This window comes from Pseudomonas sp. MRSN 12121 (assembly GCF_000931465.1).
GTDB lineage: Bacteria > Pseudomonadota > Gammaproteobacteria > Pseudomonadales > Pseudomonadaceae > Aquipseudomonas.
The window spans coordinates 3,787,424-3,901,812 of the sequence record NZ_CP010892.1; the positions used below are offsets into that span (position 1 = coordinate 3,787,424).

Here is a 114,389-nt window from a genome sequence, read left to right on the forward strand (position 1 = left end):
CTGCGGGCCCAGCGCCGGCAAGGTGATGTTCTGGCTCGACACCGCGCCGACGCCACTGCGCAGCCAGGGGCAACGGGCGCCGACGGCGATGCTCGAGGAACTGATGGCAATGCCCAGCTGGCCGGTTTCGGCGCAGCGGCCAACGATGGAGAACGTCATGGCCTGCTCCTTATTCGGGGATAACCGCGATCACGTCGATTTCCATCAGCCACTGCGGCTGGCCCAGGGCACTGACCACCAGCCCGGTGGAGATCGGGAACACACCCTTGAGCCATCGACCGACCTCCTGGTAGACCGGCTCGCGGTAGCGCGGGTCGGTCAGGTAGGTGGTGGTCTTGACGATATGGCTGAGGTCGCTGCCGGCCTCTTCCAGCAACTGCTTGACGTTGCGCATGGCCTGCTCGGCCTGGGCTCGCGGATCGCCGAGGCCGACCAGCCGGCCCTCGAAATCGGTGCCGACCTGGCCGCGCACATAGACGGTATTGCCGGCGCGCACGGCCTGGCACAGGTCGTTGTCCAGGGACTGGTTCGGGTAGGTGTCTTTGGTGTTGAACATGCGGATACGGGTATGCGTAGGCATCAGCGGGCTCCCATGAGGCTGGCGGATTGAGCGGTGGATGAGCGATCGGCCTGGCGCTGCGCGGCGTCGCGGTAGTCGTGGTAGATACGCTGCTTGACGATGTGCTCGGCGATATGCCGGGCGTCGTGCCACACCCCCCAGATAAAGGCCGAGCCACGGCGCGACAGCCACGGCAGGCCGACGAAATACACCCCCGGCTCGCTGGACACGCCGCGCTGGTGGCGGGGCTTGCCGTTGTCCTTGAAGGCATCCACCTGCAGCCAGCTGTAGTCCACCGAATAGCCGGTGGCCCAGATGATGCTGGTGACGCCGGCCCGGGCCAGGTCAAGTTCGAGGAGCGGCTGGGTCAGGCACGGCGGGTCCGGGAGCATGACCCGCGCTTCGGGCTCTTCCGGCAGGTCCAGGCCATTGCGGGCGATGTAGGCGTCGGCGGCATCGAGCAGCGCCAGGTAGTTTTCGTCGCCGCGGGCGATGTTCTCGGCCAGGTTGTCCTCGAAGCGCACCACGCCGTCGGCGAAGGATTGGGTCAGGCCGACCAGGGTCATGCCCTGGTGGGCGAGCCGGCGAAAGTCCACGGTATGGCCGCCGCGGGCACCGCTGACGGCGATGGTCACGTGCTCCTTGCCCGGCTGCATGGTCTCGGCGTCCCACTCGCCCAGCACCCCCAGCCACCAGCAGAAATCGCGGTTGCGATAGGCCCGTGGCGGGCGGTCGTGGGCGCCGACCGAGAGGTAGACCTGCTTGCCGGCCCGTTGCAGCTCATCGGCGATCTGCACCCCCGAAGACCCCGCCCCCACCACCAGCACCGCGCCTTCGGGCAACTGCTGCGGATTGCGGTAGGCGGCCGAGTGCAGTTGCAACACGCGCTCGTCCTGCGCGGCGATCGGCGGGATCACCGGGCGCTGGAACGGCCCGGTGGCCACCACCACCTGCCGGGCCTCGATCACACCATCGCTGGTGTCCACGGTGAAGCCCGGCCGGTTGGCGTTGCGCACCACCTTGCGCACCTCGACGCCGGTGCGGATCGGCGCCTTGAACTTGCGGGCGTAGGCTTCGAAGTAGTCGGCCACCTGATCCTTGGCGGCGAAGGCATCGGGATCGAGGTCGAATTCCAGCCCCGGAAAGCGGTCGTGCCAGGCCGGGCCGTTGGCCACCAGCGAATCCCAGCGCCCGGTGCGCCAGGCCTCGGCGATGCGGTTGCGCTCCAGCACCAGGTGCGGCACGCCCAGGCGGCTCAGGTGTTCGCTCATGGCCACGCCGGCCTGGCCGGCCCCCACTACCAGGGTGTCTATCTTGTTGTTGTCGGTTGTCATGTCTGCGCCCTACTGAGTGATCCCACGCCAGGGGCATGGGAGGTGTAGGTCGCATTCTGTAAGCAGGCGAAAAATCACGAAATCATGATTTTTGTGGTTGCTGGAAAGGAAAAAACTGCCTGGCTGCAACGCCCGCCGGCCAGGCCTCTTGCCTGAGTCTTACGAGCAAATCAGCACCCGCTCTGCCCGTTGCAGATTCCTCCTAAATCCTTGCCTCGCTCTTCCCGGTACGGTCTCCATCGACTCTCTCGACCGCACCAGGACCACCCATGGCCAGCAACGGACCCGGGCCGATACCCAACCTTCTACGGCCCGCCAATCCCAATGAGCGCCCCACCGAACGCAGCGCCGAAACCGAACAACCCAGCTACGGCGAACAGCTCTGGGCGCAGTACGAGAAATACTCCAGGGAACCCACACCGCCGCCCGAAAAGGTCCAGGTGGCATTGCGTATTGGGGTGTTTTTCGATGGTACGGGCAATAACGCCAGCAACTCGGCCATGGGGCAGTTGTGCGGGGCCCAGCACCCTATAGAGCCCCAGGATCTCGATGGTAGTTGCAAGCCGTATATGAGGGATCCGGAGAGCAGTTATGGGAATGGGGTGAGTAATGTGAAGCGGATGAGTGATTTGTACTACTCCACTCAGGAGCCCGAAGGCATGGGCCTGTTAAAACGCGCCTCCTTTGCCATTTATGTTGAGGGGATCGGTACGCAGGCGGGCCAGAAAGACAGCCTCATAACCTCTGGGACGGGGCGCGGTGGCACAGGAATATCGGGCTGTGTGCAGAGGGCATTTCGCGAGATCAAGGAGCGTATTGCGTTTTTCTTCGAGCAATATCCCGACAGTGAAATATCCTCGTTGACCTTCGATGCTTTCGGCTTTAGCCGAGGCGCGGCGGCGGCCCGGCACTTTGCCAATGAAGTCGTGCGTTGGGGCGGTCCGCTCGAACTGATTCTGCATGACCACTCCAAGTCCTTCAGCCCCAACTTCAATCGACAGTACGGCAATGATATCGATATGGGTTTTATCGGCCTGTTCGACACGGTGCCGTCGGTAGCTGGCGTGAGTAATCTGGGCAACGTGCGCAGCGCCATTGCCCCAGGTATCAAGCTGTACCTCGACCGTCGCTACTTTCGTTCAGTGGTGCAACTGGTTGCCCGGGATGAACATCGAGCCAACTTCGCCCTGAGCCGGGTCAAGCCAGACCACACCGAGATCACCCTGCCCGGCGCGCACTCAGATATCGGCGGTGGTTATCTGGATGAGGTGCAGGAGTGTGTACTCGTCAGTCCGATGCAGGCGCTGGAGGTGCCGCTCAATACTGATGTGACCCAGACCTCGATTTACCGAGACGCTACCCTGATAAGAAAACGCTGGTTGGCCAAGGGCTGGCCCGCACAATGGCTGGAGATCGTCACACCGGAGCCTATGGTTCTACCGCAAGATCCGCAGGACCGTCTCGGCTTACGACAAAAACGGGTGTATGCCGGTGTCCAGCTCAAGAGACCAATGAACAACAAGCTGGCAAAGGTGTATCTACGTGTCATGTATGAACTGGCCAGGAAGAATGGTGTGCGCTTCAAGGCCATCGACGAAGAAGATCCGGACTACGCGATCCCGCAAGAGCTGAAAACCCTCTGTGACAGGTTTGTCTCAGGTGACTACAGTACGACTCCAGCCGAGGAAACCCTGCTAAAGCAGCGCTACATCCATCTCTCGGCCCACTGGAACCACCCGCTTGGCAAGCAGGATGGCGGTAGCCTTAAGCTTGTTTATATCAACGCCCCCACGGCGGATGCCGTGCGTGTGCAACACCCTCACGTACCTGATTGGACGCTTTGGTAATGAGAGTATTCATCGCCCTGTTGGGCGCACTGCTACTAAGTAGCTGCCAAACTACCGACCCACTTTCTGGAAAGAACGACCCCAAAAGTCCTTGGTGGGATCTCGGCTTCACCGAGCCCAATTACATGGAAATCTGGGTTGAAGAAAGCGCGGTAGAAGATATCAACGGAAAACTGTTTCGCCGCACCGGCGGCGGAACTGCCGCAGGCGGACAACCCGAGGACAACCGGGAGTCTGCGAGGGGATGGACTGGAGTCGGCGTTGCTGGCAAATCCGTAGTCGGTGCCGACCTGCCCCAACGTATTTTCGTACGCTGGCAATCGGTGGTGGAACCACAAACCTACCGGGTGTGGATCGATATCCCGGAAGAGGCCCGACAGATCATGCGCAAGGCCACCGCCCGCCGTTGCCCGGAAACACCGCAAATGACCGCCAGCTATATGGCCTCGGTCAATCTGGGGCTGGCCCCAGGCGGCATCGTTCAGGTGTGGGTAAGAGACGAATGTCGTCACCCGATCAAAGTCGCCCGCGCCCAAGCGGAAGTTGAACCGCTAGGTCCTCATCTGGGCAAATCCAACGGACACTATTACCCCTTGTCCGAAAACTCCAAACGCTACATAGAGCGATACGGCATCCCCTACGGCAGTTGGTAGGCCCCTTGCTCACGCCAGGGCCTTCATCCTTGCAATCCCGGAAACAATGAAATTCCGTTTAAGGAATTGATAGCCCCCTAACGAAAGGTGCATGCTAGAGGGCTTGCATCGCGCTTATATCATTCCGGATGATAGTTACCTTCGTCTCATTCGATTCGTGCGATACAACCCTGCCGAGCATCATCCGCCCATCTCTAATACATTGGCGGATGATCCATGGAACAGTCACTCAAACACTTACGCTTCCCTCTCGCGGTCCTGGCCGTGCTGGTGATGAGCGCCTGCGGCAAGGCACCGCAAACCGCCGCAAACATGCCCGCCGCCAAAGTCAGCGTGGCCAAGGTGATCGAGCAGCCGGTCAACGAATGGGACGAATTCACCGGCCGCCTGGAGGCGCCCGAAACCGTGGAGATCCGGCCACGGGTTTCCGGCCAGATCGACCAGGTGGCCTTCACCGAAGGCGCCCTGGTGAAGAAAGGCGACCTGCTGTTCCAGATCGACCCGCGTCCGTTCCAGTCCGAAGTCCGTCGCCTCGAAGCCCAGCTGCAACAGGCGCGCGCCACCGCCACCCGCAGTGAAAACGAAGCCCAGCGCGGCGAACGCCTGCGCACCAGCAACGCGATTTCCGCCGAGCTGGCCGACTCGCGCACCACCGCCGCCCAGGAAGCCCGCGCTGGCGTCGCCGCGATCCAGGCGCAACTGGACCTGGCGCGCCTGAACCTGAGCTTCACCCGCGTCGTCGCGCCCATCAGCGGCCGTGTCAGCCGCGCCGAAATCACCGCCGGCAACCTGGTGACCGCCGATGTCACCGCGCTCACCAGCGTGGTTTCCACCGACAAGGTCTACGCCTACTTCGACGCCGACGAGCGTGTGTACCTCAAGTACACCCAGCTCGCCCGCCAGGGCCAGCGCGGCCAGACCACCCCGGTCTACCTCGGCCTGTCCAACGAAGATGGCCACCCGCACCTGGGCCAGATGAACTTCGTCGACAACCAGGTCAACCCGCAGACCGGCACCATCCGCGGCCGCGCGGTGTTCGACAACAGCGACGGCAGCTACACCCCGGGCCTCTACGCGCGGCTGAAGCTGGTGGGCAGCGGCACCTACTCCGCCGTGTTGATCAATGACGAAGCCGTGGGCACCGACCTGGGCAAGAAGTTCGTCCTGGTAATGGCCGCCGACAACAAGCCGGCGTACCGCGCCGTCGAGCTGGGGCCGAAGATCGAGGGCCTGCGGATCGTGCGCAGCGGCCTGAACAAGGACGACACCATCATCGTCAAGGGCCTGCAGCGGGCCCGTCCGGGCGCGCCGGTCACCCCCGAAGAGATTCCGATGGCCAGCAAGGAAACCCTCGCCGCCCTGGCGCAACAACGACAAGCCCTGGAAGCCAGCAACCGGCCTCAAGTCGCCCCCGCCAAGGGTGCGCCTGAAGCCGCTGCGAAGCTGGCCAGCGCTGCGACTCCACGCGGTTAAGGGAAAAGACTCAAGATGAATTTCTCCCAGTTTTTCATTTCACGGCCGATCTTCGCTGCGGTGCTCTCGCTGCTGATCCTGATCGCCGGTTCCATCTCGCTGTTCCAGCTACCGATCAGCGAATACCCGGAAGTGGTGCCGCCGACCGTGGTGGTGCGCGCCAACTTCCCGGGCGCCAACCCGAAAGTCATCGGCGAAACCGTGGCCGCGCCCCTGGAGCAGGCCATCACCGGCGTCGAGAACATGCTCTACATGTCCTCGCAGTCCACCTCCGACGGCAAGATCACCCTGACCATCACCTTCGCCCTGGGCACCGACCTGGACAACGCCCAGGTGCAGGTGCAGAACCGGGTGACCCGGACCGAGCCCAAGCTGCCTGAAGAGGTGACGCGCATCGGTATCACCGTGGACAAGGCCTCCCCCGACCTGACCATGGTGGTCCACCTGACCTCGCCGGACAAACGCTACGACATGCTCTACCTGTCCAACTACGCCATCCTCAACATCAAGGACGAGCTGGCGCGCCTGGGCGGCGTGGGCGACGTGCAACTGTTCGGCATGGGCGACTACTCGCTGCGGGTCTGGCTGGATCCGAACAAGACCGCTTCGCGCAACCTGACCGCCACCGACGTGGTCACCGCCATTCGCGAGCAGAACCGCCAGGTCGCCGCCGGTACCCTGGGCGCGCCGCCCGCGCCGAGCGCCACCAGCTTCCAGTTGGCGGTCAACACCCAGGGGCGCCTGGTGACCGAGGAAGAGTTCGAGAACATCATCATCCGCGCCGGCGACAACGGCGAGATCACGCGCCTGAAGGACATCGCCCGGGTCGAGCTGGGTTCCAACCAGTACGCCCTGCGTTCGCTGCTCAACAACCAGCCGGCGGTGGCGATCCCGATCTTCCAGCGTCCCGGTTCCAACGCCATCCAGATCTCCAACGAAGTGCGGGCCAAGATGGCCGAGCTGAAACAGAACTTCCCGGAAGGCATGGATTTCAGCATCGTCTACGACCCGACCATCTTCGTGCGCGGCTCCATCGAAGCGGTGGTGCACACCCTGTTCGAAGCCCTGGTGCTGGTGGTGCTGGTGGTGATCCTGTTCCTGCAGACCTGGCGGGCCTCGATCATCCCGTTGGTGGCGGTGCCGGTCTCGCTGATCGGGACCTTCGCCGTGATGCACCTGTTCGGTTTCTCGCTCAACGCCCTGTCGCTGTTCGGGCTGGTGCTGGCCATCGGTATCGTGGTCGACGACGCCATCGTGGTGGTGGAAAACGTCGAGCGTAATATCGGCCTCGGGCTGAATCCGTTCGAAGCCACCAAGCGCGCCATGCGCGAGGTGACCGGGCCGATCATCGCCACCGCCCTGGTGCTCTGCGCGGTATTCGTGCCGGCGGCGTTCATCAGCGGCCTGACCGGGCAGTTCTACAAGCAGTTCGCCCTGACCATCGCGATCTCCACGGTGATCTCGGCCTTCAACTCCCTGACCCTGTCGCCGGCCCTGGCCGCGGTGCTGCTCAAGGAGCACCACGCACCGAAGGACCGCTTCTCGCGGCTGCTGGAGAAACTCCTGGGCGGCTGGCTGTTCAAGCCGTTCAACCGCTTCTTCGACCGTGCCAGCCATGGCTACGTCGGCACCGTGCGCCGGGTGATCCGCGGCAGCGGCATCGCCCTGTTCCTCTACGCCGGCCTGATGGTACTGACCTGGCTGGGCTTCGCGCACACGCCGATGGGCTTCGTCCCGGCGCAGGACAAGCAGTACCTGGTGGCCTTCGCCCAACTGCCGGACGCCGCGAGCCTGGACCGCACCGAAGACGTGATCAAGCGCATGTCGGACCTGGCCCTCAAGCAGCCTGGCGTGGAAAGCGCGGTGGCCTTCCCTGGCCTGTCGATCAACGGTTTCACCAACAGCCCGAACAACGGCATCGTGTTCGTGACCCTCAAGCCCTTCGACGAACGCAAGGACCCGAGCATGTCCGCCGGGGCCATTGCCGGCGCCTTGAACGCCCAGTACGCCGACATCCAGGACGCCTACATGGCGATCTTCCCACCGCCGCCGGTACAGGGCCTGGGGACCATCGGCGGTTTCCGCCTGCAGGTCGAGGACCGTGGCGGCATGGGCTACGAGGAGCTGTACAAGGAAGTGCAGAACGTCATCGCCAAGAGCCGCAGCGTGCCGGAACTGGCCGGCCTGTTCACCAGCTACCAGGTCAACGTGCCGCAGGTCGATGCCGCCATCGACCGGGAAAAGGCCAAGACCCACGGCGTGGCGATCAGCGATATCTTCGACACCCTGCAGGTCTACCTGGGCTCGCTGTACGCCAACGACTTCAACCGCTTTGGCCGCACCTACCAGGTCAACGTCCAGGCCGAGCAGCAGTTCCGTCTCGAAGCCGAGCAGATCGGCCAGCTGAAAGTGCGCAACAACAAGGGCGAGATGATCCCCCTGGCGACCTTCATCAAGGTCAGCGATACCGCCGGCCCCGACCGCGTGATGCACTACAACGGCTTCGTCACCGCGGAAATCAACGGCGCGGCCGCACCGGGCTACAGCTCCGGCCAGGCGGAAGCGGCGATCGAGAAACTGCTCAAGGAAGAACTGCCCAACGGCATGACCTTCGAATGGACCGAGCTGACCTACCAGCAGATCCTTGCCGGTAACACCGCGCTGTTCGTCTTCCCGCTCTGCGTGCTGCTGGCCTTCCTGGTACTGGCCGCGCAATACGAGAGCTGGAGCCTGCCGCTGGCGGTGATCCTGATCGTGCCGATGACCCTGCTGTCGGCCATCACCGGGGTGATCCTGTCCGGTGGCGACAACAACATCTTCACCCAGATCGGCCTGATCGTACTGGTGGGCCTGGCGTGCAAGAACGCGATCCTGATCGTCGAGTTCGCCAAGGACAAACAGGAAGAAGGCCTCGACCCGCTGGCCGCGGTACTGGAAGCCTGCCGCCTGCGCCTGCGGCCGATCCTGATGACCTCGTTCGCCTTCATCATGGGGGTGGTGCCCCTGGTGTTCTCCAGCGGCGCCGGCGCGGAAATGCGCCATGCCATGGGCGTCGCGGTGTTCTCCGGGATGCTCGGGGTGACCTTCTTCGGCCTGCTGCTGACCCCGGTGTTCTACGTCCTGATCCGCAACTATGTGGAGCGCAGCGAAGCCCGCAAAGCGACCCGTGCCCTGAAACTGGAGGCGCAGCAATGAGTTCGAAAGTCTTCCTGCCAAGCTTGCTGGTACTGGCCCTGAGTGCCTGTGCCGTGGGCCCGGACTACCAGACCCCGGCCACCGAGGCGGCGCACATCAGCGCCGCCACCGACGGCGCCGCGGGCCAGAAGAATTTCGACCGCGCGCGTTTCGAAGGCATCTGGTGGCAACAGTTCGACGATCCGGTGCTCAACCAGCTGGTGACCCGCTCCCTGCAGGGCAACCATGAGTTGCGCGTGGCCTTCGCCCGCCTGCGGGCCGCCCGGGCGATTCGCGACGACGCCAGCAACGATGCCATGCCGACCATCACCAGCCGCGCCAGCAGCGACCTGGCCAAGGGCCAGATCCCGGGCCAGACCACCCGCCGGGTCAACAGTGAGCGCTACGACCTGGGCCTGGACATGGCCTGGGAGCTGGACCTGTTCGGCCGCATCCAGCGCAACCTGGAAGCCACCGAAGCCGACCAGCAGGCCGCCGAGGCCGACCTCTACCAACTGCAGGTGACCATGATCGCCGAGCTGGTGGACGCCTACGGCCAGCTGCGCGGCGCCCAACTGCGGGAAAAGATCGCCCTGGCCAACCTGGAGAACCAGCAGGAGTCGCGCAAGATCACCGAAAGCCTGCGTGACGCCGGCGTCGGCGACCAGCTCGACGTGGTCCGCGCCGATGCGCGCCTGGCCGCGGTAGAAGCCAGCGTGCCGCAACTGCAGGCCGAACAGGTGCGCCAGCGCAACCGTATCGCCACCTTGCTTGGCGAGCGTCCGGAGCAACTGAGCGTCGACCTCAAGCCTGCGCAGTTGCCGGCGATCGCCAAGGCGTTGCCGATCGGCGATCCGGGCGAGCTGTTGCAGCGTCGTCCCGACATCCTCAGCGCCGAACGCCAGCTGGCCGCCGCCACCGCGCGGATCGGCGTGGCCAAAGCCGACCTGTTCCCACGGGTCAGCCTCAGCGGTTTCCTCGGCTTCACCGCGGGCCGCGGTTCGCAGATCGGTTCCTCGGCCGCCAATGCTTGGGCTCTGGGCCCGAGCATTACCTGGGCCGCCTTCGACCTGGGCAGCGTGCGCGCCCGCCTGCGCGGCGCCAACGCCGAGGCCGACGGCGCCCTGGCGAGCTATGAGCAACAAGTGCTGCTGGCCCTGGAAGAGTCGGAAAACGCCTTCAGCGATTACGGCAAGCGCCAGCAACGCCTGATCTCGCTGATCCGCCAGAGCGAATCGAGCCGCGCCGCCGCCGACCTGGCCGAGATCCGCTACCGCGAAGGCACCGTGGACTTCCTGGTGCTGCTCGACGCCCAGCGCGAACGCCTGGCCGCCGAAGACTCCCAGGCCCAGGCCGAGGTCGACCTGTACCGCGGCATCGTCGCCATCTACAAGGCCCTGGGCGGTGGCTGGCAGCCGGAGACCGTCGCCAGCAACTGAGGTTTCAACCGAGCTCCTTTGGTTGGCCGCAACCAACCAAATCCTTTGCCCCGTGTTCTCATTCGGTCACGGGGCTTTTTTTCATCCGCCGAAAAGCATCGCGGGCAAGTCGGATCGCCGCCCGCTCGCTCCTACAGAAGCCCGCATATCCTTGTACCTGCGATGATGTCGTGGCGGCGCCTGTATCGCGAGCAAGCTCCTACAGGTTTTGTGGCGTCTACAAAATGGATGCCCATCCACGATCCCTTTGTAGGAGCGAGGCTTGCCCGCGATGACATTCGTTCAAACACCGCAATCCATCACTTATTCCAACACCGTCACCGTCGCCGTGGTCCCGGCGCGCAAGGTGTGCTTGCCCGGGTAAGCGGGGTCGATGGCGATCCGCACCGGCACCCGCTGTGCCAGCTTGACCCAGGTGTAGCTGGGGTTGATGTTGGCCAGCAGGCGGCTGCCCTGGGTGTTTTCCCGGTCGGTAATGGCAAAGGCGATGCTCTGCACCTTGCCCTCGAAGGTCTCGCCGCTCATCAGCTGGATGCGCACCGCACTGCCCTCGCCGATCCGCGGCAACTTGGTTTCCTCGAAATAACCACTGACATAGAAGGAGTCGCTGTCCACCAGGGCCAGCAAGGCGCCGCCGGCCGTCGCGTAGTCGCCCTGGCGGGTCTGCAGGTTGGTCACATAGCCGCTGACCGGGGCCTCGACCCGGGTGCGCTGCAGGTCCAGCTCGGCCTGGGTCAGGGCCGCCTCGGCCAGGTGTACGTTGGCCTGGGCCAGGCCGAGGTTGGCCTGGTTGCGCAGCAGGTCGGCCTGGGCCACCGCCACGTCGGTGCTGGATTTCTCCCATTCCTCGCCGGAAATCGCAAAACCCTGCTTCAGGGTCCGGCGCCGCCGCTCTTCGCTCTGCCGCTGCTTGAGCAGCGCGCTGCTGGAAGTGATCGCCGCCTCGGACTGGCCGAGGCTGGCCCGCGCCACTTCCACCGATCGCCGGGCATGCTCCACCGCCAGGGCGTAGCGCGCCGGGTCAATCTCCAGCAGCAACTGGCCCTTCTCCACGTGCTGGTTGTCCTGCACCTGCAGGTTGACGATGCGCCCGGCGACATCCGCCGACAGCGTCACCACATCGGCCCGCACACGCGCATCGCGGGTCCAGGGCGCGCGGGTGTAGTGCTCCCAGGCGAACCAGCCCAGCACCAGCGCGGCCGCCACGGCCACCAGGGTGATCGATCGAGCCAGGGTGTTTTTCAGATTCATAGGCTTCCCATCAACAGAATGACCGTGGCGCAGACGGCGGCATACAGCGCCCCTTCGAACAACGCTTCGTGCCAGACGAAACGCAACACACCGAGGCGCCGCAGCCCCCAGTCGAGCAGCAGGAAAATCGGCAGGGCCAGCAGCAGGGCCTGGGCAATGGGCGGCAGGTAGACGCCGCCGACCTCGAAATCAATGGGCAAGGGCCGGATCTCCTGTTTCCGTGGGTTGCAGCATGGGGTGGTAGCGCTCCAGAAAGGCAGCGACGATCAACAGCGAGACGCGCATGCGAAACAGCGACCACAGCTGTTCACGGGCCTGGGCCTGGTCGTCAGCCTGCAGGGTGTCCAGGTGCTCCCCCAGTTCGCGCAGCCGCGCCAGCAGGTCGCCGACTTGAAGAGCGCCGCGCCCCGCCACATAGCGGCCGATCCGGCGCAACAGCTGTTGCAGGTCGGCGTTGCCGGCGCTGCTCAGCCAGGGGTTGTCCTGGCTCTGCTGGCGCAGCTGGTGCATCGCCACGCCCAGGGTCATGCAGGCCAGGCTGGTTTCGAAACGCTCGCTGGAGGCCCGGTCCCCGGCCACGGCGGGCAACAGCCCGAGCATCTGGGTCAGGCGGTCGACCATGCGGCTCTCGAAGACGAACTGTTGCTCGTCGCCGGCCGGGGTTTTCTGCAAGGCGTAGACCTGCTCGCGGGTGTCGCGGAACAAGCGGCGGATACGCAATACCGGGTTGAACGGAAAAATGAAGGCATACACCAGCAACGACAACACCCCGCCACTGACATAAGCCCCGGCGAACTCGAACCATTGGGCGGCGCTGTTCTGCCAGGCCCCGATGTTCTGCGGGCCGATCATCAGCAGGCTCGACAGGCCCAGCCCCATGGCGATCCCGGCGGTCAGCGGGCTGGCCAGGCCGACCGCCACCGTGTACAGCAGCGGCACCAGCAACAGCGCCAGCCACTCGAAATCGCCGATTAGCGGCACCAGGCCGAACACATAGACCGCCGAGATCAGCAGCGCCAGGGCCTGGCCGCGCATATAGCTCTGGGCGGCCAGCAGGGGCCGCGGGAAGGTCGCCATCAGCGAACAGAGAATGCCCACCAGGACGATGCTCGAACGCGCCCCGTCCCAGGCGGTTTCGATCCAGATCAGCCCGGCGACCATCAGCGCGGTAAAGGCCCGCAGGCCGTTCATCGCCGCCAGCGGCCAGTCCAGGTGCAGCGGGTTGGCCCGGCCCTGGCGGTACAGGCAGCTGGCTTGGCGGCCGTCCTGGATGGCGTCGCTGAACTCGAGGATGTCTTCGAGTTGCTTGAGCATCCGCGCCTGCTCCCAGCGCAACGCCCAGGCCAGGGAGCGCAGGGTCGCGGGCAAGGCCTCGGCCGAACGCTCGGCGCGCCGCGCCTGCTCGTCGAAGCGCTGCTGCAACTGGCCGAACTGTTGCCGCGATTCGGCGGGCAAGGCCCGTCCGTGCAACGCCAGTTCGTCGAGGAACGTCAGCTCGTCGGCGCGCAGTCGCTGGATTTCTTCCGGCAGCTCGCCGACCCAGCGCGCGCGCAACAGTTCGCGCTGGTGGCGCAGCACGGTCAGGCGCGAGGTCAGCAGCACCAGCTGGTTGCCCAGCAGTTGCACCAGGCCGTCGGCGCTGCGCAGGCGCGGCGCGTCGAAATACAGGTGCCGGCGCAAGCCTTCCAGGGCGCTGATCTCACCCAGCAGCTGCATCTGCCGCTTGTGGAAATCGGCCTCGCTCTCCTCGGTGCGGATCGCCGCCGCGGCGTGGGTGGCGAGCAGCTTGAGCACCTGGTCGATCTTGGCGAAGTAGCCGGCGGCCACGGCTTCGGGGCGCGCCGTCAGCAGGCTGACCACGCAGACGCAGGCCACCGCCAGCAGGGTCTCGGTCACCCGGGTGATGGCCAGCATCAGGGTGTTGCCCTGGTCCGGAATCGCCAGCATGGCCACCACCACCGCGGTGTAGCCGCTGAGCACGAACGCCTGGGAACTGGTGTAGCGCAACAGCGTGCCGCCGGCGGTGCACAGCGCCAGCCAGAGGCCGAGGGTGACCAGGAACGGCAGCGGCGCCTGGGGAAAGATCGCCATGATCAGCACCGCCACCGCGGCCCCCAGCGTAGTGCCCAGCACCTGGCCGAAGCTGCGGGCCAGGGCCATGCCGGCCAGCGGCTGGCTGACGATGATCACCGCCATCAGCGACCATTTGGGCTGGTCGAGGTCGAAGACGAACGCCAGGTAGAGGGTCAGCAGGCCCGCGGCGATGGTGCGCAAGGCAAACCGCAACACTGCGGCCCCCGGGTGAAACACCACCCGAAAGTAATTGATCAGTGGCTGCATGGGTATTTTCTGGACAAGGGCACACCTGGGGCTAGCGTGGTCGGTCGCGATCCGGGAAAGCTTATCGTCCCCAGCTCCCCGGGAGGAAGAGGATCTTGCCCTGACCTTCATCGATCGCTTCAATCAGCTCGTCGACGAGAGTGATTGGACAACCCGGCGCCGGGCTTCTAGCCTTGCCCCCGCCGCGCAAGCCCTGAGTCGTGCCCCTCGATGATCATCCGCTCCAAGCCGAACCTGATCGGCATCCTGTTTTCCCTCAAGGGCTCGATTGCCCGGCGCATCGCCTGGCGCTGCCTGTTGCTGACCCTGCTGGCCTCGGCGATCGTGCTGGTGGAAACCTGGCAACCGGCCTATTTCTCCAAGGTCAATGCCACGCCCTTCACCCTGCTCGGGCTGTCGCTGTCGATCTTCATGAGCTTTCGCAACAACGCCTGCTACGACCGCTGGTGGGAAGGCCGCAAGCAACTGGGGCAGATGATCGTCGAGGTACGCTCGCTGATTCGCGAAACCCAGGTCATCCGGGACTCTGCCGAGCGCGCCGGCCTGCTGCGCGAACTCTGCGGCTTCGCCCACGGCCTGGTCGCGCGCCTGCGCCATGAGGACGAAGCCGATGCCGCCCAGCCCTGGGTCGGCCAGGCCATCGAGCGCCAGCACCCGAACATTCCCGACAGCCTGTTGCAGGGCCTGGGCCGCCGCTGCTCGGCGCTGGCCGAACAGGGGCTGATCAGCGACTGGCGCTACACCCAGCTGGAAACCCGCCTGGTCAGCCTGAGCCAGGTCCAGGCCGGCTGCGAGCGGATCAAGCACACGCCGCTGCCCTACCCCTATACCCTGCTGCTGCACCGCACCATCTATCTGTTCTGCCTGCTCCTGCCGTTCGCCATGGCCGAACCGCTGGGCTGGCTGACGCCGGTGTTCACCGCCATCGTCAGCTACACCTTTCTCGGCCTGGACGAAATCGGCAACGACCTCGAAGACCCGTTCGGCTTCGACGACAACGACTTGCCGTGCAACGCCATCCTGCGCACCCTGGAGCGCGAGGTGCTGGCGGCCCTTGGCGAGCGCGAACTGCCGCCGGCCCTGGAACCGGTCGACTACGTGCTGACCTGAGGCGCTGGACGAAAGGCTCGTGGCAGAGCCGTCCCCGGCAACCATGAGCGGCCAGCGGGTTTGACTCCGCGGGAAACCTGACCGAAGCTTGCGCCTTCGTAAAGTCACCCCTGCCATGGATGCCTGCATGACCAAGCCCCGCCGCACCCTGCTGATCAGCCTGCTCGCCGTCGTGGTCCTGGGCCTGGCCTGGCAGTGGCTGCGCCCCACGCCCGTGGTGGTGCCGGACGCGATCAAGCATGGCTACGGCAAGGCCCTGGAACAGGCGCGCAACGGCCAGCCGGGGGCCGCGCGGGTGCTGTATCAACAGCTGGCGCGGCCCGACCTGTCGGACAGCCGGCGCATCCGCCTGCTCGCCGAGCTGCCCAATTACCCCAGCCCGCAGGCGCTGAAACTGCTCGACGCCGACCTGCACCATGCCTCGGCCGAAGTCCGCCAGGCGGCTATCCAGAGCGTGCTGGGCCTGGTCCCGGCGGGCCAGCGCAGCCTGCTGATCGGCCCGTTGCTGGACGACGAGGAACAACCCGTGCGCTTCGCCGCCGTCACCGCCCTGCTCGGCCTGTCGCCGGACGAACAGGGCCTGTATTTCGGCCCGTTGCAGCAAGTGATCGACGAATACACCCAGGTGCTCAAGACCCAGCCGGAGAATGTCGAGGCGCAATACCAGCTGGCGCGCCTGTATCTGCACAACGCCAACCTGGCCAAGGCCCAGCAGACCCTGGAACAGGCCCTGCGCCTGCAACCGGACAACCTGCAGGCGGTGATCCTGCAACTGGAAGTCCTCGACCGCCAGGGCCAGAGCGAGGCGGCGCGCCAGTTGCTGGCCAAGCAGCTGCAGGCGCAACAGGATTCCGCCTACCTGCAGCACGCCCTGGGCATGTGGCTGCTGCACCACGACCAGGGCGAGTTCGCCCTGCTCGGCCTGTCCCGCGCCGTCGAGCTCGAGCCGAACAACGCCGACTACCGCTACGACCTGGCCACCACCCTGCACAGCGAAGAAGAGCTGGAGGCGGCGCAGAAACAGCTCGAGGAAATCGTCCAGCGCCAACCTGCCAACCGCAAGGCGCGGGTGTTGCTGATCAGTTACTGGAAGGAAAGCGGCCAGTTGCAGAACGTGCAGATCCTCCTGGCCCAGCTGGAACAACAGAACCCCGACGACCCGGCCCTGCAGCAGGGCCTGTAACTGCGACAGGAATCGCCCCCCCCCTCCAGCCCTGTAGCCGCTGCCGAGCCCCCGGCGAGGCTGCGGTCGCCTGCGCAGCAGGCGCAAACCCAGGCGGCGCATTCCCCCTGCCCCACCGCGGAGCCAGGCCTGGCGGCAACTGCGTTGCCGATCGCAGCCTCGCTTACGCTCGACAGCGGCTACAGGAATCGCGGCGTGCCTCGGTTTGTCGCCCACCCCAAAACCCGATAATCGCGGCGCACCTCGGTTTTTCCCCCAACCCAAAACTTGTAGCCGCTGCCGAGCCCCCGGCGAGGCTGCGATCGCCTGCACAGCAGGCGCAAACCCAGGCGGCGCATTCCCCCTGACCCACCGCGGAGCCAGGCCTGGCGGCAACTGCGTTGCCGATCGCAGCCTCGCTTACGCTCGACAGCGGCTACAGGAATCGCGGCGTGCCTCGATTTGTCGCCCCCCAAAACCCGATAATCGCGGCGCACCTCGGTTTTTCCCCCAACCCAAAACCTGTAGCCGCTGCCGAGCCCCGGCGAGGCTGCGATCGCCTGCGCAGCAGGCGCAAACCCAGGCGGCTCATTCCACCTGACCCACCACGGAGTCAGGTTCGGCAGCGGTTAAGGCGCGGGTGGCGGCTGGGGTCAGGCGAGCAGTTGCTGGATCTGCTCTTGGAGGCTGTTGAGGTCGAAGGGTTTGGCCAGGATCGGTGCGCTCCGGGCAATGGGGCTGCCGGACTCGAGAATCTCGGTGGGATAGCCGCTGATGAAGATCACCTTGAGGTCCGGGCGCAGCTTGACCGCCGGCTCGGCGATCATCACCCCGGTGATCCCGCCCGGCAGCCGGTAGTCGGTGATCATCACATCCAGGTGCGGCTTGCTGGCGAGGATCTCGAACGCCTGTTCGCCGTTTTCCGCCTGCAGCACCCGGTAGCCCAGGCCCGACAGATAGTCGGCGAGCAACATCAGAATCACCGGTTCATCTTCGACGATCAGTACGACGTCTTGTGCATCTTCACTCATGAGAAGCCTTTGTTCGGTCAATAGCTGCTGATACGACCATCCGGTCGTCCAGAAGGTTGCGTGGGTGCCGGTGTTTTCCTACAACGGCAGACAAACGCGAAACAGGGCGCCTTCGCCGATCCTGCTGTGGACTTCGATGCTGCCGCCATGGGCCGTGACGATCTGCTCGGAAATGAACAACCCCAGGCCCAGCCCCGCCACCGCATGGTTGGCGGAGACGCGTTCGAACTGCTGGAAAATGCGCGCCTGGTTCTCCTCGCTGATGCCGATCCCGTGATCGCGCACCTCGACCCGCGCCTGCCCCTCGGCGCGGTAGACCCGCACCTCGATCGGGCTCTTGGCGCCATAGCGCAAGGCATTGGTCAGCAGATTGGAAATCACCTGTTCGATGCGAAACTCGTCCCACTCGCCCACGACCTCTTCTTCGGCCTCCAGGCTGAGCGATGACTCGGCGGCCTCGACCTGGGGCGCGAAATTCTCCAGCAGGCCGCGCACCAGTTGCGCCAGGTCCACCCGGCTCGGCCGGATCGACAGCTTGCCGGTACGGATCCGCGAAATGTCCAGCATGTCCTCGATCAGGCGGATCAGGCTTTTGATCTGGCGCTCGTCGCGGTCGACCATGGCGTGCATCTTGTCCAGGGTGAACGCCGCGGCGTTGTCGCGGGCCAGGTGCATCTTGCGCAGCTGGGTTTCCAGGATCAGCCCGTTCAGCGGCGTGCGCACTTCATGGGCGACGATCGACATGAAGTCGTCGCGCATGCGCACCGCCTGCTCCAGCTCGTTCTGGGTAGCCTGGAGCTTCTGCAGCAGCGCCTCCTGCTCGCGCCGGCTCTGCTCCAGGGCCTCGACCTGCTGTTTCATGGCCTTGCTATGGCGGTAGAGGTCGACGAACACATTGACCTTGCTCTTCACCGCATGGATATCCAGCGGCTTGTGCAGGAAGTCCACTGCGCCGCTTTCGTAGCCCTTGAAGGCGTAGTCGAGCTCGCGCCCGGCGGCGCTGACGAAGACGATGGGAATGTTCTTGGTCTTCTCGGTGCCGCGCATCAGCTCGGCCAGTTCGAAACCGTTCATGCCCGGCATCTGCACATCGAGGATGGCCATGGCGAATTCATGCTGGAGCAACAGCGACAACGCTTCGTCCGCCGACAGCGCCTTGTACACCTGGCGATCCTCGCGCTTGATCAGCGCCTCGAGGGCCAGCAGGTTTTCCGGCAGATCGTCGACGATCAGCAGCTTGGCTTGGATATGACTTAACATGCGATTCGTTCCAGCTCGACAAGCAGACGGCTGATGCCGTGCAAAGGGAGAATGTAATCCGGTTGGTGCAGCGCGAGGGCTGCCTCGGGCATGGTCGCCACCTGGGCCTCGGCCGGGTCTTGGACGATGCTCAGGCCGCCACGGCGCTTGACCTGCGCCAGGCCCTGGGCGCCGTCCTGGTTGGCGCCGGTCAGCAGCACCGCGGCCAGGCTCGGGCCATAGGCATCGGCGGCGGAGTCGAACAGGTAGTCGATGGCCGGGCGCGAATGATGCACCCGGTCTTCCTGGCTCAGGGACAGGCTGCGGTCCTGCTCCACCGACAGGTGATAACCCGGCGCGGCGAAATACAGGGTGCCGCGCTCGATGGTCTGCTTGTCGCCCGCCTCCTGCACCGGCAGCGTCACCCGCTGGGCGAACACCTCGGCCAGCTGGCTGCGGCGCTCGTCGGGCAGGTGCAGCACCACCAGGATCGGCAGGCCGAACCCCTCGGGCAAGGCCGTGAAGATCTTCAGCAACGCCTCGACGCCACCGGCCGACGCACCGACCACGATGGCCTCCACCCGGGGCAAGGCTGCTGTGATGAGGTCGTCGTTCATGATTTGCGGTAGATCCGTTCTTGTTTGACCAGCGGGTCGAAACGCCCGGCATAGGCTGAAAAGTCCAGGGTCTCCTTGCTGCCCAGCACCAGGAACCCACGGTGGCACAGCGACTCGTGGAACAGCCCGAAGGCCCGATCCTGCAAGCGCTTGTTGAAATAGATCAAGACGTTCCGACAGGAGATCAACTGGGTTTCAGAGAATACGCTGTCGGTCGCCAGGCTGTGGTCGGCGAAGGTCACGTTCTCGCGCAGGGTCTTGTCGAATATCGCGTAGTCGTAGGCCGCCGTGTAGTAGTCGGCGAAGGAGCGCAAGCCGCCGGCCTGCTGGTAGTTCTGGGTATAGGCGCGCACGTTCTCCAGGGAAAAGATGCCCTGCTTGGCCTTCTCCAGGGAGCTGGGGTTGATGTCGGTGGCATAGATGATGGTGCGCTCCAGCAACCCTTCCTCGCGCAGCAGGATGGCCATCGAATAGACCTCCTCGCCCGTGCTGCACCCGGCGATCCAGATCTTGATCGAGGGGTAGGTCTTGAGCAGCGGCACCACTTCCTGGCGGATCGCCAGGAAGTGCGAAGGGTCGCGGAACATCTCGCTGACCGGGATCGTCAGGAATTGCAGCAACTGCATGAAGGCGCCCGGGTCGTGCAGCACCCGTTCCTGCAACGCGGAAATGGTCTTGCACTCGAACTGGCGCAGCGCATGGTTGATCCGGCGCTTGATCGAAGCGCCGGAATAGTCGCGAAAATCGTAGCTGTACTTGAGGTAGATGGCCTCGATCAACAGGCGCAGTTCAATCTCGCTATTGCGCTCCACTAGATTCGTTCCATCTTGGGCAACCAGACCCGGATCAGGGAAAACAGCCGGTCGAGGTCGATCGGCTTGGCCAGGTAGTCGTTGGCCCCGGCTTGCAGGCAACGCTCCTGGTCGTCCTTCATGGCCTTGGCGGTCACGGCGATGATCGGCAGCTTGCGCCAGCGCGGTTCCTTGCGGATTTGCAGGGTGGCTTCGTAGCCGTCCATCTCGGGCATCATCACGTCCATCAGCACCAGGTCGATGTCCTCGGCCTCGTTGAGCCGGGCGATCGCTTCATGGCCGTTGCGCCCGATGACCACGATCGCGCCCTTCTGCTCCAGGGCGCTGGTGAGGGCGAAGATGTTGCGCACGTCGTCGTCCACCAGCAGGATCTTGCGCCCCTCGAACACCTTGTCGCGGCTGCGGGCCGCCTTGAGCATCTTCTGCCGCTCGTGGGACAGCTGCGACTCGACCTTGTGCAGGAACAGCGTCACCTCGTCCAGCAGGCGCTCGGGCGAGCGCGCGCCCTTGATGATGATCGAGCGCGAATACTTGCGCAGGTCCGCCTCTTCGTCGCGGGTCAGGTTGCGCCCGGTGTAGACGATCACCGGCGGGAACGAGCAGATGTCTTCGGTGGACATGCGCTTGAGCAGATCGTTGCCGAGCATGTCCGGCAGCTTCAGGTCGATGATCATGCAGTCGTAGAGGTTGTCGCGCAGCAGCTCCAGGGCTTGCTGGGCCAGGCCGACGGCAGTGATCTCGATGTCGTCGTCGCCGATCAGCCGGGCGATGCTGTCGCGCTGCAGGTCGTCGTCCTCCACCAGCAGCACGCGCTTGACCTTCTGGGTCAGCTTGGCTTCCAGGCGGGCGAAGACCTCCTTGAGTTCCTCGCGGGTGGTGGGCTTGACCGCGTAGCCGATGGCGCCCATGTGCATGGCGGCCTCGACCCGGTCCTCGACGGAAATCACGTGCACCGGGATATGCCGGGTCGTGGCGTGCTCTTTCAGGCGTTGCAGCACGGTCAGGCCGGAATGGTCCGGCAGGCGCATGTCCAGCAGGATCGCATCCGGCACGAACTGCTCGGCCAGGCGATAGCCCTCGTCGGCGCCATGGGCCACCAGGCACTGGTAGCCCAGCTCGTGGGCCAGGTCGTAGAGGATGTGCGCGAAGTTCGGCTCGTCCTCCACCACCAGGATGCAGCGGCTGGCGAAGGGCGCCTTGTCACGGTCGTCGGCGAACCGCGGGATCTCCGCCTCGGGCCCCGGTAGCAGCGGTACTGCCGGCCTGCTCGCGGCCACCGGCATCACACTGGCGGCGGGCGGGCGTTCGCCCTGCTGCACCGGCGCGCCCTCGACGTACTGCTCCGGCAGCACCAGGGTGAACAGGCTGCCCTGCCCCGGTTCGCTGGTCACCGAGATCGAACCGCCGAGCAACGCCGCCAGGTCGCGGGAAATCGACAGCCCCAGCCCCGTGCCGCCGTAGCGACGGCTGGTGGTGCCGTCGGCCTGGCGGAAGGCTTCGAAGATGCTTTCCTGCTGCTCAGGGGCGATACCGATGCCCGAGTCGCGCACGCTGAAGGCGATGCCGTCGCTCCCCTGGCGCGACACGCTCAGGCTGACCTGGCCCTTCTCGGTGAACTTCACCGCGTTGGACAGCAGGTTCTTGAGAATCTGCTCGACCCGCTGGCGGTCGGTGTACAGCATCTGCGGCGCGCCGGGTTGCAGATCGACCTGGAACGCCAGGCCCTTATCCATCGTCAGCGGCTGGAACAGCCCACGCAGGCCTTCCACCAGCCGCGCGACGCTGGTGTTCTCCGGCCGTACCTCGAGCTTGCCGGCTTCCACCTTGGAAATGTCGAGAATGTCGTTGATCAGGTTGAGCAAGTCGTTGCCGGCGGAATAGATCGACTCGGCGAACTGCACCTGTTCGGCGCTGAGGTTTTCCTGGGCGTTCTCCGCCAGCAGCTTGGCCAGGATCAGCGAGCTGTTGAGCGGCGTGCGCAGCTCGTGGGACATATTGGCGAGGAATTCCGACTTGTACCGGCTCGACCGCTGCAACTCCTCGGCGCGCTCCTGCAGCTGCTCCTGCGCGTGGCTCAACTCGCCGTTCTTGCGGTCCAGGGCGTCACGCTGCTGCGCCAGCGCCTGGGCCTGTTCGGCCAGTTGCTCGTTGGTCTGCTCCAGCTCCACCTGCTGGGTTTCCAGGTGGGCCTGGGATTCCTTGAGCACCCGCGACTGCTCCTCCAGTTCTTCGTTGGCGGTCTTCAGTTCTTCCTGCTGCACCTGCAGCTCTTCGTTGAGCTGCTGGGTCTCGGCCAGCACTTCCTGCAGGCGCTGGCGATAGCGCGCCGCCTCGATGGCGATGCCGATACTGCTGGCGATCAGCTCCAGCAGTTCGATATCGCGCTCGTCGAGAGCCCGCAGGAACCCCAGTTCGATCACCCCGTTGACCCGCTCGTCGTCGCTGGTCGGCACCACCAGCACACTGCGCGGCGTGCCTTCGCCCAGGCCGGAGCTGACCTTGAAGTAGTCGCTCGGGACTTCGTCGAGGCGGATCAGCCGCTCCTGCTGGGCGGCCTGGCCGACGATGCCTTCACCGATGAAAATCGACTGCCCGCGCTCTTCCTGCTCGCGGGAAAAACCATAGGCGGCGACGCGCTTCAGGCCGCCGTGCTCCTCGCGCACGTACATCGCCGCCACGGCGCTGCCCAGGTAATGCGCGCAGAACTGCAGGATGTTGCGGCCCAGCAGGTTCAGCGTCAGTTGCCCCAGCAGTTGCTCGGCCAGTTGGGTCTGGCCGCCACGCAACCAGGCCTGGTGCTCCAGGCTGCGGGCGCCTTGCAGTTGCCTGGCGAGGTTGTCGCTGTAGCTTTTCGACAGGCTGAGCAGGTCGCGGCGGCCGATATAGGCCAGCAACCCGCTGATCGCCACCACGAACAACAGGTACAGGACCACGCTGAGAACGGTGGTGCGCGAGACATTGTCATTGCGATCGACGCGCAGCTGCTGCTCCATCGCCATCGCTTCGTCGTACTCCTTGCGGATCTCGTCGGTCAGGCGCTTGCCCCGGCCGGACTGCACCGCAGCGCGATAATCGCCCCCCTGGCGGCGCAGCTCGATCATGCTCTTGGCATAGAGGCTCCACTCGTCCTGCAAGGCTTCCAGGCGCTTGAAGCGATCGACCTGCTGTGGGTTGTCCGCCACCAGCTCGCGCAACCCGAGCAACTGGCTGAAAATCTGCGGCTTCGCCACTTCGTAGGGGTCGAGGAAATGCTCGTCGCCGGTGATCAGGAACCCGCGCATGCCGGTTTCCAGGTCGACCGTGAGCTTCGAGGCCTGGTTGATGCCGGTGATCACCCGATCGCTGTGCTGGACCCACTGGATCACCGACAACAGGTAGCTGATCAGGCCCACGAAGACCACCGCGCTGAGCACGCCTACCCCCAGGGGAAGCGTGATGTTGCGGCTCAGGAGCTTGCGAAAACTCTGTGCGTCAACCGAAGACGGGAGCGTCATTGAAAGACCTTGGTGAGGTGTCGAAAAAATCAAGTTTGCCCCAAAAACGGGCAACGTATCCATTCTTGCGCGCCTGCCGGCGGCAACTTTCCATTCGGGACTGCCCACCCTCGATCAGACAGGCTATTCTGGCACAGCTTGTACAGAATTGTTTTTTTGTACAGCTTCGGGAACTTGTCATCCTCCGTCATTTACTGATGCAAGAGGCCGTTGTCCATCACTGCCGTCCCCCTTTCCACTATTCGAGAGCCTGCTTATGCCCAACACCGATTCCACCATCCTGGTCGTCGAAGACGACGCCATCGTCCGCATGCTGATTGTCGATGTGCTCGAGGAGCTGGAGTTCAAGGTACTGGAAGCCTCAGGCAGCGAGGAAGCGCTGGCCCGGCTGCAAGACAGCGCGCTGCGGATCGACCTGCTGATGACCGACGTCGGCCTGCCCGGCATGGACGGCAAGGAACTGGCGGCCCGGGCCCGCGCTCTGCGCCCGCAACTGCCGGTGCTGTTCGCCAGCGGCTACGCGGAAAACATCGAGGTGCCCGCCGGCATGGCGGTGATCGGCAAGCCGTTCTCCATCGATCAGTTGCGCGACAAGGTCCGCTCGATTATCGACTGAGCCCCGCGGGTGCCGATGCCACGGGCGTCAGGGCGGCCGGGCTGTGGTTTAATGGCGCCCCCGCCGCCCCCTCGCTTTCCAGGAATACCCGCCCATGAGTCCGACCGCCGCCACCAAAGTCCTGGTCATTGGCTACGTCTGGCCCGAACCCCGCTCCTCGGCGGCCAGCGGGCACCTGATGCAGATCCTCGAGGTCATGCTCGAGCAAGGCTGGGACATCACCTTCGCCAGCCCGGCCAACCCCGGCGAGCACAAGGAAGACCTTGGCGCCCTGGGCATCCGCGAATGCCCGATCGAGCTGAACAACAGCAGCTTCGACCGCTTCATCGCCGCACTGGCGCCGGATATCGTGCTGTTCGACCAGTTCATGATGGAGGAACAGTTCGGCTGGCGCGTCGAGCAGCAATGCCCCCAGGCCCTGCGCGTGCTGGAGACGTCCGACCTGCAGAGCCTGCGCCACGCGCGCCACCAGCGCTTGAAGGACCGCCTGAAAGCCAGCGACGACGCCGACGATTTCCGCGAGTTGTTCGCCCCCGCCGCGGCCGAGGAGTTCGCCGGCATGGCCGACACCGACCTGGCCCGGCGCGAGATCGCGGCGCTGTACCGCTGCGACCTGAACCTGATGATTTCCGAATTCGAGATCGAGCTGCTGACCCGTCAGTTCGGCCTGCCGCCGGCCCTGTTGCACTGGTGCCCGCTGATGCCCCGGCACATGCCGCAACACTACGTCCCCTTCGCCGAGCGCGCGCACTTTTTGAGCATCGGCAACTTCCGCCACGCGCCGAACTGGGACGCCGTGCTCTGGATGAAAAATGCCGTCTGGCCGCTGATCCGCCAGCAACTGCCGGGCGTGCAGCTGCACATCTATGGCGCCTACACCCCGCCCAAGGCCGCAGCGCTGCACAATCCGGCCCAGGGTTTCCATGTGATGAACTGGGCCGAGGATGCCTTGCAGGTCATGTCCGCCGCGCGGATCTGCCTGGCCCCGCTGCGTTTCGGCGCGGGCATCAAGGGCAAGCTGCTCGACGCCATGCTCTGCGGCACGCCGAGCGTCACCACGCCGGTCGGCGCCGAAGCCATGCACGCCGACGAACCCTGGCCCGGGGCGATTGCCGGCTCGGCCAGCGCCCTCGCCGCGGCGGCGGTGCGCCTGTACCAGGACCCGGCGGCCTGGAACGCCGCCCAGGAACACGGCCGCCAGCTGTTGGCCGCGCGCTACCGGCAACAGGTCCACGGCCCGGCGCTGATCGAACGCCTGCAACACTGCCGGGCCAACCTGGCGCAACTGCGCCGCGACAACTTCACCGGCGGCATGCTGCGCCACCATCACCACAAGAGCACCCAGTACATGGCGCAGTGGATCGAAGCAAAAAACCGCCTGGCCTGAAACCACACCTGCAACACGGCCTTGACCCCGACCCGTAGCCGCTGCCGAGCCCCGGCGAGGCTGCGATCGGCAACGCAGTTGCCGCCAAGCCTGTCCCCGCGGTGGATCAGGCGGAATGCGCCGCCTGGAGTTGCGCCTGCTACGCAGGCGATCGCAGCCTCGCCGGGGCTCGGCAGCGGCTACATCTGTGTGGAGCAAAAAACCAGGCACGCCGCGAATCCCGTAGCCGCTGCCGAGCGTGAGCGAGGCTGCGATCGGCAACGCAGTTGCCGCCAGGCCCGGCTCCGCGGTGGGTCAGGCGGAATGCGTCGCCTGGATTTGCGCCTGCTACGCAGGCGATCGCAGCCTCGCTGAGGCTCGGCAGCGGCTACAGGTTCTGTGTGGCACAAAAAAACCAGGCACGCCGCGAATCCCGTAGCCGCTGCCGAGCGTGAGCGAGGCTGCGATCGGCAACGCAGTTGCCGCCAGGCCTGTCCCCGCGGTGGGTCAGGCGGAATGCGTCGCCTGGATTTGCGCCTGCTACGCAGGCGATCGCAGCCTCGCCGGGGCTCGGCAGCGGCTACAGGTTCTGTGTTAGGCAAAAAAACCAGGCGCGCCGCGAAGGCTGGCACTGGACCTCCGATGGAGGCATGATCTGGCGCTACAACGATAACAAGCGCAGCGCCATGAGCCGATCAGCGAGAGTCACCGATCCCTCCTACGAATTGATGGACGACCACAACGGCCTGTCGATCATCTATCGCCAGCACGGTTTCCCCTGCCCCCTGGTGCGCTGGCACTTCCACAAGGAATACGAGCTGCACCTGATCGTCGCCAGCTCCGGCAAGGTGTTCATCGGCGACTACATCGGCAACTTCCACCCCGAATCGCTGTTCCTCACCGGCCCCAACCTGCCCCACAACTGGATCAGCCAGGTGGCCGAGGACGAAGTGGTGGCCAAGCGCGACATGCTGGTGAACTTCACCGACGAACTGTTCGAAAGCGGCTACCAGGTGTTCGCCGAGCTCAAGAGCCTGACCCCGCTGCTGGAGCGTGCCCGGCACGGTATCGAGTTCCGCTGCAAGCGCACCATCGCCCTGGCCATGGACCTGATGCAGCGGATCGCCGACTCCAGCGGCGTCACCCGGCTCGGGCATTTTTTCATCCTCCTGGAGCAGCTGGCCGCCTGCGACGACTACCAGTTGCTGTCCGGCGCCAACAGCGTGCAACTGGCGGACGAACACAACGTCGACCGTACCAACCGCGCGGTGGACTACATTTTCGCCCACTACGCCCGCGAGCTGCCGCTGGAGGAAGTCGCCGGCTACTTGGGCATGAAACCCAGCTATTTCTCCCGGGTGTTCAAGCAGGCCACCGGCCGCTGCTTCGTCGAGTTCGTCAACCGCCTGCGCATCAGCAAGTCCTGCGAACTGCTGGCCGACGGCGACAAGCCGGTGACCGAGGTGTGCTTCGAATCCGGCTTCAACAACATCTCCAACTTCAACCGCCGCTTCCAGCAACTCAAGGGCATGACCCCCTCCCACTACCGTCGCCTGGTAGTACAGCGCCTGACCGAGCAGAACCTGGCCTGATCTGGCGCCCCGGTAAAACCCGGTAACCCCAGTCCCGATCTCCTGCGCGAAACACACTTCGTTCAGCCTGCGTTCAGCAAATGACAACCATATTCATTTGCGAATACGTATCAACATGTTACAACTTAGCTCCCTATCTATCTCCCCGCCGGTGCCGAATGCTCGTCCCGTTCCTGATCATGCTGCGCGAAGGCATCGAAGCCGCGCTCATCGTTGGCATCATCGCCAGTTACCTGCAACAGACCGGCCGCGGCCAGTGGATGCCGGCTGTGTGGATCGGCGTGTTTCTCGCCGCGGCGCTGGCCCTGCTGGTGGGTGGCGGCCTGGAACTGATGAGCGCGGAGTTTCCGCAAAAGCAGCAGGAACTCTTCGAGGGCCTCGTCGGCCTCGCGGCGGTGGCCATCCTCAGTTCCATGGTGTTCTGGATGCGCAAGGTGGCACGGTCGATCAAGCATTCCCTGCAAGCCTCCCTGGACCAGGCGCTGGCCGGCTCGCGACACCAGGTCATCGCGCTGATCGCCATGGTGTTCTTCGCCGTCGCCCGCGAAGGCCTGGAGACGGTGTTCTTCCTGCTGGCCGTGTTCCAGCAGAGCGAAGGCCCGGCCGCGCCCGTCGGCGCCCTGCTCGGCCTGGTGTTGGCGATCATCGTCGGCTGGCTGATCTACACCGGCAGCATGCGCCTGAACCTCGCGGCCTTTTTCCGCTGGACCGGCCTGTTCATCCTGGTGGTGGCCGCCGGCATCCTCGCCAACTCGGTGCAGGCGCTGCATGAAGCCGGGCTCTGGAACCACGGGCAGACAGTGCTGTTCGACTTCAGCGCCCGCCTGCCGATGGATGGCCCGCTGGGCTCGGTGCTGGCCGGCATGTTCGGTTACCAGGACGCCCCGACCGTCAGCACCCTGGGCGCCTACCTGGCCTACCTGCTGATCGCCCTGGTGCTGTTCTTCAAGCCCGGCGCCACGCCTGGCGGCACCCGCTCGCCCTCTTCCGTTTCCAGCCAGTAAGGGCTCTTTCATGACCCAGCAAGCTTCCCCACCGAACTCGCCACCCAGGGCCCTGCGCTGGGCGGTCGCGGGCTCGGCGCTGGTGATGGTCGCCGCCGGCGGCCTGTTCTATTACGCCTCGCAGCTGGCCGCCAGCAAACGCCAGGCACACATGGACGAAATCACCGTGACCATCCACCCGCACAGCTGCGAGCCCAACGCCCTGAGCGTACCGGCCGGGCCGGCGAGCTTTCGCATCGTCAACCGCTCGGACCGGGCCGTGGAGTGGGAAATCCTCGACGGCGTGCTGGTGGTCGAGGAACGGGAAAACATCGCCCCGGGCCTCAGCCAGCTGATCAACGCCAAGTTGCAGCCCGGCGACTACGCCATCACCTGCGGCCTGCTGAGCAACCCGCGCGGCACCCTGCGCGTGACCCCGACCGCCGAATCCGACGCCCAGGCCAAGGCCCGGCCGTCGATGGTGGCCTTTGTCGGCCCGCTGTCGGAGTTCCGGGTGTACCTGAGCGCGCAGGGCAGCGCCCTGATCCAGGCCGTGACCGCCCTGGAGCAAGCCATCCAGGCCGGCGACCTGGCCCAGGCCCAGGCCCTGTACCTGCCGGCCCGCGCGGCCTACCAGCGCCTCGCCCCCGTGGCCCAGCGCCTGGGCGAACTGGACAATCGCATCAACGCCCGCGCCGACTACTTCGAGAAGCGCGAGCAGGATCCAGCCTTCGTCGGCTTCCACCGCCTCGAATACGCGCTGTTCCAGCAACGCGACCTGACCGGCCTGGCGCCGATCGCCGAGCGCCTGCTCAGCGATGTCGACAGCCTCAAGCAGCAACTGCTGGCCCAGTCGCTGGCGCCGGAACAACTGGTCAGCCTGGTCGCGCGCAACCAGCGCAGCATCACCGAATTGCGCGCCGGCAGCGGCGAGGAAGAACGCTACAGCCACAGCGACCTCAACGGCTTCGCCGCCAACCTGGAGACCGCGCGCAAGCTGGTCGACCTGCTGCGGCCCCTGCTGGCCAAGCCCGCCGCGCCGCTGTTGGAGCAGATCGACGGCGCCCTGGGCGCCCTCGACCGCCAGTACGGCGCGTTGCGCGGCGCCGATGGTTATGCCTCCTACGACAGAGTCGGCGCCGAGCAGCGCAAGCGCATCGCCGACCAGGCCAAGGTTCTGGCCGATGCACTCGATGGAATCGATCCCGCCCTCGGCCTTTCCGGCCTGTAAGCAGAAGATGAGCGTCCGATGAACGATTCAGATCCGTCCAATCCCTCCGATCCGGTTTTCTCTGCCCAACGCCGCCGCGTCTTGCTCGGCATGGGCGCCGCCAGCGTCGCCCTGGCCGGCAGTGGCTTGAGCGGCCCGGCGCTGGCCGCCGCAGCCCGGACCGGGGCATCGCCCCAGGTCGCCGCCGCGCCGAGCAGCGACCGCACCCGCGAGCGCCAGGACTTCCACGGCCAGCACCAAAGCGGCATCGTCACCCCGCGCCCAGCCGCCGGCATGCTGGTGGCGTTCGACGTGCTGGCCAGCGACCGCGAGGACCTGGAGCGCCTGCTGCGCACCCTCGACCAGCGCATCCGCTTCCTGATGACCGGCGGCCCGGTGCAGCAGGTCGACCCGAAGCTGCCGCCGCTGGATTCCGGCATCCTCGGCCCAGTGGTGACCCCGGACAACCTGACCATCACCGTCTCGGTGGGCGCCTCGCTGTTCGACGAACGCTTCGGCCTGGCCGCCGTCCGGCCCAAGCGCCTGACGCGCATGGTCGGCTTTCCCAACGACGCACTGGAACCCGACGGCTGCCACGGCGACCTGAGCCTGCAGTTCTGTGCCAACAGCGCCGACACCACGATCCACGCCCTGCGCGACATCGTGAAAAACCTCCCGGACCTGCTGCTGGTGCGCTGGAAACAGGAAGGCAGCGTGCCGCCCCAGGCGCCGGCGCGACCTGGCGAGCCGACGCCCAGCGCGCGCAATTTCCTGGGCTTTCGCGACGGCTCGGCCAACCCGGACTCCAACGACCGCGCGGCCATGGAGCAGATCGTCTGGGTCCGGCCCGGCAGCGACGAACCGGCCTGGGCCGTGCATGGCAGCTACCAGGCGGTGCGCATCATCCGCAACTTCGTCGAACGCTGGGACCGCACACCGCTGCAGGAACAGGAAAGCATCATCGGCCGGGTCAAGGCCTCGGGCGCGCCCATGGGCGGCCAGCATGAGCAGCAAGTGCCGGACTACCGCAACGACCCCCACGGCCAGCTGACCAAGCTCGACGCCCATATCCGCCTGGCCAACCCGCGCACCGCCGCAACCGGGCGCAACCTGATCCTGCGCCGGCCGTTCAACTATTCCAACGGGGTGAACAAGAACGGCCAGCTGGACATGGGCCTGCTGTTCATCTGCTACCAGGCCGACCTCGAACAAGGCTTCATCGCCGTGCAGACCCGGCTCAACGGCGAACCCCTGGAGGAATACCTCAAGCCGGTCGGCGGCGGCTATTTCTTTACCCTGCCCGGCGTCATCGACGAGCAGGATTTCATCGGCCGCGGACTGCTCGAGGCCAGCCAAGCGAAAACCAGTGCCTGACCCCCACCCTCACCCCACGGAAACGCCCATGAAAAACTCGCCTCTCGCTGTGTTGCTGACCCTCGGCCTGCTCCAGGCACCGCTTGCGGCCTTCGCCGCCCCCTCGCCGCTGGAACTGGTGGGGCCGATTGCCGACTACAAGATCTACGTCACCGAACAGCTCGACGAACTGGCCAGCCATACCCAGGCCTTCACCGCCGCGGTGAAACGGGGCGACCTGGACGGCGCCCGCAAGCTCTACGCGCCGACCCGGGTGTACTACGAGTCGATCGAACCGATCGCCGAACTGTTCAGCGACCTGGACGCCGCCATCGACTCGCGGGTCGACGACCATGAGCAAGGGGTCAAGGCCGAGGACTTCACCGGCTTCCACCGTATCGAATACGGGTTGTTCGCCGAACACAGCACCCAGGGCCTGGAGGCGCTGGCCGACCGCCTGGACAAGGACGTCAAGGACCTGCAGGCGCGCGTCGCCGGCCTGACCTTCCCGCCGGAAAAAGTCGTCGGCGGCGCCGCCGCGCTGCTCGAAGAAGTGGCGGCGACCAAGGTCTCGGGCGAGGAAGACCGCTACAGCCACACCGACCTCTACGACTTCCAGGGCAACATCGACGGGGCGAAGAAAATCGTCGACCTGTTCCGTCCGCAGATCGAGCGACAGGACGCGGCCTTCGTCGCCAAGGTCGACAAGAACTTCGCCACGGTGAACAGGATCCTGGCCAGGTACAAGACCGCCGACGGCGGATTCGAGACCTACGACAAGGTCAAGGACAACGACCGCAAGGCGCTGGTGGGCCCGGTCAACACCCTGGCCGAGGACCTCTCGACCCTGCGCGGCAAGCTGGGCCTGAACTGAGCCTCCGACCGTTCCGTAGGAGCGAAGCTTGCTCGCGATAAGTTCGCGAGGACAACGCGGTGAAATTTGCATACCGCCGCTGCGCGGCTATCGCGAGCAAGCTTCGCTCCTACAGACACGCGTGCCCATGACTCATCCCATCACCCAGGCTGCTGATCTGCCCTCGCCTGCGCCGATAACCCTGGGCGTCGGCGCGTTTTAGTTATAACGTGCGGCCCCACTGTCGATTTTCATGGAAGACCCCGCATGTCCACTGTCCCGGCCCGGCCGTCGAACGCCCCCCCTTTCACCCTGCTGCCGCTGATGATCGCCAACATGGCCTGCACCATGTCGATGATGGCCTTCGTCTCGCTGATCGGGCCGATCGTGCGCGTGCTCGGCCTGGCCACCTGGCAGGCCGGAGCGGCGGTGACCGTGGCCGGGGTGATCTGGATGCTCCTGGCGCGCCCCTGGGGCCAGGCCAGCGACCGTTTCGGCCGGCGCCGCGTGCTGCTGCTCGGCACGGCCGGCTTCACCCTCGCCTACTGGGCCCTGTGCCTGTTCATCGATGTCTCGCTGCACCTGTTGCCGAGCCTGTCCGTGGCCTTTATCGGCCTGATGCTCGGGCGTGGCCTGATCGGCGTGTTCTACGCGGCCATTCCGGTGGGCGGCTTCGCCCTGATCGCCGATAACGTCGAGCCCCAGCACCGGGCCCGGGCCATGGCGACCCTGGGCGCGGCCAACGCCGTCGGCCTGGTGCTGGGCCCGGCCGTGGCCGCGCTGCTCGCCCGGGTCAGCCTGAGCCTGCCGCTGTACGCCATGGCCATGCTGCCGCTGCTGGCGTTCCTGGTGCTGCTGCGCAAACTGCCGCGCCAGGAACTGCACCTCAAGCAGGCGCCGCGCTCGGTACGCCTGGGCGACCCACGGCTGCGCCGGCCGATGGCGGTGGCCTTCGTCGCCATGCTTTGCGTGTCCATCGCGCAGATCACCGTGAGCTTCTATGCCCTCGACCGCCTCGGGCTGGACCCGGCGGACGCCGCACAGACCGCCGGCATCGCCCTGGCCGCCGTCGGCGTGGCCTTGATCTGTTCGCAACTGGTGGTGCGCAAGCTGGAATGGCCACCGCTGCGGATGATCCGCGCTGGCGCGCTGCTATCGGCCAGCGGTTATGCCGGCTGCATGCTGGTCGACAGCGCCTGGGGGCTGTGGCTGGCGTTTTTTGTCTCGGCGGCAGGCATGGGCGCAGTCTTCCCGTCCTTCTCGGCCCTGGCGGCGAATGCCGTGGAAGCCGCTGAACAAGGCGCCACGGCCGGCTCCATCGGCGCGGCCCAGGGATTCGGCGTGGTCATCGGCCCCCTGGCCGGCTCGCTGGTGTATGCCATCGAACCGCGCCTGCCGTACCTGCTGGCCGCGGTGTTGCTGCTATTGGTGGCGGGCTGGCCAACGGCGAAACGCACCGGCAACTGACTCACCAAGGCCCTGCCAAGAGCGCACGAACACGCACCTGTAGCCGCTGCCGAGCCCTGGCGAGGCTGCGATCGAGGCCGCAGGACTCGCCAGGCGGGCACCGCGTTTTTCCAGATATTGCGCGGTGGCAGGCTGGGCGGCCCTGCGGGCCGATCGCAGCCTCGCTGAGACTCGGCAGCGGCTACACAAAGCGCGTCAGCCGGCCGGATCGATTTGCATCGATGGCAAAAACGCCGCGAAACCACCTGCCGCAACCCCATTCCCGTAGCCGCTGCCGAGCCCCGGCGAGGCTGCGATCGAGGCCGCAGGACTCGCCAGGCAGGCACCGCGTTTTTCCAGGGAGTGCGCGGTGGCAGGCTTGGCGGCCCTGCGGGCCGATCGCAGCCTCGCTGGGGCTCGGCAGCGGCTACACGGGGTGGGTCAGTTCAAGGCTTCAGAGGATGCGGTACAGCAACCGCTCGATCCGCACCCGGCTGACCCGGCGCAGGAACTTGCCCACCGCCGGCGGGTAGTCCACCAGGCTTTCCAGGTGCTGGAAGTGTTCGATGCGCCGGGTATGCCGGAAGATCGCTTGCAGTTCCTGGCGCCGCGGCTCCAGCAGTTCGCCCTTGGGGTCCTCGAGCAGCAAGGCGTTTTCCAGGTCGAGGCGAAAGGCCCGCGGGTTGAGGTTGTTGCCGGTCAGCAAGGTGTAGCGCTGGTCGACCCACATGCCCTTGAGGTGATAGCTGTTGTCGCCGTCGCGCCACAGGTGCAGGTTCAGGCGACCGCTGTCGATGGCCTGCTGGTGACGCTTGGCGAAGCGCCGCAGGCTGATCTCGTAGAGGTACGGCAAGGCCGCGATGACCTTGAACGGCTCGCTCGGCGGTATGTAGAAATCGTTGGCGGTCTTGTCGCCGACGATGATGTCGATCTTCACCCCGCGCGCCAGGGCCCGGTTGATTTCCCGGGTCACTGCCAGCGGCAGGTTGAAGTACGGCGTGCAGATCGTCAGTTGCTGCTGGGCGCTGGCGATCAGTTCGCAGATCACCCGGCTCAGCGGGTTGTTCTTGCCCACCCCGAGCAACGGGCTGACCGACAGCCCGTCCTTGATCACCGCGCCCGCGGTGGTGTCGTAGGCCGCGTGCTTGAGGCGGCTGCGCAGGTCGCCGATGTCGTTGCGCAGGCTGCGGGTGGTCGGCAGGTTCGGCAGGTCCAGGCGATGCACCGCCCGCGACGCCACCAGGCCATGCTGGACCAGGTGCTGCATGGAGTCGGCCAGCGCGCGGTTGTGCAGCAGGTGGTAGCGATCGAAGCGGTATTTGTCGAACTTGTGCAGGTACACGTTGTTCAGGCTGGCGCCGCTGTAGATCACGCAATCGTCGATCACGAATCCCTTGAGGTGCAGCACGCCGAACAGCTCGCGGGTCTGCACCGGCACGCCATAGACCGGCACTTCGCTGGCGTGGGTGCGGGTCATTTCCTGGTACCAGGCCGAGTTGCCCGGCTGCTTGCCGGCGCCGATCAGCCCGCGCTGGGCCCGCAGCCAGTCGACCATGACCACCACGTCCAGCTCCGGGCGCGCGGCCTTGGCGGCGTGCAGGGCGTCGAGGATTTCCTGGCCGGCCTCATCCTGTTGCAGGTACAGGGCGACGATATAGATGCGCCGGGTGGCCTGGGCGATCTTTTCCAGCAGGCAACGGCGGAATTCGGCGGCGCCGTCGAGGATGGTCAGGTCCTGGGCAGCCAGTGGAAAGCTGCGCAGCTTGGGCAACAGGGAACGTTTGAAAAGCGACGGCATAGGGCTCGCAGAAGATCGAATCCAAAAGAGCGCAAGAGCTTACACCAAGGTGCCGGTTCGGTCTTGCGAGTCGCTGTGAAGATTTGTCGCCCGCCCCACCACGCCCCCCTTCATGGACAAAGCGATGACAATCATCCGGCTTGGATAAAATAACTTATTGACCAAGGAGAACGATCGTTCTACTGTACGTCACATGAACGAAATCACTAGTAACGACACACGCGACATCATTCTGGATGTCACCGAAAAGTTGATCTACAAAAGTGGCATCGCCGCCACTGGCATGGATCTTCTGGTGAAGACCGCCGGCGTCTCCAGAAAGAGTATCTATCGCTATTTCACCACCAAGGACGAACTGGTGGTCGCCGCCCTGCGCCGCCGCGACCTGCGCTGGATGCACTGGTTCCAGAGCGCGGTGGACCAGGCCCCGACCCCGGCCGCGCGGTTGCTCAACCTGTTCACGGTGCTGGGCGACTGGTTCGCCTCGGCGGACTTTCGCGGCTGCGCCTTCATCAACACCAGCGGCGAAACCGGCGACCCGCAGGACCCGGTGCGCATCGTCGCCCGGGAACACAAACAGAAACTGTTCGACTACGTGTTCGGACTCTGCAAGGAACGACTGGCTGAAGAATCCGGCACCGAAGATCCCGCCCAGCAGGCCAGACAGCTGCTGATCCTGATCGACGGCGCCATTACCGTTGCACTTGTGATGGGTGATCGCACTGCCGCCGATAATGCGCAATGCATGGCGCGAAAGTTATTGGACCTGTAATAACTCAACGCAAGTTCAACACACTGCTGAACCTCGACTTTCATTGGAGACGTCAAATGTCATCTAACGCTGAAGTTCGTCCGCCGTTGCCCCCTTTCACCCGCGAGTCGGCGATCGAAAAAGTGCGCCTGGCCGAAGACGGCTGGAACTCCCGCGATCCGCAGCGGGTGTCCCTGGCCTATACCCTGGACACGCAATGGCGTAACCGCGCCGAATTCGCCCACAACCGCGAGGAAGCCAAGGCCTTCCTGACCCGCAAATGGGCCAGGGAGCTGGACTACCGCCTGATCAAGGAACTCTGGGCCTTCACCGACAACCGCATCGCCGTGCGCTATGCCTACGAATGGCACGACGACTCGGGCAACTGGTTCCGCTCCTACGGCAACGAGAACTGGGAGTTCGACGAACAGGGCCTGATGGCCAATCGCTTCGCCTGCATCAACGACATGCCGATCAAGGAAAGCGAGCGCAAGTTCCACTGGCCGCTGGGCCGGCGCCCGGATGACCATCCGGGGCTGTCCGACCTGGGCCTGTAACCCTGCCCTTGTAGGAGCGAGCGGGCGGCGTTCCGACTTGCCCGCGATAAAGGCACCGCAGTACGCCTGGCGCACCGCGTTATCGTTCATCGCGAGCAAGCTTCGCTCCTACAGTCCATCTCAAGCTGCGGCGTCCTGCCGCTTGGCCGCCTCCAGTTCGCGCACCAGCGGCAACACACGCTTGCCGAAGTACTCCACCTCTTCCTGGAAATGCAGGAACCCCGCCAGCACCAGGTCCACGCCCACCGCCTTCAGCGCGACGATGCGTTCGGCGATCTGCTGCGGCGTACCGATCAGGTTGGTCTTGAACCCGTCGTTGTATTGCACCAGGTCCTCGAAGGTCGACTTGGCCCAGTTACCCTCGCCCTCCGGCGACGCCTTGCCGGCCTGTTTCGCCGCATCGCCAAAGGCATTCACCGCTTCCGGGTCGGCCTGTTCGATGATTTGCGCCAGCACCGCCTGGGCTTCCTCTTCGGTGTCGCGGGCGATTACAAAGGCGTTGACCCCGACCTTGACCGAATGATTGTTCGCCGCGGCCTTGGCGCGGATGTCGTCGACCTGGGCCTTGATGCCTTCCGGGGTGTTGCCGTTGGTGAAATACCAGTCCGACACCCGCGCCGCCATGTCCCGCGCGGCCCGCGAGCTGCCGCCCTGGAACACTTCCGGGCGGCCCAGCGGCTTGGGCTTGAGGCTGTAATTGTCGAAGCGATAGAAGTCGCCGCGGAAGCTGAAGTTGTCCTGGCTCCAGATGCCCTTGAGCGAGCGGATGAACTCTTCGGAACGCCGATAGCGCTCGTCGTGCTCCAGCCAGTGTTCGCCGATGGCCTGGAATTCGCCCTTGAACCAGCCGCTGACGATGTTCACCGCGATCCGCCCGTTGGTCAGCTGGTCGATGGTCGCCAGTTGCTTGGCCGCCAGCGCCGGCTGCCAGGGACCGGGCAGGATCGCCGCGATCACCTTGAGCTTCTCGGTGGCGCCCAGCAGCGCATGGCTGAACGCCACCGACTCATGCTGGTATTCGGCGCCGTAGCCGGCGGTGAAACGAATCTGGGTCAGGGCGTACTCGAAGCCCGCGGCTTCGGCCAGCTGCGCCAGCTTGCGGTTGTAGTCGATGCCCCAGTGGGTGCGCTGTTCGATCTTGCTGACCACCAGCCCGCCGCTGACGTTGGGCACCCAGTAGGCAAATTTGACGGCTTGCTGACTCATTGGCGTTGTCCTCGCGACTGAAGTGTCCGGGGACCAGAGCAGCAACCGTGCCAGGCGCCGGGATCGGCACTCCGCGTGCCCGTAACGACGCCATCTGGCGGCGTAGCCGGTTTTTTCCGGGCGGCGGCGACGGCCAGGAACATGGTTCGTCCCCCGTGGGAATGGCGCTATTTGTTGATGCGCTGTTGGCTGGGCAACAGTTGTCGCCAGGCCATCAGGCCGCCGCCCCGTGTTTGCGGCCGGCGGCCTCCCGGCACGGACCGTGCAATCGCCTTTGTCCAAGCCACGTTGTCATTCAAGGAACTGCCATGACCGAACACCAGGTGATCAACCCATTGTCCACGGGCGTCGACTACGAAACCCTGGCCGGGCGTTTCCGTCCGATCTTCAGCCGGATCGCCGCCGGCGCGCTCGAGCGCGAACGTTCGCGCAACCTGCCCTACGAGGCGATCCAGTGGCTCAAGGAAGCTGGCTTCGGCGCGGTGCGGGTGCCGGTGGCCTACGGTGGCGGCGGCGCCTCCCTGCCCCAGCTGTTCCAGTTGCTGATCGAGCTGGCCGAAGCCGACTCCAATATCCCGCAAGCCCTGCGCGGGCACTTCGCCTTTGCCGAGGACCGTCTCAACGCCGCCCCGGGGCCGGGGCGCGACCTGTGGTTCAAGCGGTTCGTCGACGGCGATATCGTCGGCTGCGCCTGGACTGAGATCGGCAGCGTGGCCATCGGCGACGTCGTCACCCAGGTCTCGCCGGACGGTGACCAATGGCGGCTCAACGGCGAGAAGTTCTACAGCACCGGGAGCATTTTCTCCGACTGGATCGACGTCTATGCCCGGCGCAGCGATACCGGGGGCGATGTGATCGCCGCGGTGCGCACCCGCCAGCCGGGCATCGTGCAGAGCGACGACTGGGACGGCTTCGGCCAGCGCACCACCGGCAGCGGCACCTCGCGCTTCGTCGACGCCGAGGTGCAAGCCGAGAACCTCATCGACTTCGCCACCCGCTTCAAATACCAGACCGCCTTCTACCAGTTGGTGCTGCTGGCGGCGCTTGCCGGCACCGGGCGCGCCGCCCTGCGCGACGTGGCCCGCGAGGTGCGCGCGCGCAAGCGCATCTACAGCCACGGCAATGCGCCCCAGGCCAGCGAAGACGCCCAGGTGCAGCAAGTGGTCGGCGAGATCGCCGCCCTGGTGTACGCCGCCGAGGCCAGCGCCGTGCGGGCCGCGGAACCGGCGCAGCAGGCGTACCTGACGCGCTTCGCCGGCGACGACGAGGCGGAACGGGCGGCCAATGTCGCCGCGGAAATCCAGTCGGCAACGGCCCAGGTGGTGGTCACCGAGCTGATCCAGCGTGCCACCAGCGAACTGTTCAACGCCCTGGGCGCCTCGGACATCCGCCAGGGCAAGGCCCTCGACCGGCACTGGCGCAACGCCCGCACCCTGTCGTCGCACAATCCGGTGATCTACAAGGCGCGCATCGTCGGCGACTGGGCGATCAACGGCAGCGAACCACCGTTCGTGTGGCAGATCGGCAACGGGCCGGAGCGCCAATAACAGCCCCGCGGCCCTCGATGCTATTGCCGGCGATGGCGGCCGCGTCGCTATCCTGAAAGCCTTGTGCTGCCCGTGAGGTCCATCGCGGGCAAGCCTCGCTCCTACAAAACTGGAGCGGTCGCGGGCGTTAAAGGTTATGGGTAAGATATCGGTCTTTCGCGCAGCCCCCTTTGCGCGCCCCCGCCGAACAATAAGTCGATCCCATGCCTTTCGAACTCAGCGTAGATTTGACCACCCTCGCCATTCTCGCCCTCGTTGCCTTTGTTGCCGGTTTCATCGATGCCATCGCCGGCGGCGGCGGCCTGCTGACCACCCCGGCGCTGCTCACCGCCGGCCTGCCCCCGCACCTGGTGCTGGGCACCAACAAACTGAGTTCGACCTTCGGTTCGGCCACCGCCAGCTTCACCTTCTACCGGCGCAAGCTGTTCCACCCGCGGCAATGGACCCACGCCATCGTCGGCACCCTGGTGGGCGCGCTGACCGGCGCCGTGGTGGCCCACTACCTGCCGGCCGAATGGCTGAACAAGATGCTGCCGGTGATCGTCTTCGCCTGCGGCCTGTACCTGCTGTTCGGCGGCACGCCGAAAGCGCCCCTGGACAGCGAGGCGCCGATCAAGAAGAAGTGGCAATCGACCCAGGGCTTCGGCCTCGGCTTCTACGACGGCGTGGCCGGCCCTGGCACCGGCGCGTTCTGGACCGTCAGCAGCCTGCTGCTCTACCCCATCGACCTGGTCAAGGCCAGCGGCGTGGCGCGCAGCATGAACTTCGTCAGCAACGCGGCGGCGCTGGCGATCTTCATCGTCTCGGGCCAGGTGGATTGGGTCATCGGCCTGAGCATGGGCCTGTCGCTGATGGTCGGCGCCTTCTTCGGCGCCCGCACCGCCATCAGCGGCGGCGCCAAGTTCATTCGCCCGGTGTTCATCACCGTGGTCCTGGGCCTGACCGTGCGCCTGGCCTGGCAGCATTGGTTCAGCGCGGCTTGAGACCCTGAAACGGCAACGGGCGAACCCGATGGATTCGCCCGCCTTGTCCTTCCCCGCCGGCCCCTAGTCCGGCAATACCGGCTCGGCCAGCCCCAGGCGCCGGGCCACGTACAGATCGATCAGGTAACGGGCGATCGAGCGCGACGCCGGCAACGGCGGCAATTCGCGCACATTGAACCACTGCGCGTCCTCGATCTCGTCTTCCTGGGGCACGATCTCGCCGCCGGCGTACTCGGCATGGAAGCCCAGCATCATCGAATGCGGGAACGGCCAGCACTGGCTGCCGACGTACTGGATATTCTGGACCTCGATCTGCACCTCTTCGCGCACCTCGCGCACCAGGCAGTCCTCGGCCGACTCGCCCGGCTCGGCGAACCCGGCCAGGGTGCTGTAGACCCCGGGCACGAAGCGCGGCGAGCGCGCCAGCAGGACTTCGTCGCCGCGGGTGATCAGCACGATCATGCTCGGCGAAATCCGCGGGTAGCTGCGCAGGTCGCAGGGCTCGCAATACATCGCGCGCTCGCGCTTCACCTGGGTCATGGGCTGGCCACAGCTGCCGCAGAAACGATGCTCGCGGGCCCAGGTGCCGATTTGCGCGGCATATCCCAGGACCTTGTACAGGGTGTGGTCGCCCTCGAGCATGAACGAGCGCAGGCCCTTCCAGTTGCAACCCGGCACCTCGGTCACGCTCTTGAGTTCCAGCAGGTACACCGGCTCGCCATCCAGGTGGCCGATGCCATGCTCGGCGAGGATCGCCAGCTCCTGGCGCTTGAGCCATTCACGGGGGAACAGGACGCCGTTGTCGTCGAACAGGAAGCCTTGCGGGCTGCGGGCCACGGCCCAGCCGCCGGGCAGGTCGATATCCAGTACTGCGGTGGTCCAGCGTGAAGTCATGTTCGATCAGTCCAGGAATTCGGGTTTCTGTTTGCTCATATGCGCCGCCATGGCCACGCGCAGGTCGTTGGATTGCAGCATGGCGGCGTTCCAGGTAGCGATGTATTCCAGGCCGTCGTCGATCCGGTGGTCGCGCATGTAGCTGAGCATTTGCTTGGTGCCGCCGACGGCGATCGGCGACTTGCCGGCGATATCTCGGGCAATGCCCATCACACCGTCGAGCAGGCTCGCGCTATCGGCGTAGGTCCGGTTGACCAGGCCCATGCCGCGCGCTTCCTCGGCGCCGAAGGTGCGCCCAGTGTAAGCCAGTTCGCGCAGCATGCCGTCGCCGATGATACGTGGCAAACGTTGCAGAGTGCCGACATCGGCGGCCATGCCGATATCGATTTCCTTGATCGAGAATTGCGCGTCCTCGGCGGCGTAGCGCATGTCGCAGGCGGCGATCAGGTCGATGGCACCGCCCAGGCAATAACCCTGGATCGCCGCCAGCACTGGCTTGCGGCACTGGTCGACGGCATTGAAGGAGGCTTGCAGTTGCAGGATCTTGCGCCGCAGCAGGCGCGCGTTGCGCCCGACATCCTTGCCCAGTTCGTTGGCCACGCCGGCCAGCATCATCAGGTCGATGCCGGAGGAAAAGTGCTTGCCGGCGCCGCTCAACACCACCACGCGAACCGCGTCGGTGTCGTCGATCCAGCGGAAGATCTCGATGATCTCGCTCCAGAACGCGGCGTTCATCGCGTTGATCTTTTCCGGGCGGTTGATCTGCACATGGGCGATGTTGTCAGCGAGTTCGACGCGAAAGGCTTGATATTCGGACATGGCAACGATCCTTACCGGGGCAGAAAAATGAGCCCCGAACTATAGCAAGTGCCTGTGCCGCGCGTTAAGGCAGCGCATCCGCCAAAACCGGGACTGGCCCCACCAAGCACCTGTAGCCGCTGCCGAGCCCTTGGCGAGGCTGCGATAGGACCGAAGGTCCTCCAGCGATTTCAAGACCCTGCGCCCCCTGCGGGGTCGATCGCAGCCTCGCTGGCGCTCGGCAGCGGCTACCGGGTCCTGCGTCGCGCAGCGGGTCGTGCGTGGTTCTGCCTCAGGCCGGCGTCGGCAGCCACAGGCGGAAGCGCGCGCCGCCCAGTGGCGAGGCTTCCACGGTCAGGGTTCCGCCCTGGGCTTCCAGGGCGCGGCGGCTGATGGCCAGGCCCAGGCCGAAGCCGCCGGTGGCGCGGTCGCGGCTGCGGTTCAGGCGGTAGAACGGCTCGAATACCCGCTCGCGCTCGTCGTCGGGAATGCCGATGCCATCGTCGTCGACCCAGATTTCACAACCGCTGTCGCTGACCTGTATCCCGACCTGGATGCGTTTCTCGCAATAACGCGTGGCGTTGCGCAGCAGGTTCTGGATCGCCCGGGCAGTCAGCCGCGGGTCGAGGGTGAAACGTTCCAGGCTGCCGTGCAGCAGCACGTCGATGACGATGTCCGGGGACTCCAGCTCGTCGTCGACGCTGCCGAGGATGCTGTCGATGAACTCGTCCAGCGACACCTCGACCTGCTCCGGCAACTGCGCCGGGATCTGCAAACGGCTGTAGGACAGCAGTTCGAGCACCAGCTCGTCGAGCTCGCGAATATGCGCCACCAACCCTTGCAGGCGCTCGCGGCTGGTGGCCGGCAAGTCGTCGGAGAGCGCCAGGGCCAGGCCGAAGTCGAGCCGGGTCAAGGGCGTGCGCAGTTCGTGGGAGACGGCATTGAGCAGGTCGCGCTGCTGGTTCAGCAGGTTTTCGATATCGCCGGCCATGGTGTCGAACACCTTCGCCAGGCTGCCGATGTTGGAGCTCGCCGGAATCTGCGTGCGCTCGCCCAGATGGCCCTTGCCGAAACGCTCGGCGGCGTGTTTCAGCCGTTCCAGGTCGCGCCAGTGCGGCCGCAGCCAGAGCAGCAGGCAGGCGAGCATGGTGGCGCCGATCAGTACGTTGATGCTCCAGTACAGCAGGCTGACGTCGATCGGGTCCGGCGGCACCACCATCTGCACCACCATCTGCTCGTTCAGCGGCGCCACCGCCAGGGTGCGCCAGCCCCAGTCGCCGAGCCGCACCACGTTCTCGCCGCGTTGCAGCCGTTCGCGCTCGTAGAGGGTGAATTCGGCATCGTCGTTGCGCGACAGGACGATGTGCAGCGGCTGGAATTCCTGGTCCATCTGCGCGGCCAGGGCCGGCCACTGCGCCTCGGGGGCGCTGTGGAACTGCTTGACGATCAGGGTCTGCAGGCCCCGGGAGAAATCGAGGTTGTAGGTCAGGAAGCGCTCGTGGAAGACCCGCACCACCAGTTCCGGCGCCAGGTAGATCGCCGCGCTGTAGGAAACGATCGTCACCAGGTACAGGCGGACCAGGATTTTCAGCATCGGCTCAGCATTCCCATTCGGAACGGCTGAACAGGTAACCCTTGCCCCATACGGTCTTGATCTTGCGCGCCTCGCCGGCATGGTCGTCGAACTTGCGCCGCAGCTTGGAAATCGCCACGTCCACCGAGCGGTCGGTGCCGTTGAACTCGATACCGCGCAGGCGCTGCAGGATCTGGTCGCGGCTCAGCACTTCGCCGGCATGCCGGGCCAGGACCACCAGCAGGTTGTATTCGCCGCTGGACAGCTCCACCAACTGGTCGCGCCAGCTCACGGTGCGCTCTGACAGGTCGATACACAGGTTGCCCATGAGGATGCGGTCGCTGGCGGTCTGTGGCTCGCCGAGGCTGCTGCGGCGCAACAACGTACGTACCCGGGCCAGCAACACGCGCGGCTCGCAAGGCTTTGTCACATAATCGTCGGCGCCCATTTCCAGACCGAGCACCTGATCATGGCTATCATCGCGGGCGGTCAGCATCAGGATCGGCAGCGACGCCGAATCGGCGCGCAGCAGGCGGCAGACCTGCAGGCCGTCGAGGCCGGGCAGCATCAGGTCGAGGATCACCAGGTCCGGCGGATTGGCCCGCGCCCGCTCCCGCACCTGGTCGCCGCGGCTGATGACATTGACCTGGTAACCGTTGCGCTCCAGGTAACTGGCGATCAGTTCGGACAGCGCGGGGTCGTCTTCGACCAGAAGGATGTTGGGCATGGATTGCAGTCTTTGAGTGAAGAAAAACACAGCGGCGACGTTTCCTGCGAAGGGTCCTCGGAACGCCGTCGCCCGATCAGCGAGGCATAAAGGATATACAACCTCGGGAACAGGCGAGCACTCGCTTCACACTTTTTCACACAGCACCTACACAGCTTCACAGCGGCTCTTGCGGCCTGCCCTTAGCATGCCGCTGTCATCATTGGGGTATCAGCATGTCGAAAAACCTGTTTGCACCGTCCTGCCTGTTGTTGCTGGCAGCCGCGCTGAGCGCTTGTGGCCAGTCCTCCAGCACCGCGGAACAGGCACCGCCGGCCAGTGTCCGGGTCGAAACCATCGAGCCGCGCGCGCTGTCGATCAGCAGCGAGCTGAGCGGGCGCATCGCCGCGCCGCGGATCGCCGAGGTCCGCGCCCGGGTGGCCGGGGTGGTGCTGCAGCGCACGTTCCGCGAAGGCAGCGACGTGAAACAGGGCGATGTGCTGTTCCGCATCGACCCGGCGCCGTTCAAGGCCGACCTCGACAGCGCCCTGGCCAGCCTGCGCAAGGCCGAGGCCAATGCCTTCCAGGCCCGGTTGCAGGAGCAGCGCTACGCCCAGTTGATCGAAGACAAGGCCATCAGCGCCCAGGAATACGACAACGCCCGGGCCAATGCGCGCCAGACCGCCGCCGACGTGGCCGGCAACCAGGCCGCCGTGCAGCGGGCCCGGCTGAACCTGGGGTACGCCACCGTCACCGCGCCGATTTCCGGGCGGGTCGGCCGGGCCCTGGTGACCGAGGGCGCGCTGGTGGGCCAGAACGAGACCACGCCACTGGCGCTGATCCAGCAACTGGACCCGATCCACGCCGACCTCACCCAGTCGACCCGCGAGCTCAACGACCTGCGCCGGGCCTTCCGCGCCGGCCAGTTGCAGCAGGTCGGCCAGGACCAGGCCAAGGCCACGCTGATCCAGGACGACGGCAGCCTCTACCCGCTGCCGGGCAAGCTGCTGTTCGCCGATCTCAGCGTCGACCCGAGCACCGGCCAGATCATCCTGCGCAGCGAGTTCCCCAACCCGGACCTCGACCTGCTGCCCGGCAGCTTCATTCGCGTGCGCCTGGAACAGGCGGTGAACCGCCAGGGCATCAGCGTGCCGCAGCGCGCCATCCAGCGCGACAGCGCCGGCATCGCCCAGGTGCTGCTGGTGGACGCCGAGCAGCGGGTGGTGCAGCAGCCGGTGCAACTGGGCGCCGCGCAGCAGGACCGCTGGATCGTCACCGAAGGCCTCAAGGCCGGCGACCGTATCGTCGTCGAAGGCCTGCAGCACGCCCGTCCGGGTGAAAAAGTGCAGATCGACGACAGCCCCCTTCCCCTCGCCCAGACCGCTGGAACCCGATAGGAACCCCCATGCCGCAATTCTTTATCGACCGTCCGGTGTTCGCCTGGGTCGTCGCCCTGTTCATCCTGCTGGCGGGCGCACTCTCCATCCCGCAATTGCCGGTGGCGCAGTACCCCGATGTCGCACCGCCGAGCATCGAAATCTACGCCGTGTACCCGGGCGCCTCGGCGCAGACCGTGGACGAAAGCGTGGTCAGCCTGATCGAGGAAGAGCTCAACGGCGCCGACCACCTGCTGTATTTCTCCTCCCAGAGCAGCCTGGGCAGCGCCACCATCACCGCGACCTTCCAGCCGGGCACCAACCCGGAAATGGCCCAGGTCGACGTGCAGAACCGCCTCAAGGTGGTGGAGCCGCGCCTGCCGCAGGCCGTGACCCAGCAAGGCTTGCAGGTGGAGAAGGTGTCGGCCGGCTTCCTGCTGCTGATCACCCTCACCTCCAACGACGGCACGCTCGACGACACCGCGCTCAGCGACTACCTCGCGCGTAACGTGATGAACGAGATCCGCCGCCTGGACGGGGTCGGCAAGGCCCAGCTGTACGGCGCCGAGCGGGCCATGCGGGTTTGGATCGACCCGCAGAAGCTGATCGGCTTCAACCTGACCCCGGCGGACGTCAACGCGGCGATCGTCGCGCAGAACGCCCAGGTGTCGGCCGGCAGCATCGGCGACCTGCCGAACCGCTCGACCCAGGAAATCACCGCCACGGTGTTGGTCAAGGGCCAGCTGGCGACCCCGGAAGAGTTCGCCGACATCGTCCTGCGGGCCAATCCCGACGGCTCCACCGTGCGCATCGGCGACGTCGCGCGGGTGGAAGTCGGCAGCCAGGAATACCAGTTCTCCACGCGCCTCAACGGCAAGCCGTCCACCGCGGTGGGCGTGCAACTGTCGCCGGGGGCCAACGCCCTGCAGACCGCGACCCTGATCCGGGCGAAGATGGACGAGCTGTCGCGCTACTTCCCGGCCGGCGTGGAATACAAGATCCCCTACGACACCTCGCCCTTCGTCAAGGTCTCGATTACCAAGGTGGTCTACACCCTGGGCGAGGCCATGCTGCTGGTGTTCGCGGTGATGTTCCTGTTCCTGCAGAACATCCGCTACACCCTGATCCCGACCCTGGTGGTGCCGGTGGCGCTGATGGGCACCTTCGCCACCATGCTGGCGCTGGGCTTCTCGATCAACGTGCTGACCATGTTCGGCATGGTCCTGGCCATCGGCATCCTGGTGGACGACGCGATCGTGGTGGTGGAGAACGTCGAGCGGATCATGGCCACCGAGGGCCTGTCGCCCCGGGAAGCCACGCGCAAGGCGATGCGCCAGATCACCGGCGCCATCATCGGCATCACCCTGGTGCTGGTGGCGGTGTTCCTGCCGATGGCGTTCATGGCCGGCTCGGTGGGGGTCATCTACCAGCAGTTCTCGCTGTCGATGGCCACCTCGATCCTGTTCTCGGCCTTCCTCGCCCTGACCCTGACCCCGGCCCTGTGCGCCACCCTGCTCAAGCCGATCGCCAAGGGCGAGCACCACGAGAAAGGCGGCTTCTTCGGCTGGTTCAACCGGCGCTTCGAACACCTGAGCGACGGCTACCAGCGCTGGGTCGCCTATGCGCTGAAGCGCTGCGGCCGCTACCTGCTGGTGTACGGCGTGCTGCTGGTGGGCCTGGGCCTGCTGTTCAGCCGCCTGCCCTCCTCGTTCCTGCCGGTGGAAGACCAGGGCTACACCATCACCGATATCCAGCTGCCACCGGGCGCGAGCAAGAACCGCACGGTGCAGGTGGTGGAGCAGATCGAGGCGCACAACGCCAGCGAACCCGGGGTCGGCGACAGCACGGTAATCCTCGGCTTCAGCTTCTCCGGCAGCGGGCAGAACGCCGCGCTGGCGTTCACCACGCTCAAGGACTGGTCGCAGCGCGGCGGCGACGACTCGGCACAATCGATCGCCGACCGCGCCAACGCCGCCCTGGCCGACATCAAGGACGCGGTTTCCTACGCAGTGCTACCGCCGCCGGTGGACGGCCTGGGCACTTCCAGCGGCTTCGAGTTCCGCCTGCAGGACCGCGGCGGCCTCGGCCACGCCGCGCTGATGCAGGCCCGCACCGAGCTGCTGGCCGCCGCGGAAAAGAGCCCGATCCTCGCCAACGTGCGCGAAAGCGCGCTGGCCGAAGCGCCGCAGGTGCACCTGGAAGTCGACCGCAAGCAGGCCAACGCCCTGGGCGTGTCGTTCGCCGACATCGGCAACGTGCTGTCCACGGCGGTCGGCTCCAGCTACATCAACGACTTCCCCAACCAGGGGCGGATGCAACGGGTGGTGGTGCAGGCCGAAGGCGACCGCCGCAGCCAGGTCGAGGACCTGCTGAAGATCCATGTGCGCAACAACCTCGGCAAGATGGTGCCGCTCTCGGCCTTCGCCCAGGCGCGCTGGACCCAGGGGCCGACCCAGCTGACCCGCTACAACGGCTACCCGGCGGTGAGCATTTCCGGCGAACCGAGCCCGGGCCACAGCACCGGCGAGGCCATGGCCGAGATCGAGCGCCTGGTCAGCCAGTTGCCGACCGGCCTGGGCCAGGAATGGACCGGCCTGTCGCTGCAGGAACGCCTGTCCGGCAGCCAGGCGCCGCTGCTGATGGTGCTGTCGTTGCTGATCGTGTTCCTGTGCCTGGCAGCGCTGTACGAAAGCTGGTCGATTCCCACCTCGGTGCTGCTGGTGGTGCCGCTGGGGGTGCTCGGCGCGGTGCTGGCGGTGACCCTGCGCGGCATGCCCAACGACGTGTTCTTCAAGGTCGGGCTGATCACCATCATCGGTCTGTCGGCGAAGAACGCGATCCTGATCATCGAGTTCGCCAAGAGCCTGTACGACGAAGGCCACGACCTGGTGGACGCCACGGTGCAGGCCGCGCGCCTGCGCCTGCGGCCGATCGTCATGACCTCGCTGGCGTTCATCCTCGGCGTGGTGCCCCTGGCCATCGCCAGCGGCGCCAGCTCGGCCAGCCAGCAGGCCATCGGCACCGGGGTGATCGGCGGCATGATCACCGCGACCCTGGCGGTGGTGTTCGTGCCGGTGTTCTTCGTGGTGGTGATGAAGCTGGTCAAGCCGCGCAAGGCACCGGCAGCAGACACCGCTCTGTAGGAGCGAGCTTGCTCGCGATAGCCGCGCAGCGGCGGTGTGTCCGTCGCCTCGCGTTATCGTCGACGACTATCGCGAGCAAGCTTCGCTCCTACCGGGGGGCGGGGCCGCATGGCGCGGTGCGGCATGCTAAGGTTTGCCGCAAACCCGCCACCGCGAGCCACCATGTCCCTTCTCGTACGCACCCATCCCCGCCTGACCCTCGGCGCCCTGATCGGCCTGGCGGCAGGCATCCTGGCGCCGGCCGACGGCCTGGTCAGCAAGATCCTCGTTGGCTGGAACGCCGGGGTCTGGAGTTACCTGGCGCTGATCTTCTGGCTGACCCTGCGCTCGCGGGCCGACGATGTGAAACGCATCGCCGAAGTCGAGGACGAGAACGCCGGCCTGGTGCTGTTCCTGGTCTGCATCGCGGCCATCGCCAGCCTCGCGGCGATCACCTTCTCGCTGGCCGGCAGCAAGGACCTGGACCACGACCGGCGCCTGCTGCACTACGCCTTCACCGGCCTTACGGTAATCGGTTCCTGGCTGCTGATCGGGGTGATCTTCAGCGTGCACTACGCCCGCCTCTACTACACCTGGGACGGCAAGGAGCCGGCGCTGCGCTTCGCCGAGGGGCTGACCACTCCCAACTACTGGGACTTCCTGTATTTCTCCTTCACCATCGGCGTGGCGGTGCAGACCGCCGACGTCGGCGTCGCCACCCGCGAGCTGCGCAAGATCGTGCTGGCCCAGTCGCTGATCGGCTTTCTGTTCAACACCGCGATCCTCGGGTTTTCCATCAACATCGCCGCCGGGCTGTTCAGCTGATGCCGCACAAATGTTCTAGATCGGCCCCGGCCGGCGGGCGCTAACTGACGGTCCCGCCCTCGTCACGGATACTCCATGAACGCGCACAACTGGCTCGACCTGGCCCAGGACGCCGATACCGGCATCGAGACCCTGCGCGCCCATTTCACCGGCCATGCCTACGATCCGCACTGGCACGACAGCTACCTGGTGGGCGTGACCGAAGAAGGCGTGCAGCAATTCCACTGCCGGCGCGAGCGTTTTCACAGCACCCCGGGCAAGGTGTTCCTGCTCGAACCCGGGGAAATCCACGACGGCGACGCGCCCACCGAAGGCGGCTTCACCTACCGCATGCTGTACCTCGACCCGCAGTGGCTGGAGCGCGAGCTGAGCGCGCTGTTCGAGGAAGCGCCGGCCGACAGCCAGCTGAGTTTCGCCACCACCCTGGCCAGCGACCAGCGCCTGGCCCTGGCCACCAGCAATGCCTTCCACAGCCTGCACCACGGCGAGCTGCGCATCGTCCGCCAGAGCGCCATGGACCAGTTGCTCGACCAGCTCACCGGCCACCTGCACTGGCGCAAGCGTTACCACCAGGACCCGCGCCTGCCGCTGGTGGCGCACAAGGCCCGCGACTACCTGCACGCCCACGCCCAGCAGGACATCAGCCTGGACGAGCTGGGCGCGGCCTGTGGCGTCGACCGCTTCCGCCGGACCCGCGCCTTCAAGGCCGCCTATGGCCTGCCGCCCCACGCCTACCTGGTGCAATTGCGCCTGGCCAAGGCCCGGCGCCTGCTGGCCCGCGGCGAGGCGCCGGCCGAGGTGGCCATGGCCCTGGGGTTCGCCGACCAGAGCCACATGGGCCGCTGGTTCGTCCGCGCCTACGGCCTGACCCCGGCCGCCTATCGCAAGCGCTGCTCAAACCTTCCAGACGCCTGAACCGGCGCCGACGAAGATCGCCCTCATCGATCTTCACTGGAGCCTGCCCGCGATGTTGTCTTCCTTATCCACCCTGTTGCCCTTCCTGCTGTTCGCCTTCGTGGCCTCGATCACCCCGGGGCCGACCAATATCCTGGTGCTGAGCAACAGCGCCCGCCATGGTTTCAAGGCCGCGCTGCCGATCGTGCTCGGCGCCTGCGTGGCCGCCGCCGGCATTGTCATGCTGGTGGGCAGCGGCCTCGGCCGCACGCTGATGGAAGTACCCGGCCTGCCCAGCGTCATGCGCTGGGCCGGAGTGATCTGGCTCAGCTACCTGGCCTGGCAGATCTTCCGCGCCCCGGCGCCGTCCATCGATCCACAGGCCGATACCCGGCACCGACGCCTGGGCCTGCTCGGCGGCGCCAGCCTGCAACTGGTCAACCCCAAGACCTGGATGATGGCCCTGGTCGTGGTCAGCGTGTTCGCCGGCGATGGCAGCGCACACCAGGGCCAGGTGCTGTACCTGTCGCTGGTGTTTTTCCTGGTGTCCCTGCCCTGCCTCGGCACCTGGGCGCTGCTCGGCGCCGGCTCCGCCCGGCTGCTGCGCTCGCCGCTGGCCATGCAGCGTTTCAATCGGGGCATGGCGCTGTTGCTGCTGGCCTCCGCCTGGTTGAGCCTGTGGGCCTGAACCGAGTCGCCCCAGTGCAAGAGCCGGTCGCCTCAGGGCGCTTTCACAACGGTCTGCGTTACCTAAAGTGGTGGGCACGGCGCAACAAGACGCCGCTCCCGACAATAACGACCTGCCGGACGAGACCCTGTGATGAAAACCCTGTTCAAGCCTTGTCTCCCGTTTCTCTGCGGCGCCCTGCTGCTCGGCGCCAACGCCTGGGCCAGCGAGCCCGCCTCCTGCAAGACCGTGCGCATGGGCGTGGTCAACTGGACCGACGTCATCGCCACCAGCGGCATGGCCGACGTGCTGCTGACCGGCCTGGGCTACGACAGCAAACAGACCAGCGCCGTGCAGCAAATCATCTTCGCTGGTATCCGCGACAAGCGCCTGGACGTCTTCCTCGGCTACTGGCAACCGGCGATGGACAAGAACATCGCGCCGTTCCTCGAGGCCGGGCAGGTCAAGGTCCTGGATCAACCCAGCCTGGCCGACGCCCAGGCCACCCTCGCCGTGCCGGACTATGTCGCCGCCGCGGGCCTGAAGACCTTCGCCGACATCGCCCGCTTCAAGGAACAACTGGGCGGCAAGCTCTACGGCATCGAACCCGGCAGCGGCGCCAACACCACGATCAAGACCCTGATCGACACCGACCGTTTCGGCCTCAAGGGCTTCAAGCTGATCGAGTCCGGCGAAGCCGGTATGCTCGCGGCGGTGCAACGGGCGATCAACCGCAAGGAATTCGTGGTGTTCGTCGGCTGGACCCCGCACCCGATGAACATCAACATGAAAATCGCCTACCTGACCGGCAGCGAAGACGTCTACGGCCCCAACGAAGGCGCGGCCAAGGTGTCCACCGTCACCGCGCCGGACTACGCCGAGCGCTGCCCCAACGTCGACCGCCTGTTGCGCAACCTGACCTTCACCGCGGCCCAGGAAAGCCAGCTGATGGTGCCGATCATGGAACGCCAGACGCCCCGGGACGTGGCGCGGCAATGGCTGCGCGAGCACCCCGAGGACCTGCAACGCTGGCTGGCCGGGGTCAGCAGCTTCGACGGCAAGGATGGTGTGGCGGCCGTGCAGGCCAGCCTGAAATAGTGGCGTCCTGCCGATCTGATCGCGGGCAAGTCGGATCGCCGCCCGCTCGCTTCTACAGGATCACACTGCTTCTGTAGGAGCGAGGCTTGCCCGCGATGACGTCCTCCCCAACAACGGATATCCCCGGTCATGCGCCACTACCCCCTCTCCCCCGAACTCGCCGCCTTCGTCGCCAGGACCTTGAGCTTCACCAGCACCGACAGCAGCTTCAAGGGCCAGCGCGACAGCTACAACCGCATGTGCCGGGCCTTCACTGCGCCCCACCCCGACAACCTGCGGATCAGCGAATTGCAATTGGCCGGGGTGCCGGTGCGCGCCTATTGCCCCGCCCGCCCGATGCCCGCGCAGGGCTGGCCTTGCCTGCTGTACCTGCACGGCGGTGGCTGGGTGGTGGGCGACCTGGATTCCCATGACTTCATCACCGCCTACCTGGCGGCGCAGTTGCAGGTGCTGGTGGTTGCCGTGGATTACCGCCTGGCGCCGGAACACCCGTTTCCCGCCGCCTTAGACGATTGCCTGGCGGTGTGGCGGGCGCTGCAGGCCGGCGCCAGCCCTTTCGCCCTGGATCCGCGGCGCCAGCTGGTGATCGGCGACAGCGCCGGCGGCAACCTCGCCGCCGCCCTGTGCCTGGCCCTGCGCGATGCCGGCCAGCCCCTGCCCGCCGCCCAGGTGCTGCTGTATCCCGGCCTGGGCGGCGACACCGACCTGCCGTCGCGCCAGCAGTGCGCCGATGCGCCCCTGTTGGGCCGCGACGATGTGGAGGACTACCTGGCCCTGTACCTGCCGGCCCCGCACCGCCAGTCGCCCTACGCCCGGCCCTTGCTGGCCACGGATTTCAGCGGCCTGCCCGCGGCCTTTATCGCCCTGGCGCAGTTCGACCCGCTGCGCGACGACGGCGCCCTGTATCACCAGCGGCTGCTGGCCGCCGGCGGCCACAGCCAGCTGTACCCGGGCCTCGGCCTGGTGCATGGCTGCCTGCGGGCCCGGGGCCTGGCGGCAGAGGTCGATGCGCTGTACAGCGCCCTGCTCGGCTACCTGCGGCGCGCCCTCGAATAGATTCCATCCGAAACCGCATGGTCCTTATCGCGGGCAAGCCTCGCTCCTACATGAAGCCACCGCGCTCAGCGTAGGAGCGAGCGGGCGGCGATCCGACTTGCCCGCGATCACCTGCAACGCAGGTGCCAGACGCCTCGCTCCGCCAATAAAGGGTATCCCCGCCCAAGCACATGAGATTTTTTTCATCCCGCTCGCGCTGTTCGCGCTTGACGGCAACAGCGCTTTGCTGTTTCCTGAAACCGGTTTCAGCGATGCGTCAGAAGGTCGCACCTGCAACCGGATACACCCATAACAAGAACGCCAATAACCAGGTCGCTGCCCGTGAACAGTTTTTCCGCCGCCCAACGCAGCCGCGTCACCATGCTCGATGTCGCCGAGCGCGCCGGGGTCTCCAAGGCCAGCGTGTCGCGCTTCATCGGCGACGACCGCGCCCTGCTCTCCGACGCCACCGCCCAGCGTATCGAGCAGGCCATCAGCGAACTGGGCTATCGCCCGAACCAGATGGCCCGCGGCCTGAAGCGCGGGCGCACGCGCCTGATCGGCATGCTGGTGGCCGATATCCGCAACCCCTATTCGATTGCCGTGATGCACGGCGTGGAAACCGCCTGCCGCCAGCACGGCTACAGCCTGGTGGTGTGCAACACCGACCGCGACGACGAGCAGGAGCGCCAGCACCTGGCCAACCTGCGCTCGTACAACATCGAAGGCCTGATCGTGAACACCCTCGGCCATCACCTGGACGAGTTGCGCGAACTGCACCGGGAAATGCCCATGGTCCTGGTGGACCGCAAGGTCGAGCACCTGCACAGCGACCTGGTCGGCCTGGATAACGCGCAGGCCGTGCGCAGCGCCATCGAACATCTGCAAGAGCGCGGCTACCGCGATGTGCTGCTGGTCAGCGAACCCCACGACGGCACCAGCTCGCGGATCGAGCGCAGCGCCAGCTTCAAGGCGCAGATCGAGCAGCGCCCGGCCTTGCGCGGCGCGCAGGTGGAGACCGGCGCGGCGTTGACCCGGCAGTTGCAACAGTTCCTCGCCGCCCCCGGCCCCGGGCCGAAAGCCCTGTTCTGCGCCAACGGCGTCGCCGCCCTGGCCGCGACCCGGGCCTTGCGCGAGCTGGGCTGCCCGCTGTTCGACGAGATCGGCCTGATCGCCCTCGACGACCTCGACTGGTACCCGCTGGTGGGCGACGGCATCACGTCCCTTGCCCAACCCACCACACGGATCGGCGCCAGCGCCTTCGAGTGCCTGCTCAAGCGTTTGCGCGGCGACATCGAGCCGCTGCGGGTGCTGGACTTCGCCGCCGAGCTGATCGTGCGCGGTTCCACCCGCCAGCGCGGGGCTCCGTAACCACTGATCGACCCGCGAATCGCGGTGCTGTTGTAGCCGCTGCCAAGCACCAGCGAGGCTGCGATCGAGGCCGCAGGACTCGCCAGGCAGGCACCGCGTTTCCCCGGTTCCTGCGAGGAGGCAGATTTTGCGGCAACTGCGTTGCCGATCGCAGCCTCGCTGGTGCTCGGCAGCGGCTACAGGGAATCGCGGCGACAGGGAGCGCGCAGGCGTACAGACAGGAAGACGAGCTTCATTTTTTGGGGCTTTTTTTTGAGAAGAAATGAAACCGGTTTCAGAGGCCACAACAATGCATAGATCGCCTGTATCCATCAGCCTTTCCAGCTACGGCGCCGACTACGTGCGCGAGCAGGGCCAGGGCCGTTTCATCGAGGTGCTGGCCGCCGCCGGCGCGTCGCGCATCGAATGGCGCGAGGAACTGCTGACCGACGAAGACCCGGCCCAGCTGGCCGAGGCCGCCCGCGAGCAGCATCTGGAGAGTGTGTTTTCTTCGCCGCTGGAGCTTTGGGTGGCCGGGCGTGCCCACGCCAACCCGCTGCTGGAACAGGCGCTGCAACGGGCCCAGGCCTTCGGCGCGAAAAGCCTCAAGGTGTCGCTCGGCTATTTCACCGAGCACAACGACCTGCCTTACCTGGGGCTGCTGCTGGCGCGCTACCCGGTACAGCTGCTGGTGGAAAACGACCAGACCCTGCACGGCGGGCGCATCGAGCCCTTCCAGCGTTTCTTCGACGCGGTCGAGCGCCATGCCCTGCCGGTGCAGATGACCTTCGACATCGGCAACTGGCAGTGGCAGGACCAGTCCGCCTCCACCGCCGCGCGCCTGCTCGGCCGCCATGTCGGCTACGTGCACTGCAAGGCGGTGGCACGGCGGGCCGACGGCAAGCTGGTGGCGGTACCGCCGGGCATGACCGACCTGCATCTGTGGGAACAACTGCTGCGGCACATGACTCAAGGTATTACCCGGGCCGTGGAATACCCGCTGCAAGGCGCCGACCTGGTGCAGTTGACCCGCGAGCACGTCACCGCCCTCGCCCACCTCGGCCAGTCGCGACTGGAGAACGCTCATGCCTGAACTCGATATCCTGTCGTTCGGCGAAACCATGGCGATGTTCGTCGCCGAACAGAGCGGCGACCTGTCCCGGGTCGCGCATTTCCACAAACGCATCGCCGGCGCCGACAGCAACGTGGCCATCGGCCTGTCGCGCCTGGGCTTCAAGGTCGGCTGGCTGAGCCGGGTCGGCGCCGACTCCCTGGGCCGCTTCGTGGTCGACAGCCTGCAGGCCGAAGGCGTGGATTGCCGCTTCGTCGGCACCGACCCGCTGCACCCCACCGGCTTCCAGCTCAAGTCCCTGGAAGAACACGGCGACGATCCGCGGGTCGAGTACTTCCGCCGCGGCTCGGCGGCCAGCCACCTGAGCGTCGCCGACATCGCCCCCGAGCTGCTGCGCGCCCGCCACTTGCACGCCACCGGCATTCCACCGGCGCTGTCGGCCTCGGCCCGGGACCTGTCCCACAGCCTGATGAGCCGGATGCGCGCCGCTGGCCGCAGCCTGTCTTTCGACCCGAACCTGCGGCCCAGCCTGTGGGGCAGCGAAAAACTGATGATCCATGAAATCAACCGCCTGGCCGCGCTGGCCCACTGGGTCCTGCCGGGGCTCGCCGAGGGCCGGCTGCTGACCGGCTACGAAGACCCCGCCGACATCGCCGCCTTCTACCTGGACCAGGGCGTCGAGGCCGTGGTGATCAAGCTCGGCGCCCATGGCGCCTACTACCGCACCCAGCTGCACGACGGTTTCGTCGAGGCCGTGCCCGTGGCGCAGGTGGTCGACACCGTGGGCGCTGGAGACGGTTTTGCCGTCGGCCTGATCAGCGCCCTGCTGGAAAACCTCAGCATGGCCGAGGCCGTGCAGCGGGCGAACTGGGTCGGCAGCCGCGCGGTACAGAGCCGCGGCGACATGGAAGGCCTGCCGACCCGGGACGAATTGCCCATCGCCGCGCCGTCCGTCGCCAGCGCGCTCGCGATCAGCCCTTGAACCCGGACACCCACTGAACCACGCGTTACCTGCTGCGACAAAAACAACAAGCTCAGGAGCACCCTCATGCAAACGCTCAAACTCGCCACCCGCCGCTGGTGGTACATCATGCCCATCGTATTCATCACCTACAGCCTGGCGTACCTGGACCGCGCCAACTACGGGTTCGCCGCCGCCTCCGGGATGGCCGCTGACCTGATGATCACCCCCGGCCTGTCGTCGCTGCTCGGCGCCCTGTTCTTCCTCGGCTACTTCTTCTTCCAGGTGCCGGGGGCGATCTACGCGCAAAAGCACAGCGTGAAGAAACTGATCTTCGTCAGCCTGATCCTCTGGGGTGGCCTGGCCACGCTTACCGGCGTGGTGTCCAACGCCTGGATGCTGATCGGCATCCGCTTCATGCTCGGCGTGGTCGAGGCCGCGGTGATGCCGGCGATGCTGGTCTACCTGTGCCACTGGTTCACCCGCGCCGAACGCTCGCGGGCCAACACCTTCCTGATCCTCGGCAACCCGGTGACCATGCTCTGGATGTCGGTGGTCTCGGGGTACCTGGTGGAGCATTTCAGCTGGCGCTGGATGTTCATCATCGAAGGCCTGCCGGCGGTGATCTGGGCCTTTATCTGGTGGCGCCTGGCCGATGACCGGCCCAGCACCGCGAAATGGCTCGACGACCAGGAGAAACACGACCTGGAAAGCGCCCTGGCCGCCGAACAGGTGGGCATCAAGGCGGTGAAGAACTACGCCGAGGCGTTCCGCTCGCCCAAGGTGATCATCCTCGCCCTGCAGTTCTTCTGCTGGAGCATCGGGGTCTACGGCTTCGTGCTGTGGCTGCCGTCGATCCTCAAGCACGGCGCACAGATGGACATGGTCGAGGCCGGCTGGCTGTCGGCGCTGCCCTACCTGGCCGCGGTGATCGCCATGCTCGGGGTCTCCTGGGGCTCGGACCGACTGCAGAAACGCAAGCGCTTCGTCTGGCCGCCGCTGCTGGTCGCGTCCTTCGCCTTCTACGGCTCCTACCTGCTGGGCGCCGAGCACTTCTGGTGGTCCTACAGCCTGCTGGTGATCGCCGGTGCCTGCATGTACGCGCCCTATGGGCCGTTCTTCGCCATCGTCCCGGAGATCCTCCCGGCCAACGTCGCCGGTGGCGCCATGGCGCTGATCAACAGCATGGGCGCCCTGGGCTCGTTCGGCGGTTCGTACCTGGTGGGCTACCTGAACAGCGCCACCGGCTCGCCGGGCGCCTCTTACCTGCTGATGAGCGGCGCGTTGCTGCTGTCGGTGCTGCTGACCCTCTTCCTGCGCCCGGGCGCCAGCGACCGCAGCCGCCGCGCGCTGCCGGTCCGTCGCCGCCTGGCGCATCCCTGAATCGAACAAGGTGAACCCGATGAAAAAACAGGTCGTGCTGTACAAGAAACTCTCCCCGCCGCTGATGGCCCGCCTGCACGAACAGGCCGAGGTGACCCTGATCGAAGACCTCGGCGCCCAGGGCCTGGCCCGGCTGCGCGCCGCCCTGCCCAGCGCCCAGGGCCTGCTCGGCGCCAGCCTGCGCCTGGACGCCGAGCTGCTCGACCTGGCCCCGCGCCTGGAAGCCGTAGCCAGCGTCTCGGTGGGCGTCGACAACTACGACATCGACTACCTGACCCAGCGCGACATCCTGCTCAGCAACACCCCCGACGTGCTCACCGAGACCACCGCCGACACCGGCTTCGCGTTGATCCTGGCCAGCGCCCGGCGGGTGGTGGAGCTGGCCAACCTGGTGCGCTCCGGCCAGTGGAACCGCAATATCGGGCCGCTGCATTTCGGCAGCGACGTGCACGGCAAGACCCTGGGCATCATCGGCATGGGACGGATCGGCGAGGCCCTGGCCCAGCGCGGCCATTTCGGCTTCGGCATGCCGGTGATCTACCACAGCAACCGGCCGAAGCCGGCGGTGGAGCAACGCTTCGGCGCGCGCTACTGCGACCTGCCGGAGCTGCTGCGGCAGGCCGACTTCATCTGCCTGACCCTGCCGCTGACCGAGCAGACCCGGGGCCTGATCGGCCGCGACGAGTTCGCGCTGATGCGCCCGGAAAGCATCTTCATCAATATTTCCCGGGGCAAGGTGGTGGACGAACAGGCGCTGATCGAGGCCTTGCAGAAGCGGCAGATCCGCGCGGCCGGGCTGGACGTGTTCGAGCGCGAACCGCTGGGCCACGATTCGCCGCTGTTGCAGTTGAACAATGTGGTGGCGACCCCGCATATCGGCTCGGCCACGGTCGAGACCCGCGAGGCCATGGCCCGCTGCGCCGTCGACAACCTGCTGGCGGCCCTGGCCGGCCAGCGCCCGGCCAACCTGGTCAACCCCCAGGCCTGGGAGCGGCGTCAAACCACAGCCGGCCCCCTGTAGGAGCGAGGCTTGCCCGCGATGGACTTGAGAACGCCGCGTACCTCCAGTGGATACGCGTCTTCGTTAACGACCATCGCGGGCAAGCCTCGCTCCTACAGGTTCCGGGGTGATCGGCCGCAAGCGCAAGACCCCGATTGCCTGGGGCCTGCCAAAGTGGATTGAGGATGTCGGTCAGCGGTGTCGCTTCGGCGGCCGGCCTTCGAGCAGGTCCTGGGTGCACCGCACGATGCGCCGGCAGGCGTCGGCCAGGCGTTGTCGATCGACCACCAGGCCGATGCGGATGTGCCCCGCCGCACTGGGGCCGAAGGCCTCGCCGGCGAGTACCGAGACCCCGTGTTCCTCCAGCAACCGCTCGGCGAACTGCTGGGCGCCCAGGCCGGTTTCCCGCACATCGACCATCACGAACATGCCGCCGTCGGGACGAACCGGCTTGAGCCCGGCGCACTGGCCGAGCGTGTCGCACACCAGGTCGCGGCGCTGGCGATATTCCTCGCGCATCCGCGAAAGCTCCGGCAGCTCGGCGTCCAGCGCCACCACCGCGGCGTTCTGCACGAAGTCCGGCAGGCCGTACAACATGCACAGCGCCAGGTTGCTCAAGTGCCCGGCCAGGGCCTGCGGCGCCACCACCCAGCCGACCCGCCAGCCAGTCATGGCATGGGACTTGGACAAACTGTTGATGGTCGCCGTGCGCTCGGCCATGCCCGGCAGGCTGCCGGGGCTGACATGCTCGCCGTCGAACAGCAGGTCGCTGTAGACCTCGTCCGAGATCAGCCACAGGTCATGCTCGACGCACAGTCGCGCCAGAGCCTGCCAGGTGTCCCGCGACAGGCTGGCGCCGGAGGGATTGTTCGGGCTGTTGAGCATCAGCGCGCGGGTCCTGGGGGTGATGCGCGCGGCGACCGCGTCCGCCTCGACGCGAAAACCGTTCTCTGGACGCACCGGCACCGGCAGGACCTTGGCCCCGCAGGCGCCGAACACGCCTTCGTAGGTGACGTACATGGGCTCGGCCACCAGCACCTCGTCGCCGGGGTCGAGCAGGCACTGGGCCACGGAAAACACCGCGCACTGGGCGCCGGGCAGCACCACCACGTGCTCGGCGCCGACCGCCTGGCCAGTGCGGGCGCGATGCCGGGCGGCGATCCGGCTGCGCAACGAATGGTTGCCGCGCACTTCCGAATAATGGGTATCGCCGGCCAGCAGGCTATCGATGGCGGCCTGGACGATGGGCCTTGGGGTATCGAAGTCCGGGTCGCCGATGGTCAACAGCAACACATCGGCGCCCTGCTCGCGCAGTTCCAGCGCGCGGTAGTGGATTTGCCAGGCCGCGGCGCCTTCGCCGTCGATCCGTTGGGTCAGGGCTGAATAGCGCATCTCGTTCTCCTTCGGCACGCATTCCAACAACCCTAACTCAAATCACAAAGCGCGCCACCATCGCGTTCAGATCCACCGCCAGGCGCGACAGCTCATGGCTGGCGGCGCTGGTCTGGTTGGCCCCGGCGGCCGACTGGGTGGCCAGGTCGCGGATATTCACCAGGTTGCGGTCGACCTCGCGGGACACCTGCGCCTGTTCTTCCGAGGCACTGGCGATCACCAGGTTGCGCTCGTTGATCAGGTTGATCGATTCGGCGATCTGCTCCAGCGCCACGCCGGCGGCGCGGGCCATTTCCAGGGTGCTCTGGGTGCGCTGGTTGCTCTGCTGCATCGACTGCACCGCCTCGCCGGTGCCGTTCTGGATGCCGGCCACCATCTTCTCGATCTCCTGGGTCGACTGCGCGGTGCGATGGGCCAGGGCCCGCACTTCGTCGGCCACCACCGCGAAACCGCGCCCGGCCTCGCCGGCGCGGGCCGCCTCGATCGCCGCGTTGAGGGCCAGCAGGTTGGTCTGCTCGGCAATGGCGCGGATCACGTCCAGCACCTTGCCGATGTCCCGGCCTTGGCTGGCCAGGCCTTCGATCATCACCGAGGTGTTTTGCACGTCGTGGGTCATGGTCTGGATCGCGTCGACGGTCTCCACCACCCGGTCGCGCCCCTCGCGGGCAGCCTGGGTGGACTGGTGCGAGGCCTCGGAAGTCGACACCGCATTGCGCGCCACCTCCTCCACGGCCGCGGTCATCTCGTTGACGGCGGTGGCCGCCTGTTCGATTTCATTGTTCTGCTGCTGCAAGCCCCGAGACGCTTCCTCGGTGACCGCGCTGAGCTCTTCGGACGCCGAGGCCAGCTGGGTCGCCGAGCCGGAGATCTGCTCGATGGTCTTGCGCAGGCTGCGCTGCATTTCGCCCAGGGCGCCGAGCAGGCGGGCCGGTTCGTCCTTGCCGTCGACCTCGATGGCCTGGGTCAGGTTGCCCGCGGCGATGGTCTGCGCGGCGAGCACGGCGCGGTTCAACGGCGACACGATGCTGCGGGTCAGCAGCAACGCCAGCACCACCGTGAGCAGGGCCGCGATCACCGCGACCGCGACGATACCGGTAATGGCGCTGTGATAATTCTCGCCGGCCTCATCCGAGGCCTGGGTGGCCGCCACCTTGTTGATCGCCACCAGTTTGCTCAACTGCTCGCCCATCTGGTCGGTGCCTTCCTTGATCCGCGTATTGATCAGGGTGCGCAGCTCCTCGAGCTTGTTCTGCCGCGACAGTTCCATCATGTCGTTCTGCGCCTGCAGGTATTTATCCAGGGTGGCGGCGAAGGCCTTGTACACCACCGCCTCCTCGTCCCCCATCGGCAGCACGGCGTAGCTGGCCTGGGCCTGGCGCGCCTTGTCCACCAGGACGCCGATGCGCGTCTGCGCTTCCTGCAGGCCGGCCGGCTCGCGGTTGACCAGCACGCGGAACGAGAGAATCCGCAGGCGCAAGACGTTTTCGTTGAGGTCGCCGAGGAACCCTACGCTGGGCAGTTGGTTGCTTTCCATGTCCAGGGAGGCCTGGTGGATGACCGACATGCGATTGATGGCGAATGCACCCAGCGCGACGACCAGCAACGCGATGAACGCAAAACCGAGGAAAGCTCGAGGCGCGATATTCATATTACGTAGGGACATAGGATGACTCTCGGAGATTGAGGACTGCGGGCATCCATGCACCGGACCCTGCGACCGGCGGCGGCCTGGCAGGCGGGCCCCACTGTTGTTTTGGTCTGTGGGCCTAATAGCGATATCGGCAGCGCTTGAGCTTTGTTGCAGGCAAATGTGAAAAAATATTTCCGTATTGCGGAACTGTTTCACAGTTGCAACAGATTGCTGCCAGAGCCGCCGACCGCGGCGCCCCTGGCGGCCCGCCGCCCCCCTTTGAAAAGTGCAATTCATTCGCCGGAAAAGCCATTCAGTCGCCGCCCCGCCCTGCCCATCATTGGCCCCAGCCCCCGAGGCAACGCATAACAACAATGACTGGAGTGGATGATGAAACCCGAAGACTTCCGTGCCGAGACCAACCGCCCGCTGACCGGCGCCGAGTACCTGGCCAGCCTGCGCGACGATCGCGAAATCTACATTTATGGCGACCGGGTCAAGGACGTGACCCGCCATCCGGCCTTCCGCAACTCCGCCGCCTCCATGGCCCGCCTCTACGACGCCCTGCACGATCCCGCGACCCGGGACAAGCTGTGCTGGGACACCGACACCGGCAACGGCGGCTACACCCACAAGTTCTTCCGCTCGGCGAAAAGCGCCGACGAGTTGCGCCAGCAGCGCGACGCCATCGCCGAATGGTCGCGCCTGACCTACGGCTGGATGGGCCGCAGCCCCGACTACAAGGCCGCGTTCGGCAGCGCCCTGGGCGCCAATCCGGAGTTCTACGGCAAGTTCGAAGGCAACGCCCGCACCTGGTACAAGCGCATCCAGGAAGCCTGCCTGTACCTCAACCATGCCATCGTCAACCCGCCGATCGACCGCGACAAACCGGTGGACCAGGTCAAGGACGTGTTCATCTCGGTGGACGAGGAAGTCGCAGGCGGAATCATCGTCAGCGGCGCCAAGGTGGTGGCCACCAACTCGGCCCTGACCCACTACAACTTCGTCGGCCAGGGCTCGGCGCAACTGCTGGGGGACAACACCGACTTCGCCCTGATGTTCATCGCGCCGATGAACACCCGCGGCATGAAGCTGATCTGCCGCCCCTCCTACGAACTGCAGGCCGGCATGAGCGGTTCGCCGTTCGACTACCCGCTGTCCAGCCGCTTCGACGAGAACGACGCGATCCTGATCATGGACAAGGTGTTCATCCCCTGGGAAAACGTGCTGATCTACCGCGATTTCGAGCGCTGCCGCCAGTGGTTCCCGCAGGGCGGCTTCGGCCGGCTGTTCCCGATGCAGGGCTGTACCCGGCTGGCGGTCAAGCTCGACTTCATCACCGGGCTGCTGGTCAAGGCGTTGCAGTGCACCGGCTCCCTGGAATTTCGCGGGGTGCAGGCGCAGGTCGGCGAAGTGGTGGCCTGGCGCAACCTGTTCTGGTCGCTGACCGACGCCATGCACGGCAACGCCAGCGAATGGCTCAATGGCGCCTTCCTGCCCAGCGCCCAGGCCTTGCAGGCCTACCGCGTGCTGGCGCCCCAGGCCTACACCGACATCAAGAAAATCATCGAGCAGGTGGTGGCCAGCGGGCTGATCTACCTGCCATCCGGCTCCCGCGACCTCAAGGACCCGCAGCTCAACCAGTACCTGAGCACCTACTGCCGCGGCTCGGCGGGCATGGGCCACGAGGAGCGGATCAAGATCCTCAAGCTGCTGTGGGACGCCATCGGCACCGAGTTCGGCGGACGCCACGAGCTGTACGAGATCAACTACGCCGGCAGCCAGGACGAAATCCGCATGCAGTGCCTGCGCCACGCCCAGGCCAGCGGCTCGATGAAGGCCATGACCGAGCTGGTGGACCAGTGCCTTAGCGACTACGACCTCGACGGCTGGACGGTGCCGCACCTGACCAACCCGGACGACATCAACATGCTCGACCGTATCCGCCAGTAACCGTCGCCCCTGTGTAGGAGCGAAGCTTGCTCGCGATCAGCGCGTGAACGATAACGCCGTGTGACGGTTGGATCGCCGCTGTGCGGCTATCGCGAGCAAGCTTCGCTCCTACAAGGGACAGAGGCTACCCAATGAGGAGTTTCGTCATGCACCCGCTCGATCCCAAGCAACAGGCCTTCCGCGACGCCATGGCGCACATGACCGCGGCGGTCAACGTCATCACCAGCAACGGCCCGGCCGGGCGCTGCGGCATCACCGCCACCGCGGTCTGCTCGGTCACCGACAGCCCGCCCAGCCTGATGGTCTGCGTCAACCGCAACAGCGCCCTGAACCCGGTGTTCAAGCGTAACGGCCGGCTCTGCGTCAACGTGCTCTGCGGCGAACACGAAGAGGTCGCCCGGCATTTCGCCGGCATGACCGGGGTGGACATGGAGCAACGCTTCAGCCTGCACCCCTGGCGCGACGGCCAGGACGCCCTGCCGGTGCTCGACGGCGCCCTCGCCAGCCTCCAGGGACGCATCACCGAGGTGCAGGAAGTCGGCACCCATTCGGTGATGCTGGTGCAGCTGGACGAAATCTGCGTGCGCGAACACGGCGACTCGCTGGTGTATTTCAGCCGTGGTTTCCATCGGTTGCCACGGGCCGTCCGAGCGGCCTGACCGACCGCTCTTCCGCTGTTGTAGGAGCGAGGCTTGCCCGCGATAGCCGCGCAGCGGCGAGATACCTGCCAACGCGCGTTATCGTTGCAGATTTATCGCGGGCAAGCCTCGCTCCTACAGAAGCCGATTGCCCCGTCCCCCTTCATCCTGCATCTGTAGGATGGCGATCCCCCGCCAGGCCGGGGATACTCGTCCCCAGGCCCTGCCCACGTCCCCCGGACGTTCCGGTCCTTACCGACTCCGTGACGAAAACAATAAGAAAGTCGCACAGAGGAAGCTCCGATGAGCCGTCATGATCACCCCGCCCTGCTGCACGCCTTCAGCTCGCTGATCCTGGAATTGCAGCGCCTGGCGCAGCACCAGGACATCGAACACTTCCATGGCCATGCGCTGGACCGCATCGGCCGGTTGCTGCCCTTCGCCAGCGCCTGGTGGGGCCGCGCCGCGCTAATCGACGGCTTGCCGGAAGAACACAGCAGCTACCTGCACCGCCTGCCGCCCAGCTACCTGCCGGACTGGCAGTCGATCAAGCATATCGACGTCACCGTCGGCCGGGTCCATGCCCACCCGGGCCAGGCCGTGATAGTCGACATGCGCGACCCGGCCAATGGCCCCGGCCTGAACTGGCTCGGCGCGACCTACGGTATCGGCGAACTGCTGTGCGTGGTGTACATCGACCCGCAGACCCACCTCAGCGATCACCTGGCGCTGTACCGCGCCCCTGATGCCCCACGCTTCGATGCCGACGACTGCCTGCTGCTCAACAACCTGATGCTGCACCTGGTGGCGGCGGTCTCGGCGAACCAGATCCGCACCCTGGTGGCCATGCGCGAAACCCTCACCAGCCCGCGCAACCTGGCGCTGGCGGTGTGCGACCAGCACAGCACCCTGCATTGCGCCGAACGCGGTTTCGTCGACCTGCTGCTTGGCGAGTGGCCGGACTGGAGCGGCCCCTGCCTGCCCGTGGCCATGGCCGACGGCGGCTACGAGGGCCGGCACCTGCAGTTCGACGCCTCGCCGGTGGGCGACCTGTTCCTGCTCGCCGCCCGCAGCCGCCCGCTGCTGACGCAACTGAGCCCACGGGAAAACGACGTGGCCCTGGGCTTCGGCGAAGGCAAGACCTACAAGGAAATCGCCCGCGAACTGGGCCTGTCGCCGAACACCGTGCGCCATCACATCCGCGCCATCTACCACAAGCTCGGGGTCAGGGACAAAACCCGCATCGCCCATCTGCTGCACGCCCCGCCCGACTGACACTCGCTAGCCCCCAGCCCTGATTTTTGCGCTGTCGCTGTGACGGCCACGGGGCGCCTTTGCCCTTTTTTCAGCCACTGCCGCGTACCGGCGAGCCTTTCGCCGCACTCCTACTCCAAGAAGAGACGTTACGCCCATGACCAGAACCCTCGCCGCCCTGGCCTGCACCGGCACCCTGCTGAGCCTGGATGCCAGCGCCGCCGACCTCAACGCCCGCGATTTCTTCGGCGCGCCCCCAGGCACCAGCCTGGGCGTGCTGTACCTGCCGGCAACCCGCGCCGACGACTTCCACGGCCCCGCCGACAGCACCGGCAAGGCCGAGCTGAAGGTCAACGCCGTGGCCTATCGCCAGGTATTTTTCAGCGACCTCTGCGGCACCCTGTGCACGCCGCAGTTCATCCTGCCCTTCGCCGATATCGACGCCCGCCTGCCCGGCGCCAGCCGTCGCACCGGGGAAAGCGGCTTCGGCGACCCGCAGGTCGGCGGCACGCTGTTCTTCATCAATGACCCGGCCTCGCGCACCTACAGCGGCCTGCTGACCCTGATCACCCTGCCGGTCGGCGAATACCACGGCGACAACCCGGATGTGTCGCCGGGCGCCAACCGCTGGGGCGCGACCTTTGTCTACAACTACACCCAGGGCGTCGGCGAGAAGTGGGTACTGGAGGCCAACCTCGAAGCCCAGCTCTATGCCAAGAACGACGACTACCTGGGCAGCGACCTGAAACAGGACCCGCTGTACCGCCTGCAAGCCTTCGCCTCCTATGACTTCACCCCCGCCACCTACGGCGCCCTGCGGCTGATCCACGCCGACGGCGGCGAGCTGCGCATCGACGACCGGCGCATCGACGACACCCACAAGCGCTACACCCAGGTCGGCTTCGAGGTCGGCCACTGGCTGGACCCGCAGAACCAGCTGATGTTCGGCCTCTCGCAAAACGTCGCCACCCGCAACGGCTACCACGGCACCGATGCCTTGCTGCGTCTGGTCCACGTGTTCTGAAGCGCTTTTTCCGGAGCTATCCCATGAGCATCCAACCGCACCCCCTGACCGCCGAACAGCCGCTCAGCGCGTCGTCCCTGGCCCTGCTGGCGGCCATCGTGCTGTTCGCCGCCATTACCCCGACCCTCCTGATGACCGCCCCGGCAGTGGCCGCGCAACTGGCCAGCCAATGGCAGCTCGGCCCGGCGCGGATCGGCGATCTGTTCTCCACCGAACTGGGGGCCATGAGCCTGGCCACCCTGCCCGCGTTCTGGTGGCTCAAGCGCGTCGACTGGCGCCGCGCGGCGCTGCTGGCCGGGACGCTGTTCATCGTCGCCAACCTGCTGTCGATCTGGGCCCAGGACTACGGCTTGCTGCTGGCCCTGCGTTTTTGCAGCGCCCTGGCCGGCGGCTCGCTGATGATCATCTGCCTGTCCAGCGCCGCCTCCACCGCCAACCCCAGCCGGACCTACGGCCTGTGGGTCATGGGCCAACTGGTGGTCGGGGCGCTGGGCCTGGGCCTTCTGCCGCGGCTGTTCGAGCATTACGGCCTGGCGGCCTGTTACCTGCTGCTGGCCCTGCTGATGAGCCTGTGCCTGCCCCTGGCGCGCTGTTTTCCACCCGGCGCGCCCCTCTCGGACAGCAGCACGGCCCAGGCGCCGGCCGCGCCGCGAGGCAAGGCCCTGTGCGGGATCCTCGGCATCCTCGGGTTCTACATCAGCCTCAGCGGGGTCTGGACCTTTATCGGCTCGATCGGCGCCAAGGCCGGCATTTCCGCACAGGCCAGCGGCGAGTGGCTGGCCGTCGCCACGGTCATGGGCATCGTCGGCGCCGGCTGCACCTCGCTGATCGGCAACCGCCTGCCGCGCCGGCTGTTGCTGCTGCTCGGCTACGCCCTGCTGGCCGGCTCGGTGCTGTTGCTGCTGGGGGCGCCGACCCTGGCGCGCTTCGCCATCGCCGCCCTGGCCTTCAAGTTCACCTGGACCTTTCTCCTGCCGCTGATCCTCGCCTGCCTGGCCGACCTCGACCGCTCCGGCAAGCTGATGAACGCCTCCAACCTGGTGATCGGCGGCGGCCTGGCCATCGGCCCCGCGCTGGCTGGCCGGCTGATCGAACACAGCGGTGGCTTCCAGCCCCTGCTGATCGGCGGCGCCGGCCTGGCCCTGCTGTCGCTGGCCCTGATCCTCGGCTGCCGGCGCCCATCCTGAACCCCCTTTTCCCTGAAAATGGACAGACCCCATGACCCGTAAAACCGCGTTTTTCTTCGATGAATTGAGCCTCTGGCACAGCGCCGGGCCCCATGCCCTGACGCTGCCCGTCGGCGGCTGGGTGCAACCGCCCGCCGCGGCCGGGCACGCCGAATCGCCGGAAACCAAACGCCGCCTGAAAAGCCTGCTGGACGTCTCCGGCCTGACCCGCCAGCTGCACGTGCGCGGCGCCGCGCCCGCCAGCGACGCGGACCTGCTGCGGGTGCACAGTGCCGGCTACCTGCAACGCTTCAAGGCCCTGAGCGAGGCTGGTGGCGGCGAGCTCGGCCCGCAGGCGCCGATCGGCCCCGGCAGCTACGAGATCGCCCGGCTCTCCGCCGGCCTGGCCATCGCCGCGGTGGATACCGTGCTCGCCGGCGAGGCCGACAACGCCTACTCGCTGTCCCGCCCGCCGGGCCACCATTGCCTGGCCGACGGTGCCATGGGCTTCTGCTTCCTGGCCAATATCGCCATCGCCATCGAGGCGGCCAAGGCCAGGCGCGGCCTGGGCAAGGTCGCGGTGATCGACTGGGACGTGCACCACGGCAACGGCACCCAGTCGATCTTCGAGGAGCGCGGCGACGTGCTGACCATCTCCCTGCACCAGGACGGTTGCTTCCCGCCCGGCTACAGCGGCGAGCAGGACCGCGGCCGCGGCGCCGGGCTGGGGGCCAACCTCAATATCCCGCTGCTGCCCGGCAGCGGCCACGATGCCTACCTGCATGCCTTGCGACGCCTGGTGGTCCCGGCCCTGGAACGCTTCGAGCCGGAACTGATCGTCGTCGCCTGCGGCTACGACGCCAACGCGGTCGACCCGCTGGCGCGCATGCTGCTGCACAGCGACTCGTTCCGCGCCATGACCCGGCAACTGCGCGAAACCGCCGAGCGCTTGTGCCAGGGCCGCCTGGTGCTGGTGCATGAAGGCGGTTATTCCGAGGCCTATGTGCCCTTCTGCGGGCTGGCGACCGTGGAAGAACTGGCCGGCATCAGGACCGCGGTGACCGACCCGATGCTGGACTTCATCCAGCTCCAGCAGCCGAACCCGGCGTTCCAGGCGTTCCAGCGCCAGTTGCTCGATCGGCAGGCAGAGGCGTTGCAGGAGCCCGCGGTCGACGCTCGATTGCCCGCGATGGATTGACCTCGATAACGCGCAGTGGCTGGTACATCGCCGCTGCGCGGCTATCGCGAGCACGCTTAGCGCCTACATCGGATTGAGTGCCTGGGAGGCGCGCGCTTCGCTCGGGGTCAGGCCGTAATGGGCCTTGAACGCCCGGGCGAAGTGGGCCTGGCTGGCGAAGCCGTGGCGGTAGGCGATTTCGCCGATGTCCAGGCCCCGGCCCCGCGGGCTGCCCAGCAGGTCATGGGCCCGTTGCAGGCGCTGTTCCAGGATAAAGCGACTGGGCTGGGTGTCCTCCAGGGCGAACAGACGGCTCAGGTGCCGCACCGAGACGCCGGTTTGCGCGGCCACCCGCTCGCAGCTCAGGCCCGGGTCCGCCAGCTGTTCGCTGATGCACTGCTTGGCCGCGAGCAGATAGGACGCGCTCAGGGCATTGAGGCGCCGCTCGCCCGTCTGCCCGGCGATCAGGCTGCGCAACAGCTCGAACGCCTGGTTCTGGTAATCCTCGGCGTCCTGGCTCAACGGCTGCTGGAAAAACCCCCGCGTGCGCTCGCCCAGGGTGCGCGACAACAGGCGCTGCACGCCGCTTTGCCCGCCGATCTTCAGGGGGCGGTCGAAGCGCTTCAGGCAGCGCTCGGCGAACAGCGCCTGGGGAATGTCGAAAATGAACTGGCGCATCGGCCCGGAGAAGCCGAACAGGTAGGGTTTGTCGGTGCGGTAGACGATCAGCTCGCCCGGTTCGAGCAACTGGCAGGCGCCATCCTGATAGAAAAACGAGGCGCTGCCGGTGACGAAGGACACGAACACCGACTCCTTGGGCACCGTGCGGATCATCGAGTTGTCGCGCTCGACCACGTGTTCGTTGCCCTCGATCCGCGCCAGGCGCATGCCCGCCAGTTGCAGGTTGTCCTGGCTGGCGGCAAAACCGCTTTCACAAAAGGAGGTGCATTTGAGGCCGACCAGGGTGGACGCGTTGTAGTCCTCCCAGAAGGCCAGCCGCTGGTCCGGGGCCATGCCCTGGGTGCAGGCATGCCGGGTTTCGAGCAAGGCGCATGGAGACATTCTTATTCTTCTCATGGCAAGGGATGCGTGACCGGTCGGCAAGGCCGCGACCGGCTACCTGGCGCCGCGGAACCCGAGGGCCGCGGCTGTTCATTAACATATGAACCTTAGAGCCTGTCAACGCGAAATGCTTGGGGCACAAGACGACTGGCCGGGTAAATATCGTCCCTGAATCCTGTAGGAAAGCTCTCGTCCGATTCCGTCAACAATCCCGTCCGATTCGATAAAACCCCGCCGGCGCGCCACGCCTAAAGTCGCCTCGACTCCTACAAAAACCGAGAGGCCGACCATGCCCGAAGCTGCCCGCCGTGAATTCTGGAAAGACCTGCAACCGATCGCCAACTGCTTCAAGCCGGACGCCAAACCCGAGGTCTACCTGCCCGATGCCGCCACCGACGACCTGAAGCTGTACGTGCCCTTCACCGAAACCGTGTCCTCACGACCGCTGTGGATCTCGCCGAGCGAGAACCGCTGGTGCGACATCCTCATGGCCAGCAGCGCCGGGCTGGTGAACCGGCATTACCACCCGCACGAAGTGTTCGCCTACACCCTGTCCGGCAAATGGGGCTACCTGGAACACGACTGGACCGCCACCGCCGGCGACTTCGTCTACGAGACGCCGGGCGAAGGCCACACCCTGGTGGCCTACGAGCACGAGCAGCCGATGCGCGCGTTTTTCATCGTCAAGGGCCCGCTGATCTGGCTCGACGAACAGGGCGAGCCGGACGGCTATTTCGACGTGCATTCCTACATCGCCATGTGCCGCGCGCACTACGAAAAGATCGGCCTCGGCGCGGCCTACATCGACACGCTGTTTCGCTGAACGAACGCCTTTCACCTGTCCCTTCGCGGAGAACGACCATGGCTTACAACAACAATAAAGCCGGTTACGAGAACATCCTGCTGGGCGTGCTGTTCCTGACGTTCGGCTTCGTCTTTTTCGACCGCCTGGCCCTGTCCTTCCTGTTCCCCTTCATGGCGGACGAGCTGCAACTGAGCAACAGCCACCTGGGCATGCTGTCGTCGATCCTGGCCCTGGCCTGGGCGGTGTCCGGCGCGCTGGTCGGGGCCTGGTCGGACCGGCGCGGCAAGCGCAAGCCGCTGCTGATCGTCGCGGTGATCCTGTTTTCCCTGTGCTCGGCGCTGTCGGGGCTGGTCACGGGCTTTCTCAGCCTGCTGCTGTTCCGCGGCATCATGGGCCTGGCCGAAGGGCCGATCCTGCCGCTCTCGCAATCGCTGATGGTGGAGGCCTCCTCGCCCCATCGCCGGGGCCTGAACATGGGCCTGCTGCAAGGCTCGGCGGCCGGGCTGCTGGGCGCGGTGATCGGCCCGCCGGTGCTGATCGGCCTGGCCGAAGCCTACGGCTGGCGCCATGCCTTTATCGTCTCGCTGGTGCCCGGGCTGCTGATCGCCCTGCTGATCTGGCGCTACGTGCGCAACGATGCGCCGCGGGCGGCGGCCGCCCAGGACGAGTCCCGGGCCCCGGTCAAGCGCCTGGCGCTGCTGAAAAGCCGCAATATCGTGCTCTGCACCCTGATCAGTTGTGTGTTCCTCACCTGGTTCGTGATCCTGATCTCCTTCACTCCGACCTTCCTGGTCAAGGTCCGCGGCTACAGCCCGGCGAGCATGGGCACGGTGATGAGTTGCCTGGGCAGCGCCTGGGTGCTGTGGGGCTTCGGCGTAGCGGCGATTTCCGACCGCTTCGGCCGCCGCCCGACCCTGGTGCTGTTCTCCCTGGTCGCCGCCTGCTGCCCGATCGCCCTGCTCTACGCCGACAGCCCGCTGCTGATGGGCGCGCTGATGCTGCTGACCTACACGGGCCTGGGCTGCTTCACCCTGTTCATGGCGACCATCCCCGCGGAAACCGTGCCGCGTGAGGTCATGGCCACGGCGCTGGGCCTGATCATGGGCATTGGCGAACTGGTGGGCGGTTTCGTCTCGCCGACCATCGCCGGGTTCGCCGCCGACCGCTTCGGCCTGTCCATCGTCATGTGGATCTCCTGCGGCGGCGCCCTGCTGGCCGCGCTGCTGGCGCTGTTCCTCAAGGAAACCGCGCCGGCGGTGCTCGCCCGCCGGCACCGCGTCGAACCGTCCCCGTCCTCCGCCCTGCAAGGAAACCAGCCATGAAAGCATTGCGTTGGCATGCCGCCCGCGACCTGCGCCTCACCGACCTCTCGCTGCCCGAACCCGGCCCGGGCCAGGTGCTGGTGCAGGTGGCCTACTGCGGTATCTGCGGCAGCGACCTGCACGAATACGCCGACGGCCCGCACTCGATTCCGCAGCAGCAACCCCACCCGCTGTCCGGTTGCCGCGCACCCCTGACCCTGGGCCACGAGTTCTGCGGCCAGGTCCTGGCCATCGGCCCGGGCGTGGAGCAGGTGCAGGTCGGCAGCCGGGTGGCGGTGGAACCCGAATACCGCTGCGGCGACTGCCAGTACTGCCACGCCGGCCAGTACAACCTGTGCCAGTCCATGGGTTTTATCGGCCTGATGGGCGATGGCGGCTTCGCCGAGCAGGTGCTGGTGCCGGCCTACATGCTGCACCCGCTGCCGGACGCGGTGAGCTTCAAGCAGGCCGCGGTGCTGGAGCCGGCGGCGGTGGCCTTCCACGCGCTGAACCAGAGCCGCCTGATGGCCGGCGACAGCTGCGTGGTGTTCGGCCTCGGCCCCATCGGCCTGCTGCTGATCCTGCTGGCACGCCTGCGCGGCGTGGAACGGATCTTCGCCGTCGACCTCAGCCCGGAACGTAGGCGGCTGGCCCTGGATTTCGGCGCTCGGGAGGTGCTCGACGGCCGCGCCGCCGACCTGTCGCAGCGCCTGCAGGAACTGAGCGGTGGCGGGCTCGACACGGCCTTCGAGGCCGCCGGCAGCCAGCAGACCCTGGACCTCGCCCTGCACTCGCTGCGCAAGGGCGGCGAGGTGGTGCTGGTGGGCCTGATGGGCGAGGTCGGCTTCGATGCCTTTCACCTGGTCAATCGCGAATTGCGCCTGGTCGGCAGCGTCGGCTATCGCAACGCCTACCCGCCGCTGATCGAGCTGCTGGCCAGCGGCCGCCTGGACCTGACCCGCGCGGTGACCCGCTGCGTGACGCTGGAGCAGGCGGTGGAACACGGTTTCGAGGCGCTGCTACGGGACAAGGGCCAGATCAAGGTGCTGGTCAATCCCAACCCATCGCTGGCCAAGGCATGACCTGTAGCCGCTGCCGCAGGCTGCGATCGGCCCGAGGGAATATTGCGGTCAACGGCAGCGGCTACCGGCGCAACACCTGAACCACTCATTACAAAAACAACAAGAAACGAGTACCGACCATGAAAAGCACTGCCCTGTTGTGCCCGCTGCTGACTGCGGCCCTGTTCAGCCCCCTGTGCCAGGCCCAGGCCCCGGCGCCCAGCCGCGACGGCCCGCTGGCCGGGCTCGGCGAACGACTGGCCGGCTACGGCATCCAGCCCCATGCGCAGTTCTGGAGCCTGTCGATGAAGAACCTCGACACCGGCCCGCGCCCACACAGTTTCGGCAACAGCGGCGACCTGTTCGTCGGTGCCGACGTCGATCTGGAGACCCTCGCCGGCCTTGAGGGCGCGGCCGTTCATTTCGAGGAAACCTTCTTCATCCTCGACACCGCCACCGGCCAGCCGACCTCCCGCGCCTGGCAAGGCGCCGCCGGCAGCTATTTCGCCGGCGCGCCGATCCACAACGACATCACCAGCAACCAGCTGAGCCTGCTGACCTACCAGCAGACCTGGCTCGACGGCCGCCTCGACATGAGCCTGGGGCGCACCAACGCGCGGCGCTACTTCTATATCTACAACTGCGAAACCGTGGTCACCTGCAACGACCCGATCATCGATTCGTCCACCGGCATCCTGCCGCCGCCCTACGGCAGCTGGGGCGGCTACCTGAAGTACCAGGCGACGCCGGGCGTCTACCTGCATGCCGGCGCGTTCGAATCGAACCCGGTGGACTACCTGAAGAAACGCAAGGGCCTGGACTTCAGCACCGACGACGCCAGCGGCACCAGCCTGCTGCTGGGCATCGGCAGCCGGGACGACGGCGCCTACCGCGCCCGCTACGAACTCAACGGCTACTACAACACCGCCAACCAGTACGACCCGCTGACCGGGGCCAGCGAACACGGCACCGGCGGCGCCTTCTTCAAGTTCCAGCAAGGCTTCTGGCGCGCCGACGGCGGCCAGGGCACCGCGCCCCAGGCCCTGCTGGCGTTCGGCTCGCTGTCGCTGGCCGCCGACGACAAGCAGCCCTTCAGCCGTTTCGCCGAAATCGGCCTGACGTACCTCGCGCCTTTCGACCGGCCACAGGACAAGCTCAACCTCAAGGCCAGCTACCTGCGCCTGAACGAGCATCAATTGCGCTTCCAGCAACAGGCACGGATCGCCAACGGCGGCGACAGCCGCCTGGGCGAACGCAATGTCTACGCTATCGAGGCCAACGGCCACTTCGCCCTCGGCCGGCACCTGGCGCTCGAGCCCAGCGTCCAGTACCTGATCAACCCGGACAACTTCTACAACCCCGAGGCCCGCGAGTTGAGCGGCAATGGATTCGTCGTCGGCCTGCAAGTCATGTACGACGTCGGCGCGGCGCTCGGGCTGTGACCCCGCTTCTTACTGCCAATGAGGTATCTGCCATGACTGACTCCGTCCCGCGTTCATTCGACTACATCGTGGTCGGGGCCGGCTCGGCCGGTTGCGTGCTGGCCAACCGCCTGTCCGCCGACCCGACGCTCAGCGTCTGCCTGATCGAAGCCGGGCCCAGCGACCGCAGCCTGTTCCCCGGCGCCTACGTGCGCACGCCGGCGGGGATCATCCGCCTGATCGCCAACCCGAAGTGGAACTGGATGCATCAGTTCAGCGCCCAGGCCGCCAGTGGCGAGCGTCCCATCCCCTGCCCCCGCGGCCGGCTCTGGGGCGGCTCCAGCGCGATCAACGGGATGATCTACATCCGCGGCCACCGCAGCGACTACGACCGCTGGGCCGCGGCCGGCAACCAGGGCTGGAGCTACGACGAACTGCTGCCCTACTTCCTGCGCTCGGAACACTTCGAGCCCGGCGCCTCGCCGTGGCACGGCCAGGGCGGCGAACTCAACGTCGCCGTGCAACGCAGCCCGAGCCCGGTCAACGAGGTGTTCTACCAGGCGGCCCAGGAACTGGGCTGGCGCTACAACCCGGACTTCAACGGCGAGGAACAGGAAGGCTACGGTCCCTTCCACGTCACCCAGATCAACGGCGAACGTTGCAGCGCCGCGCGGGCGTTCCTGCACCCGGCGCTGACACGCCCCAACCTCTGCGTGTTGAGCTCGACCCTGACCCACCGCGTGCTGCTGGAGGGCAATCGCGCCTGTGGCGTCGAGGTCAGCCAGGACGGCCAGGTGTTCCGGCTACGGGCCCGGCGCGAGGTGATCCTCAGCGCCGGGGCCGTCAACTCGCCGCAGCTGTTGCTGCTGTCCGGCATCGGCCCGGCCGAGGAACTGCGGCGCCATGGCATCGCCCAGCGCCATGAACTGCCCGGGGTCGGCCACAACCTGCAGGACCACCAGGACGTGGTGCTGATGTACCGCTGCGACAGCGAGCTGACTTACGGGCTGTCGGCCAAGGGCCTGCTACCCCTGGCCCGCTCGCCCTGGCAGTACCTGGGGCGTCGCCGCGGCCCGCTGACCTCCAACACCGTGGAGTCCGGCGCCTTCCTGCGCCTGCGCCCCGAGGATGCCGCGCCGGAACTGGGCCTGATCGTCGCCCCGGCGCTGAAGAACCAGCCGCAGCGCCTGGTGCCGCTGGGCCATGGCGTGAGCCTGCATATCGCCGTGATGCACCCGCAAAGCCGGGGCCGGGTGCGTCTCAACTCCGCCGACCCGCACGACAAGCCGATCCTCGATAGCCACTTCCTCAGCCACCCGGAAGACCTGCGCAAACTGGTGGAAGGCGTGCGCCTGGTCCGCCGGCTGGCGGCCAGCCCGGCCTTCGCCCGACGCCTCAAGGGCGAGCTGGTGCCCGGCGCGCAGATCGAAAGCCAGGCGCAGATCGAACAGTGGATCCGCGACAGCCTCGGCACCGTGTTCCACCCGGTCGGCACCTGCAAGATGGGGCACGACGCCGACGCGGTGGTCGACGACCAGCTGCGGGTGCACGGCGTGCAGGGCCTGCGGGTGGCCGATGCGTCGATCATGCCGACCCTGACCACCGGCAACACCAACGCGGCGGCGATCATGATCGGCGAAAAGGCCGCGGACCTGCTGCTGGGCAAGCCGGCACTGACGATGCCAAGCGTTGCGCGCCTGCAAGAGCCGGTCTCCCACCTGGCCATTGGCTGAAACTCGAACGCGAGCTGCCCCCCTGTAGGAGCGAAGCTTGCTCGCGATGATCGTTAACGATGACGCGCACTACCTGGATATACACGGCGCTCTCGGGCTCATCGCGAGCAAGCTTCGCTCCTACAGGTAAAGGCATTGCCCCATAGATCGGTGCCTGGCTGGATTTTGCCGTTGCCCGGGCATATAGTTGCACGATACAACTATATGAGCATTCGCCATGTCCTCCCAATCGCCACTGGTGGATCAGATCCGCAACGCTTCGCGCAAGCTGGTGCGCGAGCTGGGCTTCATGGGCAACACGCTCGCCGGCTCGGACCTGCCGCCTTCGGCGGTGCATGCGCTGATCGAGCTCGACCTGTATGCCCCGCTCACCGCCGCCCAGTTGGGCAAGACCCTGAACCTGGAGAAATCCTCGGTCAGCCGCCTGCTGGCCAAGCTCATCGAGCGCGGCGATATCCAGGAAAGCCCCAGCCCCACCGATGCCCGGGAAAAGCACCTGGGCCTGACCGCCCAGGGGCGCAAGCAGGTCGCCGCCCTGCATGCCTTTGGCAGCGCCCAGGTGGAACAGGCGCTGCGCCTGCTGCCGTCCTTCGAACAAAACCGGGTCGTCGCGGGCCTGCGCGGTTACGGCCAGGCGCTGGAAGCCTGTCGCCTCGGCCAGCCGCGGATCGCCAGCGCCCTTCCCGCCGTGCAGCGTGGTTATCGGCCGGGCATGATCGGCCGCATCACCGAGCTGCACGCGCAGTACTACGCCCGCCTGGTGGGTTTCGGGCAGTTCTTCGAACAGCGCGTCGCGGCCGGGCTGGCGGAATTCAGCGCACGCCTGGACCAGCCCGACAACGGCATCTGGCTGGCGGTGCTGGACGAGCAGATCGTCGGCTCGATCGCCATCGATCTCGGCGGTGGTCCGGACCACGAGCAAACCGACCGGATCGCCCACCTGCGCTGGTTCATCCTCGACGAAGCGGCCCGCGGCACCGGCACCGGTCGCCTGCTGCTCGAGACGGCGCTGGCGCATTGCGACCGGGTCGGCGCGCGCTCCTGCTACCTGTGGACCTTCAGCGGCCTGGACGCCGCCCGGCACCTGTACGAAGCCTTCGGCTTCCAGCTGGTGGAAGAACAGCCCGCTGCACAATGGGGCAAGACCGTGCTGGAGCAACGTTTCGAGCGCCACCACCCGGACCCGGCCTGAAACGCCTCAGCGACCGGCCGGCGGCGCGATGCTCCACAGCCGCGGCCAATCCCCGGAGGACAGGCCATTGCAGGTCGGCATCTTGCGGTAGTCGCTGAGCTGGAAGGTCTCGCCGTCGAACAGCCATTGCGCGGTTTCACCGCAGTCACCGATGCCCCGGGCCAGGTAGTAAGTGCTCAGCACCCCGGTCTTGGGGTCGTAATGCGCGCCGCCCGAGCCATCTGCGTTGTCCATGGGCACGGCTTGCCGGTGCAACTCCTTCCACTGCGGCGGATCGCTGCGCGACCAACTGCTGATCTGGTAGTCGCAGGTGTAGGCCGCGCAATCGCTGAGCACCACCGTCAACGCCCGTTGCGCAGTCAGCGGATAGACCTCGACCTGCGGCTCGGCGGCCACATAGTCCTCATCGTCATTGGGGGTGGCCGGCGTGGCGAGTTTCGCCGCGGCCGCCGACAGGCGCGTGCGCTCGGCCTGCGTCAAGGCGGGCGCCCCCGGATAGGCCCGCAGCTGGGCCGGCAGCGGTCGCGCCGGCACCTCGCTGGCCGCCCGCGGGCCCGGACGCCACAACGCCGTTACCCCATCGACACGGCCCTGCACCGCGTCCATCAGCAACAGCGCGGCCGATAGGCCATTCAATGGCACCCAGGCCTCGTCGTTGCCCGCCAGCCTCAGTTCCGCGGCGTTGCGCAGGCGTTCCAGCCATTGCCGGGCCCGGGCCGGATCGGCAATTTCATAGCGGGTGACCTCGGTCTGCGCGCCTTTCTTTTCCGGCAGCAGCACCAGGGCCTCCAGCAGCGACGGTTCCAGCGGCTGGCCGTCGAGGCGCAACGCCGACAGCTCGGCGGGTTCGCCGCGCTGGTCCAGGCGTATCTCCAGGGGCCCGTCGGCGCCGGCACGCCGCTGGACATGCAGGGTCAGGGCGCTGTGCTGGATACCGTGCTCGCCGCTGGGGGCGCTCAGGGCGTGGCAGTTGCGCAGGTTGTCGCAACCGGTGATCCAGTCCTTGGTCTGGCGCAGCACGGGCACCTTTTCCACGGTGTTCTGGGCCAGTGCCTGGCCGGCGGCGCTCACCAGCAAGAGAGCGATCAGGGTGCGCTGCAACATGCGACTGTTCCTTGTCGGGCAAAAGACGCCGATTGTCCCACGTCCCGCCTCGCCCCTCACGGTTTTTCGCCGTCAGTCTGTGCGGTTTGCCGGGCCCTGGCGCGTCCGGTATTCCCCCGGCGTCATCTTCGCGTAGCGCTGGAAAAAGCGGCTGAAATACGCCGGGTCCTTGAACCCCAGCTGGTAGCAGATTTCATTCACGGAACTGGCGGTGAACAGCAGCAGGCGCTTGGACTCCTGCATCAGGCGCTCGTATACCAGGCGTTTCGACGGCAGGTCGGCGATGCGCCGGCAAACATCGTTCAGGCGCGCCTCGGTGACGCCGATCTGGCTGGCATAGTGCGCCAGCGGCCAATGCTCCAGGTACCGGGCTTCGATCAGTTCGTTGAAACGATGAAAGATCTGCAAATCCTCATGCCGCGCCGGGCGGGCCTTGAGGGGATTGGCCGAGAGCCGTAACAGGCTGATCAGGATCAACCGGGTCAGGGCCTCCAGCGCCGGCTCGCGCCCGGCACCCTGCCCCGCGGCTTCGTCCTGCAAGGCGTCGAACAGCAAGGCCAGGCGCCGTGCCTCGCCGGCGAACCCGGGTTCCAGGCGAGTCAGCGCGACACAGGCCGGGGCAATCTGCGGGCCGCTGGCCAGGCGGCTGTCGGCTTCGAGCAGTTCCCAGACCAGTTGCTGGCGCACGGTCAGCACATGGCCTTCGCTGTCGGCCTCGGTGACGAAGGAATGCGCGATGGTCGGCGGCGTCAGGAAGAACATCGGCCCCGATTCCAGGTACTGCTGGTCGTCGAGGTAGACCCGTACCGCCCCGCTCTTCACGTAGTGCACCTGGAAAAACCGGTCGTGCCGGTGCACCGGCATGTTGCGGCCGAAGAACCCGGCGAGGTTGCTCAGCTTGTCGTAGTGCACCCGGGAGTCGGCGTAGCGCTGGTCGTAGACCTGGCCGATGTTGATATTGGGGATCGGCTGGCGATCGCTCATAGCGGCAGTTCTCTTTTTATTTTCATCGCGGCGCTTTTTATTTTCGTCGCGGCAAGCCCCCGCATCCTGCGGGATTCGCGGCCTGCCCACCAGTGCCGGAACGACCGGGCGCGTGGGGGTCACGAGCGACGCTTGACGATCGTTAACATATTAAATATAACGTTAACACATTAACGAAATCACCTTGTCTTTCGCGATGCTCAGGAGAACCACAACAATGAGCCGTGCACTGCATGAAGTCGCCACCGGCACCCTGTTCGGCGTCGCGCTGAACTACCAGGGCCTGTTGCGCAGCCACCTGGAATCCTTCACCCAGCCGCCCTACCAGCAACCGCCGGTCAAGCCGGTGCTGTTCATCAAGACCCCCAACACGCGCAACGCCCATGGCGGCGCCGTGGTCTATCCGCGGGGTGTCGAGCGCCTGCAGCCGGGCCCGGCGCTGGGCGTGGTGATCGGCAAGGACGCCAGCCGGGTCAGCGCGGAAAACGCCCTGCAGCACGTCGCCGGCTACACCATCGTCAACGAATTCAGCCTGCCCGAGGACAGCTACTACCGCCCCGCCGTCAAGGCCAAATGCCGGGATGGCTTCTGCGCCTTCGGCCCGGAACTGGTGCCGGCGCAGCAGGTGCGCGATCCCCACGACCTGGAACTCAAGCTGTGGGTCAACGGCGAACTGCGCCAACGCAACAGCACCGCCAACCTGGTGCGCGGCATCCCCCAGCTGATCGCCGAAATCAGCGAATTCATGACCCTGCACCAGGGCGATGTGCTGATCACCGGCACCCCCGAAGGTCGCGTCGACGTCATGCCCGGCGACCGTATCGAAGTGGAGATCAGCGGCCTGGGCCGTCTCGCCAATCATGTTGTCGCCGAAATAGCCGCCGAATAAGGAGCCGCCATGAAACACGCCCGCATCCGTTATCAAGGCCAGGTCCACGAGGTCGTGGTCAATGCGCCCAACAGCGTGAAACTGGCCGATGGCCGCGTCCTCGCCGAGGACCAGGTCGAGTGGCTGCCACCGGCCACCGGCAGCATGTTCGCCCTGGGCCTGAACTACGCCGACCACGCCGCCGAACTGGCCTTCAAGCCGCCGACCGAGCCGCTGGCCTTCATCAAGTCCCCCGGCACCTACACCGGCCACAACCAGGTCACCTGGCGCCCGGACAACGTCGCCTACATGCACTACGAGTGCGAGCTGGTGGCGGTGATCGGCAAGACCGCGCGCAACGTCAAGCGCGCGGACGCCCTGGACTACCTGGCCGGCTACACGGTGTGCAACGACTATGCGATCCGCGACTACCTGGAAAACTACTACCGGCCCAACCTGCGGGTGAAGAACCGCGACGCCACCACGCCCGTCGGCCCATGGATAGTCGACGTGGCCGACGTGCCGCAGCCGAACGACCTCAAGCTGCGCACCTGGGTCAACGGCGAGCTGCGCCAGGAAGGCTCGACCCGCGACATGATCTTCGACATCCCCTACCTGATCGAATACCTGTCCAGCTTCATGACCCTGCAACCCGGCGACATGATCGCCACCGGCACCCCCGAGGGCCTGTCCGACGTGGTGCCGGGCGACGAGGTGGTGGTGGAGGTCGAGGGCGTCGGCCGGCTGGTCAACCGCATCGTCAGCGAGGCGGAATTCTTCGCCAGCAAGGCACCACACGACACGCAATCCGCGGCCAAGGAGCACGCATAAATGATCAAGCACTGGATCAACGGCCGCGAGGTCGAAAGCCAAGACGTCTTCACCAACTACAACCCGGCCACCGGCGAGGCGATCGGTGAAGTGGCCAGCGGCGGCGCCGGGGAAATCGCCCAGGCGGTGGCAGCGGCCAAGGACGCCTTTCCCAAGTGGGCCAACACCCCGGCCAGGGAGCGCGCGCGCCTGATGCGCAAGCTCGGCGAGCTGATCGACCAGAACGTGCCGCAGCTGGCGGAACTGGAAACCCTCGACACCGGCCTGCCGATCCACCAGACCCGCAACGTGCTGATCCCCCGCGCCTCGCACAACTTCGACTTCTTCGCCGAGGTCTGCACCCGCATGGATGGCCACAGCTATCCGGTGGACGACCAGATGCTCAACTACACCCTGTACCAGCCGGTCGGCGTGTGCGCCCTGGTGTCGCCGTGGAACGTGCCGTTCATGACCGCCACCTGGAAGACCGCACCGTGCCTGGCCCTGGGCAATACCGCGGTGCTGAAGATGAGCGAGCTGTCGCCGCTGACCGCCAACGAACTGGGGCGCCTGGCCCTCGAGGCGGGCATTCCGGCCGGCGTGCTGAACATCGTCCAGGGTTACGGCGCCACTGCCGGCGACGCCCTGGTGCGCCACCCCGACGTGCGCGCCATTTCCTTCACCGGCGGCACCGCCACCGGCAAGAAGATCATGCAGACCGCCGGGCTGAAGAAGTATTCGATGGAACTAGGCGGCAAGTCGCCGGTGCTGATCTTCGAAGACGCCGACCTGGAACGTGCCCTGGACGCCGCGTTGTTCACCATTTTCTCGCTCAACGGCGAACGCTGCACCGCCGGCAGCCGGATCTTCATCCAGGAAAGCGTCTACCCGCAGTTCGTCGCCGAGTTCGCCGCCCGTGCCAAACGGCTGATCGTCGGTGACCCGACCGATCCCAAGACCCAGGTCGGCTCGATGATTACCCAGGCCCACTACGACAAGGTCACCGGCTACATCAGGATCGGGATCGAAGAAGGCGCCACCCTGCTCGCCGGCGGCCTGGAACGCCCGGCCAACCTGCCGGCGCACCTCGCGCGCGGCCAGTTCATCCAGCCGACGGTGTTCGCCGACGTCAACAACCGGATGCGCATCGCCCAGGAAGAGATCTTCGGCCCGGTGGTCTGCCTGATCCCGTTCAAGGACGAAGCCGAGGCCCTGCAACTGGCCAACGACACCGAGTACGGCCTGGCCTCCTACATCTGGACCCAGGACATCGGCAAGGCCCATCGCCTGGCCCGCGGCATCGAGGCCGGGATGGTGTTCATCAACAGCCAGAACGTGCGCGACCTGCGCCAGCCGTTCGGCGGGGTCAAGGGCTCCGGCACCGGCCGCGAAGGCGGCGAGTACAGCTTCGAGGTGTTCGCCGAGATCAAGAACGTCTGTATTTCCATGGGTAGCCACCACATCCCGCGGTGGGGCGTATAAGGTTGCAAAATCCGCTGTGGCCGCGGGCAGCGGCCACAGAACAATAAGATGTTTCAGGAGAAGCACCATGGGCGAAGTCGTCATGGCCGCCAAGGTCTGCCACGTTCCATCGATGTACCTGTCCGAACTGCCGGGCAAGCACCACGGCTGTCGCGAAGCGGCGATCGCCGGGCACAAGGAAATCGCCCGCCGCGCCCGCGAGCTGGGGGCCGACACCGCCGTGGTGTTCGACGTCCACTGGCTGGTCAACAGCGGTTACCACATCAACAGCGGCGAACGTTTCAACGGCACCTACACCAGCAACGAACTGCCGCACTTCATCAAGAACATGGACTACGACTACGACGGCTGCCCCGCGCTGGGCGAGCTGATCGCCGCCGAGGCCAATGCCGCCGATGTGCGCACTCTGGCCCACAACATTCCCAGCCTGGAGCTGGAATACGGCACCCTGGTGCCGATGCGCTACATGCACATGGGGGTGCCGCCGGAGCAGCATTTCAAGGTGGTGTCCATCGCGGCCTGGTGCGCCTGGCACAAGCTCGAAGACAGCTTCACCTTCGGCGCTGCGGTACGCCGGGCCATCGAAAAGAGCGACCGCAAGGTCCTGGTGCTGGCCTCCGGCTCGCTGTCGCACCGTTTCTCCGACGATCGCGTGGCCGAGGCCAACATCCATAACTGGACCCGGGAATTCGACAAGCAGGTGGACCTGCGCGTGGTCGAGCTGTGGCAGCAGGGGCGCTTCCGCGAGTTCTGCTCGATGCTCCCGGACTACGCCGAGCACTGCTTCGGCGAGGGCCGGATGCACGACACCGCCATGCTCCTCGGCCTGCTCGGCGGCCCCGAATACAACCGCCCCGCCGAAATCGTCACACCGCCGTTCGGCAGTTCCGGCACCGGCCAGATCAACGCCATTTTTCCGCTTTAAAAGCAGCTGCAAGCTTCCAGCTACAAGCTGCAAGAAGACGTCAAGAGCAGCGGCGAGCAGCGAGCCCGAGCCACAGGAAATCCTTCTTGCGGCTTGTAGCTTGCCGCTGGCCACTGCCTCCACAGGAGGCCCCTATGCCGCATTTCATCGCCGAATACACCGACAACATCGAGCAGGCCGCCGACCTGCCAGGGCTGTTCGAGAAGGTCCACGACTACCTGGGAGCCAGCGGCGTGTTCCCGTTGGGCGGGATCCGCAGCCGCGGCGTGCGCCTGGACACCTGGCGCATGGCCGACGGCAAGCATGACTACGCCTTCGTCCACATGCGCCTGCAAGTCGGCGCCGGGCGCGACCTGGCTACCCGGCGCCAGGTCGCCGAAGGGCTGTTCGAGATCATCAAGGCGCACTTCGCCGCGCTCCAGGCCCAGCGCCTGCTGGCGCTGTCGTTCGAGATGAGCGAGCTGGATGCCGAGCTGAACTTCAAGCACAACAACGTGCATGCGTTCTTGAAGAGCCAGCAATGACCCGTCGTCGATCAGGCTGTCATCGCGAGCAAGCTTGCTCCTACAACGGCCGTCACTCGCCGCCTGTGCCTGCCTTCCAGCAGGAGCGAGCTTGCTCGCGATAGAGCGCAAGCTCGCCCGCCAACAAAAACAATAAAGAGACCCCGCCCATGTCCAGCCCGACCCTTGCCCTGTCCAGCGCCACGGAGGCCGACGACACCTATCGCCGGATCACCTGGCGGCTGATGCCCCTGCTGTTCACCTGCTACATCTTCGCCCACCTGGACCGCATCAATATCGGCTTCGCCAAGTTGCAGATGACCCAGGACCTGGGCTTCAGCGACAGCGTCTACGGCTTCGGCGCGGGCCTGTTCTTCATTGCCTACGCCTTGTTCGGCGTGCCCAGCAACCTGGCCCTGGACCGGGTCGGGCCGCGTCGCTGGATCGCCACCCTGATGGTGGTCTGGGGCCTGCTGTCCAGCGCCATGCTGCTGGTGGACAACGCCACCGGTTTCTACCTGTTGCGCTTTTTGCTGGGGGTGGCCGAAGCCGGGTTCTTCCCCGGCATTCTGGTGCTGCTCAATCGCTGGTTCCCGGCCAGCCGCCGGGGCCAGGTGACCGCGCTGTTCGCCATCGCCGTGCCGATGGCCGGGGTGATCGGCGGGCCGCTGTCGGGCTGGATTCTCGAAAGCTTCCACGACCTGGGCGGCCTGCGCGGCTGGCAATGGATGTTCCTGATCGAAGGCTTGCCCGTGGTATTCCTCGGCCTGGTGGTGCTCAAGGCCCTGCCGGAAAGCATCGACAGCGTCGACTGGCTCAGCGACCGGCAGAAGCAGCAGTTGCACGCGGCGCTGAGGCAGGAAGAACAGCACAAGCCGATCACCCGCTTCGCCGGTATTTTCCAGGACCGCCACGTCTGGCTGCTGGTGTGCATCTATTTCGCGGTGATGCTGGCGGTCAACACCATCGCCTTCTGGATGCCGACCCTGATCCACCACGCCGGCATCGCCCGCGACAGCCGCGTCGGCCTGCTCAGCGCCCTGCCATACCTGGCCGGCTGCCTGTTCATGATCGGCGTCGGCCGCTCTTCCGACCGCCTGCGCGAGCGCCGCTGGCACCTGAGCGTGCCGCTGCTGATGTCCAGCCTCGGCCTGGTCGCCGCCGGGCTGGCCCCGGACAACGCCTGGCTGGTGATGGCCGGCCTGCTGGTGGCCGGCATGGGCGCCAGCGCCGCGCTGCCGATGTTCTGGCAACTGCCGCCGGCCTTCCTCGCCAGCAACACCCAGGCCGCGGGAATCGCCCTGATCAGTTCGTTCGGCAGCATCGCCGCCTTCCTCGCGCCCTACCTGATCGGCGTGGTCCGCGACGCCACCCAGAGCGCCAGCCTGGCCCTGTATGCCCTGGCCCTGCTGATCGCCGGCGGTGCCTGGCTGGTGCTGCGGGTGCCGGCCCTTATCGTCAATCCCCAGGAGAAATAACCATGCTCAACACTTCGGACATCCAGCAGGCCGCCGCCCGCCTCGACGCCGCCGAACGCAACCGGGAGCAGATCGCCCAGCTGTCGCTGGAGTTTCCCGAGATAACCATCGAGGATGCCTACGCGATCCAGCGCAGCTGGGTGGAACACAAGATCCGCGCCGGGCGCAAGCTGGTCGGGCACAAGATCGGCCTGACCTCGCGCGCCATGCAAGTGTCGTCGAACATCACCGAGCCGGACTTCGGCGCCCTGCTCGACGACATGCTGTTCGAAGAAGGCAGCGATATCCCCTTCCAGCGCTTCATCGTGCCGCGGGTCGAGGTGGAGCTGGCGTTCATCCTCGGCAAGCCGCTCAAGGGCCCGAACTGCAGCTTGTTCGATGTGCTCGACGCCACCGAGTGGGTGATCCCGGCGCTGGAAATCATCGACGCGCGCATCCAGCAGGTCGACCCACGGACCCAGGCCACGCGCAAGGTGTTCGACACCATCTCCGACAACGCCGCCAACGCCGGGGTGGTCATGGGCGGCCGCGCCGTGCGCCCCGGTGACATCGACCTGCGCAAGGTGCCGGCGGTGCTCTATCGCAACGGTGTGATCGAGGAGTCCGGGGTGTCCGCGGCGGTGCTCAACCACCCGGCCAAGGGCGTGGCCTGGCTGGCCAACAAGCTGGCGGCGTATGACGTCGGCCTGGAGGCCGGGCAGATCATCCTTGGCGGCTCCTTCACCCGCCCGGTGGCCGCGCGCCCCGGCGATACCTTCCATGTCGACTACGACCAGCTCGGCAGCATCGCCTGCCGCTTTGTCTGAGGGGACGGTCATGCAACTGCCGATCAATCATTTCAAGCAACGCCTGCACCAGGGCACTCCGCAAATCGGCCTGTGGCTGGGCCTGGCCAATGCCTATTGCGCGGAGCTGGCGGCCAACGCCGGTTTCGACTGGCTGCTGCTGGACGGCGAACACGCGCCCAACGACCTCAACAGCCTGCTCGGCCAGTTGCAGGCCATCGCCCCCTACCCCGTGCAGGGGGTGATTCGCCCGCCCATTGGCGACACCGCGCTGATCAAGCAATTGCTCGACATCGGCGCTCAGACGCTGCTGGTGCCCATGGTCGAGAGCGTCGAGCAGGCGCGCCAGCTGGTACGGGCCATGCGGTATCCGCCGGCGGGCGTTCGCGGCGTTGGCAGCGCCCTGGCCCGGGCGTCGCGCTGGAACAGCATTCCCGGCTACCTGGACCAGGCCGACGAACAGATGTGCCTGCTGGTGCAGATCGAGAATCTCGAAGGCCTGGCCCACCTGGACGCCATCGCCGCGGTCGAGGGCGTCGACGGGGTTTTCATCGGCCCGGCCGACCTGAGCGCCTCGATGGGCCATCGCGGCAACCCGGGACACCCCGAGGTGCAGGCGGCCATCGAAGACGCCATCGCGCGGATCCGCAGGGCCGGCAAGGCGGCCGGCATCCTCAGCGCCGACCAGACCCTGGCCCGGCGCTATATCGAGCTGGGGGCGAACTTTGTCGCGGTGGGAGTGGACACCACGATCCTGATGAAGGGCCTGCAGGCCCTGCTGGGCCAATACAAAGACCTCGCCCCACCGCCCCCCAGCGGCGTCTACTGAGCCCTGTAACCCTGTAACCCCTGTAGCCGCTGCCGAGCGTTAGCGAAGCTGCGAACGACTGCGCAGCAGGCGCAAAACCTGACCATGCGTTATGCCTGGATAATCGCGTTAGCCCCGTTGCGGCCGCTACGTCGGAATGCCGCCCAGCCCGATCGCAGCCTCGCTAACGCTCGGCAGCGGCTACATCGGCCTTCCTTGTAGGAGCGAGGCTTGCCCGCGATGGCGCCAGATCAACCAACGCCTTTACCTAGACAGAACGCGGACCCAGGTTTTGCGGCAACTGCGTTGCCGATCGCAGCCTCGCTGGCGCTCGGCAGCGGCTACATCGGTCTTTGATGGCATCAGCCCCGACGTGCCGCCAAACGCCAGACCCGGGCGATATCCGCGGCTCGGTCGCGTAGCAGGCGCGGTGCCTCGGCGCAGGCCTGCTCCAGGGTCATTGGGCCGGCGGCCAGGGCAAAGGCCGCATCCACACCGTGCTCGTACATCTGCTCGTAGCCCTCGCCCAGGGTCCCGGCGATCACGATCACCGGCACCTGGTGTTGCCGGGCGATGCGCGCCACCCCGAACGGGGTCTTGCCGCGCAGGGTCTGGGCATCGAAACGGCCTTCGCCGGTGATCACCAGGTCCGCGCCTTGCACCGCCGCGGCCAGCCCCACCAGCTCGGCCACCACCTCCACGCCCGGGCGAAAGCGCGCATCGAGGAAAGCCTTGGCGGCGAATCCCAGGCCACCGGCGGCGCCACTGCCCGGCTCGTCGCGCACATCCTTGCCCAGTACCTGCGCGGCCTGGTCGGCGAACTGCCCCAGGGCCTGGTCCAGCTGCTGCACCTGCTGCGCCGAGGCGCCCTTCTGTGGGCCGAAAATCGCCGAGGCACCATGGGGGCCACACAGCGGGTTGTCGACGTCGGCGGCGATCTCGAAGCGGACCCCGGCCAGGCGCGGATCGAGCTGGCTCAGGTCAACCCGCGCCACCCGCGCCAGCGCCAGCCCACCGAGCGGCAGCGCCTGGCCTTGAGCGTCGAACAGACGCACCCCCAGGGCCTGCAAGGCGCCGCTGCCGGCGTCGTTGGTGGCGCTGCCACCGATGGCCAGGATCACCCGCTGCGCGCCGGCGTCCAGGGCCGCGCGGATCAGCTCGCCGGTGCCGAAGGTGCTGCTGGCGCAGGCATCGCGCTGGCCCGGCGGAACCAGTTGCAGGCCGCTGGCTTCGGCCATTTCGATGATCGCGGTGTGGCTCTGCGGCAGCCAGCCCCAGCGCGCGTCCACCGGCGCGCCCAGCGGCCCCTGGACCCGGGTGCTGCGCAACTGGCCATCGCAGGCGTCGAGGATCGATTCCACCGTACCCTCGCCACCGTCCGCCATCGGGCACTGCACCAGCTGCGCGTCCGGCCATACCCGCGCCAGCCCGTCGGCGATGGCGGCGGCCACGCCGGAGGCGCTCAGGCTGTCCTTGAAGGAGTCGGGGGCGATGATGATTTTCATGGGCTATCTCCGGTTCTTGTGGCGCCCATGCTGCCAGTTGGCCGCGACCATGACCCCGGTCGGCTGCACAAGTGCGGGGCGGCTTTATTGTTCATTTCCACAATAGCCTCCCCGTCCACGCCTGTAGCCGCTGTCGAGCGCCAGCGAGGCTGCGCACGACCGCGAAGCGGTCGCAGAACCGCGCCACGCCGATCGACAGACAGGCTGCGGTGCCCGGGTTTCTTTGCGGCTGCGTTGCAGCCGATCGCAGCCTCGCCGGGGCTCGGCAGCGGCTACAGGTCATTCGGTGCCCTGCGGCAACAACTGCACACCGAGGTACAGCGCCAGCATGCCGTCGAGCTTGAGCGGGTCGACGCCGCTGAGTTCGGCGATGCGCTCCATGCGGTAGCGCAGGCTGTTGCGATGGATGCCCAGGGCCTCGGCGCAGGCCTGGCTCTGGCCGTCGTGCTCGCACCAGCTGCGCAGGGTCGCCAGCAACTGGCCGTTGCCGTCCTTGGCCATGACCTTGCGCAAAGGGTTGAGCAACTCGTCCAGGGCATCGTCGTTGCGATGGCGCCAGAGCATCACCGGCAGACGGAACCGATTGAGGGTCAGCAGCCGCGACCGAGGCAGCACGTCACGGCCATACGCCAGCAGGTCGCCGACCCGCCGGTAGCAACGGCGCAGCCCCGCCAGCCCGTCGGCCTGCCCGCCCACGGCGACGCGCAGGATGTTCCAGCCCAGGCTGTCGAGCTTTTCCAGCAGCCGCGGGTTATCCACGCTCAAGGTCGCCGGCCGGCACCAGAGCAACGAGGACTTGGCCGAGCTGACGCACCAGCTGTCCGGGTAACGGGACATCAGCCAGGTACTCAAGGCCTCGACGGTCTGCGCCGCGCCCTCCCGATCCTGGCCCAGCTCGAACAGATAAGGCGTGCGCGGCAGTTGCGGCTTGAGGCCCATCTGCTGCGCCTCGTCCACCAGCCGCGGCGAGTCGCCGCTGTCGCTGAGCAACAGCGCCAGCAGGTCGTCGCAGCGCTGGCGGCGCCATTGCTGGTCGGCCTGCTGGTGGCGCTGGCCCACCAGCATCTCGGCGGTCATGCGCACCAGCTCGGCATAGGTGCGCAGCTGTTCCGGCTCGCCGGTGATGCCCAGCACGCCGATCAGGCGCTGGTCGTGCAACAGCGGCAGGTTGATTCCCGGCTGCACGCCCTTGAGGTGCTTGGCGGTCTGCGCGTCGATTTCCACCACCCGACCGTTGGCCAGCACCAGCTGCGCGCCTTCGTGGCGGGTGTTGATCCGCTCGGGCTCGCCACTGCCGAGGATCAGGCCCTGGCTGTCCATGACGTTGACGTTGTAGGGCAGGATCGCCATCGTCCGGTCGACGATATCCTGCGCCAGGTCATGATCGAGTTCGAACATAGCGACGGGTTCCTGAGAAAGCGGGTTCGGAGACGGCGACCGGGGGCTTGTTCACCGGCACAGGGGATGTCGGCAAACCCTGTGCGCCGGCACAAAGACAGCGGCCCATGGGGTGACCGAGACTCTCGGGGCGGTCAACGTTACCCTTGCACCGCGAAAAATCATAATAAAGAGAGACACGCCATGTCACAGAGCGCCGCTGCCACCCTGGCCACCGATGACGACAAGAACGCCGTCTACAAGCGCATCACCCTGCGCCTGATCCCCTTCATCTTCATCTGCTACCTGTTCAACTACCTCGACCGGGTGAACGTCGGCTTCGCCAAGCTGCAGATGCTCGATGCCCTGAAATTCAGCGAAACCGTGTACGGCCTGGGCGCCGGGATCTTCTTCATCGGCTACGTGCTGTGCGGCGTGCCGAGCAACCTGGCGCTGAACAAGTTCGGTCCACGGCGCTGGATCGCGCTGATGATGATCGCCTGGGGCACGCTGTCGACCTGCCTGCTGTTCGTCACCACGCCGACCCAGTTCTACACCCTGCGCCTGTTCACCGGTGCCGCCGAGGCCGGCTTCTTCCCCGGCGTGGTGCTGTACCTCTCGCAGTGGTTCCCGAGCTTCCGTCGCGGTCGCATCATGGCCCTGTTCATGTCGGCGATCCCGGTCTCCGGCCTGCTCGGCAGCCCGTTTTCCGGCTGGATCCTCAACCACTTCGCCGCGGGCCAGGGCGGCATGGCCGGCTGGCAGTGGATGTTCCTGCTACAGGGCATCCCCACCGTGCTGCTGGGCGTCCTCGCCTACTTCCTGCTCAATGACAACTTCGCCCATGCCAAGTGGCTGAGCCCCCGCGAGCGCGCCCTGCTCGAAGCCGACCAGGCCGAAGACGCCGCGAACAAGCCGCGCACCACCGGCGACTCCCTGGCGGCGGTGTTCAAGAACCCGGCCATCTGGGCCTTCGGCCTGATCTACTTCTGCATCCAGAGCGGCGTGTACGCCATCAACTTCTGGCTGCCGTCGATCATCAAGAACCTGGGTTTCAGCGACAACCTGGTGATCGGCTGGCTCAGCGCCATTCCCTATCTGCTGGCCGCGCTGTTCATGCTGATGGTGGGCCGCTCGGCCGACCTGCGCCAGGAGCGCCGCTGGCACCTTGTAGTGCCGATGCTGATGGGCGCCATCGGCCTGGTGATCGCGGTCAACTTCGCCGCCAACCCGACCCTCGCCATCCTCGGCCTGACCCTCGCCACCATGGGCGCCCTCACCGGCCTGCCGATGTTCTGGCCGGTGCCCACCGCGCTGCTCAGCGCCGGCGCCGCCGCGGGTGGCCTGGCGCTGATCAACTCCATGGGCCAGATGGCCGGCTTCCTCAGCCCCTACATCGTCGGCTGGGTCAAGGACAGCACCGGCTCCACCGACGCCGCGCTCTACCTGCTGGCGGCGGTGATAGTCGCCGGCAGCCTGCTGGCCCTGCGCATGACCCGCAGCCTGAAGCGCTGAGCCACGCCCCAAGACCGCCCGGGTCCGCGCCTTGCGGGCCCGGCTTCCCGGGACAGGCCGGGGCCCTGTCAACACCGCGCTACAAAAAGCAACACCGCGCCGCAACGGCTCCGTGGTATATCGGACAGACATCCGGCCGCGCCGACCTTGCATGGGCTGGATCGATTGACGACTCCCTCGCAGACCTCACCGACGGAAGCCCCATACGATCATGACCGCGCCCCTTTCCCTCACCCGCCTGAGCGACATCCAGGCCCTGGAACGACAACAGCCCCTGGCCTCGCGCAACCTGCCCGCCAGCACCTACGAGCTGCTGCAGCGGGCGGCCAGCCGCTTCGGCGAGCGCACCGCCCTGACCTTCCTGGCCCAGGGCAGCCTCCAGGACCAGCCCTGGAACATCAGCTATGCCGAGCTGTTCGCCCAGGTCACCCGCACGGCCAACGCCCTGCACCGGCTGGGCATCCGCCCGGGCAAGGCGGTGTCGTTCCTGCTGCCCAACCTGCCGCAGACCCATTACGTGATCTGGGGTGGCGAAGCCGCGGGCATCGTCAACGCGATCAACCCGCTGCTGGAACCCGAGCACATCGCCGAGCTGGTCCGCGCCTCGGGCACCACGGTGCTGGTGACCCTGGCGCCCTTCCCCGGCACCGACCTCTGGCAGAAGGTCGCCCACCTGCGCGAGCGCCTGCCGGAGCTGGAAGCCATCGTCACCATCGACCTGGCCAACCTGCTGCCCGAGCCGCAACGCAGTGCGCTGCGGAGCCAGCGCCCGGCCCTGCCGGAAGACGTGCTGGACTTCGACAGCCTGCTCGCCGCCTGCCCCGCCGACCACCTGGAAAGCGGCCGGGTGATAGCACCGGACGACATCGCCTCGTACTTCCACACCGGCGGCACCACCGGCACGCCGAAACTGGCGCCCCACAGCCACCTCAATGAAGTGGCGATGGCCGAGATCATCGGCCTGCATGGCGACTACGACAGCCACGACGTACTGCTCTGCGGGCTGCCGCTGTTCCACGTCAACGGCGTGATACTGACCGGCCTGGCCGCCTTCCACCGCGGCGCCCGGGTGCTGCTGGCCGGGGCCCAGGGTTATCGCAACCCGACGCTGATCAAGGAGTTCTGGCAGATCGTGGAACGCTATCGCGTCAGTTGCTTCAGCGGCGTGCCGACCATCTACGCGGCGCTGCTGCAAGTGCCCAACGACGGCATCGACGTCTCCAGCCTGCGCTTCGCCGTGTGCGGCGCAGCGCCGATGCCGGTGGAGCTGATCCGCCAGTTCGAGGCCCGCTCGGGGCTGAAAATCATCGAAGGTTATGGCCTTACCGAAGGCACCTGCGCCACCAGTTGCAACCCGCAGGAGGGCGAGCGTCGCCCCGGCTCCATCGGCCTGCGCCTGCCGTACTGCGAGGTGCGGATCGCCGTGCTCGACGACGACGGCCAGTACCTGCGCGAGGCCGCCACCGACGAGCCCGGCAATGTCTGCCTGCGCGGCCCGACGGTGTTCAAGGGCTATTTGCAGGCCGACAAGAACCAGGGCCTGTGGCTGGACGGCGACTGGTTCAACACCGGCGACCTGGGGCGCATCGACCGTGACGGCTACATCTGGCTGACCGGGCGCAGCAAGGACCTGATCATCCGCGGCGGCCACAACATCGACCCGCAGATGATCGAGGAAGCCCTGCATCGCCATCCGGCCGTGGCCATGGCCGCAGCGGTGGGCAAGCCGGACCTCAAGGCCGGCGAGCTACCGGTGGCATACGTCCAGCTCAAGGCCGGCGCCAGCGCCGATGCGGCCGAGTTGCTGGAACATGCCACGCGCCATATCCACGAACGTGCGGCGCTGCCCAAGGACATCTGGCTGCTCGAACAGCTGCCGCTGACCGCCGTGGGCAAGACCTTCAAGCCGGCCTTGCGCCTGGATGCCATTCGCCGGGTGTTCGAGGAAGAGGTCCGGCAGGTGGCCGACGGTATCCGCGTCGAAGCGCTCAGCGACGAGCGCCATGGACACCGGGTGGACATCCATGTGCCCGGCCTGGACGCGTCCCGCCGCGCCGCCCTGGAGCAGCGCCTGGGCGGCTACGCAGTGCGCTACCAGTTGCATCCGGCCTGAAGCGCCGGCGGCCCCGGCCAGCGGGGTCGCCTGTGGCCGCTGCCGCCGGTTTCATCGGTGCGGCGCGGCCATTTTCAGTCAGGCGCGGGCATGTTTTCAGTCAGGCGCGGCTATGTGCTCAATCAGGCGCGGCTACGTTTTCACGTCAGGCGCGCCGCTACCCGCCTCATAGCCATATCCCGCCTCCAGCTCGGCGTCCGCCGGCGCATCCAGTTCCAGCACCAGGCCACCGGGGATCCGCACGAAGATCTGCCAGATACCGTCCTGCGGCACCCGTGCCACCTGGTGCGGCAGGCCGCTGGCACGGACCCGCTGCAACACCTGGGCGGCATCCTCCGCGGTCCTGAAGGCAATGTGGCCGAGCGTGGTCTCGCCGGACCTCGGTTGTTCGATGACGTGCACCAGGGCCTGGGTGTCCTGGTACAACCAGCGCCCGGGAAAGGGAAACGGCGGCCGCCGGCCGGCCTCCAGCCCGAGCAAGGCCTGGAACGCCCGCTGCAAGGCATCGCCTTCGGCGGTGTTGAACGCCAGATGATCGAAATGCCAGGTCATGACACACCTCCGCCACTCGCCCAGGCGGTCCCAGCCGAGAAGAAAATCCTCGATGCTTTCATCACGTCACTCCAGTGAGATGGATACGACTGCATATTCCCAGCTTGATAATCGAGGAAAAATCCCGGTAAAACGCAAAGATCTTTAAAGGAATTTTAGCAATGAGCTCGATTCTCGACCTTGAGGTCTTCGTCCGCACCGCCGACTCCGGGAGCATTTCCGCCGCCGCCCGCAGCCTGGAACTGACCCCGGCCGCCGCCAGCATCGCCCTCAAGCGCCTGGAAACCCGCCTGGGCATGCGCCTGCTGGCGCGTTCGACCCGCAGCATGCGCCTCACCGAGGAAGGCCGGCGCTACCTGGACAACGTGCGCGTGGCACTGGCCGCCCTCGCGGAAGGCGAGCAGGCCCTGAAGCAGCAGAGCCAGGGCCTCAGTGGTGTGCTGCAACTGGCGGCGCCGTCGGATTTCGGGCGCAACCTGCTGTTACCGTGGCTGGACGATTTCAAGCGCGAACACCCGCATATCCGCCTGCAACTCTTGCTCAACGACCGCCACAGCGACCTGTTCCGCGAGACCGTGGACATCGCCCTGCGCTTCGGCGTGCCCGGCGACTCCAGCCTGGTGGCCCTGCCGATCCTGCCCCGGCATCACCGCCTGGCCTGCGCCAGCCCCGATTACCTGGCGCGCCACGGCACCCCACGGACACCCGCCGAACTGAGCCAGCACAGCGCGCTGATCTACCTGCGCCATGGCCGGCCCTACAACAACTGGCACTTCAGCCGCGATGGCGAGACGCTGGAGGTCCCGGTGCGCGGCGACTACCTCAGCGACGATGGCGAAGTGGCGCGGCGCTGGGCCCTGGCGGGCCACGGCATCGTCTACAAGGCCTGGCTCGACGTCGCCGGCGACCTCCAGGCCGGGCGCCTGGTGCCCCTGTTCGACGACTGGCGGGGTGAAAGCGCACCGCTCAACCTGCTGTGCCCGCACCGCCTGCAAGTCTCGGAGCGAGTGAAGGCGCTGCAACGCTTTCTGCAGGAGCGCTGCCAGCAACTGACCGGATAATTCAGATTGCTCCCCGTGCCCGATCTGGTATTTGATGGGCCTCCCCGCCCGGCCGGCCACCGCTGTCGCGCCGGCCTCATCTCACGCACAAGGATTTCGTACATGAGCTATCGCATCCTCGGCCATTCCGGGCTGCACGTGTCCTCCCTGACCCTCGGCACCATGATGTTCGGCGAACAGACCAGTACCGAGGATTCCCTGCGCATCATCGACAAGGCCTGGGACCAGGGCGTCAATTTCATCGACACCGCCGACGTCTATACCGGCGGCCGCTCCGAAGAGATCGTCGGCGAAGCCATCGCCAGCCGCCGCGACCATTGGGTGCTGGCGACCAAGGCCGGCTTCGGCCCCGCCGACGGCGTGCCCAACCGCAGCGGCCTGAGCCGCAAGCACCTGTTCAATGCCATCGACGCCAGCCTGGACCGCCTGGGCACCGACTATGTCGACATCTACTACCTGCACCGCGAAGACCACAACACCCCGCTGGAGGTCACGGTCTCGGCCATCGGCGACCTGCTGCGCCAGGGCAAGATCCGCTACTGGGGCCTGTCCAACTACCGTGGTTGGCGCATCGCCGAGGTGATCCGCGTTGCCGAGCGGCTCGGCGTCGACCGGCCGGTGATCAGCCAGCCGCTGTACAACATCGTCAACCGCCAGGCCGAGACCGAGCAGATCACCGCGGCCCGGGCCTACGGGCTGGGCGTGGTGCCCTACAGCCCGCTGGCCCGCGGCGTGCTCAGCGGCAAGTACGCGCCGGATGTCGCCCCCGACAGCAGCAGCCGCGCCGGGCGCCAGGACAAGCGCATCCTGGAAACCGAATGGCGGGTCGAGTCGTTGCGCATCGCCCAGCAGATCCAGCAGTACACCCAGCAGCGCGGGGTCGGCATCGTCGAGTTCGCCATCGCCTGGGTACTGAACAATGCCGCCGTCAGCTCGGCCATTGTCGGCCCGCGCACCGAAGAGCAATGGGATGCCTACACCAAGGCGCTGGACGTGAAGATCACCGCCGAGGACGAGGCCTTCGTCGATTCGCTGGTCACCCCGGGACACGCCTCGACCCCGGGCTTCAACGATGTCAGCCACTTCGTCTCCGGCCGCACGCCGCGCTGACTCCGCCGATGGCGGCCCCCTTCCACGGGCCGCCCACGGCTATAGCCGCCCTCAACGCTGGCAAACAGGATATTTTCCCGTAACCGACGCCAAATCCGAGTAAACGTCTCGCGCCAAACCCTCTATATTCCCCGCAGTTTTCTCCCCACCCCATTTGCCTGGTTCAGGTCGCACGAGGACAGCGTGTCTAAAGGTATTGCTCTATCGGTTCTGGCGTCGGTGCTGTTTGCCGTCATGTACTTCTACACCTCCTTGCTCGCACCGCTGACCGGGGTGGAAATCTTCGGCTGGCGCATGCTGCTCACCGCCCCCTGCATGACCGTGTTCATGCTGGTGAGCGGCGAGTGGCGGCATGTCGGCCGCATTCTGGCGCGGTTGCTGGGCCAGCCGCTTCTGCTGCTGGCCCTGCCGCTGTCCGCGGCGTTGCTGGGGGTGCAGTTGTGGCTGTTCATGTGGGCGCCCTTGAACGGCTACAGCCTGGATGTGTCGCTGGGTTATTTCCTGTTGCCGCTGACCATGGTCCTGACCGGGCGCCTGGTCTATGGCGAACAGCTGTCGCGCCTGCAGAAGATCGCCACCGCCCTGGCGACCCTGGGGGTGCTCAACGAGCTGTACCAGATGGGCAGTTTTTCCTGGGCGACCTTGCTGGTGGCCATCGGTTACCCGGTCTATTTCGTGCTGCGCAAGCGCCTGGCCGCCGACAACCTGGGCGGCCTGTGGCTCGACATGGCCCTGCTGCTGCCGATCGCGCTGTGGTTCGTGCAAAGCGGCGACCAGGGTTTTGCCGTGGTCGACCAGCATCCGTGGCTGTACCTGCTGATTCCCCTGCTGGGCCTGATCAGTGCCTCGGCACTGGTGGCCTATATCATCGCCAGCCGCCTGCTGCCCTTCAGCCTGTTCGGCTTGTTGAGCTATGTCGAACCGGTGCTGCTGTTGGCCGTGGCCCTGCTGCTGGGCGAAAGCATCCAGGCCGGAGAATGGCTGACCTACCTGCCGATCTGGCTGGCGGTGCTGGTGCTGGTCTACGAAGGGTTCAAGCACCTGCTGCGCCAGCGCAGAAGCTGAGCGCAACCGCCTTTCGTAGGAGCGAGGCTTGCCCGCGATAGAGACGACGCGGTGCAGCAGGTGATACGCGTCCATTTATCGCGGGCAAGCCTCGCTCCTACAGAGGAGAGGATGGGATAGAAGGCTCAGGGCTTGATTTGCTTCAGCTCGTTGAGCAGCGCCAGCAAGGCCTGCATCTTCTCCTCGCCGAACTGCTGCTGGATACGCTGGTAGTTGATTTCCATGTCGCCGCTCATGGATTCGAAACAGGCCTCGCCCTTTTCGGTCAGGGTGATGAACAGGCGGCGCTGGTCCTCGGGGGATTTGCGCCGGCTGACGTACTCGTCCCGCTCAAGGCGGGTCAGCACCCCGGTCATGCTCGGCGGCAGGATGCAGGCCATTTTCGCCAACTGGTGGCTTTCCAGTTCGCCGTTCTGGCGCAGGATGCGGATCACCCGCCATTGCTGCTCGGTCAGGTCGTGCTGGTTGAGGGACGGGCGGAAAAACGCCATGGCCGCTTCGCGGGCCTGAAGCAGGGTCAATGTCAGGGAAGGTCTTGGGTTGGTCATGTGCAGGGTCGTTCACCGGGCTGGATGGCGCCGCCGGGCGCCGCGAGAAACAAACATTAACACATTCACTATCGCCAACCGACAGGCAAAACAAAGCCCGGTCGAGGGCGACCCCGACCGGGCTGGTGCGTCAGGCAGGCTGCGGCTTACTCGGTGGTGAGCACGCCGCGACGGACTTGGTCGCGTTCGATCGATTCGAACAGTGCCTTGAAGTTGCCCTCGCCGAAACCATCGTCGCCTTTACGCTGGATGAATTCGAAGAACACCGGGCCCATCAGGGTTTCCGAGAAGATCTGCAGCAGCAGGCGCTTGTCGCCCTGCTCCGAGGAGCCGTCCAGCAGGATGCCGCGCGATTGCAGCTCCTTCACCGGCTCGCCGTGGTTCGGCAGGCGGCCTTCGAGCATTTCATAGTAGGTGTCCGGCGGCGCGGTCATGAAGCGCATGCCGATCTTCTTCAGCGCATCCCAGGTCTTGACCAGGTCGTCGGTGAGGAAGGCCACGTGCTGGATGCCCTCGCCGTTGAACTGCATCAGGAACTCTTCGATCTGCCCCGCGCCCTTGGACGACTCTTCGTTCAGCGGGATGCGGATCATGCCGTCGGGAGCGGTCATGGCCTTGGAGGTCAGGCCGGTGTATTCGCCCTTGATGTCGAAGTAGCGGATCTCGCGGAAGTTGAACAGCTTCTCGTAGAAGCCGGCCCAATAGGCCATGCGCCCGCGGTACACGTTGTGGGTCAGGTGGTCGATGATCTTCAGGCCAGCACCCTGCGGGTGGCGGTCCACGCCTTCGAGGTAGACGAAGTCGATGTCATAGATCGAGCTGCCCTCGCCGAAACGGTCGATCAGGTACAGCGGCGCGCCGCCGATGCCCTTGATTGCCGGCAGGTGCAGCTCCATCGGGCCGGTTTCGATATGGATCGGCTGGGCGCCGAGTTCCAGGGCACGCTTGTAGGCCTTTTGCGAATCCTTGACGCGGAACGCCATGCCGCACACCGACGGGCCGTGCTCGGCCGCGAAGTACGAGGCGATGCTGTTGGGTTCGTTGTTGAGGATCAGGTTGATCGCGCCCTGACGATACAGATGCACGTCCTTGGAGCGGTGGGTCGCGACTTTGGTGAAACCCATGATCTCGAAGATCGGCTCGAGGGTATTGGGGGTGGGCGATGCGAATTCGATGAATTCAAAGCCCATCAGGCCCATCGGGTTTTCGAAGATATCTGCCATGGTTGGCGCCTCATCATATTTTTTAGAGTGAACAGCTGGAGTTGACGAAATCGTCAGTTGCTGGGGCTGATGAGAGCCGGTGGCGCACAGGAAATACCCCGCACGCTGCGCGCGAGGAAATCACCATAAATCAGTTTGAACCCGAGAATCTTCATGTCGACCCTGTCTTACCGGCTGGAGGGCGAGGCTTCTGCTGCCAGAAGACTTTATTATTGTATGCGTAACCAGATTCTACACAGCGTAAAACTGTTTGTCCGCATTCTCTATAAAATCCGCTTTTTTCCAGGGCTCGCAAGGGGTTTGTTGCACTGGTAGATGCCCCAGAGGATCAGCACGCCGCCCAGGCCCATGGCCAGGCTCAGGCGCTCGTCCAGCAGCAGCGCACCGAGCAGCACCGCAGTCAGCGGATTGAGCGCGATAAACACCCCCGAGCGGGTGGCGCCGATCTGGCGCAGGCCGTCGTAATACCAGATATAGGCCAGGGCCGAGCCCAACACGCCGAGATACAGCAGGCTCAGGCCCTGCTCCAGGCCCAGGCCGCTCAAGGCCTCGAGGCGTAGCTCGCCGCGCAGCGCGGTGGCGCCCCAGAGCATGGCGGTGCCCAGCAGGATCGAATAGGTCACGGTCTGCAAGGAACCCAGCGTGCGGTTCAGATTCCGCGAAAACAACGAATAGACGCCCCAGCCCAGCACACAGCCGAAAATCAGCACGTCGCCGCGCCAGCCACCGGCGCCGCTCGCCAGGGCCCCCGGATCGCGGCTGAGAATCACCACCGCCGCGCCCAGCAGGCACAGGACGATGCCCAACAGGCGGACGCCCCCCAGGCGCTCCTTGAACAGCGCCCAGGACGCCAGGGCGATGACCGCCGGGTTCAGGGCGACAATCAGCGAGGCCCGGGACGCATTGATCGACTGCAGCCCTTCGAAGAAACACAGGTTGTAAAAAAAGATCCCGAAAAAACCCAGCACGCTCAGTTGCGCAAGCTGCGCCAGGCTGGGGCGTACCGGGGCGATCCGCGCGATCGCCATGAACAGCAGCAAGGCCAGGCTGGCCAGGAGAAAGCGCAGGCTGGCGGCCAGCAATGGCGCCAGGCTGCCCGCCAGCAGGCGCCCGGCGACGAAGGTGCCGCCCCAGATCATGGTGACCGCGGCCAGCTTGCAATACACCGGCACAGCAGACGGCCCGGCACAGATTTGATCGACGGTTTTCATAAGGTCCGACACACGGCTAGAGGAATGTTCGGGTATTCTTCGGCTAATGTCCGATCATCGTAAAATGAGCTTTTACTCATGACCTTGAGCCAACTGCAGATCTTTTCCCTGGTGGCCGAGTTGCGCGGCTTCACCAGCGCCGCCAGCCGCCTGGGCATCAGCCAGTCCGCGGTGTCCCACGCGCTCAAGGGCCTGGAGCAGGAGCTGGGTGTGGAGTTGATCCGGCGTCATCAGTCGCTGGTGGAGCTCACCGATATCGGCCAGCAATTGTTGCTGCGGGCCCGGGCGATCCTCGGCCTGGCCGCCACCATGGAGCAGGAAGCCGCCGACGCACGCGGCATGAAACGTGGCACCTTGCGTATCGGCTCGTTTGGCCCGACCTCGTCGATGAAGCTGCTGCCGGCGATCCTCCAGCGCTTTCGCCAGGCCCATCCCGGGATCGAGGTGCACATCGACGAGGGGCCCGACCGGCAAGTGTTGCAATGGCTGGAGGAACGGCGCATCGACATTGGTTTCGTGGTGCTGCCCCAGGAACGCTTCGACTGTATCGCCCTGGTGGAAGACCAGATGGTGGCGCTGGTTCCCAGCCAGCACGCCCTGGCCGACCAGGACTCGGTGAGCCTCGCCGAGCTGTGCAACGACCCGTTCATCCTCACTGAAGCAGGCTCCGCCGAGCTGGTTTCCCGCCTGTTCCTCGCCGCCAGGCTGAGCCCCAACATCCGCTACCGCAGTTCGCAACTGCTCAGCACCCTGGAGAGCGTGGCCCGCGGCGATGGGCTGACCCTGGTGGCCCAGTTGTCGCTGCCCGAGCCCGGCGACCCGCGTTACCGGGTCAAGGCGCTTGCGCCTGCAGCGCGCCGCCAGGTGGGCCTGGCCGTACTGGACCGGCGGCAGTCGTCGCCGGCGACCCTGGCCTTTATCGAGCTGGCCCGGAGCCTGTACCGCGGTGGCTGAGCGCAACCCGGGGGCAACGGCTATCCTGCCCATGATCCTGGCGTCGCCCGGCCCGCTCCCGCACCGGCCAGCGGCTTCGCAAAACGCTCCGTCCCCCCGCCCGCCACAGGTTGCCCCTCCATGCCATTGACTGCCAAAGGCCCGTTGAAACGCTCCACCCGCAACCTGCTGACGCTGCTGATCGGTTTGCTGCCGGTGGCCCTGGGCGTGCTGATCCTTTATATGCAGGCCGAGCGCGTGCTAATGCGCAGCAGCCAGGAAACCGCCGAGGAAGCGATCCGCCAGTTCGACCTGATGCTCGACAACACCGATATCGCCGCCCGGGCGCTGCTGGCCCAGGTCGGGCAACCCTGCGACGAGAGCAGGCAACTGGCGCTGCGCGAACAGGTCACGCGCCGCCCCTTTGTGCGTTCGACCAACCTGGTATGGCGCAACGACAACTATTGCAGCTCGCTGCTCGGCCAGTCCTCGTTCGTGCTCGACCCGGCCGACTATGTCGACGGTAAGCTGTGGCTGATGAATGGCAACCCGGTCACCCCCAACACCGCGTTGCTGGTCTATCGCCTGCAGGACGGCGAGCGTGCCGCCCTGGCGACCATCGACGGGTATCACCTGAGCAATGCCTTGCGCCTGATCAGCCGCTTTGCCGAGTTGCAACTGCAAGTGGGGCCCTATTGGCTGGCCGATGATGGCCAGGTGCATGAATCCGTCGCCCCTCCCCCTGCGGTCGCCCCTTACCGGATGGCTTCCTCGCGTTATCCCTACAGCGTCAACGCAGGGTTCGCCGAAGGCGATGTCTGGCGCTACATGAAGTCGCAGTACCCTGCCCTGTTCAGCCTGCTGATCTTCTTCGGGGCGCTGGCGGCGGTCCTGGGCCATTGGCTGCAAAAGCGCTCGTCGTCCCCCAGCCGCGAACTGCAACGCGCCCTGGAAGCCGCGGAGTTCATTCCATACTTTCAGCCCGTGGTGCGTGGCGACAGCAAACAGTGGGCCGGCATCGAGGTGCTGATGCGCTGGCAACACCCCCGCGAAGGCCTGGTGCGCCCGGACCTGTTCATTCCCTTCGCCGAGCATTCCGGCCTGATCGTGCCCATGACCCGCTCGCTGATGCGGCAGACCGGCCTGCTGCTGGCGCCTCACGCCCGGACCTTCATCGACGACTTTCACATCGGCATCAACATCACCGCCAGCCATTGTCACGACATGGCGTTGCTCGACGATTGCCGGGAGTTTCTCGGCCTGTTTCCGCCGGGCAAGGTGCGGCTGGTCCTGGAACTGACCGAGCGCGAGCTGGTGGAGCCCAGTGCAATCACCCATACCTTGTTCGAAGAACTGCACAAGTTGGGGGTGATGATCGCCATCGACGACTTCGGCACCGGCCATTCCAGCCTCGCTTACTTGCGCAAGTTCAATGTCGATTATCTGAAGATCGACCAGAGTTTCGTCGCTATGATCGGCGTCGACGCCCTGTCCCGCCACATACTCGACAGCATCATCGAACTGTCGGGCAAACTCGAACTGGGCATAGTCGCCGAAGGCGTGGAAACCCTCGAACAGCAGGATTACCTGGCCGCCCACGGGGTCGACTTCCTGCAGGGCTACTTGTTCGGCAGGCCGATGCCCGGCGAAGAGTTCCTGCAGGCGCTGCTGCGCCATTAAATAGCCATATCTGCGGAAGATTATTGAACTGGAAAATTGTTTCATGCCCCAATTTGAATCAGAAGATGACAAATTGCGGGCATCAACAACAACGTGATTTACTTGCGCCAGATTAACTACTACAATTTTTCTTGCCTGTACAAGATTCGCAGGTGGGCCATTATAATCGAGTCATTCTAAGGCTCTTGGCTTATAGCTTTGTTTGCGGTTGGTATCAGCCAAATACACTATTGGAGTAAAGATATTGTCCAGACTCGCTGAATTTCGTGCAGCAGAAAAGGCCCTTCAAGAACAGCTCGCCCAGCTGGAGTCCCTGAAGAACGACGCCGGACTCAAGAAGGAAATCGAGTTCGAGGAAAAGCTCCAGGCCCTGATGAAGACCTATGGCAAGAGCCTGCGCGACATTATCGCCATTCTCGATCCAAACCCGGGCAAGTCCGCCCTGCCACTGGCCAACGCGCCGAAAACCCGTCGTGCCCGCGTGGTCAAGGTTTATCAGAACCCGCATACCGGCGAACTGATCGAAACCAAAGGCGGTAATCATCGCGGCCTGAAGGCCTGGAAAGAACAGTACGGCGCCGCCACTGTGGATTCCTGGCTACGCGGTTAACAATTGCCGTATATAAAAGACCCTGCCCATGCAGGGTCTTTATTTTTTAGCCCCTGGTATTTGTCTGATCCTTGCTCAAGTTGTTGCCCGCTCGTCACACAGATTGCCTGAGCGGCAATAAACATCCGCCTGAGTTGCCGCCGCGCGTGCCATTTCGATAACTTAGCAGCGGCTTCATGCAACACTTGCCCGCGCGATCCACCGGCCCCATTAAAGTTTCAGGCTACTTCGCAGGCCGCGGATTTCCTCCTGACTTTCGGCATAAGCAGCAGCCTGTCCGGCATAAGACAATACATAGGCCTTATCGCCATCGACGGCCGCCACCAATGTTTGCGACAACACATGGCGACCGTTCTCGGTAATGGTGCAAGTGGTTTCCAATGCCGCCAGACGGCTCAATGTTGTCTCATGAATACGTGTACACACACTTTGATAACCACCACGACCAAAGTCCTTCTGCACCGACTTGCGCATTTCCAGCAGGACCGCTTGCAGGTTGACCTGATGCCCGCTTTCCACCTCAGTCCTGGTCAACTCCATGACCATCAGTGGCGCGCCACCCGCGTCGTTCTTCACGCCCCGCTGCCTGAACACCTTGGCCGGCTCCTGGGTCGATGCCGCAGGCAATTCTTCTATCTGCCAGCCACTGGGCCAGGCAATCACCGGATCCTGCGCGCAGGCCAGGGCCGGAAGCAGGAGCCAGGGAGCCAGCAGGCACAGAGTTTTCAACGGTAGGCGCATGGTCATCAACGAATAAGGGACAGGACCCTGAAGTCTGAGGCTGGCAGGAGTATCGGGCAACAGATTCGTAGCTTTGTGTTTGGTGCGCCCCGCCCTCTTGCGTATCATTGCGCGACCGCAACAACGCCCGAGGCCCCGCCGCCGAGGGCCTGCTCGTGAGCACGAGTATCCTTTGCCCCACTTCTTTTCCGGAGGGCCCATGAGCCTGCACGAACTCGATACTTTCCCCGGCGTGACCGCCCAGCCTGACACCGCCACCGCACGCTTCGTGTTCAACCACACCATGCTGCGCGTCAAGGACATCACCCGCTCCCTGGATTTCTACACCCGCGTCCTGGGATTCTCGCTGGTGGAAAAAGGGGTTTGGGGAGCAATGGAACAGAAAGTGCACTTAAGCCCTACCAGCGCCGTTCAGAGCCTTCTTCCCAGGCATCGGCTTCGATAAAGCAGTTGCGCATGTCGGCTTCCTGGCTGATCTCGGTCAGCAAGTCATGCACGGTCTTGTCCAGCTCATCGTCGCTCCGATACGGAATGGCCAGTTCGTAGTTGCCCGACTCCAGCCGTTTCATACTGTAGGGCTCCAAGCAGTAGCGCTCGATATTTTCCTTGGCCCGTTTCCGGCCGCGAACGAACTTGCTGTTGTTCACCACCGCCAGGCGCAGCGTGACGGTGGCCACCTGCTCGGCGGCGGGCTCTGCCGGCGACGCGACATTGCGTTGCTGACCTCGCGGCTGGGCGCTCTTCTGGTGTGCGCCGATCTCAACACCACGATGGCGCAGGTAGCTGTACAGCGTGCTCTTGGAGATGTGTAACTTCTCGCCGATGGCGCTGACGCTCAGGCGGCCCTCGCGGTACAGCGTCTCGGCCGCCATGGAGGTGGCCTCGGCCTTGGCTGGGAGGCCCTTGGGACGGCCACCGATCCGGCCCCGCGCCCGCGCGGCCGACAAACCCGCCTGAGTCCGCTCGCGGATCAGCTCGCGCTCGAACTCGGCCAGCGAGGCAAACAGGTTGAACACCAAGCGACCTTGGGCGTGGGTGGTGTCGATTGGGTCATTCAGGCTCTGCAAGCCGACCTTGCGCTCTGCCAGCTCGCCGACCAGCTCGACCAGGTGTTTGAGGGAGCGCCCGAGGCGATCCAGCTTCCAGATCACCACGGTGTCGCCCGCTCGAACATGGGCTAGCAACTTGTCCAACTCCGGCCGGGCGCTTTTCGCGCCGCTGGCGATGTCTTGATAGATGCGTTCGCACCCGGCCTGTTTCAGGGCATCGACCTGGAGGTCGGCGTTCTGATCCCGAGTGCTCACCCGCGCATAACCGATCTTCATCAAAAGTACCGTTTACTCGACTACGTTAGTAATAGTTGAACTTTGATTAAGCGTACCAGTTATTTGAACCGTAGCGCAGGTAGGTTAACCAGCCGATTCCTGTCCACTTAAAGTTCGGCAAAACGAAGGTTTTTTTGAACCATTGCATAGCCCTTTGTGATTGGCGTATAAACACACAAACACCTACTAGCGGGGAACGCCATGAATACGATTCGCTGGAATGTCGCCGTCTCGGCCGACACCGACCAGTCGCTTCGGATGTTTCTGGCCAGCCAGGGCGGTGGCCGGAAAGGCGACCTGTCGCGCTTCATTGAAGAGGCGGTGCGGGCCCACATCCTGGAACTGACGGCCGAACAGGCCAAGGCCGCTAATGCCCATCTGAGCGAGGCAGAGCTGACCGAAGCGGTTGACGAAGCGCTCGACTGGGCACGTAAGCGCTGATGCGGGTCGTGTTGGATACCAACATCCTGTTCAGCGCACTGATCTCGCCGCATGGCGCGCCCGATGCGATCTACCGTGCCTGGCGGGCGGCGCGTTTCGAGGTAGTGACCTCGCGGATGCAGCTCGATGAAATCCGCCGAGCCAGCCGCTACCCCAAGCTCCAGGCCATCCTTCAGCCCGCCAAAGTGGGAGCCATGATCAATAACCTGCAACGGGCTGTGGTACTGGAGCGTCTGACCATCGAGGTCGAAGCCGATGATCCGGATGACTCGTTTCTGCTGGCCATGGCCCTGGCAGGCGATGCGGACTACCTGGTGACCGGTGATCGCCGCGCCGGCCTGCTGCAACGCGGGCACATCGAACGCACGCGGATTGTCACGCCCGCCGTGTTCTGCGCCGAGGTGCTGTGATCGATGCCGGTCGGTTTTCTGACCCAGGAGCAACGCGACGGTTTTGGCCGCTATGTCGATGCCCCCAGTCGTGAGGAGCTGGAACGCTACTTCCACCTGAGCGACGACGACCACAAAATCCTCCTACCGCTGCGCGGCGAGCACAACCGCCTTGGCTACGCCACCCAACTGACCAGCATCCGCTACCTGGGCACTTTTCCCGACGACTTTTCAGCCGTCCCCCAAGAGGTGCTGCAAGCGCTCAGTCGCCAGTTAGGCATTACCGATCCAACTTGTATCCTGGCCTATGCCGAAACCCGCCAACGTCAACGTCATGCCGCCGAGATTCAGGAGCGTTACGGCTATCGGGTGTTTGCTGATTCCAGCGTCGGCTTTCGACTTGCCCGCTGGCTGTATGCGCTCTGTTGGACAGGGACAGATCGTCCTGGCGAGTTGTTCAATCGGGCGACGACCTGGTTGCTGACGCACAAGGTTTTACTGCCCGGCGTCACCGTTCTGGAACGGTTCATCGCCCAACTGCGCAGCCGGGTCGAAGAACGCCTCTGGCTAACCCTTGGCCGCAGTGTGAGCGAGGCGCAACGGCAGCAGCTACAGGACTTGCTGCTGGTCGCCGAAGGCAACCGCAGTTCCCGGCTGGATCAACTGCGCTCCGGCCCGGTGATGGTCAGTGGCCCCGCACTGATTCGGGCGCTGCGCCGGCTTGATGACGTGCGCGGCATCGGCATCGCCTTGCCAGCGGCGGCGCACATCCCGCCCAGCCGTATCGCGGCCCTGGCTCGCTTCGCCAACACCGCCAAGGTCACGGCGATCAACCGGCTGCCGGCGTCGCGGCGGATGGCGACACTGGTGGCGTTCGCCCTGTGCCTGGAGGCCACCGCGCACGACGACGCCCTGGAGGTCCTGGAAGCGCTGTTACGCGACCTGTTCAGCAACGCGGAGAAGGCCGACAAGAAAGCCCGCATGCGCAGCCTGAAAGACCTGGATCGCTCGGCGGCGACGCTCGCCGCCGCGTGCAAGGTCGTGCTGGACAGCTCAATCAGCGATGACAACGTGCGCGCCCGGCTGTTCAACGACCTGCCGAGGGCCTCGCTGGAGAAAGCCCTGGAAGATGTCAATGCGCTGATCCGCCCGGTTGACGATGTGTATTTTCTCGCCCTGGAGGCGCGCTACCGCAGTGTGCGCCGTTTCCTGCCCGACCTGCTCAAGCACATCCGCTTCGGCTTCAGCCCGGCCGGCAAAGGCGTGGTCGCCGGCCTGGATTGGTTGCAGCTGAACCTGCCCCGCCGGAAACCGGAGGATGACGCGCCGCAGGAGATCGTGGCCAAGGCTTGGCAGAAGCACATTACCCGCGAGGATGGCTCCCTCGACATGGGCGCCTATGTGTTCTGCACGCTCGATGCGCTGCGCACGGCCCTGCGCCGGCGCGACGTGTTCGTCTCGCCCAGTTGGCGCTATGCCGACCCGCGTCTCGGCCTGCTCGACGGTGCCGAATGGCTGGCGGCGCGGCCGATCATCTGCCGCTCGCTGGGCCTGACCATTGACGCCGGCACCACCTTGGATGCGCTGAGCGCCGAGTTGGATGCGACCTGGCAGGCGGTCGCGGCCCGCCTACCCGACAACCCCGCGATCCAGCTGAGCGAGAACGCCGAGGGCAAGACCGAGCTCTCGCTCGGCACACTGGACAAGCTGGAGGAGCCGAACTCGCTGCTGCAACTGCGAGCAGCCGTGGCTGATCTGATGCCGCGTGTCGATCTGCCGGAAATCCTCTTGGAAATCGCCGCTCGCACCGGCTTCGCCGAGGCCTTCACCCATGTGTCCGAGCGCAATGCGCGGGCCGACAACCTGGTCACCAGCCTCTGCGCGGTGCTGCTGGGTGGGGCCTGCAACACCGGCCTGGAGCCGCTGATCCGCACCGACAATCAGGCGCTACGCCGCGACCGGCTGTCCTGGGTCAGCCAGAACTATATCCGTGACGACACGCTGTCAGTGGCAAACGCCATTCTGGTGGGGGCGCAGAGCCAACTGGAGCTGGCCCAGGTCTGGGGCGGCGGCGAGGTCGCCTCCGCCGATGGCATGCGCTTCGTGGTACCGGTGCGCACCGTGCATGCTGGCCCCAACCCGAAGTATTTCGGCACCGGCCGGGGCGTCACCTGGTACAACTTGATTTCCGATCAGTTCTCCGGCCTCAACGCCATCACCGTGCCCGGCACCCTGCGCGACAGCCTGGTGCTGCTGGCCGTGGTGCTGGAACAGCAGACCGAGTTGCAGCCGACGCAGATCATGACCGACACCGGGGCCTACAGCGATGTGGTGTTTGGGCTGTTCCGCCTGCTCGGCTACCACTTCAGCCCGCGCCTGGCCGACGTCGGCGGTACCCGTTTCTGGCGCACGCGCCCGGAGGCGGATTACGGCAAACTCAACGGCCTGGCCCGGCAGTCGGTCAAGCTCGATCTGATCGCCGAGCACTGGGACGACCTGCTACGCCTGGCCGGCTCGCTCAAGCTCGGCCGAGTGCCGGCCACCGGCATCATGCGCACCCTGCAAACAGGGGATCGTCCCACCCGCCTGGCCCAGGCGCTGGCTGAGTTCGGTCGCATCGAGAAGACCTTGCACACCCTGACCTACATCGACGACGAGTCCAAGCGCCGCGCCACCCTGACCCAGCTGAACCGGGGCGAAGGCCGCCACAGCCTGGCCCGCGCCGTGTTCCACGGCAAACGCGGCGAGCTGCGCCAGCGCTACCGCGAAGGCCAGGAGGACCAGCTCGGCGCCCTCGGCCTGGTGGTGAACATCATCGTGCTGTGGAACACCCTCTACATGACGGCGGCCGTAGAACGGCTCAGGCAGCACGGCTACCCGGTGCTGGAGGAGGATGTCGCGCGGCTCTCGCCACTGATCCACGAGCACATCAACATGCTGGGCCGTTACTCCTTCGCGGTGCCGGAAGAGGTTACCCGCGGCGAACTGCGGCCGCTGCGCAATCCGGACGACGACCAGTAGGTGTAACGGCCTGGGTTCGAAATCGGCCGGGCACCGCACTCGATGCCACTTCCAGCTCAGACGGATTGCGACTGACGGAGTCCTCGGGCTCACGCTTTCTGCGACCAGCAAGAGCCACTTTTCCGGTGCAGCGCGAATTAGCCGTCCTGACGGGTACTGACCTTTTGTGTGCAGGGGTGATCAGGCTCGGATGCCGCCCTCTTATCTGCTCGCGACATGAAACGCTGATAGCACTCCAGGCCACAGAAGTGCACGACATACTCGGAACCTTCCGGCGTCAGTGCGGCGTCAAGGGGAATGTCCTTGCAGCATTCGCAGCAGCTGATGGTGGAGGTGTTGTTTGTGTTCATGATGGGGGTTCCTCCATCGTCCAAGAAAACCTAGCAACGCTTTCCCCCCGTGACTGAGCGCCGATCGACCTGCAGCCTCCCTGCCCAACTCGGCAGTGGTGGTCGCGCCGTGCTCCGAGCGGGTCACGGTCGCTTCCGAAAGGCCTGCAATGCCGCTCGCAGGAAGAGGATGAAGAAAACCGCCAGCACGAGCGTCGCGAGGCTCCACTGCTCGCTGACGAACGCGCCGGCCGCTGTCCCCGAAAGCAGCAATGCCAGCACCGGCAGATGGCAAGGGCAGGTGAGCGCGGCGAGCACGCCCCAGGTGTAAGCACGCCAGCGGAAGACCTTGCTTGACTCAACGTGATCGGCGTTACGCATAGGCAGAACCTTCGCCGGCGCAATGAGTCAGCCCGGCCAGCTGGGTTGCCACTGCGGCTAAGGCCGCCTGCCGTGCCGTGACTAGCCGGAGCAGGCACTCGACGCAGCCGATCAAGTCGGCGCCATCGTCCGCATCGAGCGCCCGGCAGAGCCGTGCCAATTCGTCGAGCCCGATACCAGACTCGAAGGCGGCGCGCACGAAGCGCAGACGCGCCAGGGACCGCTCATCGAAAATGCCGTAACCGCTCTCCGTGCGCCGCGCGGGGTGCAGCAAGCCACGCAGCACATAGTCGCGCACCACATGCACGCTGACGCCCGCGTCCTCGGCCAGTCTGGATATGGTGTAGGCATTCATCACCGACACTCCCGGTCTTCCCCGCAAACTAGGGCGCTCAGATATTTCCTTCCGGCTAGGCGTTCAGGTAGCCAGATGAGCAATGGCGTAACCCCTAGTGCCAGGAGCAACCACAGCCGGGAGTGATACTCGCCGTTTGGGGCAAACCCATAAGCCAGCAGCGCACCCAGCGCGAGCATCAGGAAATACGGCCCGGTGATGTAGCAGTGAAGGCGGCGACAGCGCGCGGCGTTGACCAGGCAGGCGCCGCCCATCACGAGTAGCGCGGCGCTCGCTGCCAGGAACAACGCAGGGCGTCGATCCGCCAGAACAAGCGCTATGGTCGCCACGACGGCAGGCAGCCCCCATAAGCTGATTACCTGCCAGGTCTTGCGCAGGCTGTCGCGACTGCCGAGATCGCTTGCCGTGTCGTTCATGCTTCAACCTCGCGCGCTCATTACCCGGCGCAGCAGGACAGCTGCTTGACGTCCTTGGCGAAGGTTTGCGCCGCGAGCTTCAGCCCCTCGACCATCGTCAGGTAGGGGAACAACTGGTCGGCCAGTTCCTGCACCGTCATCCGCGCCCGGATGGCGATGGCGGCGGTCTGGATCAGTTCGCCCGCCTCCGGGGCCACCGCCTGCACGCCGATGAGCCGTCCGCTACCTTCCTCGATGACCAGCTTGATGAAACCCCGCGTGTCGAAGTTGGCCAGTGCGCGTGGCACGTTATCCAGGGTCAAGGTGCGGCTGTCGGTCTCGATGCCGGCGTGGTGCGCCTCCGCTTCGCTGTAGCCCACGGTGGCCACCTGCGGATCGGTGAACACCACGGCCGGCATGGCGTCGAGATTGAGCTTCGCCTCGCCGCCGGTCATGTTGAGCGCCGCACGGGTGCCTGCGGCCGCCGCCACGTAGACGAACTGCGGCTGGTCGGTACAGTCGCCGGCCGCATAGATATCCGGGGCACTGGTGCGCATGCCCGAGTCGATCTGGATGGCACCGCGTTCGTCCAGCTTCACGCCGGCGCCTTGCAGATTCATGCCTTGGGTGTTGGGCGTGCGGCCGGTGGCGACGAGTAGTCGGTCGGCATGCAGCTCGCCATGATTGGTGCTCAGGATGAACTCGCCGTCGACGTGGGACACCTGGCTGGCTTGCGTGTGTTCCAGCACTTCGATGCCCTCCATACGGAAGGCTGCCGTCAGCGCTTCACCGATGGCCGGATCTTCGCGGAAGAACAACGTGCTGCGTGCCAGGACCGTGACCTTGCTGCCCAGCCGGGCAAAGGCCTGCGCCAGTTCCACCGCCACCACCGAGGAGCCGATCACGGCGAGCCGCTTAGGAATGGTGTCGCTCGCCAGCGCCTCGTCCGAGGTCCAGTACGGGGTGTCCTTGAGTCCGGGAATCGGTAGAACGGCCGGGCTCGCGCCGGTGGCGATCAGGCAGCGGTCGAAGGCGACGATGCGCTCGCCGCCCTCGGCCAGTTCCACGCTGAGCGTGCGGCCGTCCTGGAAACGGGCGGTGCCGCGTACCAGGGTGATCGCCGGCGTGCTCTCCAGAATGCCTTCGTACTTGGCGTGGCGCAGTTCGTCGACACGACCCTGTTGCTGGGCGAGCAACCGCTCGCGCAGGACGGTCAGGCTCGTGGTGGACAGTCCGGCGTCGAACGGGCTCTCGCGCCGCAGATGGGCCACATGCGCGGCGCGAATCATGATCTTGGAGGGCACGCAGCCAACGTTGACGCAGGTGCCGCCGATGATGCCGCGCTCGATCAGGGTGACGCGCGCACCGCCTTCCACCGCCTTGAGCGCGGCCGCCATGGCGGCGCCACCGCTGCCGATGACCGCCACGTGGAGCCTGTCGCCATCTTTCCCGGCGCCAATGCTGCCGCTCAACCAGCCCCGCGCCTTGTCGAGCAGGCCTGAGCGGGTAGGTGCCGTGGCGTCTTCGAACGCCGCTCGATACCCCAGGGCCTCGACGGCGGCCTGCATCTGTTCACGGCTTACGCCCTCGTCGACCTTCAGTTCGGCCTTCCCGCTGGCGTAGGAAACATCCGCCCGATGCACGCCGGGGATCTTCTCCAAGGCCTCTTTCACATGCTCGACACAGGAGGCGCAGGTCATGCCGACGATTTGTAGTTTGGTCATAGTGTTATTCCTTCATTTTGGCGGAGTCGGACAGGACGTCGGGGAGCAACGGCGGTGGGCGGGCGACACGAGATCCCAGATGGACACCCCAAACATGAGGGCCAGGCCGATATAGAGCAGCCAGCCGCTCCGCCAGCCGTGAGCCAGCATCAAATACACCGCTATCAGCACCAGGGCCGGGCCGATCAGGCCAGGCGCAGCGCGTCGCCACTGCCGGTGACTGAACCCGCCGAGGGCATTGACGAGCAGGGCCAGCCCGGCAAATAACGGCAGCAGCGTGGTGATGAACAGGCCTTCCCACTGGCTCAGAAAGCCCAGACCGATCGCGGCCCCCAGACCGGCAAGGGCGGGGAAACACGAGGCACAGCCTATGGCAGAAATCAGCACGCCAACGGACCCGGCTTTGTCACCGATCCGCGTGAACAAATTGAAAGGGTTTGCCATCGGAATGCCCGCCTACTGCTTGACGCTGGACGGGTAGCCGGCGTCCTCGGTCGCCTTAGTCAGCGCCTGGACATTGGTCTTGGCATCATCGAAGGTGACGATGGCCTCGCGGTTCTCATAGCTCACCTCGGCCTTGGTCACGCCCTCGACCTTGGTCAGCGCCTTCTTCACCGTGATCGGGCAAGCGGCGCAGGTCATGCCCGGCACCGCCAGAGTGACGGTCTGCGTGGCCGCCCAGGCAGGTGCGGCGACTAGGGTGGCGAGGGCGAAGGATGCAAGCAGTTTTTTCATGGCGGACTCCTGATCAGTAGAACAAGGGAAGGATGTAGGGGAAGCCGAGCGCGACCAGCACCAAGGCCGTTACCAGCCCGAACAGCAGCTTGTAGGTGGTGCGTACCTGGGGCACGGCGCAGACCTCACCCGGTTTGCAGACTTGAGCCGGGCGGAAAATGCGTCGCCAGGCGAAGAACAGCGCGACTAACGCCGCACCGATGAAGAGCGGGCGGTAAGGTTCCAGCACGGTCAGGTTGCCGATCCAGGCCCCGCTGAATCCCAGTGCGATCAGAACCAGCGGCCCAAGACAGCAAGTCGAGGCGAGAATCGCCGCAAGCCCCCCGGCGACAAGAGGGGCGCGCCCGTTTGATGGTTCAGACATGCATTTCTCCTTTCGAGCATGTGAGCGATGGTTTAAGGTTACTTCCGTAGTCAAGTACGGAGTCAAGCAGTATGGAAAACACTGTGGAAAGCCTGACCATCGGCGCCTTCGCCAAGGCGGCCGGGGTCAACGTGGAAACCATCCGGTTCTATCAACGCAAGGGGCTGTTGCCCGAACCGGACAAGCCCTACGGCAGCATTCGCCGCTACGGCGAGGCGGACGTGGCCCGGGTGAAATTCGTCAAATCCGCGCAACGACTGGGCTTCAGCCTCGATGAGGTGGCCGGGCTGTTGCGATTGGATGACGGCGCTCACTGCGACGAAGCGCGCGTGCTCGCCGAGCAGAAGCTCGAGGATGTGCGGGGGAAACTCGCGGATCTGCGGCGGATCGAGTCGGTGTTGGCGCGGCTGGTTCACGATTGTTGTGCGAGCCACGGGACGGTTTCCTGTCCGCTGATCGTTTCGCTGCAGGGGGAAAAGGAACTGCGCTGACTCCGCGCGTTAACCGAGGATTTCCCGATGCGTGAGGCACCTCCGGGGTCGGCTTGCGCTTGGCAAAACAGCGGCGCTCATTGAGCGCC

The 114,389-nt window shown here is 65.9% G+C and carries 101 protein-coding genes and 2 pseudogenes (1 of these 103 cut by a window edge); 64 read left to right on the plus strand and 39 right to left on the minus strand.

All coding sequences use genetic code 11. The annotated features are described in order from the left end of the window. The 3 genes in view from TO66_RS17070 to TO66_RS17080 are tightly spaced (at most 10 nt apart) and all read right to left on the minus strand, a layout consistent with a single transcriptional unit that may run on beyond the window. Positions 1-159: the 5' portion of a DUF1028 domain-containing protein gene (locus tag TO66_RS17070; RefSeq protein ID WP_044463395.1), read on the minus strand. 516 nt of this gene lie to the left of the window's left edge; only the first 159 of its 675 coding nucleotides appear in the window; its start codon is at positions 157-159; the stop codon falls past the left edge of the window. A gap of 10 nt (positions 160-169) precedes the next feature. Then, on the minus strand, positions 170-580 hold the full coding sequence (locus TO66_RS17075; RefSeq protein WP_044463396.1) for a RidA family protein: 411 nt from the start codon (positions 578-580) through the stop codon (positions 170-172). Beyond that, entirely contained in the window at positions 580-1,893 is a 1,314-nt protein-coding gene (locus tag TO66_RS17080) for an NAD(P)/FAD-dependent oxidoreductase (protein ID WP_044463397.1), read from the minus strand. Before TO66_RS17080 ends, TO66_RS17075 begins: the two co-directional genes overlap by 1 nt. Positions 1,894-2,162: 269 nt before the next feature. Here TO66_RS17080 and TO66_RS17085 point away from each other — a divergent pair, with 269 nt between their 5' ends. The 5 genes from TO66_RS17085 to TO66_RS17105 all read left to right on the plus strand — a co-directional run bounded on the left by TO66_RS17085 (position 2,163) and on the right by TO66_RS17105 (position 10,479). Then, positions 2,163-3,740: a phospholipase effector Tle1 domain-containing protein gene (locus TO66_RS17085; protein WP_044463398.1), complete on the plus strand. Its 1,578-nt coding sequence runs from the start codon at positions 2,163-2,165 to the stop codon at positions 3,738-3,740. Then, positions 3,740-4,393 (plus strand): DUF2931 family protein, encoded by a 654-nt coding sequence (locus tag TO66_RS17090; protein ID WP_044463399.1) that lies wholly within the window; start codon positions 3,740-3,742, stop codon positions 4,391-4,393. The genes TO66_RS17085 and TO66_RS17090 overlap by 1 nt, the downstream gene beginning before the upstream one ends. 216 nt (positions 4,394-4,609) lie before the next feature. Next, a complete protein-coding gene (gene mexE / locus TO66_RS17095; protein ID WP_044463400.1) occupies positions 4,610-5,866 on the plus strand; it encodes a multidrug efflux RND transporter periplasmic adaptor subunit MexE in 1,257 nt (418 codons plus the stop codon). Positions 5,867-5,881: 15 nt separating this feature from the next. Further along, entirely contained in the window at positions 5,882-9,061 is a 3,180-nt protein-coding gene (locus tag TO66_RS17100) for an efflux RND transporter permease subunit (RefSeq protein ID WP_044463401.1), read from the plus strand. Then, positions 9,058-10,479 (plus strand): efflux transporter outer membrane subunit, encoded by a 1,422-nt coding sequence (locus TO66_RS17105; RefSeq protein WP_044463402.1) that lies wholly within the window; start codon positions 9,058-9,060, stop codon positions 10,477-10,479. Before TO66_RS17100 ends, TO66_RS17105 begins: the two co-directional genes overlap by 4 nt. Positions 10,480-10,782: 303 nt before the next feature. Here the strand turns inward: TO66_RS17105 and TO66_RS17110 are convergent, their stop codons facing one another. The 3 genes from TO66_RS17110 to TO66_RS17120 are packed head-to-tail and all read right to left on the minus strand — an operon-like array spanning position 10,783 to position 14,070. Continuing rightward, the gene (locus tag TO66_RS17110; RefSeq protein WP_044463403.1) at positions 10,783-11,730 is read right to left on the minus strand and encodes an HlyD family secretion protein; all 948 of its coding nucleotides are present in this window, start codon (positions 11,728-11,730) and stop codon (positions 10,783-10,785) included. After that, on the minus strand, positions 11,727-11,930 hold the full coding sequence (locus tag TO66_RS17115) for a DUF1656 domain-containing protein (protein WP_044463404.1): 204 nt from the start codon (positions 11,928-11,930) through the stop codon (positions 11,727-11,729). Before TO66_RS17115 ends, TO66_RS17110 begins: the two co-directional genes overlap by 4 nt. After that, positions 11,920-14,070: an FUSC family protein gene (locus TO66_RS17120; RefSeq protein WP_044463405.1), complete on the minus strand. Its 2,151-nt coding sequence runs from the start codon at positions 14,068-14,070 to the stop codon at positions 11,920-11,922. Before TO66_RS17120 ends, TO66_RS17115 begins: the two co-directional genes overlap by 11 nt. A gap of 210 nt (positions 14,071-14,280) precedes the next feature. Here TO66_RS17120 and TO66_RS17125 point away from each other — a divergent pair, with 210 nt between their 5' ends. Both TO66_RS17125 and TO66_RS17130 read left to right on the plus strand, forming a co-directional pair. Next, a complete protein-coding gene (locus TO66_RS17125; protein ID WP_044463406.1) occupies positions 14,281-15,180 on the plus strand; it encodes a bestrophin family protein in 900 nt (299 codons plus the stop codon). Positions 15,181-15,307: 127 nt separating this feature from the next. Further along, entirely contained in the window at positions 15,308-16,363 is a 1,056-nt protein-coding gene (locus TO66_RS17130) for a tetratricopeptide repeat protein (protein ID WP_044463407.1), read from the plus strand. 632 nt (positions 16,364-16,995) lie between these two features. Here TO66_RS17130 and TO66_RS17135 read toward each other — a convergent pair. The 5 genes from TO66_RS17135 to TO66_RS17155 all read right to left on the minus strand — a co-directional run bounded on the left by TO66_RS17135 (position 16,996) and on the right by TO66_RS17155 (position 23,535). Next, positions 16,996-17,373: a response regulator gene (locus TO66_RS17135; protein ID WP_044463408.1), complete on the minus strand. Its 378-nt coding sequence runs from the start codon at positions 17,371-17,373 to the stop codon at positions 16,996-16,998. A gap of 78 nt (positions 17,374-17,451) precedes the next feature. Then, complete coding sequence (locus tag TO66_RS17140) at positions 17,452-18,633, minus strand: hybrid sensor histidine kinase/response regulator (RefSeq protein ID WP_044463409.1); 1,182 nt, start codon at positions 18,631-18,633, stop codon at positions 17,452-17,454. After that, complete coding sequence (locus TO66_RS17145) at positions 18,627-19,229, minus strand: chemotaxis protein CheB (protein ID WP_044463410.1); 603 nt, start codon at positions 19,227-19,229, stop codon at positions 18,627-18,629. Before TO66_RS17145 ends, TO66_RS17140 begins: the two co-directional genes overlap by 7 nt. Continuing rightward, a complete protein-coding gene (locus TO66_RS17150) occupies positions 19,226-20,041 on the minus strand; it encodes a protein-glutamate O-methyltransferase CheR (protein ID WP_044463411.1) in 816 nt (271 codons plus the stop codon). Before TO66_RS17150 ends, TO66_RS17145 begins: the two co-directional genes overlap by 4 nt. Continuing rightward, positions 20,041-23,535: a response regulator gene (locus TO66_RS17155; protein ID WP_044463412.1), complete on the minus strand. Its 3,495-nt coding sequence runs from the start codon at positions 23,533-23,535 to the stop codon at positions 20,041-20,043. Before TO66_RS17155 ends, TO66_RS17150 begins: the two co-directional genes overlap by 1 nt. A gap of 256 nt (positions 23,536-23,791) precedes the next feature. On the opposite strand from TO66_RS17155, the gene TO66_RS17160 reads away from it, so the two are divergent. The 8 genes from TO66_RS17160 to TO66_RS17195 all read left to right on the plus strand — a co-directional run bounded on the left by TO66_RS17160 (position 23,792) and on the right by TO66_RS17195 (position 32,975). After that, positions 23,792-24,151: a response regulator gene (locus tag TO66_RS17160; protein ID WP_044463413.1), complete on the plus strand. Its 360-nt coding sequence runs from the start codon at positions 23,792-23,794 to the stop codon at positions 24,149-24,151. Positions 24,152-24,245: 94 nt separating this feature from the next. Beyond that, complete coding sequence (locus TO66_RS17165) at positions 24,246-25,538, plus strand: glycosyltransferase (protein WP_044463414.1); 1,293 nt, start codon at positions 24,246-24,248, stop codon at positions 25,536-25,538. A 665-nt stretch (positions 25,539-26,203) separates the two neighbouring features. Then, entirely contained in the window at positions 26,204-27,109 is a 906-nt protein-coding gene (locus TO66_RS17170) for an AraC family transcriptional regulator (RefSeq protein ID WP_044466073.1), read from the plus strand. Positions 27,110-27,267: 158 nt separating this feature from the next. Beyond that, positions 27,268-28,113 (plus strand): iron uptake transporter permease EfeU, encoded by an 846-nt coding sequence (gene efeU / locus TO66_RS17175; protein WP_044463415.1) that lies wholly within the window; start codon positions 27,268-27,270, stop codon positions 28,111-28,113. Positions 28,114-28,123: 10 nt separating this feature from the next. Continuing rightward, entirely contained in the window at positions 28,124-29,323 is a 1,200-nt protein-coding gene (efeO, locus tag TO66_RS17180) for an iron uptake system protein EfeO (protein ID WP_044463416.1), read from the plus strand. 18 nt (positions 29,324-29,341) lie between these two features. Continuing rightward, the gene (gene efeB / locus TO66_RS17185; protein ID WP_044463417.1) at positions 29,342-30,676 is read left to right on the plus strand and encodes an iron uptake transporter deferrochelatase/peroxidase subunit; all 1,335 of its coding nucleotides are present in this window, start codon (positions 29,342-29,344) and stop codon (positions 30,674-30,676) included. Positions 30,677-30,704: 28 nt separating this feature from the next. Then, complete coding sequence (efeO, locus tag TO66_RS17190; RefSeq protein ID WP_044463418.1) at positions 30,705-31,529, plus strand: iron uptake system protein EfeO; 825 nt, start codon at positions 30,705-30,707, stop codon at positions 31,527-31,529. Between the two features lie 246 nt (positions 31,530-31,775). Continuing rightward, positions 31,776-32,975 (plus strand): MFS transporter, encoded by a 1,200-nt coding sequence (locus TO66_RS17195; RefSeq protein ID WP_044463419.1) that lies wholly within the window; start codon positions 31,776-31,778, stop codon positions 32,973-32,975. Positions 32,976-33,408: 433 nt separating this feature from the next. Here TO66_RS17195 and pssA read toward each other — a convergent pair whose 3' ends face one another. Next, complete coding sequence (gene pssA, locus TO66_RS17200; RefSeq protein ID WP_044463420.1) at positions 33,409-34,752, minus strand: CDP-diacylglycerol--serine O-phosphatidyltransferase; 1,344 nt, start codon at positions 34,750-34,752, stop codon at positions 33,409-33,411. 193 nt (positions 34,753-34,945) lie between these two features. Between pssA and TO66_RS17205 the strand changes: the two genes are divergently transcribed. Both TO66_RS17205 and TO66_RS17210 read left to right on the plus strand, forming a co-directional pair. Next, positions 34,946-35,524, plus strand: coding sequence for a TetR/AcrR family transcriptional regulator (locus TO66_RS17205; protein ID WP_044463421.1), 579 nt, complete (start codon positions 34,946-34,948; stop codon positions 35,522-35,524). A 56-nt stretch (positions 35,525-35,580) separates the two neighbouring features. Further along, positions 35,581-36,060, plus strand: coding sequence for a nuclear transport factor 2 family protein (locus TO66_RS17210; RefSeq protein ID WP_044463422.1), 480 nt, complete (start codon positions 35,581-35,583; stop codon positions 36,058-36,060). A gap of 120 nt (positions 36,061-36,180) precedes the next feature. Here TO66_RS17210 and sfnG read toward each other — a convergent pair whose 3' ends face one another. After that, a complete protein-coding gene (gene sfnG, locus TO66_RS17215) occupies positions 36,181-37,266 on the minus strand; it encodes a dimethylsulfone monooxygenase SfnG (RefSeq protein WP_044463423.1) in 1,086 nt (361 codons plus the stop codon). 308 nt (positions 37,267-37,574) lie between these two features. Between sfnG and TO66_RS17220 the strand changes: the two genes are divergently transcribed. Both TO66_RS17220 and TO66_RS17225 read left to right on the plus strand, forming a co-directional pair. After that, complete coding sequence (locus TO66_RS17220; protein ID WP_044463424.1) at positions 37,575-38,813, plus strand: acyl-CoA dehydrogenase family protein; 1,239 nt, start codon at positions 37,575-37,577, stop codon at positions 38,811-38,813. Between the two features lie 203 nt (positions 38,814-39,016). Continuing rightward, entirely contained in the window at positions 39,017-39,796 is a 780-nt protein-coding gene (locus tag TO66_RS17225) for a TSUP family transporter (protein WP_044463425.1), read from the plus strand. A gap of 63 nt (positions 39,797-39,859) precedes the next feature. On the opposite strand, the gene nudC is transcribed toward TO66_RS17225, so the two are convergent. The 4 genes from nudC to TO66_RS17245 form a co-directional block, all read right to left on the minus strand. After that, a complete protein-coding gene (gene nudC, locus TO66_RS17230; RefSeq protein WP_044463426.1) occupies positions 39,860-40,690 on the minus strand; it encodes an NAD(+) diphosphatase in 831 nt (276 codons plus the stop codon). 6 nt (positions 40,691-40,696) lie between these two features. Next, positions 40,697-41,509 carry a crotonase/enoyl-CoA hydratase family protein gene (locus TO66_RS17235; protein WP_044463427.1) on the minus strand — a complete coding sequence of 271 codons (813 nt, stop codon included), beginning with the start codon at positions 41,507-41,509 and terminating at the stop codon, positions 40,697-40,699. A 271-nt stretch (positions 41,510-41,780) separates the two neighbouring features. After that, on the minus strand, positions 41,781-43,082 hold the full coding sequence (locus TO66_RS17240; protein ID WP_044463428.1) for an ATP-binding protein: 1,302 nt from the start codon (positions 43,080-43,082) through the stop codon (positions 41,781-41,783). A gap of 4 nt (positions 43,083-43,086) precedes the next feature. Then, positions 43,087-43,788 carry a response regulator transcription factor gene (locus tag TO66_RS17245; RefSeq protein WP_044463429.1) on the minus strand — a complete coding sequence of 234 codons (702 nt, stop codon included), beginning with the start codon at positions 43,786-43,788 and terminating at the stop codon, positions 43,087-43,089. Positions 43,789-44,003: 215 nt separating this feature from the next. Here TO66_RS17245 and TO66_RS17250 point away from each other — a divergent pair, with 215 nt between their 5' ends. The 12 genes from TO66_RS17250 (at position 44,004) to TO66_RS17305 (ending at position 58,571) form a co-directional block, all read left to right on the plus strand. Continuing rightward, complete coding sequence (locus tag TO66_RS17250) at positions 44,004-45,164, plus strand: efflux RND transporter periplasmic adaptor subunit (RefSeq protein ID WP_044463430.1); 1,161 nt, start codon at positions 44,004-44,006, stop codon at positions 45,162-45,164. 8 nt (positions 45,165-45,172) lie between these two features. Next, the gene (locus TO66_RS17255) at positions 45,173-48,286 is read left to right on the plus strand and encodes an efflux RND transporter permease subunit (protein WP_044463431.1); all 3,114 of its coding nucleotides are present in this window, start codon (positions 45,173-45,175) and stop codon (positions 48,284-48,286) included. Positions 48,287-48,448: 162 nt separating this feature from the next. Then, entirely contained in the window at positions 48,449-49,090 is a 642-nt protein-coding gene (locus TO66_RS17260; protein WP_044463432.1) for a DUF1345 domain-containing protein, read from the plus strand. A 75-nt stretch (positions 49,091-49,165) separates the two neighbouring features. Further along, positions 49,166-50,005, plus strand: a complete 840-nt coding sequence (locus TO66_RS17265; RefSeq protein WP_044463433.1) for an AraC family transcriptional regulator — start codon at positions 49,166-49,168, stop codon at positions 50,003-50,005. A 52-nt stretch (positions 50,006-50,057) separates the two neighbouring features. Beyond that, positions 50,058-50,672, plus strand: a complete 615-nt coding sequence (locus tag TO66_RS17270; protein ID WP_044463434.1) for a LysE family translocator — start codon at positions 50,058-50,060, stop codon at positions 50,670-50,672. A 132-nt stretch (positions 50,673-50,804) separates the two neighbouring features. After that, the gene (locus TO66_RS17275; protein ID WP_044463435.1) at positions 50,805-51,749 is read left to right on the plus strand and encodes a choline ABC transporter substrate-binding protein; all 945 of its coding nucleotides are present in this window, start codon (positions 50,805-50,807) and stop codon (positions 51,747-51,749) included. 129 nt (positions 51,750-51,878) lie between these two features. Further along, the gene (locus TO66_RS17280; protein ID WP_044463436.1) at positions 51,879-52,805 is read left to right on the plus strand and encodes an alpha/beta hydrolase; all 927 of its coding nucleotides are present in this window, start codon (positions 51,879-51,881) and stop codon (positions 52,803-52,805) included. Positions 52,806-53,126: 321 nt separating this feature from the next. Further along, on the plus strand, positions 53,127-54,155 hold the full coding sequence (locus TO66_RS17285) for a LacI family DNA-binding transcriptional regulator (protein WP_044463437.1): 1,029 nt from the start codon (positions 53,127-53,129) through the stop codon (positions 54,153-54,155). 289 nt (positions 54,156-54,444) lie between these two features. Further along, entirely contained in the window at positions 54,445-55,227 is a 783-nt protein-coding gene (locus TO66_RS17290; RefSeq protein WP_044463438.1) for a sugar phosphate isomerase/epimerase, read from the plus strand. Next, positions 55,220-56,188 (plus strand): sugar kinase, encoded by a 969-nt coding sequence (locus TO66_RS17295; RefSeq protein ID WP_044463439.1) that lies wholly within the window; start codon positions 55,220-55,222, stop codon positions 56,186-56,188. Before TO66_RS17290 ends, TO66_RS17295 begins: the two co-directional genes overlap by 8 nt. Positions 56,189-56,254: 66 nt before the next feature. Further along, a complete protein-coding gene (locus TO66_RS17300; RefSeq protein WP_044463440.1) occupies positions 56,255-57,550 on the plus strand; it encodes an MFS transporter in 1,296 nt (431 codons plus the stop codon). A gap of 19 nt (positions 57,551-57,569) precedes the next feature. Beyond that, positions 57,570-58,571, plus strand: coding sequence for an NAD(P)-dependent oxidoreductase (locus tag TO66_RS17305; protein ID WP_044463441.1), 1,002 nt, complete (start codon positions 57,570-57,572; stop codon positions 58,569-58,571). Positions 58,572-58,742: 171 nt separating this feature from the next. Here the strand turns inward: TO66_RS17305 and TO66_RS17310 are convergent, their stop codons facing one another. The 3 genes and pseudogenes from TO66_RS17310 to TO66_RS34305 form a co-directional block, all read right to left on the minus strand. Further along, a complete protein-coding gene (locus TO66_RS17310) occupies positions 58,743-59,942 on the minus strand; it encodes a pyridoxal phosphate-dependent aminotransferase (RefSeq protein WP_044463442.1) in 1,200 nt (399 codons plus the stop codon). Positions 59,943-59,979: 37 nt separating this feature from the next. After that, entirely contained in the window at positions 59,980-60,843 is an 864-nt protein-coding gene (locus tag TO66_RS34300) for a methyl-accepting chemotaxis protein (RefSeq protein WP_409077195.1), read from the minus strand. 42 nt (positions 60,844-60,885) lie between these two features. Beyond that, positions 60,886-61,869, minus strand: a pseudogene (locus TO66_RS34305) (MCP four helix bundle domain-containing protein); the annotation flags it as partial. 93 nt (positions 61,870-61,962) lie between these two features. On the opposite strand from TO66_RS34305, the gene hpaB reads away from it, so the two are divergent. From hpaB to TO66_RS17345, 6 genes are all read left to right on the plus strand, one after another. Continuing rightward, positions 61,963-63,525 carry a 4-hydroxyphenylacetate 3-monooxygenase, oxygenase component gene (gene hpaB / locus TO66_RS17320; protein ID WP_044463444.1) on the plus strand — a complete coding sequence of 521 codons (1,563 nt, stop codon included), beginning with the start codon at positions 61,963-61,965 and terminating at the stop codon, positions 63,523-63,525. Between the two features lie 146 nt (positions 63,526-63,671). Then, positions 63,672-64,184 carry a 4-hydroxyphenylacetate 3-monooxygenase, reductase component gene (hpaC, locus tag TO66_RS17325; protein WP_044463445.1) on the plus strand — a complete coding sequence of 171 codons (513 nt, stop codon included), beginning with the start codon at positions 63,672-63,674 and terminating at the stop codon, positions 64,182-64,184. Between the two features lie 282 nt (positions 64,185-64,466). Then, on the plus strand, positions 64,467-65,438 hold the full coding sequence (locus TO66_RS17330) for a helix-turn-helix transcriptional regulator (protein ID WP_044463446.1): 972 nt from the start codon (positions 64,467-64,469) through the stop codon (positions 65,436-65,438). A gap of 136 nt (positions 65,439-65,574) precedes the next feature. Then, positions 65,575-66,441: a transporter gene (locus TO66_RS17335; RefSeq protein ID WP_044463447.1), complete on the plus strand. Its 867-nt coding sequence runs from the start codon at positions 65,575-65,577 to the stop codon at positions 66,439-66,441. A 23-nt stretch (positions 66,442-66,464) separates the two neighbouring features. Beyond that, on the plus strand, positions 66,465-67,628 hold the full coding sequence (locus TO66_RS17340; protein WP_044463448.1) for an MFS transporter: 1,164 nt from the start codon (positions 66,465-66,467) through the stop codon (positions 67,626-67,628). 31 nt (positions 67,629-67,659) lie between these two features. Continuing rightward, the gene (locus TO66_RS17345; protein ID WP_044463449.1) at positions 67,660-68,805 is read left to right on the plus strand and encodes a class II histone deacetylase; all 1,146 of its coding nucleotides are present in this window, start codon (positions 67,660-67,662) and stop codon (positions 68,803-68,805) included. A gap of 63 nt (positions 68,806-68,868) precedes the next feature. On the opposite strand, the gene TO66_RS17350 is transcribed toward TO66_RS17345, so the two are convergent. After that, entirely contained in the window at positions 68,869-69,846 is a 978-nt protein-coding gene (locus TO66_RS17350; protein ID WP_044463450.1) for a helix-turn-helix domain-containing protein, read from the minus strand. Positions 69,847-70,135: 289 nt separating this feature from the next. On the opposite strand from TO66_RS17350, the gene TO66_RS17355 reads away from it, so the two are divergent. From TO66_RS17355 to TO66_RS17380, 6 genes are all read left to right on the plus strand, one after another. After that, on the plus strand, positions 70,136-70,669 hold the full coding sequence (locus TO66_RS17355; protein WP_044463451.1) for a 2,4'-dihydroxyacetophenone dioxygenase family protein: 534 nt from the start codon (positions 70,136-70,138) through the stop codon (positions 70,667-70,669). Between the two features lie 38 nt (positions 70,670-70,707). Further along, entirely contained in the window at positions 70,708-71,973 is a 1,266-nt protein-coding gene (locus tag TO66_RS17360) for an MFS transporter (RefSeq protein WP_044463452.1), read from the plus strand. Beyond that, positions 71,970-73,034, plus strand: coding sequence for a 2,3-butanediol dehydrogenase (locus TO66_RS17365; protein WP_044463453.1), 1,065 nt, complete (start codon positions 71,970-71,972; stop codon positions 73,032-73,034). Before TO66_RS17360 ends, TO66_RS17365 begins: the two co-directional genes overlap by 4 nt. A gap of 119 nt (positions 73,035-73,153) precedes the next feature. Beyond that, positions 73,154-74,455: a carbohydrate porin gene (locus tag TO66_RS17370; RefSeq protein ID WP_044463454.1), complete on the plus strand. Its 1,302-nt coding sequence runs from the start codon at positions 73,154-73,156 to the stop codon at positions 74,453-74,455. Positions 74,456-74,487: 32 nt separating this feature from the next. Then, the gene (locus TO66_RS17375) at positions 74,488-76,167 is read left to right on the plus strand and encodes a GMC family oxidoreductase (RefSeq protein WP_044463455.1); all 1,680 of its coding nucleotides are present in this window, start codon (positions 74,488-74,490) and stop codon (positions 76,165-76,167) included. A gap of 217 nt (positions 76,168-76,384) precedes the next feature. Continuing rightward, a complete protein-coding gene (locus TO66_RS17380; protein ID WP_044463456.1) occupies positions 76,385-77,359 on the plus strand; it encodes a helix-turn-helix domain-containing GNAT family N-acetyltransferase in 975 nt (324 codons plus the stop codon). 6 nt (positions 77,360-77,365) lie between these two features. Here TO66_RS17380 and TO66_RS17385 read toward each other — a convergent pair whose 3' ends face one another. Beyond that, on the minus strand, positions 77,366-78,463 hold the full coding sequence (locus tag TO66_RS17385; protein ID WP_044463457.1) for a DUF1176 domain-containing protein: 1,098 nt from the start codon (positions 78,461-78,463) through the stop codon (positions 77,366-77,368). Between the two features lie 72 nt (positions 78,464-78,535). Beyond that, positions 78,536-79,447: a 4-hydroxyphenylacetate catabolism regulatory protein HpaA gene (gene hpaA, locus TO66_RS17390; protein ID WP_044463458.1), complete on the minus strand. Its 912-nt coding sequence runs from the start codon at positions 79,445-79,447 to the stop codon at positions 78,536-78,538. Between the two features lie 217 nt (positions 79,448-79,664). On the opposite strand from hpaA, the gene TO66_RS17395 reads away from it, so the two are divergent. The 8 genes from TO66_RS17395 to hpaI all read left to right on the plus strand — a co-directional run bounded on the left by TO66_RS17395 (position 79,665) and on the right by hpaI (position 87,127). Continuing rightward, a complete protein-coding gene (locus tag TO66_RS17395) occupies positions 79,665-80,336 on the plus strand; it encodes a fumarylacetoacetate hydrolase family protein (protein ID WP_044463459.1) in 672 nt (223 codons plus the stop codon). A gap of 9 nt (positions 80,337-80,345) precedes the next feature. Then, positions 80,346-81,146, plus strand: coding sequence for a fumarylacetoacetate hydrolase family protein (locus TO66_RS17400; protein ID WP_044463460.1), 801 nt, complete (start codon positions 80,346-80,348; stop codon positions 81,144-81,146). Then, positions 81,147-82,607: a 5-carboxymethyl-2-hydroxymuconate semialdehyde dehydrogenase gene (hpaE, locus tag TO66_RS17405; RefSeq protein ID WP_044463461.1), complete on the plus strand. Its 1,461-nt coding sequence runs from the start codon at positions 81,147-81,149 to the stop codon at positions 82,605-82,607. Between the two features lie 67 nt (positions 82,608-82,674). Continuing rightward, complete coding sequence (gene hpaD, locus TO66_RS17410; protein WP_044463462.1) at positions 82,675-83,532, plus strand: 3,4-dihydroxyphenylacetate 2,3-dioxygenase; 858 nt, start codon at positions 82,675-82,677, stop codon at positions 83,530-83,532. Between the two features lie 134 nt (positions 83,533-83,666). After that, complete coding sequence (locus TO66_RS17415; protein ID WP_044463463.1) at positions 83,667-84,056, plus strand: 5-carboxymethyl-2-hydroxymuconate Delta-isomerase; 390 nt, start codon at positions 83,667-83,669, stop codon at positions 84,054-84,056. A 149-nt stretch (positions 84,057-84,205) separates the two neighbouring features. Continuing rightward, entirely contained in the window at positions 84,206-85,513 is a 1,308-nt protein-coding gene (locus TO66_RS17420; RefSeq protein ID WP_044463464.1) for an MFS transporter, read from the plus strand. Positions 85,514-85,515: 2 nt separating this feature from the next. Beyond that, a complete protein-coding gene (gene hpaH / locus TO66_RS17425; RefSeq protein WP_044463465.1) occupies positions 85,516-86,319 on the plus strand; it encodes a 2-oxo-hept-4-ene-1,7-dioate hydratase in 804 nt (267 codons plus the stop codon). A gap of 10 nt (positions 86,320-86,329) precedes the next feature. Further along, positions 86,330-87,127, plus strand: a complete 798-nt coding sequence (hpaI, locus tag TO66_RS17430) for a 4-hydroxy-2-oxoheptanedioate aldolase (protein WP_044463466.1) — start codon at positions 86,330-86,332, stop codon at positions 87,125-87,127. A gap of 341 nt (positions 87,128-87,468) precedes the next feature. Here the strand turns inward: hpaI and TO66_RS17435 are convergent, their stop codons facing one another. Both TO66_RS17435 and TO66_RS17440 read right to left on the minus strand, forming a co-directional pair. Then, positions 87,469-88,611, minus strand: a complete 1,143-nt coding sequence (locus tag TO66_RS17435; RefSeq protein WP_044463467.1) for a glycerate kinase — start codon at positions 88,609-88,611, stop codon at positions 87,469-87,471. 279 nt (positions 88,612-88,890) lie between these two features. Next, positions 88,891-90,009 carry a sugar diacid recognition domain-containing protein gene (locus TO66_RS17440; protein ID WP_044463468.1) on the minus strand — a complete coding sequence of 373 codons (1,119 nt, stop codon included), beginning with the start codon at positions 90,007-90,009 and terminating at the stop codon, positions 88,891-88,893. A gap of 183 nt (positions 90,010-90,192) precedes the next feature. On the opposite strand from TO66_RS17440, the gene TO66_RS17445 reads away from it, so the two are divergent. Both TO66_RS17445 and TO66_RS17450 read left to right on the plus strand, forming a co-directional pair. Beyond that, a complete protein-coding gene (locus TO66_RS17445) occupies positions 90,193-91,503 on the plus strand; it encodes an MFS transporter (RefSeq protein ID WP_044463469.1) in 1,311 nt (436 codons plus the stop codon). Positions 91,504-91,714: 211 nt separating this feature from the next. Then, positions 91,715-93,616, plus strand: coding sequence for an acyl-CoA synthetase (locus tag TO66_RS17450; RefSeq protein ID WP_044463470.1), 1,902 nt, complete (start codon positions 91,715-91,717; stop codon positions 93,614-93,616). A gap of 132 nt (positions 93,617-93,748) precedes the next feature. Here TO66_RS17450 and TO66_RS17455 read toward each other — a convergent pair whose 3' ends face one another. Beyond that, positions 93,749-94,168, minus strand: coding sequence for a hypothetical protein (locus tag TO66_RS17455; protein WP_044463471.1), 420 nt, complete (start codon positions 94,166-94,168; stop codon positions 93,749-93,751). A gap of 161 nt (positions 94,169-94,329) precedes the next feature. On the opposite strand from TO66_RS17455, the gene TO66_RS17460 reads away from it, so the two are divergent. From TO66_RS17460 to rarD, 3 genes are all read left to right on the plus strand, one after another. Next, on the plus strand, positions 94,330-95,229 hold the full coding sequence (locus TO66_RS17460) for a LysR family transcriptional regulator (RefSeq protein ID WP_044463472.1): 900 nt from the start codon (positions 94,330-94,332) through the stop codon (positions 95,227-95,229). Between the two features lie 102 nt (positions 95,230-95,331). Next, positions 95,332-96,339 carry an aldo/keto reductase gene (locus TO66_RS17465; RefSeq protein ID WP_044463473.1) on the plus strand — a complete coding sequence of 336 codons (1,008 nt, stop codon included), beginning with the start codon at positions 95,332-95,334 and terminating at the stop codon, positions 96,337-96,339. Positions 96,340-96,522: 183 nt separating this feature from the next. After that, the gene (gene rarD, locus TO66_RS17470; RefSeq protein WP_044463474.1) at positions 96,523-97,404 is read left to right on the plus strand and encodes an EamA family transporter RarD; all 882 of its coding nucleotides are present in this window, start codon (positions 96,523-96,525) and stop codon (positions 97,402-97,404) included. Between the two features lie 125 nt (positions 97,405-97,529). Here the strand turns inward: rarD and hpaR are convergent, their stop codons facing one another. The 3 genes from hpaR to TO66_RS17485 all read right to left on the minus strand — a co-directional run bounded on the left by hpaR (position 97,530) and on the right by TO66_RS17485 (position 100,386). Further along, positions 97,530-97,952 carry a homoprotocatechuate degradation operon regulator HpaR gene (gene hpaR / locus TO66_RS17475; protein WP_007921772.1) on the minus strand — a complete coding sequence of 141 codons (423 nt, stop codon included), beginning with the start codon at positions 97,950-97,952 and terminating at the stop codon, positions 97,530-97,532. 146 nt (positions 97,953-98,098) lie between these two features. Further along, the gene (hppD, locus tag TO66_RS17480) at positions 98,099-99,175 is read right to left on the minus strand and encodes a 4-hydroxyphenylpyruvate dioxygenase (RefSeq protein WP_044463475.1); all 1,077 of its coding nucleotides are present in this window, start codon (positions 99,173-99,175) and stop codon (positions 98,099-98,101) included. A gap of 263 nt (positions 99,176-99,438) precedes the next feature. Next, on the minus strand, positions 99,439-100,386 hold the full coding sequence (locus TO66_RS17485; RefSeq protein WP_044463476.1) for a DMT family transporter: 948 nt from the start codon (positions 100,384-100,386) through the stop codon (positions 99,439-99,441). A gap of 78 nt (positions 100,387-100,464) precedes the next feature. Here TO66_RS17485 and TO66_RS17490 point away from each other — a divergent pair, with 78 nt between their 5' ends. From TO66_RS17490 to TO66_RS17500, 3 genes are all read left to right on the plus strand, one after another. Further along, positions 100,465-101,340 (plus strand): LysR family transcriptional regulator, encoded by an 876-nt coding sequence (locus TO66_RS17490; RefSeq protein ID WP_044463477.1) that lies wholly within the window; start codon positions 100,465-100,467, stop codon positions 101,338-101,340. Between the two features lie 120 nt (positions 101,341-101,460). Continuing rightward, the gene (locus TO66_RS17495; RefSeq protein ID WP_044463478.1) at positions 101,461-102,999 is read left to right on the plus strand and encodes an EAL domain-containing protein; all 1,539 of its coding nucleotides are present in this window, start codon (positions 101,461-101,463) and stop codon (positions 102,997-102,999) included. Positions 103,000-103,243: 244 nt separating this feature from the next. Continuing rightward, positions 103,244-103,609, plus strand: a complete 366-nt coding sequence (locus TO66_RS17500) for a histone-like nucleoid-structuring protein, MvaT/MvaU family (RefSeq protein WP_044463479.1) — start codon at positions 103,244-103,246, stop codon at positions 103,607-103,609. Between the two features lie 210 nt (positions 103,610-103,819). Here TO66_RS17500 and TO66_RS17505 read toward each other — a convergent pair whose 3' ends face one another. Then, entirely contained in the window at positions 103,820-104,350 is a 531-nt protein-coding gene (locus TO66_RS17505) for a DUF4946 domain-containing protein (RefSeq protein WP_044463480.1), read from the minus strand. A gap of 199 nt (positions 104,351-104,549) precedes the next feature. Between TO66_RS17505 and TO66_RS34310 the strand changes: the two are divergent. Continuing rightward, positions 104,550-104,708, plus strand: a pseudogene (locus TO66_RS34310) (VOC family protein); the annotation flags it as partial. Between the two features lie 40 nt (positions 104,709-104,748). Here the strand turns inward: TO66_RS34310 and TO66_RS17515 are convergent. After that, positions 104,749-105,675 (minus strand): recombinase family protein, encoded by a 927-nt coding sequence (locus tag TO66_RS17515; RefSeq protein ID WP_004574516.1) that lies wholly within the window; start codon positions 105,673-105,675, stop codon positions 104,749-104,751. Between the two features lie 201 nt (positions 105,676-105,876). Between TO66_RS17515 and TO66_RS17520 the strand changes: the two genes are divergently transcribed. The 3 genes from TO66_RS17520 to TO66_RS17530 are packed head-to-tail and all read left to right on the plus strand — an operon-like array spanning position 105,877 to position 109,526. After that, positions 105,877-106,116, plus strand: a complete 240-nt coding sequence (locus tag TO66_RS17520; RefSeq protein WP_004574517.1) for a ribbon-helix-helix domain-containing protein — start codon at positions 105,877-105,879, stop codon at positions 106,114-106,116. Next, positions 106,116-106,526: a putative toxin-antitoxin system toxin component, PIN family gene (locus TO66_RS17525; RefSeq protein WP_004574518.1), complete on the plus strand. Its 411-nt coding sequence runs from the start codon at positions 106,116-106,118 to the stop codon at positions 106,524-106,526. Before TO66_RS17520 ends, TO66_RS17525 begins: the two co-directional genes overlap by 1 nt. A gap of 3 nt (positions 106,527-106,529) precedes the next feature. Beyond that, positions 106,530-109,526, plus strand: a complete 2,997-nt coding sequence (locus TO66_RS17530) for a Tn3 family transposase (protein WP_004574519.1) — start codon at positions 106,530-106,532, stop codon at positions 109,524-109,526. Positions 109,527-109,663: 137 nt separating this feature from the next. Here TO66_RS17530 and TO66_RS32670 read toward each other — a convergent pair whose 3' ends face one another. The 8 genes from TO66_RS32670 to merT form a co-directional block, all read right to left on the minus strand. Next, positions 109,664-109,876, minus strand: coding sequence for a DUF3330 domain-containing protein (locus TO66_RS32670; RefSeq protein ID WP_004574520.1), 213 nt, complete (start codon positions 109,874-109,876; stop codon positions 109,664-109,666). A gap of 123 nt (positions 109,877-109,999) precedes the next feature. Further along, a complete protein-coding gene (gene merE / locus TO66_RS17535) occupies positions 110,000-110,236 on the minus strand; it encodes a broad-spectrum mercury transporter MerE (protein ID WP_004574521.1) in 237 nt (78 codons plus the stop codon). Beyond that, complete coding sequence (merD, locus tag TO66_RS17540) at positions 110,229-110,591, minus strand: mercuric resistance transcriptional repressor MerD (RefSeq protein WP_004574522.1); 363 nt, start codon at positions 110,589-110,591, stop codon at positions 110,229-110,231. The genes merE and merD overlap by 8 nt, the downstream gene beginning before the upstream one ends. Continuing rightward, on the minus strand, positions 110,591-111,007 hold the full coding sequence (locus TO66_RS17545; protein ID WP_004574523.1) for a hypothetical protein: 417 nt from the start codon (positions 111,005-111,007) through the stop codon (positions 110,591-110,593). The genes merD and TO66_RS17545 overlap by 1 nt, the downstream gene beginning before the upstream one ends. Before the next feature lie 20 nt (positions 111,008-111,027). Next, complete coding sequence (merA, locus tag TO66_RS17550) at positions 111,028-112,710, minus strand: mercury(II) reductase (RefSeq protein ID WP_004574524.1); 1,683 nt, start codon at positions 112,708-112,710, stop codon at positions 111,028-111,030. Positions 112,711-112,722: 12 nt separating this feature from the next. Next, entirely contained in the window at positions 112,723-113,154 is a 432-nt protein-coding gene (gene merC / locus TO66_RS17555; protein WP_004574525.1) for an organomercurial transporter MerC, read from the minus strand. Positions 113,155-113,166: 12 nt separating this feature from the next. Continuing rightward, positions 113,167-113,445 carry a mercury resistance system periplasmic binding protein MerP gene (gene merP / locus TO66_RS17560; RefSeq protein ID WP_004574526.1) on the minus strand — a complete coding sequence of 93 codons (279 nt, stop codon included), beginning with the start codon at positions 113,443-113,445 and terminating at the stop codon, positions 113,167-113,169. A 13-nt stretch (positions 113,446-113,458) separates the two neighbouring features. Continuing rightward, positions 113,459-113,809: a mercuric ion transporter MerT gene (gene merT, locus TO66_RS17565; RefSeq protein WP_004574527.1), complete on the minus strand. Its 351-nt coding sequence runs from the start codon at positions 113,807-113,809 to the stop codon at positions 113,459-113,461. 71 nt (positions 113,810-113,880) lie between these two features. Between merT and merR the strand changes: the two genes are divergently transcribed. Further along, complete coding sequence (merR, locus tag TO66_RS17570) at positions 113,881-114,300, plus strand: Hg(II)-responsive transcriptional regulator (protein ID WP_004574528.1); 420 nt, start codon at positions 113,881-113,883, stop codon at positions 114,298-114,300. Positions 114,301-114,389: the final 89 nt, after the last annotated feature.

Bases quoted from the DNA above. Each gene is read 5' to 3' on its own strand.
- efeO (WP_044463416.1), top strand. From the start codon at position 28,124: ATGACCCAGCAAGCTTCCCCACCGAACTCGCCACCCAGGGCCCTGCGC.
- hpaD (WP_044463462.1), top strand. From the start codon at position 82,675: ATGGGCGAAGTCGTCATGGCCGCCAAGGTCTGCCACGTTCCATCGATG.
- efeO (WP_044463418.1), top strand. From the start codon at position 30,705: ATGAAAAACTCGCCTCTCGCTGTGTTGCTGACCCTCGGCCTGCTCCAG.
- TO66_RS17370 (WP_044463454.1), top strand. From the start codon at position 73,154: ATGAAAAGCACTGCCCTGTTGTGCCCGCTGCTGACTGCGGCCCTGTTC.
- TO66_RS17385 (WP_044463457.1), bottom strand. From the start codon at position 78,463: ATGTTGCAGCGCACCCTGATCGCTCTCTTGCTGGTGAGCGCCGCCGGC.
- TO66_RS17515 (WP_004574516.1), bottom strand. From the start codon at position 105,675: ATGAAGATCGGTTATGCGCGGGTGAGCACTCGGGATCAGAACGCCGAC.
- TO66_RS17330 (WP_044463446.1), top strand. From the start codon at position 64,467: ATGAGCCGTCATGATCACCCCGCCCTGCTGCACGCCTTCAGCTCGCTG.
- TO66_RS17145 (WP_044463410.1), bottom strand. From the start codon at position 19,229: ATGAACGACGACCTCATCACAGCAGCCTTGCCCCGGGTGGAGGCCATC.
- TO66_RS17130 (WP_044463407.1), top strand. From the start codon at position 15,308: ATGACCAAGCCCCGCCGCACCCTGCTGATCAGCCTGCTCGCCGTCGTG.
- hpaI (WP_044463466.1), top strand. From the start codon at position 86,330: ATGCAACTGCCGATCAATCATTTCAAGCAACGCCTGCACCAGGGCACT.
- TO66_RS17295 (WP_044463439.1), top strand. From the start codon at position 55,220: ATGCCTGAACTCGATATCCTGTCGTTCGGCGAAACCATGGCGATGTTC.
- TO66_RS17415 (WP_044463463.1), top strand. From the start codon at position 83,667: ATGCCGCATTTCATCGCCGAATACACCGACAACATCGAGCAGGCCGCC.
- merE (WP_004574521.1), bottom strand. From the start codon at position 110,236: ATGCGTAACGCCGATCACGTTGAGTCAAGCAAGGTCTTCCGCTGGCGT.
- TO66_RS17245 (WP_044463429.1), bottom strand. From the start codon at position 43,788: ATGCCCAACATCCTTCTGGTCGAAGACGACCCCGCGCTGTCCGAACTG.
- efeU (WP_044463415.1), top strand. From the start codon at position 27,268: ATGCTCGTCCCGTTCCTGATCATGCTGCGCGAAGGCATCGAAGCCGCG.
- TO66_RS17310 (WP_044463442.1), bottom strand. From the start codon at position 59,942: ATGCGCTATTCAGCCCTGACCCAACGGATCGACGGCGAAGGCGCCGCG.
- TO66_RS17075 (WP_044463396.1), bottom strand. From the start codon at position 580: ATGCCTACGCATACCCGTATCCGCATGTTCAACACCAAAGACACCTAC.
- TO66_RS17225 (WP_044463425.1), top strand. From the start codon at position 39,017: ATGCCTTTCGAACTCAGCGTAGATTTGACCACCCTCGCCATTCTCGCC.
- TO66_RS17365 (WP_044463453.1), top strand. From the start codon at position 71,970: ATGAAAGCATTGCGTTGGCATGCCGCCCGCGACCTGCGCCTCACCGAC.
- merD (WP_004574522.1), bottom strand. From the start codon at position 110,591: ATGAATGCCTACACCATATCCAGACTGGCCGAGGACGCGGGCGTCAGC.
- nudC (WP_044463426.1), bottom strand. From the start codon at position 40,690: ATGACTTCACGCTGGACCACCGCAGTACTGGATATCGACCTGCCCGGC.
- TO66_RS17280 (WP_044463436.1), top strand. From the start codon at position 51,879: ATGCGCCACTACCCCCTCTCCCCCGAACTCGCCGCCTTCGTCGCCAGG.
- hpaR (WP_007921772.1), bottom strand. From the start codon at position 97,952: ATGACCAACCCAAGACCTTCCCTGACATTGACCCTGCTTCAGGCCCGC.
- TO66_RS17525 (WP_004574518.1), top strand. From the start codon at position 106,116: ATGCGGGTCGTGTTGGATACCAACATCCTGTTCAGCGCACTGATCTCG.
- TO66_RS17165 (WP_044463414.1), top strand. From the start codon at position 24,246: ATGAGTCCGACCGCCGCCACCAAAGTCCTGGTCATTGGCTACGTCTGG.
- TO66_RS17530 (WP_004574519.1), top strand. From the start codon at position 106,530: ATGCCGGTCGGTTTTCTGACCCAGGAGCAACGCGACGGTTTTGGCCGC.
- TO66_RS34300 (WP_409077195.1), bottom strand. From the start codon at position 60,843: ATGCAGCGCAGCCTGCGCAAGACCATCGAGCAGATCTCCGGCTCGGCG.
- TO66_RS17335 (WP_044463447.1), top strand. From the start codon at position 65,575: ATGACCAGAACCCTCGCCGCCCTGGCCTGCACCGGCACCCTGCTGAGC.
- TO66_RS17220 (WP_044463424.1), top strand. From the start codon at position 37,575: ATGACCGAACACCAGGTGATCAACCCATTGTCCACGGGCGTCGACTAC.
- TO66_RS17235 (WP_044463427.1), bottom strand. From the start codon at position 41,509: ATGTCCGAATATCAAGCCTTTCGCGTCGAACTCGCTGACAACATCGCC.
- TO66_RS17465 (WP_044463473.1), top strand. From the start codon at position 95,332: ATGAGCTATCGCATCCTCGGCCATTCCGGGCTGCACGTGTCCTCCCTG.
- TO66_RS17460 (WP_044463472.1), top strand. From the start codon at position 94,330: ATGAGCTCGATTCTCGACCTTGAGGTCTTCGTCCGCACCGCCGACTCC.
- TO66_RS17375 (WP_044463455.1), top strand. From the start codon at position 74,488: ATGACTGACTCCGTCCCGCGTTCATTCGACTACATCGTGGTCGGGGCC.
- TO66_RS17170 (WP_044466073.1), top strand. From the start codon at position 26,204: ATGAGCCGATCAGCGAGAGTCACCGATCCCTCCTACGAATTGATGGAC.
- merT (WP_004574527.1), bottom strand. From the start codon at position 113,809: ATGTCTGAACCATCAAACGGGCGCGCCCCTCTTGTCGCCGGGGGGCTT.
- TO66_RS17350 (WP_044463450.1), bottom strand. From the start codon at position 69,846: ATGTCTCCATGCGCCTTGCTCGAAACCCGGCATGCCTGCACCCAGGGC.
- TO66_RS17520 (WP_004574517.1), top strand. From the start codon at position 105,877: ATGAATACGATTCGCTGGAATGTCGCCGTCTCGGCCGACACCGACCAG.
- TO66_RS17395 (WP_044463459.1), top strand. From the start codon at position 79,665: ATGAGCCGTGCACTGCATGAAGTCGCCACCGGCACCCTGTTCGGCGTC.
- sfnG (WP_044463423.1), bottom strand. From the start codon at position 37,266: ATGAGTCAGCAAGCCGTCAAATTTGCCTACTGGGTGCCCAACGTCAGC.
- TO66_RS17120 (WP_044463405.1), bottom strand. From the start codon at position 14,070: ATGCAGCCACTGATCAATTACTTTCGGGTGGTGTTTCACCCGGGGGCC.
- TO66_RS17435 (WP_044463467.1), bottom strand. From the start codon at position 88,611: ATGAAAATCATCATCGCCCCCGACTCCTTCAAGGACAGCCTGAGCGCC.
- hpaC (WP_044463445.1), top strand. From the start codon at position 63,672: ATGCACCCGCTCGATCCCAAGCAACAGGCCTTCCGCGACGCCATGGCG.
- TO66_RS17210 (WP_044463422.1), top strand. From the start codon at position 35,581: ATGTCATCTAACGCTGAAGTTCGTCCGCCGTTGCCCCCTTTCACCCGC.
- TO66_RS17160 (WP_044463413.1), top strand. From the start codon at position 23,792: ATGCCCAACACCGATTCCACCATCCTGGTCGTCGAAGACGACGCCATC.
- TO66_RS17195 (WP_044463419.1), top strand. From the start codon at position 31,776: ATGTCCACTGTCCCGGCCCGGCCGTCGAACGCCCCCCCTTTCACCCTG.
- TO66_RS17485 (WP_044463476.1), bottom strand. From the start codon at position 100,386: ATGAAAACCGTCGATCAAATCTGTGCCGGGCCGTCTGCTGTGCCGGTG.
- TO66_RS17355 (WP_044463451.1), top strand. From the start codon at position 70,136: ATGCCCGAAGCTGCCCGCCGTGAATTCTGGAAAGACCTGCAACCGATC.
- merP (WP_004574526.1), bottom strand. From the start codon at position 113,445: ATGAAAAAACTGCTTGCATCCTTCGCCCTCGCCACCCTAGTCGCCGCA.
- merC (WP_004574525.1), bottom strand. From the start codon at position 113,154: ATGGCAAACCCTTTCAATTTGTTCACGCGGATCGGTGACAAAGCCGGG.
- hpaB (WP_044463444.1), top strand. From the start codon at position 61,963: ATGAAACCCGAAGACTTCCGTGCCGAGACCAACCGCCCGCTGACCGGC.
- TO66_RS17420 (WP_044463464.1), top strand. From the start codon at position 84,206: ATGTCCAGCCCGACCCTTGCCCTGTCCAGCGCCACGGAGGCCGACGAC.
- TO66_RS17440 (WP_044463468.1), bottom strand. From the start codon at position 90,009: ATGTTCGAACTCGATCATGACCTGGCGCAGGATATCGTCGACCGGACG.
- TO66_RS17205 (WP_044463421.1), top strand. From the start codon at position 34,946: ATGAACGAAATCACTAGTAACGACACACGCGACATCATTCTGGATGTC.
- TO66_RS17240 (WP_044463428.1), bottom strand. From the start codon at position 43,082: ATGCTGAAAATCCTGGTCCGCCTGTACCTGGTGACGATCGTTTCCTAC.
- TO66_RS32670 (WP_004574520.1), bottom strand. From the start codon at position 109,876: ATGAACACAAACAACACCTCCACCATCAGCTGCTGCGAATGCTGCAAG.
- TO66_RS17360 (WP_044463452.1), top strand. From the start codon at position 70,708: ATGGCTTACAACAACAATAAAGCCGGTTACGAGAACATCCTGCTGGGC.
- hpaH (WP_044463465.1), top strand. From the start codon at position 85,516: ATGCTCAACACTTCGGACATCCAGCAGGCCGCCGCCCGCCTCGACGCC.
- merA (WP_004574524.1), bottom strand. From the start codon at position 112,710: ATGACCAAACTACAAATCGTCGGCATGACCTGCGCCTCCTGTGTCGAG.
- pssA (WP_044463420.1), bottom strand. From the start codon at position 34,752: ATGCCGTCGCTTTTCAAACGTTCCCTGTTGCCCAAGCTGCGCAGCTTT.
- TO66_RS17400 (WP_044463460.1), top strand. From the start codon at position 80,346: ATGAAACACGCCCGCATCCGTTATCAAGGCCAGGTCCACGAGGTCGTG.
- TO66_RS17085 (WP_044463398.1), top strand. From the start codon at position 2,163: ATGGCCAGCAACGGACCCGGGCCGATACCCAACCTTCTACGGCCCGCC.
- TO66_RS17380 (WP_044463456.1), top strand. From the start codon at position 76,385: ATGTCCTCCCAATCGCCACTGGTGGATCAGATCCGCAACGCTTCGCGC.
- TO66_RS17125 (WP_044463406.1), top strand. From the start codon at position 14,281: ATGATCATCCGCTCCAAGCCGAACCTGATCGGCATCCTGTTTTCCCTC.
- TO66_RS17495 (WP_044463478.1), top strand. From the start codon at position 101,461: ATGCCATTGACTGCCAAAGGCCCGTTGAAACGCTCCACCCGCAACCTG.
- TO66_RS17275 (WP_044463435.1), top strand. From the start codon at position 50,805: ATGAAAACCCTGTTCAAGCCTTGTCTCCCGTTTCTCTGCGGCGCCCTG.
- TO66_RS17445 (WP_044463469.1), top strand. From the start codon at position 90,193: ATGTCACAGAGCGCCGCTGCCACCCTGGCCACCGATGACGACAAGAAC.
- merR (WP_004574528.1), top strand. From the start codon at position 113,881: ATGGAAAACACTGTGGAAAGCCTGACCATCGGCGCCTTCGCCAAGGCG.
- hpaA (WP_044463458.1), bottom strand. From the start codon at position 79,447: ATGAGCGATCGCCAGCCGATCCCCAATATCAACATCGGCCAGGTCTAC.
- TO66_RS17135 (WP_044463408.1), bottom strand. From the start codon at position 17,373: ATGAGTGAAGATGCACAAGACGTCGTACTGATCGTCGAAGATGAACCG.
- efeB (WP_044463417.1), top strand. From the start codon at position 29,342: ATGAACGATTCAGATCCGTCCAATCCCTCCGATCCGGTTTTCTCTGCC.
- mexE (WP_044463400.1), top strand. From the start codon at position 4,610: ATGGAACAGTCACTCAAACACTTACGCTTCCCTCTCGCGGTCCTGGCC.
- TO66_RS17545 (WP_004574523.1), bottom strand. From the start codon at position 111,007: ATGAACGACACGGCAAGCGATCTCGGCAGTCGCGACAGCCTGCGCAAG.
- TO66_RS17290 (WP_044463438.1), top strand. From the start codon at position 54,445: ATGCATAGATCGCCTGTATCCATCAGCCTTTCCAGCTACGGCGCCGAC.
- TO66_RS17490 (WP_044463477.1), top strand. From the start codon at position 100,465: ATGACCTTGAGCCAACTGCAGATCTTTTCCCTGGTGGCCGAGTTGCGC.
- TO66_RS17270 (WP_044463434.1), top strand. From the start codon at position 50,058: ATGTTGTCTTCCTTATCCACCCTGTTGCCCTTCCTGCTGTTCGCCTTC.
- TO66_RS17090 (WP_044463399.1), top strand. From the start codon at position 3,740: ATGAGAGTATTCATCGCCCTGTTGGGCGCACTGCTACTAAGTAGCTGC.
- TO66_RS17155 (WP_044463412.1), bottom strand. From the start codon at position 23,535: ATGACGCTCCCGTCTTCGGTTGACGCACAGAGTTTTCGCAAGCTCCTG.
- TO66_RS17455 (WP_044463471.1), bottom strand. From the start codon at position 94,168: ATGACCTGGCATTTCGATCATCTGGCGTTCAACACCGCCGAAGGCGAT.
- TO66_RS17450 (WP_044463470.1), top strand. From the start codon at position 91,715: ATGACCGCGCCCCTTTCCCTCACCCGCCTGAGCGACATCCAGGCCCTG.
- TO66_RS17255 (WP_044463431.1), top strand. From the start codon at position 45,173: ATGCCGCAATTCTTTATCGACCGTCCGGTGTTCGCCTGGGTCGTCGCC.
- TO66_RS17300 (WP_044463440.1), top strand. From the start codon at position 56,255: ATGCAAACGCTCAAACTCGCCACCCGCCGCTGGTGGTACATCATGCCC.
- TO66_RS17100 (WP_044463401.1), top strand. From the start codon at position 5,882: ATGAATTTCTCCCAGTTTTTCATTTCACGGCCGATCTTCGCTGCGGTG.
- TO66_RS17105 (WP_044463402.1), top strand. From the start codon at position 9,058: ATGAGTTCGAAAGTCTTCCTGCCAAGCTTGCTGGTACTGGCCCTGAGT.
- TO66_RS17110 (WP_044463403.1), bottom strand. From the start codon at position 11,730: ATGAATCTGAAAAACACCCTGGCTCGATCGATCACCCTGGTGGCCGTG.
- hpaE (WP_044463461.1), top strand. From the start codon at position 81,147: ATGATCAAGCACTGGATCAACGGCCGCGAGGTCGAAAGCCAAGACGTC.
- hppD (WP_044463475.1), bottom strand. From the start codon at position 99,175: ATGGCAGATATCTTCGAAAACCCGATGGGCCTGATGGGCTTTGAATTC.
- TO66_RS17340 (WP_044463448.1), top strand. From the start codon at position 66,465: ATGAGCATCCAACCGCACCCCCTGACCGCCGAACAGCCGCTCAGCGCG.
- TO66_RS17505 (WP_044463480.1), bottom strand. From the start codon at position 104,350: ATGCGCCTACCGTTGAAAACTCTGTGCCTGCTGGCTCCCTGGCTCCTG.
- TO66_RS17250 (WP_044463430.1), top strand. From the start codon at position 44,004: ATGTCGAAAAACCTGTTTGCACCGTCCTGCCTGTTGTTGCTGGCAGCC.
- TO66_RS17345 (WP_044463449.1), top strand. From the start codon at position 67,660: ATGACCCGTAAAACCGCGTTTTTCTTCGATGAATTGAGCCTCTGGCAC.
- TO66_RS17260 (WP_044463432.1), top strand. From the start codon at position 48,449: ATGTCCCTTCTCGTACGCACCCATCCCCGCCTGACCCTCGGCGCCCTG.
- TO66_RS17305 (WP_044463441.1), top strand. From the start codon at position 57,570: ATGAAAAAACAGGTCGTGCTGTACAAGAAACTCTCCCCGCCGCTGATG.
- TO66_RS17140 (WP_044463409.1), bottom strand. From the start codon at position 18,633: ATGTTAAGTCATATCCAAGCCAAGCTGCTGATCGTCGACGATCTGCCG.
- TO66_RS17080 (WP_044463397.1), bottom strand. From the start codon at position 1,893: ATGACAACCGACAACAACAAGATAGACACCCTGGTAGTGGGGGCCGGC.
- TO66_RS17265 (WP_044463433.1), top strand. From the start codon at position 49,166: ATGAACGCGCACAACTGGCTCGACCTGGCCCAGGACGCCGATACCGGC.